We start from the raw sequence: 114,505 nt of genomic DNA, 5'->3' as shown, positions 1-114,505 counted from the left end.
GTGCGCCCGTTCTATGCAACCTCCATTGCCATCGCTATGATGCGGGCCTTATGTTGGGGCGAGCGAGTCGATGTCCAAGTTGTTGAATCTCTTGCAAGATGGCCGTTTCCATTCAGGTGAAGACCTTGGGCGCGCACTGGGGGTAAGCCGTAGCGCAGTCTGGAAGCAGCTACAGTTGCTAGAAGACGACCTAGGTGTGGTCGTACACAAAGTCCGCGGTCGAGGCTACCGCTTGGTAGTGCCTATAAACCTGCTGGACGAAGAACGACTTGCCACCGGGCTGGCTCCCCTGGGTTGGGATGTGGAAGTCCACCAAGTGATTGATTCAACCAATGCGCAAGCACTGAGGCAGGTGCCGAAGGGCATCGAACAGCCATTGTTGATCTTATCTGAGCGGCAAGAGGCGGGTCGGGGCCGCCGGGGGCGTGAATGGGTAAGCCCCTATGGCGCTAACGTGTATTACAGCTTGGTGATACCCGTGCAAGGAGGTATCAGACGCCTTGAAGGGCTTAGCCTGGTGGCTGGTATGGCAGTGGTAACCTGCCTAAGGCAGCAGGGTGTTGCCCATGCACAACTAAAGTGGCCCAACGATGTGCTGGTTCGCGGCCAAAAGATTGCAGGGATTCTTCTTGAGCTGGTAGGCGACCCCGCAGACCAGTGCCACGTAGTCCTAGGGATTGGCATCAATGCCAATATGCGCAGCGCTGAGGGTATAGACCAGGAATGGTCTTCTATATATCTGGTGACTCAGACGCCTGTCGACCGTACGAGCCTGGCAATTGCCCTCAGCAAAGCCCTGGCGCATTACTTGGGCCAGTTGGAAACAATAGGGTTCAGTGGTCTTCGACAAGAGTGGGAGGCTTTACACGCCTGGCAAGGCCGTAAGGTGAATTTGATAGCCGGGGCTCAAGTAATCGCCGGTGAGGTGCTGGGAGTGAATGACCAAGGAGCGTTGCGCTTGAATGTCGCCGGTAAGGAAGAGCATTTCAGTGGCGGAGAGTTAAGCTTGAGGTTGCGTGATGATTCTTGAGCTTGATTGTGGCAACAGCTTTATCAAGTGGAGAATCATCAGCCCCAATGGCCAAAGCGTGCGCGCGGGCGGGGTAGTGGGTTCCGATGAGGAATTGCTAGCTCACCTATCTGCCCTATCAGGTATACGCCTGGTCCATTGCCGGGTGGTCAGCGTACGCTCCGAAGGCGAAACCGACACCCTGGTTGCCGCGCTCAATCGCCAGTTCTCAGTAAAATGCCTTATCGCCCAACCGGCCCAAGCCCAGGCGGGTGTGGCCAACGGTTATGAAGACTACGAGCGGCTTGGCCTAGATCGATGGGTGGCAGTATTGGGTGCTTATCATCTGGCGGGGCAGGCTTGTGTGGTGATCGACCTAGGCACGGCAATTACCTCAGACTTCGTCAACGTCGAAGGTCAGCACCTAGGCGGCTTCATCTGCCCAGGCATGAGCTTGATGCGCAATCAATTGCGTACGCATACACGCCGCATACGCTACGACGATTATTCTGCCGAACGCGCGAAAGAAACCATGATGCCCGGGCGCTCTACCGTCGAGGCCGTGGAGCGAGGGTGTGTGCTGATGCTCAGAGGGTTCGTGGCAACCCAGCTCGAGCAGGCTCAAGCTTATTGGGGAAGTAAGTACAGGGTATTTCTTACTGGGGGGGATGCAAACCTGGTGAGCGCTGCGTTTCCAGAAGCTCAGATTGTCCCGGACCTGGTATTCCAGGGTTTGGCCATTGCCTGTCCTGTGGAGTGAGGCATCGTCATGCGTTGGTTATTCTTATTGTTATTGGTACTCAACGGCTGTTATCTGGTTTGGAATCTGCAAGACGCGCCAGTTCGGGCAAAAGATATCAGTGTAATGGCACAGGGAAACAAGGGCAGGCAAGATATCCAATTGCTGAGCGAGAGCGGCAATGGCACAGCTGAGGGGGACAAACCCACCTGCGATTACCTCGGTGGATACGCTGATAGGGCAGGGTTGCGGCCATTGGCTCAAAAGCTTCGGGCACTAGGGGTGCCTATTCAGGCCTTCGCTACAGTGGATAACAGAGGTCAAGCCGAGCACTGGCTGCGTCTTGCGCCAGGCATACTGCAGAGCAATGAAAGCGTCGACCAACTATCCCATGATATCAATGGGTTAAAGCATAAAATAAATCAGTGCGAAGGCATTGCAACCCCTGAGCACTTTGAATAGAATGGCGCCCGCTCAGCAAGGTTGGTGACTTAAAGAGCGCTGTTGAATTAGCTAACCTCAAGATTTTAATGAGGAAAAGCTTGACAGCAGGGTTGGCAGAGTAGAAAATGCCGCCCACGTTCAGGAGGGGTTCCCGAGCGGCCAAAGGGATCAGACTGTAAATCTGACGTCTACGACTTCGAAGGTTCGAATCCTTCCCCCTCCACCAGTTTTAGCGAGAGCTGCAAGCTCCGCGGGTATAGTTTAGTGGTAGAACCTCAGCCTTCCAAGCTGATGATGCGGGTTCGATTCCCGCTACCCGCTCCACGTTTGTTGCTGTTGCACAGTGTTACGCTCTTGTAGCTCAGTTGGTAGAGCACACCCTTGGTAAGGGTGAGGTCAGCGGTTCAAATCCGCTCAAGAGCTCCATTTTAGAGGCAGATATGAAAATATCTGCCTTTGTTTTATAGATCATGTGTCTTGCGTAATTCTTCTCCGGGGGATGGTTAGATGGCAAAGGAAAAGTTCGAACGGAACAAACCGCACGTCAACGTTGGCACCATCGGTCACGTTGACCACGGTAAAACCACTCTGACCGCTGCTCTGACTCGCGTCTGCTCCGAAGTATTCGGTTCGGCCAAGGTTGACTTCGACAAGATCGACAGCGCCCCAGAAGAAAAAGCTCGTGGTATCACCATCAACACTGCGCACGTCGAGTACGACTCGGCTGTTCGTCACTACGCTCACGTTGACTGCCCAGGTCACGCTGACTACGTGAAGAACATGATCACCGGTGCTGCCCAGATGGACGGCGCTATTCTGGTTTGCTCGGCCGCTGACGGCCCGATGCCCCAGACTCGCGAACACATCCTGCTGTCCCGTCAGGTTGGCGTTCCCTACATTGTCGTGTTCCTGAACAAGGCCGACATGGTAGACGACGCCGAGCTGCTGGAACTGGTTGAAATGGAAGTGCGTGACCTGCTCAGCACCTACGATTTCCCAGGCGACGACACCCCGATCATCATCGGTTCGGCGTTGATGGCCCTGAACGGCCAAGACGACAACGAGATGGGCACCACTGCCGTGAAGAAGCTGGTCGAAACCCTTGACAGCTACATTCCTGAGCCAGAGCGCGCTATTGATAAGCCGTTCCTGATGCCAATCGAAGACGTGTTCTCGATCTCCGGTCGCGGTACTGTTGTAACCGGCCGTGTTGAGCGTGGCATCGTCAAGATCCAGGAAGAAGTTGAGATCGTGGGCCTGCGCCCAACTCAGAAAACTACCTGCACCGGCGTTGAAATGTTCCGCAAGCTGCTGGACGAAGGTCGTGCTGGCGAGAACTGCGGCGTGCTGCTGCGCGGCACCAAGCGTGACGACGTTGAGCGTGGCCAGGTACTGGTCAAGCCAGGCACCGTCAAGCCGCACACCAAGTTCACCGCGGAAGTGTACGTATTGTCCAAAGAAGAAGGTGGTCGTCATACCCCGTTCTTCAAAGGCTACCGTCCACAGTTCTACTTCCGGACCACCGACGTGACCGGTAACTGCGAACTGCCGGAAGGCGTTGAAATGGTTATGCCAGGCGATAACATTCAGATGACTGTTACCCTGATCAAGACCATCGCAATGGAAGACGGCCTGCGTTTCGCAATCCGTGAAGGCGGTCGTACCGTTGGCGCTGGCGTTGTAGCCAAAGTCATCGAGTAATAGTTGTAATCTCTCCATCAGGCCGGCATAATGGTCGGCCTGATTCAGTTTTAGGTCAGTAGCTCAATTGGCAGAGCGACGGTCTCCAAAACCGTAGGTTGGGGGTTCGATTCCCTCCTGACCTGCCAGATTCACCTCGGTGGCCTGGCTTTCTTTTCACAGGATTTCCCCAAATGATGCCGAAGGCCGAAGCCTCTGACACCCGTTTCGATCTCCTCAAGTGGCTGGTCGTTGTTGCGCTGGTAGTCGTTGGGGTGGTCGGTAATCAGTATTACTCGGCGGCTCCAGTCCTGTATCGCGTGTTGGCGCTCATTGTCCTTGCCGCAGTAGCGGCCTACGTGGCGCTCCAAACCACAAAGGGCAAGTCGTTCTTCATTCTCGCGAAGGAAGCACGCACCGAAATCCGTAAAGTTGTTTGGCCCACCCGCCAAGAGACTGCGCAGACCACTATGATTGTCGTGGCTGTGGTACTGGTTATGGCCTTGCTGCTGTGGGGGCTTGATTCCCTCTTGGGCTGGCTTGTTTCCCTGATTGTAGGTTAAAGGTGTCCCGTGGCTAAGCGTTGGTACGTTGTGCATGCTTACTCGGGTTACGAGAAGCATGTCATGCGTTCACTGGTTGAGCGTGTGAAGCTGGCAGAAATGGAAGAGCAGTTTGGCGAGATTCTCGTACCTACCGAAGAAGTGGTAGAGATGCGGAACGGCCAAAAGCGCAAAAGCGAGCGTAAGTTCTTCCCTGGCTACGTGCTGGTACAGATGGAAATGAACGAAGGGACTTGGCACCTCGTCAAGGACACTCCTCGTGTAATGGGCTTTATCGGCGGTACTGCCGACAAACCTGCACCCATCACCGATAAGGAAGCCGAGGCTATCCTGCGTCGCGTGGCTGATGGCAGTGATAAGCCCAAGCCTAAGACCCTGTTCGAGCCAGGTGAAGTTGTCCGTGTTAACGACGGTCCTTTCGCGGACTTCAATGGCACGGTCGAAGAAGTTAACTACGAGAAGAGCCGACTGCAGGTTGCAGTCCTCATTTTCGGCCGCTCCACCCCGGTGGAGCTGGAGTTCAGCCAGGTCGAAAAGGTCTGACTGGAGACGGATCCCATACCCCGCAGGCGTAAGCTGCGGGGTTTTGTCGTCCTCGGGATAAAACGCAAGCAAATGGGGAGCCGAAAGGCGTCTGAACCCAAATTTGGAGTAGCTCATGGCTAAGAAGATCACGGCTTATATCAAGCTGCAAGTAAAGGCCGCTCAGGCCAACCCAAGCCCACCCGTTGGCCCGGCACTGGGTCAGCACGGCGTGAACATCATGGAATTCTGCAAGGCCTTCAACGCCCGGACTCAGGGTATGGAACCAGGCCTGCCAACTCCAGTGATCATCACTGTGTACAGTGACCGCAGCTTCACGTTCGAAACCAAGAGCACCCCAGCTTCGGTTCTGCTGAAGAAGGCCGCAGGCCTCGCCAGCGGTTCTGCTCGCCCGAATACCGTCAAGGTAGGCACCGTCACTCGCGCTCAGCTCGAAGACATCGCCAAGGCCAAGAACGCTGATTTGACTGCTGCCAGCCTCGATGCAGCCGTGCGTACCATCGCCGGCTCCGCTCGTAGCATGGGCTTGAACGTGGAGGGTGTGTAATGGCTAAGCAAACCAAGCGTCAGAAGGCGATCGCCGCCAAGATCGAAGCAGGCAAGGCCTATAGCTTCGAAGAAGCCGCCAACCTGCTGGCCGAGCTGTCCACCGTCAAGTTCAGTGAATCCGTAGACGTTGCGGTTAACCTGGGTGTAGACCCACGTAAATCCGACCAGGTTGTACGTAGCGCTACCGTTCTGCCTCACGGCACCGGTAAAACCGTACGCGTAGCCGTGTTCACCCAGGGCCCTGCTGCCGAAGCCGCTCTGGCTGCTGGCGCCGACCGCGTGGGTATGGATGACCTGGCCGCCGAAATGAAAGGTGGCGACCTGAACTACGACGTCGTGATCGCATCCCCTGATGCCATGCGTGTAGTAGGCCAGTTGGGCCAGGTACTGGGTCCTCGTGGCCTGATGCCTAACCCGAAAGTGGGCACCGTAACTCCAGACGTAGCTGGCGCTGTCAAAAACGCCAAAGCGGGTCAGGTTCGTTATCGTACCGACAAAAACGGCATCATCCATACTTCCGTTGGCAAGGTCGGTTTCGAAGCCGTCAAGCTGAAGGAAAACGTTGAAGCCCTGATCGCTGACCTCAAGCGTATCAAGCCAGCTTCTTCGAAAGGTATCTACGTCAAGCGCGTTACCCTAAGCACCACCATGGGCCCAGGCCTGGTGATTGACCAGGGTTCGCTGGACGCTTAACACCCGAGTGGGTGCCTTCACCGGCATCTCTCGTTGCAAAATTGGGGTCCCTGCCTGGCGGGGGCTATCCAAGACCGTAGGCGGCGCGAGTCTTAAACCACAAGCCTACGCAGATGGTGCTCCCGATTCCTTACCGAATCAGACACCAAAACGACATTCGGTTCCGATCGAATGAAACGGTAAAAACCAGGAGTAAACCCGTGGCAATTAAACTCGAAGACAAGAAGGCCATCGTCGCTGAAGTCAACGAGGCTGCCAAAGCTGCTCTGTCCGCTGTCGTGGCTGATGCCCGTGGTGTGACTGTAGGCGCTATGACCGGACTCCGTAAAGAGGCCCGCGAAGCTGGCGTATACGTACGTGTTGTACGTAACACCCTGCTGCGCCGTGCCGTTGAAGGTACTGACTACAGTATCCTCAACGACGCGTTCAAAGGCCCGACCCTGATTGCATTCTCCACCGAACACCCGGGCGCTGCCGCCCGTCTGTTCAAAGAGTTCGCCAAGGGTCAGGACAAGTTCGAGATCAAGGCAGCTGCGTTCGAGGGCAAGTTCCTCGCAGCAAACCAGATCGACGTGTTGGCTTCGCTGCCGACCCGTGACGAAGCGATTTCCCAGCTGATGAGCGTGATTCAAGGCGCTACCAGCAAGCTGGCTCGTACTCTGGCGGCCATTCGCGACCAGAAAGAAGCGACCGCAGCCTAAAGCCGCGCAAGCCCTTTCAAAATCATATGTTTAATTTGATGGCTGCGTAGGCTGTCACCCCAATACAGGAATTCATAGTCATGTCTCTGACTAACGAGCAAATCATCGAAGCAATCGGCCAGAAAACCGTTCTGGAAGTTGTTGAGCTGATCAAAGCGATGGAAGAAACCTTCGGTGTTACCGCTGCCGCCGCTTCCGCTGGCCCAGCTGTAGCTGCCGCTGCTGTTGAAGAGCAAACCGAATTCACCGTTAAACTGGTTGAGTCCGGCGAGAAGAAAGTAAACGTCATCAAGGCTGTGCGTGAAGCCACCGGCCTGGGCCTGAAAGAAGCCAAAGCTGTTGTTGACGACCTGGGCGTTGTGAAAGAGAACGTTTCTAAAGAAGAAGCCGAAGCTCTGAAGAAAGCCCTGGAAGAAGCTGGCGCCAAAGTCGAAGTCAAGTAACTTCGATTTTGCCTCCGCGGCCCGAGCGTCAAGCAGAAGGCTGATGGCTGGTGGCTTATGCCACCGGCCTTTTTCCGTTACTGGTTGTTGTGCAAAAGCCTGTAACACGCTGTACCCCACCCCGACCGGGGTGTCGCAAACCAAGGGGTTTGCAAGATTTTCTGGCTACTCCCGCCGGGAGGAAGCCAAACAAGCAGGTGACCAAGCTGGGGAACGCTGATGGCTTACTCATACACTGAGAAAAAACGTATCCGCAAGGACTTTAGCAAGTTGCCGGACGTCATGGATGTGCCTTACCTCCTGGCCATCCAGCTGGATTCCTATCGGGAATTCTTGCAGGCGGGAGTGACCAAGGATCAGTTCCGCGACGTCGGTCTGCATGCGGCCTTCAAATCGGTTTTCCCGATCATCAGCTACTCCGGCAACGCTGCCCTGGAGTACGTTGGTTATCGCCTGGGCGAGCCCGCCTTCGACGTGAAGGAATGCGTGCTTCGTGGCGTAACCTTCGCGGTACCGCTGCGGGTCAAGGTGCGCCTGATCATCTTCGACAAAGAGTCGTCGAACAAAGCGATCAAAGACATCAAAGAACAAGAAGTCTACATGGGTGAAATCCCCCTGATGACTGAAAACGGTACCTTCGTTATCAACGGTACCGAGCGTGTAATCGTTTCCCAGCTGCACCGTTCGCCTGGTGTCTTCTTCGATCACGATCGCGGCAAGACCCACAGCTCGGGCAAGCTGCTGTACTCGGCGCGCATCATTCCTTACCGTGGTTCGTGGTTGGACTTCGAGTTTGACCCGAAAGACTGCGTCTTCGTCCGTATCGACCGTCGTCGCAAGCTGCCGGCCTCGGTACTGCTGCGCGCCCTCGGTTACACCACCGAAGAAGTGCTAGATGCTTTCTACACCACCAACATCTTCCATGTGAAGGGCGAGAAGCTCAGCTTGGAACTGGTGCCACAGCGCCTGCGCGGTGAGATCGCATCCATGGATATCACCGACCAAGACGGGAAGGTGATCGTTGAGCAAGGCCGGCGTATTACTGCCCGCCACATCAACCAGATCGAAAAGTCCGGCATCAAGGAACTTGAGGTTCCGCTGGACTACATGATTGGCCGTACCACCGCCAAGGCAATCGTGCATCCGGCCACCGGCGAGATCATTGCCGAGTGCAATACCGAGTTGACCACCGAGATACTGGTGAAGATCGCCAAGGCTCAGGTTGTACGCATTGAAACGCTGTACACCAACGACATCGACTGCGGTCCGTTCATTTCCGATACCCTGAAGATCGACTCCACCAGCAACCAGTTGGAAGCCTTGGTCGAAATTTATCGGATGATGCGCCCAGGCGAGCCGCCGACCAAAGACGCAGCCGAAACACTGTTCAACAATTTGTTCTTCAGTGCCGAACGCTACGACCTGTCTGCCGTAGGCCGGATGAAATTCAACCGCCGTATCGGTCGTACCGAGATCGAAGGCTCCGGCGTGCTGAGCAAGGACGACATCGTCGCCGTGCTAAAGACCTTGGTGGACATCCGTAACGGTAAAGGCATTGTCGATGACATCGACCACCTGGGTAACCGTCGCGTGCGTTGCGTTGGCGAAATGGCCGAGAACCAGTTCCGCGTGGGCCTGGTGCGGGTAGAGCGTGCCGTTAAGGAACGCCTGTCCATGGCTGAAAGCGAAGGCTTGATGCCGCAGGACCTGATCAACGCCAAGCCGGTTGCGGCGGCGGTGAAAGAGTTCTTCGGTTCTAGCCAGCTGTCCCAGTTCATGGACCAGAACAACCCACTTTCGGAAATCACCCACAAGCGTCGTGTTTCCGCGCTCGGCCCAGGCGGCCTGACCCGTGAACGCGCAGGCTTCGAAGTGCGTGACGTACACCCGACCCACTACGGCCGTGTGTGCCCGATCGAAACGCCGGAAGGTCCGAACATTGGCCTGATCAACTCTCTGGCTGCCTATGCCCGCACCAACCAGTACGGCTTTCTGGAAAGCCCGTACCGCGTAGTGAAGGATGGCGTGGTCACCGACGAGATCGTCTTCCTGTCCGCTATTGAAGAAGCCGATCACGTGATCGCGCAGGCTTCGGCGGCCATGAACGAACAGAAGCAGTTGGTGGACGAGCTGGTGGCTGTGCGTCACCTGAACGAATTCACCGTGAAGGCGCCCGAAGACGTTACCCTGATGGACGTTTCGCCCAAGCAGGTTGTGTCGGTCGCGGCCTCGCTGATTCCGTTCCTGGAGCACGACGACGCCAACCGAGCCCTGATGGGTTCGAACATGCAGCGTCAGGCAGTACCAACCCTGCGTTCCGACAAGCCCCTGGTGGGCACCGGGATGGAGCGTAACGTTGCTCGCGACTCCGGTGTGTGCGTGGTAGCGCGCCGCGGTGGTGTGATCGACTCCGTCGATGCCAGCCGTATCGTGGTGCGTGTGAGCGATGATGAAGTCGAAACCGGTGAAGCCGGTGTAGACATCTACAACCTCACCAAGTACACCCGCTCTAACCAGAATACCTGCATCAACCAGCGTCCGCTGGTGAACCGCGGTGATCGCGTAGAGCGTGGCGACATCATGGCCGACGGCCCGTCCACCGATATGGGTGAACTGGCGCTGGGGCAGAACATGCGTATCGCGTTCATGGCATGGAACGGCTTCAACTTTGAAGACTCCATCTGCCTGTCCGAGCGTGTGGTGCAGGAAGATCGCTTCACCACGATCCACATCCAGGAACTGACCTGTGTGGCCCGTGACACCAAGCTTGGCCCAGAGGAAATCACCGCTGACATCCCGAACGTGGGTGAAGCAGCGCTGAACAAACTGGACGAAGCCGGTATCGTTTACGTGGGTGCCGAAGTAGGCGCTGGGGACATTCTGGTGGGCAAGGTCACGCCAAAAGGCGAAACCCAGCTCACGCCGGAAGAAAAACTGCTGCGCGCGATCTTCGGTGAGAAAGCCAGCGACGTTAAGGACACCTCCCTGCGCGTGCCAACCGGCACCAAGGGTACTGTCATCGACGTTCAGGTCTTCACCCGTGATGGTGTTGAGCGTGACGCCCGTGCATTGTCCATCGAGAAGAGCCAGCTCGACCAGATCCGCAAGGACCTGAACGAAGAGTTCCGCATCGTCGAAGGCGCGACCTTCGAGCGTCTGCGTAACGCCCTGGTTGGCCAAGTGGTTGACGGCGGTGCTGGCCTGAAGAAGGGCACCGAGCTGACCGACGACGTACTCAACGGCTTGGAACATGGGCAGTGGTTCAAACTGCGCATGAACGAAGACGCGCTCAACGAACAGTTGGAAAAAGCCCAGCAGTACATCGTTGACCGTCGCCGTTTGTTGGATGACAAGTTCGAAGACAAGAAGCGCAAGCTGCAGCAGGGCGATGACCTGGCACCGGGCGTACTGAAGATCGTCAAGGTCTACCTGGCTATCCGTCGCCGTATTCAGCCGGGCGACAAGATGGCCGGCCGTCACGGTAACAAGGGTGTGGTCTCGGTGATCATGCCGGTCGAAGACATGCCGCACGATGCCAACGGTACGCCGGTGGATGTAGTGCTTAACCCACTGGGCGTACCGTCGCGTATGAACGTGGGCCAGATCCTTGAAACCCACTTGGGCCTCGCGGCCAAGGGCTTGGGCGAGAAGATCAACCGCATGCTTGAAGAGCAGCGCCAGGTCGCGGACCTGCGTGGTTTCCTGAACGAGATCTACAATGAGATCGGCGGGCGTCACGAGAGCATTGACGAGCTATCGGATCAGGAAGTCCTGGCCCTGGCGAAGAACCTCAAGGCGGGCGTGCCAATGGCTACCCCAGTCTTCGACGGCGCCAAGGAAAGCGAAATCAAGTCGATGCTTAAGCTCGCGGACATGCCCGAAAGTGGCCAAATGCAGCTGTTCGACGGGCGGACTGGTAACAAGTTCGAGCGTCCGGTTACTGTGGGCTACATGTACATGCTCAAGCTGAACCACTTGGTGGACGACAAGATGCACGCCCGTTCCACCGGGTCTTACAGCCTGGTTACCCAGCAGCCGCTGGGTGGTAAGGCTCAGTTCGGTGGCCAGCGTTTCGGGGAGATGGAGGTGTGGGCGTTGGAAGCATACGGCGCGGCATACACTCTGCAGGAAATGCTCACCGTGAAGTCGGACGACGTGAACGGCCGAACCAAGATGTACAAGAACATCGTGGACGGCGATCACCGTATGGAGCCGGGCATGCCCGAGTCCTTCAACGTGTTGATCAAAGAAATTCGTTCGCTCGGTATCGATATCGATCTGGAAACCGAATAACACGCGACGTGAATGGGAGTGGGGGCTAACCCTCACTTCCTGCTCCGCCAGGAGGAAAAGGCCTTGAAAGACCTGTTGAATCTGCTGAAAAACCAGGGTCAAGTCGAAGAGTTCGACGCCATCCGTATCGGCCTTGCCTCGCCTGAAATGATCCGTTCGTGGTCGTTCGGTGAAGTCAAGAAGCCTGAAACCATCAACTACCGTACGTTCAAGCCTGAGCGTGACGGCCTTTTCTGCGCCAAGATCTTTGGCCCGGTCAAGGACTACGAGTGCCTGTGCGGTAAGTACAAGCGCCTCAAACACCGCGGTGTGATCTGCGAGAAGTGCGGTGTTGAGGTTGCACTGGCCAAGGTGCGCCGCGAGCGCATGGCCCATATCGAGCTGGCTTCGCCAGTGGCTCACATCTGGTTCCTGAAGTCGCTGCCGTCCCGTATCGGCCTGCTGATGGACATGACCCTGCGTGATATCGAACGCGTACTCTATTTCGAGAGCTACGTGGTCATTGATCCAGGCATGACCACCCTTGAAAAGGGCCAGTTGCTTAACGATGAGCAGTACTTCGAAGCCCTCGAAGAGTTCGGCGACGACTTCGATGCCCGCATGGGCGCTGAAGCGGTGCGCGAGTTGTTGCATGCTATTGACTTGGAGCACGAGATTGGCCGCTTGCGCGAAGAAATTCCGCAAACCAACTCCGAAACCAAGATCAAGAAGCTGTCCAAGCGCTTGAAGCTGATGGAAGCCTTCCAGGGCTCCGGCAACCTGCCTGAGTGGATGGTCTTGACCGTTCTGCCGGTACTGCCGCCAGACCTGCGTCCGCTTGTTCCGCTCGACGGTGGCCGTTTTGCCACATCCGACCTGAACGACCTGTATCGCCGTGTCATCAACCGTAACAACCGCCTCAAGCGCCTGCTCGACCTCTCCGCGCCCGATATCATCGTGCGTAACGAGAAGCGCATGTTGCAGGAAGCGGTCGACGCCCTGCTCGACAACGGTCGTCGCGGTCGCGCCATCACGGGCTCCAACAAGCGTCCGCTGAAGTCGTTGGCCGATATGATCAAAGGTAAGCAAGGTCGTTTCCGTCAGAACTTGCTCGGTAAGCGCGTGGACTACTCTGGTCGTTCCGTAATCACGGTAGGCCCGACCCTGCGCCTGCACCAGTGCGGTTTGCCCAAGAAAATGGCCTTGGAATTGTTCAAGCCATTCATTTTCGGCAAGCTGGAAGTGCGTGGTCTGGCGACCACCATCAAGGCCGCCAAGAAGATGGTCGAGCGCGAGCTGCCCGAGGTTTGGGACGTTCTCGCCGAAGTCATCCGCGAACACCCCGTACTGCTCAACCGCGCGCCTACCCTGCACCGTCTGGGTATCCAGGCGTTCGAGCCGGTATTGATCGAAGGTAAAGCCATCCAGCTGCACCCGCTGGTATGTGCGGCATACAACGCCGACTTCGACGGTGACCAGATGGCCGTTCACGTTCCGCTGACCCTTGAGGCCCAGCTGGAAGCGCGTGCGCTGATGATGTCCACCAACAACATTCTCTCGCCCGCCAACGGCGAGCCGATCATCGTGCCTTCGCAGGACGTGGTGTTGGGTTTGTACTACATGACCCGTGAAGCCATCAATGCCAAGGGCGAAGGTCGCATCTTCGCTGACCTGCAGGAAGTCGACCGCGTCTTCCGCGCTGGCGAAGCCGCGTTGCACGCCAAGATCAAGGTACGTATCACTGAAACGGTCAACGACCGTGACGGCGGTAGCGTCACCAGCACTCGTATCGTCGACACGACTGTCGGCCGCGCGTTGCTGTTCCAAGTGGTACCTGCCGGCCTGCCGTACGAAGTCGTCAACCAGCCAATGAAGAAAAAGGCGATCTCCAAGCTGATCAACCATTGCTACCGCGTGGTGGGTCTGAAGGAAACCGTGATCTTCGCTGACCAGTTGATGTACACCGGTTTCGCGTACTCGACTATTTCTGGCGTGTCCATCGGTGTTAACGACTTCGTTATCCCAGATGAAAAAGCTCGCATCATCGGTACCGCTACCGACGAAGTGAAGGAAATCGAAAGCCAGTATGCCTCCGGCCTGGTAACCCAGGGCGAGAAGTACAACAAGGTGATCGACCTTTGGTCGAAGGCCAACGACGAAGTATCCAAGGCGATGATGGCCAACCTTTCGAAAGAAAAGGTCATCGACCGGGAAGGCAAGGAAGTCGACCAAGAGTCGTTTAACTCCATGTACATGATGGCGGACTCCGGTGCCCGGGGTTCGGCTGCACAGATTCGTCAGCTGGCGGGTATGCGTGGCCTGATGGCCAAGCCTGACGGCTCCATCATCGAAACGCCGATCACCGCGAACTTCCGTGAAGGCCTGAGCGTACTTCAGTACTTCATCTCGACTCACGGTGCACGTAAAGGCTTGGCGGATACCGCGCTCAAGACCGCTAACTCCGGTTACCTGACCCGTCGTCTGGTTGACGTGGCGCAGGACCTGGTAGTAACCGAAATCGACTGTGGCACCGAGCATGGCTTGTTCATGACGCCGCACATCGAAGGCGGCGACGTGGTAGAGCCATTGGGCGAACGCGTACTGGGCCGTGTTATTGCTCAGGACGTATTCAAGCCTGGCACTGAGGACGTCATCGTTCCAGCCGGCACTCTGGTGGACGAAAAGTGGGTCGAGTTTATCGAGCTCAACAGCATCGACGAAGTGGTCGTTCGCTCGCCGATCAGCTGTGAAACCCGCTTCGGTATCTGCTCCAAGTGCTACGGTCGCGATTTGGCCCGTGGCCACTTGGTCAACATCGGTGAAGCGGTTGGCGTTATCGCCGCCCAGTCCATCGGTGAGCCTGGTACCCAGCTGACCATGCGTACCTTCCACATCGGTGGTGCCGCAAGCCGGACCTCCGCCGCGGACAGCGTGCAAGTGAAGAACGGCGGTATGGTTCGTCTGCACAACCTTAAGCATGTCGAGCGCGCGGACGGCAACCTGGTAGCGGTCTCCCGCTCCGGGGAGCTGGCCATCGCTGACGAGTTCGGTCGCGAGCGTGAGCGCTACAAGCTGCCGTACGGTGCGGTCATTTCCGTGAAGGAAGGCGACAAGGTAGACGCAGGCTCCATCGTTGCCAAGTGGGACCCGCACACCCACCCGATCGTGACCGAAATGAAAGGTACCGTTACCTTCGTCGGCATGGAGGAGGGGATTACCATCAAGCGCCAGACTGACGAGCTGACTGGTCTGACCAACATCGAAGTACTGGACGTGAAGGATCGCCCTGCCTCCGGCAAGGAAATCCGCCCGGCCGTGAAGATGGTAGGCGTCGATGGCAAGGACTTGTTGTTGCCAGGTACCGACGTGCCTGCGCAGTACTTCCTGCCCGCGAACGCGCTGGTCGGTGTGGCGGATGGTGTTCAAGTGGGCGTGGGTGACGTTATTGCCCGTATCCCACAAGAAACGTCCAAAACCCGAGACATTACCGGTGGTCTGCCACGGGTTGCCGACTTGTTCGAAGCCCGTCGGCCGAAGGAAGCGTCCATTCTGGCAGAAGTCAGCGGGACCATCGCGTTCGGTAAGGAAACCAAGGGCAAGCGCCGCTTGGTCATTACCCCGAACGATGGCAGCGATCCGTACGAAGAGTTGATTCCGAAGTGGCGTCACCTGAACGTCTTCGAAGGCGAACAAGTGAACCGCGGTGAAGTCATCTCCGACGGCCCAAGCGACCCGCACGATATTCTGCGACTGTTGGGTGTGAGCGCTCTGGCCAAGTACATCGTTAACGAGATCCAGGACGTTTACCGTCTGCAAGGCGTTAAGATCAACGACAAGCACATCGAGACCATCTTGCGGCAAATGCTGCGCAAGGTGGAGATTGCCGAGTCCGGGGATTCGAGCTTCATCAAGGGCGACCAGATGGAACTCACCCAGGTGCTGGGCGAGAACGAGCGTCTGTCTGCCGAGGACAAGTTCGTCTCCAAGTACTCCCGTGTGTTGCTCGGTATCACCAAGGCCTCGCTGTCGACCGAGTCGTTCATCTCCGCGGCATCTTTCCAGGAAACCACTCGGGTACTTACCGAGGCAGCGGTTACCGGCAAGCGCGATTATCTGCGCGGCTTGAAGGAAAACGTGGTGGTAGGTCGTCTGATCCCGGCCGGTACCGGCCTGGCTTATCACAGCGAGCGCAAGCGTCGTCGTGAAGCAGACAAGCCGCTGCGCGTAAGCGCGAGCGAAGTGGAAGCCGCATTGACGGAAGCCCTGAACTCAAGCGGTAACTGACAAGGCAGCGCGTCCCACTGCTCCGGCTTCGCCGGGGGAGCGGGGCGCGCTTTGCCTTGACTGAGGGGCGAGGGATCTTTAGACTCTCGTACCCCTAAATCTGGCGGGGCTTTTGCCCTGCCATTTGTTTTTCAAGTAGGGCAACAAGCGTCGAAAGACATCAGTGGAGCTTAAAGATGGCAACGATCAACCAGCTGGTACGCCAGCCGCGCAAGCGTATCGTCGAGAAATCCGACGTACCCGCGCTGCAGAACTGCCCGCAGCGTCGTGGCGTATGCACCCGTGTGTACACCACTACGCCGAAAAAACCTAACTCGGCACTTCGTAAGGTTTGCCGTGTACGCTTGACCAACGGTTTCGAGGTTTCCTCGTACATCGGTGGTGAAGGTCACAACCTGCAAGAGCACAGCGTCGTGCTGATCCGTGGCGGTCGTGTAAAAGACTTGCCAGGTGTGCGTTACCACACCGTTCGCGGTTCCTTGGATACCTCGGGTGTCAAAGGCCGTAACCAGGGTCGTTCCAAGTACGGTACCAAGCGTCCGAAGTAAGGACCGCTTGCCGCACTTTGCAGTCAACATTTTTATTGAGTCGATAAGAGTAAGGTCGGGCATTAGTCCCGGGCTAACCTGAAGACCGTTTGAGGGCTTATCAATGCCAAGACGTCGTGTAGCAGCCAAGCGTGAAATTCTGGACGATCCGAAATACGGTAGCCAGATCCTCGCCAAATTCATGAACCACGTGATGGAAAGCGGCAAGAAGGCCGTAGCCGAGCGCATCGTTTACGGTGCTCTGGAAACGGTTAAAGCGCGCAAGAACAGCGATCCCCTGGAAATCTTCGAGAAAGCTCTCGACGCCATCGCTCCGCTGGTCGAAGTAAAGTCCCGCCGTGTAGGCGGTGCAACCTACCAGGTTCCGGTCGAAGTTCGCCCATCCCGTCGTAACGCTCTGGCCATGCGCTGGCTCGTAGACTACGCCCGCAAGCGCGGCGAGAAGTCCATGGCACTGCGTTTGGCTGGTGAGTTGCTTGATGCTGCTGAAGGTAAAGGCGCCGCGGTCAAGAAGCGTGAAGACGTGCACCGTATGGCCGAAGCCAACAAGGCCTTCTCGCACTACCGCTTCTAATATCAGCGTCACTCACTTTGCGAGGGCTTTATGGCTCGTACAACACCGATTAATCGCTACCGTAATATCGGTATCGTTGCTCACGTGGATGCGGGTAAAACCACTACCACCGAGCGCGTACTGTTTTACACCGGCGTAAACCACAAAATGGGCGAGGTGCATGATGGCGCCGCGACCATGGACTGGATGGTGCAAGAGCAGGAGCGGGGGATTACCATCACCTCCGCTGCTACTACTGCATTCTGGGCGGGTTCGAACAAGCAGTTCGACAAGCATCGTTTCAACATCATCGATACCCCCGGTCACGTTGACTTCACCATCGAAGTAGAGCGCTCACTGCGCGTACTCGACGGCGCGGTGGTCGTGTTCTGCGGTACTTCCGGTGTTGAGCCCCAGTCCGAAACCGTATGGCGTCAGGCCAACAAGTACGGTGTTCCACGTCTCGTTTACGTAAACAAGATGGACCGTGCCGGCGCGAACTTCCTGCGCGTGGTAGAGCAGATCAAAAAGCGTCTGGGTCACACCCCGGTGCCGATCCAGCTTGCCATCGGTGCCGAAGACAACTTCCAGGGTCAGATCGACTTGCTGACCATGGAAGCCGTCTACTGGAACGACGACGACAAGGGCATGGCTGCTCGCCGTGAACCAATTCCCGCGGAAATGCAGGACTTGGCCGAAGAGTGGCGCTCGAACATGATCGAAGCCGCGGCCGAAGCCAACGAAGAGTTCATGAACAAGTACCTGGAAGGTGAAGAACTCACCCTCGAGGAAATCAAGATCGGTCTACGTCAGCGGACTATCGCGGGTGAAATCGTTCTGGCCGTTTGTGGTTCGTCGTTCAAGAACAAAGGCGTTCCCCTGGTTCTGGACGCCGTTATCGACTTCCTGCCGGCGCCTGTCGACATTCCTGCCATCAAGGGTTCCGACCCAGATGACGAGACCGTCGAAATGGAGCGTCACGCGGACGATAGCGAACCGTTCTCGGCGCTGGCCTTCAAGATCGCAACCGACCCCTTCGTGGGTACGCTGACATTCGCACGTGTCTATTCGGGCGTGTTGAACTCTGGCGATGGTGTGATCAACTCGGTCAAGGGCAAGAAAGAGCGCGTGGGTCGTATGGTGCAAATGCACGCAAACACCCGCGAAGAGATCAAGGAAGTGCGCGCTGGCGACATCGCGGCCTTGATCGGCATGAAGGATGTCACCACGGGTGATACCCTCTGTTCCGCTGAGAAGCCAATCATCCTGGTTCGCATGGACTTCCCGGAGCCGGTTATCTCGGTTGCCGTAGAGCCCAAGACCAAGGACGACCAGGAAAAAATGGGTATCGCACTGGGCAAACTCGCTCAGGAAGACCCCTCTTTCCGCGTCAAGACCGACGAAGAAACCGGCCAGACTATCATCTCCGGCATGGGCGAGTTGCACCTGGACATCCTCGTTGACCGTATGCGTCGCGAGTTCAACGTCGAGGCCAACATCGGCAAGCCGCAAGTGTCCTACCGTGAGCAGATCACTCGGGACAACGTCGAGATCGAAGGCAAGTTCGTTCGTCAGTCTGGTGGTCGTGGTCAGTTCGGTCATTGCTGGGTTCGCTTCTCGAAACCAGACACTGACGAGAACGGCAACATCACCGAAGGCCTGGTGTTCACCAACGAAGTGGTTGGTGGCGTGATTCCTAAGGAATACATCCCGGCCATCCAGAAGGGCATTGAAGAACAGATGAAAAACGGCGTCGTAGCCGGTTATCCTCTGATCGGCCTGAAGGCAACGGTATTCGACGGTTCGTACCACGACGTCGACTCCAACGAAATGGCGTTCAAGGTCGCGGCCTCGATGGCTACCAAGCAACTGGCCCAGAAGGGCGGTGGCGAAGTACTCGAGCCGATCATGAAGGTTGAAGTAGTAACCCCTGAGGACTACATGGGTGACGTGATGGGTGACCTGAACCGTCGTCGTGGTCTGATCCAGGGTATGGAAGATACTGTTTCCGGCAAGGTAATCCGTGCCGAAGTGCCGCTGGGCGAGATGTTCGGTTATGCGACCGACGTGCGCTCCATGTCCCAGGGCCGTGCCAGCTATTCCATGGAATTCTCCAAATACGCTCCAGCGCCTTCGAACATCGTCGAAGCTCTGGTTAAAAAACAAGGCTAAAGTCCTTTAGGCAAGAGGTTCACTGTCGTGGCTAAAGAAAAATTTGAACGTAACAAACCGCACGTCAACGTTGGCACCATCGGTCACGTTGACCACGGTAAAACCACTCTGACCGCTGCTCTGACCCGCGTCTGCTCCGAAGTATTCGGTTCGGCCAAGGTTGATTTCGACAAGATCGACAGCGCCCCAGAAGAAAAAGCTCGTGGTATCACCATCAACACCGCGCACGTCGAGTACGACTCGGCTGTTCGTCACTACGCTCACGTTGACTGCCCAGGTCACGCTGACTACGTGAAGAACATGATCACCGGTGCTGCCCAGATGGACGGCGCTATTCTGGTTTGCTCGGCCGCTGACGGCCCGATGCCCCAGACTCGCGAACACATCCTGCTGTCCCGTCAGGTTGGCGTTCCCTACATTGTCGTGTTCCTGAACAAGGCCGACATGGTAGACGACGCCGAGCTGCTGGAACTGGTTGAAATGGAAGTGCGTGACCTGCTCAGCACCTACGATTTCCCAGGCGACGACACCCCGATCATCATCGGTTCGGCGTTGATGGCCCTGAACGGCCAAGACGACAACGAGATGGGCACCACTGCCGTGAAGAAGCTGGTCGAAACCCTTGACAGCTACATTCCTGAGCCAGAGCGCGCTATTGATAAGCCGTTCCTGATGCCAATCGAAGACGTGTTCTCGATCTCCGGTCGCGGTACTGTTGTAACCGGCCGTGTTGAGCGTGGCATCGTCAAGATCCAGGAAGAAGTTGAGATCGTGGGCCTGCGCCCAACTCAGAAAACTACCTGCACCGGCGTTGAAATGTTCCGCAAGCTGCTGGACGAAGGTCGTGCTGGCGAGAACTGCGGCGTGCTGCTGCGCGGCACCAAGCGTGACGACGTTGAGCGTGGCCAGGTACTGGTCAAGCCAGGCACCGTCAAGCCGCACACCAAGTTCACCGCGGAAGTGTACGTATTGTCCAAAGAAGAAGGTGGTCGTCATACCCCGTTCTTCAAAGGCTACCGTCCACAGTTCTACTTCCGGACCACCGACGTGACCGGTAACTGCGAACTGCCGGAAGGCGTTGAAATGGTTATGCCAGGCGATAACATTCAGATGACTGTTACCCTGATCAAGACCATCGCAATGGAAGACGGCCTGCGTTTCGCAATCCGTGAAGGCGGTCGTACCGTTGGCGCTGGCGTTGTAGCCAAAGTCATCGAGTAAGCCCCCCGCTTCAGAAAAACCCCCGCCTAGCGGGGGTTTTTTTATTGGGTTGACACCTGTTAGGCGCGTCTATAGAATCACGCCTCCTTTTAACGGGCGTAGTCCGTCTGTTGGGAATGAGCCTGGAGTCTGAAATCCAATGCAAAATCAGCAAATTCGTATCAGGTTGAAGGCCTTTGACCATCGCCTGATCGACCAATCCACCCAGGAAATCGTGGAAACCGCGAAGCGTACTGGGGCACAGGTGCGTGGTCCGATTCCACTGCCTACTCGCAAGGAGCGGTTCACTGTTCTGGTTTCTCCTCACGTCAACAAAGACGCGCGTGACCAGTACGAGATCCGTACTCATAAGCGTGTTCTGGACATCGTCCAGCCAACGGATAAAACCGTTGACGCGCTGATGAAACTTGACCTCGCGGCAGGCGTGGAAGTACAGATCAGCCTCGGCTAAGACCCAAGTCTTAGTCGTGTAACGCTCTGAAATGGGCGGCCATAGCGGGTGAAAGCCCCGTACACTCATGAGGTTACAACATGACTATTGGTGTAGTCGGTCGTAAACGCGGTATGACCCGCATTTTCACCGAAGATGGTGTCTCTATTCCGGTTACGGTCATTGAGATCGAGCCGAATCGCGTCACTCAGTTCAAAACCGAAGAATCCGATGGCTATCGCGCAGTGCAAGTCACTGTGGGCGAGCGTCGCGCTTCGCGTGTTACCGCCGCTCAAGCAGGTCACTTCGCCAAGGCGAACGTAGCTGCTGGCCGTGGCGTCTGGGAATTCCGTCTTGAAGAAGGCGATTACCAGGCAGGTGACCAGATCAACTCGGAACTGTTCGCAGCAGGCCAACTGGTAGACGTTACCGGTCAGTCGAAGGGTAAAGGCTTTGCCGGTACCATCAAGCGCTGGAACTTCCGTGGTCAGGACAACACCCACGGTAACTCCGTTTCCCACCGCGTTCCGGGCTCCATCGGCCAGTGCCAGACTCCTGGTCGTGTTTTCAAGGGCAAGAAAATGTCCGGTCACATGGGCGCCGAGCGCGTGACCGTCCAGTCCTTGGAAGTGGTCCGCGTTGACGCTGAACGTAACCTGCTGCTCGTCAAGGGTGCCGTTCCTGGTGCTACTGGCGGTGACGTAGTTGTACGTCCAGCTGTTAAGGCTCGCGGTTAAGGGGAAGCTGACATGCAATTAAATGTAAATGACGCGCAAGCGATCGAAGTTTCCGAACTGACCTTTGGTGGCGAATTCAACGAGACCCTGGTTCACCAGGCCGTTGTAGCTTACATGGCCGGTGGCCGTCAGGGCAGCAAGCAGCAGAAAACCCGTTCGGACGTATCCGGCGGCGGCAAGCGCCCGTGGCGCCAAAAGGGCACTGGTCGTGCCCGTGCCGGTACCATCCGTAGCCCACTGTGGCGTGGCGGTGGTACGACCTTCGCGGCTCGTCCTCAGGATCATTCTCAGAAGCTCAACAAGAAGATGTACCGCGCAGCACTGCGCTCCATCCTCGGTGAGCTGGTTCGCACTGATCGCCTGGTTGTGGTTCAGGACTTCGCTGTTGAAGCGCCTAAAACCAAAGAACTGCTGGGCAAGCTGAACGGCCTGGGCCTGACTGACGTGCTGATCGTTTCCGAAGCCGTTGATCAGAACCTGTACCTGGCTGCTCGTAACCTGCCACACGTCGACGTACGTGATGTTCAGGGTTCGGACCCAGTAAGCCTGATCGCCTACGATAAGGTGTTGATCACCGTGTCGGCCGTGAAGAAATTCGAGGAGCTGCTGGGATGAACCAGGAACGCGTATTTAAAGTTCTGCTTGGCCCGCACGTATCCGAGAAGGCTACCGGTCTGGCTGAGAAGAAAGGCCAGTTCGTCTTCAAGGTTGCGACCGACGCCACCAAGCTGGAAATCAAGAAGGCCGTCGAAACTCTGTTCGACGTAAAAGTAGAGCGCGTGACTACCCTGAACGTTTTGGGTAAGACCAAGCGTACCGCTCGGGGTCTGGGCAAGCGTAATGACTGGAAGAAGGCCGTTGTCGCTCTTCAACCAGGCCAAGATCTCGATTTCAGCAGCAGTGCTGAGTAAGGAAGGGGTGCATCATGGCAATCGTTAAATGCAAACCGACTTCCCCTGGCCGCCGTTTCGTGGTCAAGGTGGTCAACCAGGAGCTGCATAAAGGCGCTCCTTACGCTCCGCTGCTCGAGAAGAAATCGAAGTCTGGCGGTCGTAACAACAATGGTCGTATCACCACCCGCCACATTGGCGGTGGTCATAAGCAGCACTACCGTATGGTCGACTTCCGTCGCAACGACAAAGACGGCATCGCCGCGGTTGTTGAGCGTATCGAATACGATCCAAACCGTACTGCTCACCTGGCCCTTCTGCGTTATGCGGACGGCGAGCGTCGCTACATCATCGCACCTAAAGGCGTGAGCGCTGGCGACCAGTTGATCTCCGGTGCCTTGGCCCCAATCAAGCCGGGCAACAGCCTGCAGCTGCGTAACATTCCGGTTGGTAGCACCATTCACGGCATCGAGCTCAAGCCAGGCAAGGGTGCGCAAATCGCACGCTCCGCGGGTGCTTCTGCTCAGTTGGTGGCTCGCGAAGGCGTCTACGTGACCCTGCGTCTGCGCTCCGGTGAAATGCGTAAAGTGCTCTCCGAGTGCCGTGCGACCCTAGGTGAAGTTTCGAACTCCGAGCACAGCCTGCGTTCGCTGGGTAAAGCCGGTGCCAAGCGGTGGCGTGGTGTTCGCCCAACCGTTCGTGGTGTTGCCATGAACCCGGTTGACCACCCGCATGGTGGTGGTGAAGGTCGTACCTCCGGTGGTCGTCATCCGGTATCGCCATGGGGCTTCCCGACCAAGGGCGCGAAAACCCGTGGTAATAAGCGTACCGACAACATGATCGTCCGTCGTCGCAAGTAATTTGAGGATACGACAGTGCCACGTTCTCTGAAAAAAGGTCCTTTTATCGATCTTCACCTGTTGAAGAAGATCGAAGTGGCGGCGGAAAAGAATGATCGCAAACCAGTTAAAACCTGGTCGCGTCGTTCGATGATTCTGCCGCAAATGGTAGGTTTGACCATCGCCGTTCATAACGGTCGTCAGCACGTTCCGGTTCTCGTGAGCGAAGACATGGTCGGCCATAAACTGGGCGAGTTCGCCGGTACCCGCACATATCGTGGGCACGTGGCTGACAAGAAAGCCAAGCGTTAAGGGGTAAGGAAATGGAAGTAGCCGCTAAGTTGTCGGGCGCTCGCATATCCGCCCAGAAAGCCCGCTTGGTCGCCGACCAGATTCGCGGGAAGAAGGTGGGCGAAGCGCTCAACCTGTTGGCCTTCAGCAGCAAGAAGGCCGCTGAAGTCATGAAGAAAGTCCTGGAGTCGGCCGTTGCCAACGCCGAACACAACGAAGGCGCAGACGTCGACGACCTAAAAGTGTCGACTGTTTTCGTCAACGAAGGGCGTTCGCTGAAGCGCATCATGCCGCGAGCCAAAGGCCGCGCTGATCGCATCGTCAAGCGGTCTTGCCATATCACTGTCAAGGTTGCGGACAAGTAACGGAGTCGATCAGATGGGTCAGAAAGTACATCCCGTTGGCATTCGCCTGGGAATCGTCAAGGAGCACACCTCCGTCTGGTACGCAGACGGTCGGACCTACGCAGACTATCTGCTGGCGGATCTGAAAACGCGTGAGTTCCTGCAAGACAAACTAAAAAGCGCGTCCGTAAGCCGTATCGATATCCATCGTCCGGCTCAGACTGCACGTATCACCATCCACACCGCTCGTCCCGGCATCGTGATCGGCAAGAAAGGTGAAGATGTTGAGAAACTGCGTCAGGACCTGACCAAGCAAATGGGTGTGCCCGTGCACATCAATATCGAAGAAATCCGCAAGCCGGAGCTCGACGGTATGTTGGTTGCACAGAGCGTAGCTCAGCAGCTGGAACGCCGCGTAATGTTCCGTCGCGCCATGAAACGCGCCGTACAGAACGCCATGCGTATTGGTGCCAAGGGCATCAAGATCCAGGTGAGCGGTCGTCTGGGCGGTGCTGAAATCGCACGTACTGAATGGTATCGCGAAGGTCGTGTGCCCCTGCACACCCTGCGTGCCGATATCGACTATGCCACCTACGAAGCTCACACCACCTATGGTGTGATTGGTGTCAAGGTTTGGATCTTCAAAGGCGAAGTAATTGGTGGTCGCCAGGAAGAGCTGAAACCTCAAGCACCTGCGCCTCGTAAAAAAGCTGCCAAGTAAGGGGTACGCCAAATGTTGCAACCAAAGCGTACAAAATTCCGCAAGCAGATGACCGGCCACAACCGTGGTCTGGCACTGCGCGGTAGCAAAGTCAGCTTCGGCGAGTTCGCCTTGAAAGCTGTTGCTCGCGGCCGCCTCACCGCCCGCCAGATCGAATCGGCACGTCGTGCCCTGACCCGTCATGTTAAGCGTGGCGGCAAGATCTGGATTCGCGTGTTCCCGGATAAGCCGGTTACCAAGAAGCCTCTTGAAGTGCGGATGGGTAAAGGTAAGGGTAGCGTCGAGTATTGGGTAGCCCAGATCCAGCCAGGCAAGGTCCTGTACGAGATCGAAGGTGTTTCCGAAGAGCTGGCGCGTGAGGCATTCGCCCTGGCGGCTGCAAAGCTGCCTCTCGCCACCTCCTTTGTTAAGCGGACGGTGATGTGATGCAAGCGAAAGATCTTCGTGAGAAATCAGCACAGCAACTGAACGAGCAATTGCTCGGCTTGCTGCGCGATCAGTTCAATCTGCGCATGCAGAAGGCAACTGGTCAGTTGGGGCAGTCTCACCTGCTCTCGCAAGTGAAGCGTGACATCGCTCGCGTGAAAACTGTGCTCAACCAGCAGGCAGGTAAGTAATCATGGCTGAAGCCGAAAAAACCGTCCGTACGCTGACTGGCCGTGTCGTCAGCGACAAGATGGACAAAACCATCACCGTTCTGATCGAGCGTCGCGTTAAGCACCCGATCTACGGTAAGTACGTCAAGCGTTCGACTAAGCTGCACGCTCACGACGAGACCAATCAGTGCCACGTTGGTGACAAGGTCACCATTCGTGAAACCCGTCCGGTCGCTAAGACCAAGAACTGGGCCCTGGTTGAAATCGTTGAACGCGCTGTTGAAGTCTAAGGGCTAGGGGTCGGAGATATTTTATGATTCAGACTCAATCCATGCTCGATGTGGCCGATAACAGCGGCGCTCGTCGCGTAATGTGCATCAAGGTTCTCGGCGGCTCTCACCGCCGTTACGCCGGCATTGGTGACATCATCAAAGTTACCGTCAAGGAAGCCATTCCTCGCGGTAAGGTCAAGAAAGGCCAGGTGATGACCGCTGTTGTCGTACGTACCCGTCACGGTGTGCGCCGGGCTGATGGTTCCATCATCCGCTTCGACGGCAACGCTGCTGTTCTGTTGAACAACAAGCAAGAGCCGATCGGCACCCGTATCTTTGGGCCAGTGACCCGTGAACTTCGCTCTGAGAAGTTCATGAAGATCGTCTCGCTCGCCCCAGAAGTGCTGTAAGGAGATCCGACATGCAAAAGATTCGTCGTGACGACGAGATCATCGTGATCGCCGGCAAAGACAAGGGCAAGCGCGGTAAGGTGTTGCAGGTATTGGCTAACGACCGTTTGGTCGTTGGCGGAGTAAACCTGGTCAAGCGCCATACCAAGCCGAATCCGATGGCTGGCATTCAAGGCGGTATCGTCGAGAAAGAAGCGCCTCTGCACGCTTCCAACGTTGCCATCTTCAATGGTGAAACCAACAAGGCGGACCGCGTTGGCTTCAAGGTAGAAGACGGCAAGAAAATTCGTGTCTTCAAGTCGACCCAAAAAGCGGTTGATGCTTGAACACTGCTAGGTAGAAGACAATGGCACGACTAAAAGAGATTTACCGGAAGGACATCGCCCCCAAGCTTAAGGAAGAACTTAAGCTTGGCAACGTAATGGAAGTTCCGCGCGTTACCAAGATCACCTTGAACATGGGTCTGGGCGAGGCGATCGGTGACAAGAAGGTCATCGAGCACGCAGTAGCCGACCTGGAAAAGATCACTGGTCAAAAGCCTGTCGTTACTTACGCTCGCAAATCCATCGCGGGCTTCAAAGTACGTGAAGGCTGGCCGATCGGTGTCAAGGTTACCCTGCGTCGCGACCGTATGTACGAATTCCTGGATCGTCTGCTTTCGATCTCCCTGCCTCGGGTTCGCGACTTCCGCGGCCTGAATGCCAAGTCCTTCGATGGTCGTGGTAACTACAGCATGGGCGTAAAAGAGCAGATCATCTTCCCGGAAATCGATTACGACAAGATCGATGCTCTTCGCGGTCTGGACATCACCCTGACCACTACCGCCCGTTCGGACGACGAAGGCCGCGCTCTGCTGCGTGCATTCAAGTTCCCGTTCCGTAACTGATAGGAGTCGGACCATGGCTAAGACGAGCATGAAAAACCGCGAGCTGAAGCGTCAGCAAACGGTAGCCAAGTACGCTAAAAAGCGTGCCGAGCTGAAGGCCACCATCGTCAACCTGAACGCTACTCCGGAAGAGCGCTGGGCAGCCAGCGTTGCTCTGCAGAAGCAGCCACGTGACGCCAGCGCATCGCGCCTGCGCAACCGTTGCCGCCTGACCGGTCGTCCTCACGGTGTATACCGTAAGTTCGGCCTGGCGCGTAACATGCTGCGCCAAGCTGCAATGCGTGGTGACGTACCAGGCTTGGTTAAAGCCAGCTGGTAAGTCCCAGACCGCGGTAGTTTATTCCGCCGCTGGTCATGCAATACGCTCAAGCCCCTCATGGGGCTTGATTCGTTTCTGAGGTATGACTAGAATGATCGGCTCGCCTGAGCCTGGGCTTTGCCTTGGGCGGTCCACAGGCGATTTTTGCAGCCGTATGGCTCGTTTTTTATGTATCAGGAGCGTCTAGCCCATGAGTATGCAGGACCCGTTAGCGGACATGCTAACTCGCATCCGTAATGCCCAGATGGCTGAAAAGTCCGTCGTCAGCATGCCTTCTTCTACGTTGAAGGTTGCGGTAGCCAAAGTTCTGAAGGACGAAGGTTACATCGCGGGTTATCAGGTCACCAGCGAAGCCAAACCTTCGTTGTCCATCGAGCTGAAGTACTTCGAAGGCCGTCCGGTTATCGAGGAAGTCAAGCGCGTCAGCCGTCCTGGCTTGCGTCAGTATAAATCCGTCGACGACCTTCCAAAGGTTCGTGGCGGCCTCGGCGTTTCGATCGTTTCCACCAACAAAGGTGTGATGACTGATCGTGCTGCGCGCGCTGCCGGTGTCGGTGGCGAAGTCCTTTGCACCGTGTTCTAAGGGGGGATAAGCATGTCTCGCGTCGCTAAAAACCCCGTCAGGCTGCCTGCCGGCGTTGAAGTAAAATTCGCCGGTCAGCAACTGTCGATCAAAGGTGCCAAAGGTACCCTCGAGCTGAACGTTCACTCGTCTGTTGAAGTGGTCGAAGAGGGCGGTGAACTGCGCTTCTCCGCTCGCAACGGTGACCAGCAGACTCGCGCAATGGCCGGCACCACCCGTGCACTGGTCAACAACATGGTGCAGGGCGTAAGCCAAGGCTTCGAGCGTAAGCTCCAGCTGGTTGGCGTAGGTTACAAGGCTCAGGCCAAGGGCGATGTTCTGTCCCTGGCGCTCGGTTTCTCGCACCCGGTTGATTATCAGCTGCCGCAAGGCGTTACCGCTGAAACTCCAAGCCAAACCGATATCCTGATCAAGGGCATCGACAAGCAGCTCGTAGGCCAGGTTGCCGCGGAAATCCGCGACTTCCGTCGTCCAGAGCCGTACAAAGGCAAGGGTGTCCGTTACGCGGATGAAGTCGTCCGCCGTAAAGAAGCCAAGAAGAAGTAGGGCCTAGCAAATGACCGACAAAAAAGTTACTCGTCTGCGTCGCGCTCGCAAAGCACGCCTGAAAATGCACGAGCTCGAAACCGTGCGTCTGTGCGTGTACCGCTCTTCGCAGCACATTTATGCCCAGGTGATTTCGGCCGACGGCAGCAAGGTCTTGGCAAGCGCTTCGACCTTGGACAAAGAACTGCGTGATGGCGCCACCGGCAACATCGACGCCGCCACTAAGGTTGGCCAACTGGTTGCTGAGCGTGCGAAAGCCGCTGGCGTTTCCCAAGTGGCTTTCGACCGTTCTGGCTTCAAGTACCACGGTCGCGTTAAAGCGCTGGCTGATGCTGCTCGTGAAGGCGGGCTGGAGTTCTAAGTTATGGCAAATAACGATCAAAAGCGCGACGAAGGCTACATCGAGAAGCTGGTTCAGGTTAACCGCGTTGCCAAGACCGTTAAAGGTGGTCGTATCTTCACCTTTACCGCGTTGACCGTGGTAGGTGATGGCAAGGGTCGCGTCGGCTTCGGCCGTGGCAAATCCCGCGAAGTACCTGCAGCTATTCAGAAAGCCATGGAAGCCGCTCGCCGCAACATGATTCAGGTTGATCTGAACGGCACCACCCTGCAGTACGCTACCAAGTCCGCCCATGGCGCGTCCAAGGTGTACATGCAGCCCGCTTCTGAAGGTACCGGCATCATCGCCGGCGGCGCGATGCGTGCCGTACTGGAAGTTGCCGGTGTTCAGAACGTTCTGGCCAAGTGCTACGGTTCGACCAACCCGGTCAACGTGGTACACGCCACGTTCAATGGTCTGAAAGCCATGCAGTCCCCTGATTCTATCGCCGCCAAGCGCGGTAAGAGCGTCGAGGAGATTCTGTAATGTCTGCCACCTTGAAAGTTACCTTGATCAAGAGCACCGCTGGCCGCCTGCCTAACCACAAACTGTGCGTTAAAGGCTTGGGTCTGCGTCGCATCGGTCATACCGTGGAAGTCTTGGATACTCCCGAGAATCGCGGAATGATCAACAAGGCTTACTACATGCTGCGCGTCGAGGGTTAATCGATGAAACTCAATGATCTGAGTCCAGCGCCGGGTTCCCGTCGCGAAAAGCATCGTCCGGGCCGTGGTATCGGTAGCGGTTTGGGCAAGACCGGTGGCCGCGGCCACAAAGGTCAAACCTCTCGCTCCGGTGGCACCATTGCTCCTGGCTTTGAAGGCGGTCAACAGCCGCTGCATCGTCGCCTGCCGAAATTCGGCTTTGTTTCGCTGAAAGCCATGGACCGCGCCGAAGTGCGTACGTCCGAGCTGGCCAAGGTGGAAGGTGATGTCGTCACTGTGCAATCCCTCAAGGATGCCAACGTGATCAACCAAAACGTTCAGCGTGTGAAAATCATGCTGTCCGGCGAGGTTACTCGTGCGGTCACCCTGAAGGGCATCGCCGCCACCAAAGGTGCGCGCGCGGCTATCGAAGCAGCTGGCGGCAAATTCGAGGAATAAATGGCTAAGCAAGGTGCTCTCTCAGCGCTCAGCAAAAGTGGGGGTTTGTCCGAACTCTGGGCTCGTCTGCGTTTCCTGTTTCTGGCGATCATCGTCTACAGGATTGGCGCACACATCCCGGTGCCAGGTATAAACCCTGACCGGCTGGCGGACCTGTTCCGACAGAATGAGGGGACCATTCTTAGCTTGTTCAACATGTTTTCCGGCGGCGCGCTTGAACGCATGAGCATCTTTGCACTGGGAATCATGCCGTATATTTCGGCATCGATCATCATGCAGTTGATGACGGCGATCAGCCCGCAGTTGGAGCAGTTGAAGAAGGAAGGTGAAGCTGGCCGTCGCAAGATCAGCCAGTACACCCGCTACGGCACTGTGATCCTGGCATTGGTCCAGGCCATTGGCATGTCCATTGGCCTGGCCAACCAGGGCGTCGCGTTTTCCGCAGGCTTTAGTTTCTACTTCGTGGCAGTTTCCACCTTCGTGGCGGGCGCGCTGTTCATGATGTGGCTGGGTGAGCAGATTACCGAACGCGGTGTTGGCAACGGTATCTCGATGTTGATTTTCTCGGGTATCGTCGCTGGTCTTCCAAGAGCGATCGGGCAGTCCTTCGAGTCTGCGCGCATGGGTGATATCAACATTTTCGCCTTGATCGCGATTGGGTTGCTGGCAGTAGCGATCATCGGTTTCGTGGTGTTCATCGAGCGTGGTCAGCGTCGCATCGCGGTGCACTATGCCAAGCGTCAGCAGGGCCGCAAGGTCTTTGCCGCGCAAACGAGCCACTTGCCGTTGAAAGTGAACATGGCGGGCGTTATTCCCGCCATTTTCGCGAGCAGCATCTTGCTGTTCCCGGCTTCGCTGGGTGCCTGGTTCGGTCAGTCCGAAGGTATGGGCTGGTTGCAGGACGTCTCGCAGTCGATCGCGCCTGGTCAGCCGTTGAATATCTTGCTGTTTACCGCAGGGATTATTTTCTTCTGCTTCTTCTACACGGCATTGATGTTCAACCCGAAAGACGTAGCGGAAAACCTGAAGAAGTCCGGTGCCTTTATTCCGGGTATCCGTCCAGGCGAGCAGTCGGCACGCTACATTGATGGTGTTCTGACCCGCTTGACCATGTTCGGTGCTCTATACATGACGGCCGTGTGCCTGCTTCCACAGTTCCTTGTGGTTGCGGCAAATGTACCGTTCTACCTTGGCGGGACCTCGTTGTTGATCGTGGTAGTGGTTGTGATGGACTTTATGGCCCAAGTGCAATCCCACCTCGTTTCGCACCAGTACGAATCCCTGATGAAGAAAGCCAACCTGAAGGGGTACGGCGGCAGCAATATGCTGCGCTGATGCGCCCATAAGGTTCGAGGAGTTGGTCGATGAAAGTTCGTGCATCGGTGAAAAAGCTGTGCCGCAACTGCAAGATTATCCGCCGCGAAGGTGTCGTGCGCGTGATCTGCAGCGCGGAACCACGTCACAAGCAGCGCCAAGGCTGATTGTGAGCTGTGCTTAAGCCCGGCAGCTAGTGTGCTGCCGGGTTGATTAATTGTTTCTACAGCGATATCATCTCGCGCCCTATTTCTTGGCTTCCGGGGCGCAGGTAGCTGTCAATTGGAGTCCCACTGAATGGCCCGTATTGCAGGCGTTAACATTCCAGATAACAAGCATGCTGTTATCTCGCTGACCTACATCTATGGTGTTGGTCGCACTACCGCGCAGAAAATCTGTGCGGACGCCGGTGTAAACCCGGCCGCAAAGATCAAGGATCTGAGCGACGAGCAAATCGAACTGCTGCGTGGCGAAGTTGCGAAGTTCACCACCGAAGGTGACCTGCGTCGTGACATCAACATGAAGATCAAGCGCTTGATGGACCTGGGTTGCTACCGTGGCCTGCGTCATCGCCGCGGTCTGCCGGTTCGCGGTCAGCGCACCAAGACCAACGCCCGTACCCGTAAGGGTCCGCGCAAGCCGATCCGCAAGTAATCGCGCCAGCGAATCGACAGGAAATTAGTCATGGCAAAACCTGCTGCTCGTCCTCGTAAGAAAGTCAAAAAGACAGTGGTTGATGGCATCGCCCATATCCACGCGTCTTTCAACAACACCATCGTGACCATTACCGACCGTCAAGGTAACGCCCTGTCCTGGGCTACCTCCGGTGGTTCGGGTTTCCGCGGTTCACGCAAGTCCACCCCGTTCGCTGCTCAGGTAGCGGCCGAGCGTGCTGGTCAAGCTGCGCTGGAATATGGCCTGAAAAACCTCGACGTGAACGTCAAGGGTCCAGGTCCAGGTCGTGAGTCCGCTGTCCGTGCTTTGAACGGCTGTGGCTACAAGATCGCCAGCATCACCGACGTGACGCCAATCCCGCATAACGGGTGCCGTCCGCCGAAGAAGCGCCGCGTGTAATTCAGGAGACGATAGATAATGGCTCGTTATATTGGTCCAAAATGCAAGCTGGCTCGTCGTGAAGGCACTGACCTGTTCCTGAAAAGTGGCGTTCGCGCTCTGGAATCCAAGTGCAATATCGAAGCAGCCCCAGGTATCCACGGCCAGCGCCGTGGCCGTCAGTCCGACTACGGCACCCAGCTGCGCGAGAAGCAAAAAGTTCGTCGTATCTACGGCGTACTTGAGCGTCAATTCAGTGGTTACTACAAGCAGGCCGCTAGCCAGAAGGGCGCCACCGGCGAAAACCTTCTGCAGCTGCTTGAGTGCCGTCTGGACAACGTCGTTTACCGTATGGGCTACGGCGCCACTCGCGCTGAATCTCGCCAACTGGTATCGCACAAGTCGATCACCGTTAATGGCAACGTGGTAAACGTCCCGTCCTTCCAGGTACGTGCTGGTGACGTGGTTGCAGTTCGTGAAAAGGCTAAAAACCAGCTGCGCATCGCTCAAGCCCTTGAGTTGTGTGCCCAGCGTGGCCGCGTTGAGTGGGTAGAAGTAGACGTCGAGAAGAAATCTGGCACTTTCAAAAGTGTTCCAGCTCGCAGCGATCTCTCCGCCGACATCAACGAAAACCTGATCGTCGAGCTCTACTCCAAGTAAGGGCTAGAAAGTAGGTGCATCCATGCAGATTTCGGTAAATGAGTTTCTGACGCCCCGCCATATCGATGTGCAGGTCGTCAGCCCAACCCGCGCCAAGATCACGCTCGAGCCTCTCGAGCGCGGTTTCGGCCACACCCTGGGCAACGCGCTGCGTCGCATCCTGTTGTCCTCCATGCCTGGCTGTGCAGTAGTAGAAGCCGAGATCGACGGTGTACTCCATGAGTACAGCGCCATTGAAGGTGTTCAGGAAGATGTCATTGAAATCCTGCTCAACCTCAAAGGTCTGGCCATCAAGCTGCATGGTCGTGACGAAGTTACGCTGACCTTGTCCAAAAAAGGTTCGGGGGTGGTTACCGCTGCCGATATTCAGCTGGATCATGATGTCGAGATCGTGAATCCCGAGCATGTAATCGCGAACCTGGCGTCTAACGGCGCCTTGAACATGAAGCTTGTCGTAGCTCGTGGTCGCGGTTACGAGCCGGCTGACTCGCGTCAGAGTGACGATGACGAAAGCCGCAGCATTGGTCGCTTGCAGCTGGATGCTTCGTTCAGCCCGGTACGCCGTATTGCCTACGTGGTGGAAAACGCCCGTGTGGAACAGCGCACCAACTTGGACAAGCTGGTCATCGACTTGGAAACCAACGGTACCCTGGACCCGGAAGAAGCTATCCGTCGTGCCGCGACCATCCTGCAACAGCAGCTGGCCGCGTTCGTGGATCTGAAGGGTGACAGCGAACCAGTCGTTATCGAGCAAGAAGATGAGATCGACCCGATTCTTCTGCGCCCGGTTGACGATCTGGAGTTGACTGTACGTTCGGCTAACTGCCTTAAGGCGGAAAACATTTACTACATCGGTGACCTGATTCAGCGCACTGAAGTAGAACTGTTAAAGACTCCGAACCTGGGCAAGAAGTCCCTGACCGAAATCAAGGACGTCTTGGCCTCCCGCGGTCTTTCCCTCGGCATGCGCCTCGATAACTGGCCGCCGGCAAGTCTTAAGAAGGATGATAAGGCCACGGCCTGATCGTCGTAATCACCGAACGTAGAGTTTCGGTAAGGAATGAACCATGCGTCATCGTAAAAGTGGTCGTCACCTAAGCCGCACCAGTTCGCACCGCAAGGCCATGTTCCAGAACATGGCGGTGTCGCTGTTCGAACACGAGCTGATCAAAACCACCCTGCCGAAAGCCAAGGAACTGCGTCGCGTTGCCGAGCCGCTGATCACCCTGGCCAAGGAAGACAGCGTTGCCAATCGTCGTCTGGCTTTCGATCGTACTCGTTCGAAGTCGGCCGTAGGCAAACTGTTCAATGACTTGGGCAAGCGCTATGCTACCCGTGAAGGCGGCTACCTGCGCATCCTCAAGTGCGGCTTCCGTGCTGGGGATAACGCACCCATGGCCTATGTTGAGTTGGTTGACCGTCCGGTCGCTGGCGTTGTTGAAGCCGCTGAATAAGCTGCTTTAGCTGAGCAAAGAACCGAGCCTAGGCTCGGTTTTTTGTTGTCTGGTTTTAGTAAAAATCTATCAGCTATCTATCCCTAATATAATTAGTCCGCTTCGCTCACCCTCTTCATAATTATCGCTAACCGGGATAACCGGATCAGACGATTGATAGAGAGCGCCTTATGAGCGATAACACGACCCTCACCACCGCTAGCGGTGCCCCTGTTGCAGACAACCAAAATTCCAGATCCGCTGGCCCCCGCGGCCCGCTACTGCTCGACGACTTTCACTTGGTCGAAAAGCTCGCTCATTTCAACCGTGAAAATATTCCTGAGCGCCGCGTACACGCTAAAGGTTCAGGTGCCTTCGGCACCTTCACGGTTACTCGCGATATCACCCAATACACCGGTGCCAAGCTGTTTAGCGAAGTAGGCAAGCAAACACCTATCCTCCTGCGCTTCTCCACCGTGGGTGGCGAACGTGGCTCAGCGGATACCGCTCGCGACCCCCGCGGCTTTGCGCTGAAGTTTTATACCGAAGAAGGTAACTGGGACATCGTAGGCAACAATACGCCCGTGTTCTTTATTCGCGATCCTATGAAGTTTCCCGACTTCATCCATACTCAAAAACGTCTGCCCCAGAGCCACCTCAAAAGCGCTCAGATGATGTGGGACTTCTGGTCTCATTCTCCCGAGTCGCTGCATCAGGTCACCATTCTGTTCAGTGACCGGGGTATCCCAGACGGCTACCGACATATGCACGGCTTTGGCAGCCATACCTATAGCCTGGTAAATGCCCAAGGCCAGCGTGTATGGGTGAAGTGGCACTACAAAACCCAGCAAGGGATCAAGAACCTGGCTCCTGAGGATGCTGAGCGTCTTGCCGGTAGCGACCCGGATTACGCCCAACGGGACTTGTTCGAGGCTATTGAGCGCGGTGAGTGTCCACGTTGGACCGCCTGCATCCAGGTGATGACCGAGGAGCAAGCCAACCGGCATCCGGAAAACCCCTTTGACGTGACCAAGGTGTGGTCCCAGAAGCAATTCCCGCTGATCGAAGTGGGCACGCTGGAGCTTAACCGGAACCCGCAGAACTACTTTGCGGAAGTAGAACAAGCCGCCTTTGGCCCTAGCAACATGATCCCTGGTGTAGGCCTGTCGCCTGACCGCATGTTGCAAGGCCGCGTATTTGCGTACGCCGATGCCCATCGCTACCGCATAGGTACTAACTTCCAACAGCTGCCAGTAAACGCTGCTGTGAGCCCAGTGAACAATTACCAGCGTGATGGCGCTATGCGCTTCGGAAGCAACGGCGGGGCACTGCCGAACTACGAGCCGAACAGCTATGCCCAAGCACCCAAGCAAGCGCCTCACTACGCAGAGCCTGGGCTGCCCGTCAGTGGCGAGGCGACTCGGTATGACCACCGCACCGACGGGGATTACCACAGCCATGCGCGCGCGCTGTTCCGATTGATGAGCACAGAGCAACAGCAACTGCTAATCAGCAATATCGCTAGTGCCATGCAAGGCGTAAGTGAAGAGGTAGTGCAGCGCCAGCTGGCGCACTTCTACCAAGTGGACACTGCCTACGGTGAAGGTATTGCCAAAGCCTTGGGCGTATCGATTAACTAAGTAGAAACGAGAAGAAGAACCGCCCTCATTTGGGCGGTTTTTCGCATCTCGTTGGCATGTTTTTGCAGAATTTCGCAATATTTTGCTGATTAAGCATCGACCCCTGGTCAGCGATGGGCCAAACTATGCATCAATCAAACGTTACGAGATGTGGGCCATGCAAGGTCATCCAGATGTCATTGACTACCTCAACACGCTGCTGACCGGCGAGCTGGCGGCCCGAGACCAGTATTTCATCCACTCACGGATGTATGAAGATTGGGGTTTTGCGAAGCTGTACGAGCGCATCAACCATGAAATGGAAGAAGAGGCCGGCCATGCCGATGCCTTGATGCGGCGGATTCTGATGCTCGAAGGCACCCCGCGCATGCGGCCAGACGACTTGGACGTAGGTACTACGGTTCCGGAGATGCTGCAAAGCGATTTGCGCCTCGAATACAAAGTACGGGCCGCACTGTGCAAGGGCATCGCTCTGTGCGAGCAGCACCGTGATTATGTAAGCCGGGATATCCTCAAGCTGCAATTGGCGGATACCGAGGAAGACCACACCTATTGGCTGGAGAAGCAGTTGGGCCTGATCCGACGCATTGGGCTGCAGAACTATCTGCAGTCGCAGATGGGTAACTAACCACTGTTCTGCACCCCTGTAGGGGCCAGCAAAGCTTGCGAAAAGCTCTCTTCGCTAGCTGCGCTAGCGCCTACGGGTGACCTAGGCCAAAGTCAGGTTTTATCTCTCTCCAACAACGGCTTCAGGTATTTTCCGGTATAGGACTGAGGCATCTTGGCCACCTGTTCTGGCGTGCCACACGCAATGATCTGCCCACCGCGTGACCCACCCTCCGGTCCCAAGTCCACCAGCCAGTCCGCGGTCTTGATCACGTCTAGGTTGTGCTCAATCACCACTACGGTATTGCCGTGGTCCCGCAGCCGGTGCAACACATCCAGCAGCTGCTGAATATCCGCGAAGTGCAAGCCGGTAGTGGGCTCATCGAGTATGTACAGCGTTTTGCCGGTGTCGCGCTTGGACAACTCTCGGGACAGCTTCACCCGTTGAGCCTCACCGCCTGACAATGTGGTCGCTGACTGGCCCAACTTGATATACGACAGCCCTACATCCATCAGCGTTTGCAGCTTGCGCGCCAGGGCAGGCACGGCGTCGAAGAAGGTGCGCGCCTCTTCGATGGTCATACCCAGCACCTCATCAATGCTTTTGCCCTTGTACCGGACCTCCAGGGTTTCCCGGTTATAACGCTTGCTTTTGCAGACGTCGCAGGGCACGTAGATGTCCGGCAAAAAGTGCATTTCTACCTTGATCAAACCGTCGCCTTGGCACGCTTCACAGCGGCCGCCCTTCACGTTGAAGGAGAACCGCCCTGGGCCGTAACCTCGGGCACGGGCCTCGGGCACACCGGCGAATAGCTCACGGATAGGCGTGAACAACCCGGTGTAGGTCGCGGGGTTGGACCGTGGCGTGCGGCCAATGGGGCTTTGGTCAATGTCCACGACTTTGTCCAAATGCTGCAAGCCGTCGATGCTGTCATGGGCCGCTGGTTCAAGCGTGGTGGCACCGTTCAACGCCGTGGCGCTTAGGGGGAACAGCGTATTGTTGATCAGGGTAGACTTACCCGAACCTGATACACCGGTCACACACGTCAGCAGCCCGATAGGGACCTCAAGGTCCACATTACGCAGGTTATTGCCGCGCGCGCCTTTGATACTAAGGGTGAGTTTTTTATCTCGCGGCGTACGTTTGGCCGGGTAGACGATCTTCTTGCGCCCAGACAAATAGGCACCGGTCAGGGAATCAGGGTGCGCCATCACTTCTTCAGGCGTGCCCTCAGCCACGATAGCGCCGCCATGCACACCGGCGCCAGGGCCAATGTCCACCACGTAGTCGGCCAGGCGGATAGCGTCTTCATCGTGCTCGACCACGATCACCGTATTACCAATGTCGCGAAGGTGGTTGAGGGTCGCCAACAGACGGTCGTTGTCGCGCTGATGCAGGCCAATGGACGGCTCGTCGAGGATATACATCACCCCCACCAAGCCAGCGCCGATCTGGCTGGCCAAGCGAATGCGCTGTGCCTCGCCACCAGACAAGGTATCCGCACTACGGTCCAGGGTCAGATAGTCCAGGCCTACGTTGACCAGGAACTGCAAACGCTCGCGGATTTCCTTGAGGATCTTGTCCGCGATCTCGCCTTTGCGCCCGGTGAGTTGCAAGCCACCGAAATATTCCCAAGCCTCGCCAATAGGCAAACCGGTGACTGCCGGCAAGGTTTTCTCGCCTACCCACACGTGGCGGGATTCGCGACGCAAGCGGGTCCCCCGGCATTCAGGGCAGGGTTGGGTGCTAAGGTATTTGGCCAGATCTTCGCGCACGCTGGTGGATTCGGTTTCCCGATAGCGCCGCTCCAGGTTCGGCACGATGCCCTCAAAGGGATGGGAGCGCTTGACAATATCTCCACGGTCGTTGAGGTAACGGAAGTCCACGTTGTCCTTGCCGCTACCGTAGAGCAGCAGTTTTTGCTTCTCTGCCGGCAGCCCGCCGAAGGGTTTCTCGAGGCTGAACTTATAGTGAGAGGCAAGCGAACCCAACATCTGGAAGTAATAGACGTTGCGCCTGTCCCAGCCGCGAATCGCCCCTTCACCCAGGGTAAGCTCGCCGTTGACCAGGCGCTTAGGGTCGAAGAACTGCTTTACGCCCAAGCCGTCGCAAGTAGGGCAGGCACCAGCAGGGTTGTTAAAAGAAAACAGCTTCGGTTCCAGCTCACTGATGGCATGGCCGCAGATAGGGCAGGCGAAGCGCGCCGAGAAGATCATATCTTCGGCTTTGTCGCCTTCCTCCATAGCCGCCACCAAGGCGATACCGTCCGCAAGCTTGAGCGCGGTCTCAAAGGATTCGGCCAGGCGCTGTTGAAGGTCCGAACGGACCTTGAAGCGGTCCACCACCACATCGATGCTGTGCTTTTTTTGTTTGTCCAGTTTGGGCGCTTCGTCCAGCTCGTGCAGCTTGCCGTCGATACGCGCTCGCACGAAGCCCTGAGCGCGCAGCTCTTCCAGCACGCCCAAATGTTCACCCTTACGCTCGCGAATCACCGGCGCCAGTAGCATCAGGCGACGGCCTTCGGGTTCGGCCAATACCAAGTCCACCATCTGCGAAACGGTCTGGGCTTCCAGAGGCGTGTCGTGGTCCGGGCAGCGAGGCGTACCCACGCGGGCGTAGAGCAGACGCAGGTAGTCGTATATCTCGGTGATGGTCCCCACGGTGGAGCGGGGGTTGTGAGAGGTGGACTTCTGCTCGATGGAAATGGCCGGCGACAGGCCTTCGATAGTGTCCACGTCCGGTTTTTCCATCATGGACAGGAACTGCCGGGCATAGGCCGACAGCGACTCCACATAACGGCGTTGACCTTCGGCATACAGGGTATCGAACGCCAGGGAAGACTTGCCCGACCCCGAAAGGCCCGTGATGACGATCAGTTTGTCGCGCGGCAGAGTAAGGTCAATGTTTTTCAGGTTGTGGGTGCGTGCCCCACGAATCAGGATCTTGTCCAAGGCGGCCTCGCTCGGCGGGCATAAACACAAAAGTATACGGGGCCTGCCGGGCAAACTCACTTCCCGGCCTGCTGCGGCCCTTAGGGCCTGGATCGAGCGCGTGGCTGGCATGAAAATCCATTCATGCGGCATAGCGTCACTCAATGTGCCGTCAAACGATCGGACTGGTAGAATCCTGACCGGTTCACACGAGGTATATCCATGCAAGATCTTCACAGCGAACGCATGAGTGGTGGCGAAACCCGCGCCGCCGCCGGCCTGGCGCTGGTGTTCGCCTTCCGCATGCTAGGCATGTTCATGGTGTTGCCAGTATTGGCCACCTATGGCATGGATCTAAACGGCGCCACCTTGCCCCTGATTGGCTTGGCCATTGGTGCCTATGGGTTGACCCAGGCGGTGCTGCAAATACCCTTCGGGATGATCTCAGACCGCATAGGCCGCTTGCCGGTGATCTACGTGGGCCTGGTAGTGTTTGCCATTGGCAGCCTGGTGGCCGCCCAGGCCGATGGCATCTGGGGCGTTATCTTGGGCCGCGTGCTGCAAGGCGCGGGTGCGATCTCCGCGGCGGTGATGGCATTGCTGTCAGACCTTACCCGCGAACAACACCGAACCAAGGCCATGGCCATGATCGGTATGAGCATTGGTTTGTCCTTCGCCGTGGCCATGGTGGTTGGCCCGCTGCTTACCCGGGCCTTTGGGCTCAGTGGGCTGTTTATGGCCACGGGCGTGCTGGCGCTGTTGGGCATCCTGATCGTCGCCTTCGTGGTGCCGCGTTCCACCCGGGCGCTACGCCATCGTGAGTCCGGCGTGGCCCGCCAGGCCATCGGCCCTACCTTGCGCCACCCGGACCTGCTGCGCCTGGATGCAGGGATCTTCATTCTCCATGCCATCCTGATGTCCAGCTTCGTGGCGCTGCCCCTGGCCTATGTAGAGCGGGCTGGGCTGCCGAAAGAGCAGCACTGGTGGGTGTACCTCACTGCCCTGCTTGTTTCATTCTTCGCAATGGTTCCGTTCATCATCTATGGCGAAAAGAAGCGCAAAATGAAGCGCGTGCTCCTCGGGGCAATCGTGGTGCTGGCGCTAACCGAACTGTACTTCTGGGCCTTCGCTCAAAGCCTCAGCGGTTTGGTCATCGGCACCGTGGTGTTCTTCACCGCGTTCAACCTATTGGAAGCCTCACTGCCGTCGCTGGTGAGCAAGGTATCGCCTGCGGGTGGCAAGGGCACGGCCATGGGTGTGTACTCCACCAGCCAGTTTCTGGGCGCGGCCTTGGGGGGCATCCTCGGTGGCTGGATGTTCCAGCACGGTGGCCTTGGCGGGGTGTTCCTGGGGTGCGCGGTATTGCTCATGCTGTGGATAGCTATTGCTGGTACTATGCGGGAACCACCCTATGTCACCAGCCTGCGCCTGCCGCTCACGCCTGAAGCGCTGAACGAAGCGGGGCTGAGCGAGCGGCTGATGGCCGTTCCGGGGGTAACAGACGCCGTGGTGGTGGCCGAGGAAGCCGCCATTTACATCAAACTGGACACGAAAATTTTGGACCGCACCGCCCTCGACGCGCTGGTAAATCCGCGCCAGGGCACATGCGAAGCCTAGGAGAACGTTTATGGCCCGCGGGGTTAACAAAGTCATACTGGTCGGCACTTGCGGCCAGGATCCTGAAGTACGCTACTTGCCCAATGGCAACGCCGTGACCAATCTCAGCCTGGCGACCAGCGAGCAGTGGACTGACAAGCAAAGCGGTCAGAAAGTCGAACGCACCGAATGGCACCGCGTATCGATGTTCGGCAAGGTAGCGGAAATCGCCGGTGAGTACCTGCGCAAGGGCTCCCAGGTGTACATTGAAGGCAAGCTGCAAACCCGCGAGTGGGAAAAAGACGGCATCAAGCGGTATACCACGGAAATCATCGTGGACATGCAGGGCACCATGCAGTTGCTCGGCGGCCGCCCACAGGGTGAGCAACAAGGCCAAGGCGGCGGCAATGGTGGCGGCAACTACAACCAAAGCCAAGCTCCACGCCAGCAGGCCCCCCGCCCGCAGTCCCAACCCCAGCAGTCCCGCCCGGCGCCGCAGCAGCAACAGCCTGCACAACAGCAACCGCCTGCGGACTTCGACAGCTTTGATGATGATATTCCGTTCTAGGGAATACCTTAGAGTTTTTTGTAAGGTTTCGGCCCGAGGCCCCCGCATTGCGGGGGTTTCGCGTTTTTACGGTCGGTAAAAATATCTTGAGCACGTTCTTAAGAATTCATACCCTGTAAAGACGTAAAGAAGGAGCCTGCCGTGGAGCTGTCAACTCGGAGAATCAAATCCTCGAATGGTGAACGATTTATCGTTCTAGTCGATGAGGGCGGGATGCCTCTGTTCTACCCTGCGTTGTACGTTACTGTGCACATGCGGGGGCGCTCACTGGCGGTGAACACAATTCAGAATGCGCTCAATGCGCTTAAAGCCATGTACGCCTAGCAGAGCTACTACAGCATTGATGTCGAGTCGCGTTTCGCGCGCGGAGAGCTCCTTCAGAGCCACGAAATCCATTCCCTGCGTGATTTCATGCAGAAACCGTTGACCGACGAGTATGACGGCACCGTGGTTTCGATTTCCCGCAGGCCCAAAGCAGTTAGCACAACCAACCAATATGCACGCATGTCAGTGATTGCCGATTACCTAGGCTTCCTCGCTGAACAGCTCCTATCGCCATCTACTTCGGGTCGCGAAGGTATTGCGCGAATGGCTGCCCAGATCAAAGCCAACCGTCCGAGGACGTCGAATAAGTCCAACGTAAGTCGGGAGGAAAAGCATCTCGATGACACAGTGCTTGATACGCTCGAAGAAGCTTTGAGGCCAGGGTCAGACAGCAATCCAGTGCGTGAATATGCAGTCCAGATGCGCAATGCTTTGATGTTCTCCATTCTCCGCATCACGGGACTCCGTCGCGGTGAACTGCTGAATCTGAAAGTCGAAGACATCGATTTTGCGATGAACACATTGAAAGTGGTTAGACGCCCAGACTCCAAGGGTGATCCTAGGGCTTATCAGCCAGTTGCGAAGACACGAGAACGTGTCTTCCCGTTGATGCCCGAGCTTGTGGATCGGATTCGTGGCTATGTGCTAAGTCATCGAAATAAAGTGCCGGGCGCCAAGAAGCATGGCTATCTCTTTGTAACGCACGAATCGGGAGGTTCGCAGGGGCTGCCGCTATCGAACGCTGGGTTCGGTAAGTTCATTGGAGAGCTGAAGCATACCCTTGAAGGCCATAGCGGTATTCACGCTCATTCGCTACGCCATCATTGGAACTATTCCTTCTCGAAAACTTGCGAGAGTCAGGGCATGACGCCTGAGCGCGAAGAAAAGATTCGTTCATACCTCATGGGCTGGAGCGAGACGTCCGGGACGGCAGCAAACTACAACCGTAGGCATATCAAAGAGCAGGCTGGTAGAGCGGTGCTGGAGCTTCAAAACAAACATCTTGGTAAAGCACATAAGGGAGGTGCTTTATGAGCTTGCTGTCTTCATACGCGAATGCAAACGCAGAGTTTTACTCGAGGGAAGGATATCTGGTCAGGTTTGATGGTGAGCGATGGAAGCTGAGCAGGGACGTTGAGATCCCGATGTTTGCTCTGTCAGGAGCCATGAGCACAGAGCTGTTTATCTCGTTCCGGCATGTGCTCGCGTTCTATGCGAAGACGAATGCGCCGTCTCACGCGAATAACTTATTTAGGCGTTGCAAACACTATGTAGAAGCGACCGTGGGGCTGCCCCTTTTCAGTGTCGAATCCTTGATTTCGTACCGCTCTACGTTGGAAACGAAAACAGAATGGTATTTGGGAACGTTGCGCGGACTCATTAGGCAATGGGCTGACCTCGGTTACACCGGTATTCCCCCAGAGACTCTCTCATTGTTGGATAAATGGACGCTCAAAGGCAATGAAAAAGGTTATGCAGTCCAATCAATGTGCCCTGACAGCGGACCGCTGACCGATATCGAAATGGAAGGCGTTACCGCAGCAGTCATGAGAGATTACACTAGTAACCGTCTAGAGCTTGTCGATGCGTGTTATGCAATGACCTTGGCTATGACCGGGCGTCGACCTAGTCAAATCACCGGATTGAAGTTGAAAGACCTTATTCAGCACTTAGGCAGGTTCTTCATCAATTTTCCTCGCGCCAAGCAGCGTAATCAGCCTTGGCGCTCCGATTTCAATAAGTTTGCGATAGTCGAAGATCTCTGGCTACTTTTGCAGCAGCAAGCCATGCATGTTCGGCAGGCATTTGCCAAAAGGTTAGGAGTGGAAGTTCCAGCGGATCTGGTAGTTGAGCTGCCGCTTTTCCCGGAGTTAGACGCTTTCGACGTGCGGTCCGAGCTTAATATTCAACTCAGTGGAGATCGTTTGCATGCCCCAAGCGCTTCTGTATACGAATCGATGGTTCTGGTGGCAGAAACGACAAAGGTGTTCAGTGAGCGCACAGGCGTCCTGATTCGTCTTAATCCGACCCGTTTTCGTTATACGCTCGGTACCAATCTAGCGCGGGAAGGACACGGGGAGTTCGTTATCGCAGAAGCACTCGACCATTCCGACACGCAAAACGCTGGCGTATACGTGCGAAACATTCCTGAGATTGTCGAGCGGATTGACAAGGCTGTAGCGTTGCAGCTGGCACCCATCGCACAAGCATTCCAAGGTGTGCTTGTTGTATCTGAGGTAGACGCAAAGCGAGGCAATGACCCAAATAGCAGAATTTCCAATGGTACTGTAAACCTCGGTAATTGCGGCAGTTACGGTTTTTGCGGCGCCTTAGCGCCTATTGCCTGCTACACCTGCAATCATTTCCAGCCTTGGTTAAACGGTCCGCATGAAGCTGTCCTGGATGGCTTGATCTACGAGCGCGACAACGTGCTAGAGCAGACCCAAGACAGAAAAATTGCTTCCGTTAACGATCGATTGATTCTTGCGGTGAGCGATGTGGTTAGACGCTGTAATGCAATGAGAAGAGAGGTAGCTCGTGGCTGAAGTTCTTCTGTTTACGCCAAAGCACTTGCTTGATGCCAGAACCAATCTGAAAGATTTCATCGAGATGTGTCGTGACAGGCTTACGGTGTTCGGCGCTGATCTCGATTGGGGGCGCGACGCATGGCCGGGGGTTGGTAATTTCACGGTTATGGGTGCACCGGCTCGGGGCTTCACCGCCAGTCAACTTCTGAATTCCGAGATTGTTCCTTTCGCCAAATCTTATGTGCGCTATCAGCAAGGGCATAATCCCAGCAAACTTAAGAATGAGTTCAAAGCGATCCGCTGCATCGAGAAGGCGCTTCTACAAGTGAAGGGGAGGGCCGATGTCACGCTGACGGACATTCAGGTAATGGATATAGCTGCGGAGATCGCTCGAGAGTACAACGCGACCGCATATCAAGCAGGGACCAGCTTGGTTCACCTCGTTAAATTTCTCAACGAAAGTAAAATTATTCCAGCGGCTATCAATTGGAAAAATCCGATCTCCAAACCCAAGGAAATTCATCGGACAGATGTTGAGGGGAAAAAGAAACGGGCTGAAAAAATGCCCGACCAGCACTTGCTCGAATTCATGGGTGAAATGTTCGCAAACGATCCTCAAGCCCCTCGCGATCGTTTCACAACCTCGATCTTTGCGTTGTTGATGTGCGCTCCGTCGCGTATCAGTGAGGTGCAGGATATGCCGGTCAGCTGCCTGCATTCAGAAATTGACTCTAAAGGCGTCGAACGCCTTGGACTGCGTTTCTATGCTGGGAAAGGTTACGGTGCTGACGTCAAGTGGGTTTCAACCGTGACGAAAGAGATAGCCGTTGAGGCGGTGCGTCGACTCACCCAGATGTCAGAAGAAGGGCGTAGGCTCGCTACTTGGTATGAAACGCACCCTGACAAGTTCTATCGTCACGTGGACTGTCCGAATGTTGGCGAGCTTGATCCGCTAACAGGTGAGCAGGCGGCAATGGCGCTAGGTTTGCAGGTGAAGCGCCTGAATCTCGGTCCGTACTTTAAGGGCTATGAGCCTTATCAGATCCTGAAGGCAAACGGCCAGCCTTTGACCTTGGCGTTCCTGAACAAGTTTGCTCATAGCCGACTACCGGAAGGCTGGCCTTGGAAGAACAAAGAACGGCATATCAAATACTCAGAAGCACTCTGCTGCTTCCGCCGTCATGAGATGCACCCTGATCGTATCAGCCCTTTGCTGCTTTGGACTCCGGGCAAAAGCACCTTTACTACAGATCTGAACTACATTCCGGGCCAAGAAAGAAATATTTGGCGTCGTCATGGCTACACCAATCGGGATGGGACGCAGATTTCCATGACTTCGCATCAGTTGCGGCACTTCTTAAATACAGTTGCTCAAAGGGGCGACCTTGGCCAGCTTGATCTGGCAAAGTGGTCAGGTCGCGCGAACATCCACCAGAATGCTACCTATAATCACATGAGCGACGATGAATACGTTGACCTGGCTCGAATAGCTGGATTAGGTGGCGTCCTCGATAAAGTAAAGGCTAATGCTCCGGTAACATTTGCTGACCTAGATGCCGTCGGAGACGGAATTGCTCACGTAACCGAATATGGCTTTTGTGTTCACGATTTTTCCATGCTGCCATGTCAGAAGCATCGCGACTGCTTGAACTGCACTGAGCAGGTTTGCATCAAGGGAGACGAGGAAAGGCTAAAGCGCCTGATGCAGCAGCGGGATGGCATTCTTAAGCAGTTGGAAAAGGCACGAGAGGCCACTGTAGATGGGATGTATGGTGCTGATCGGTGGAGTCAGCATCAACAAAAAACCCTGCAACGGGTCTGTCAGCTCATCGAGATACTTGAATCGCCGAACACGCCGATGGGGTCAGTAATTCGCTTGAGCAACGATCAAGAGTTCAGTCCCTTGAAGCGTGAATTGGCTGCCCGCTAGGGGACTGCGAAGCTCTCAAAATCTGCGCCAGAGATCCCCGTTCTTGATGAGTTGCGTTCGCTGTTTGGAGGGGATTATGGCTAAGCATTTAACCGGCAAGGACATTGCGATTTTGATAAACGTGATTGATTCCTGGGAAGGTAAGCTGGGGTGGGAAACGCTATGCGATGCAGTGGCACCTCTGATAGGTGCGCGGCCGACTAGACAAACGCTGAGCTCACACAGCAAAGTAAAGGCTGCTTTTGGATATAAAAAGCAACAGCAAAAAAGCGGGCGTGTCACGACCAAGAGGCCGGCCAGTTTGAGTATCGCAGAACAGCGTATCGCACGCTTGGAGAGTGAGAATAGTCGTTTGAAAAGTGAAAACTCACACCTTTTGGAGCGGTTCATTAAGTGGCAGTACAACGCTTATAAGCATGGTCTATCGAAAGAAAAACTTGATGCCGAACTTCCTTCAATTGACAGGGCGCCGCTTGTGTGAATCATGGAAACATGTTTTTTAATAGAATTTTTCATGCTGATTTTATAAAATTATAGTCTAGTTGAGCTTAGCGCTTAACCACTCTCTCATGCGCGCGCCATCCCGCCTCATTTCCTCACGTAACGACTGCAGCTCAGTTTCGGTAAGAAACATGTCGGGGCGGGGACGCGTTTTAGAATGTTTCGATAAGTCAATGCGGCTCAGTCTTGATATTGTTTCTTCGACGGTTAAAATGCATGGCGACTCTTTTGGGTGAACCTTGATAAACATGTACGACCCTCCGTTCTCCAAACTCATTCGTTTTCGATGAATAGTTAATGCAAGACCTATTTAAGGTTCGATTTTTTTGTAGAATATGCATTTTTCAAAGTTTAGCTTTGTTGGATCTGACACAGGTTGTGGTGTGTAGTAATGTCCTCTAGGAACTAGGAAATAATCAAAGCTGCCGTGTTTCGCATTGTGACATTGCGAAAACTCCAAAAGGTTTTCCATTAGCCAAGACTCAGTCCCATTTATGAAGGGCGGCGTGACCAGCATCACATCATTTACAGCCAAATTGTGTGAGGAGCTGCAAATCACCGTGGCCAGAACGTGAGGGTCCATCGTTTGGAGCATGGTCTGAAAGCTTGCTCCTTCGCTATAACGGGTTAACGTGATGTAGAACAAAGCCGAATGCCGACTGTGCTCTACGTAGCGCCAATGCAAGCCCTCTGAACTCAGTCCAGAGAGGTCGATGTACGCTCCCTGCCGTGTCATATACATGTCGGCACTCTCGTAAAAGACCACTACAGATTGTAGCTCTATAGTGGTCTAGAGGGCTTCATCATCTATTTTGCGTGGGGCGCGAAATGGAGCTGAAGCAAGCGTTTGGTCAGGCACTTAAGCAGTTTAGAACCGCCAGTGGCCTGACTCAGGAAGACTTCTCAAGCATCAGCAGTCGCACATATCTCAGCACCCTCGAGCGCGGCCTAAAATGTCCTACGTTGGACAAGCTGGAGCGGCTAGCTTCAGTTATGGATGTACATCCTTTGAGTGTCCTAGCGGCTGCTTATCAGATCAAAGGCGATGAGGGTGGGCTTGAGTCTTTATTGGCACGCATACGTGCCGAGATTGGCCCTGCAGCGTCAGGATCCAAATAGCTAGGCTCCTCACGGTAGGGTGAGCCTTCCATCCGGAGGTACGCAGATCTATGCATGGGAGGCCCCTCTGATTGAGCTTGGGGTAGTTCACCGGTGAGCGCTAGCGCCCATGGATGAGCTAGGGTTGGCTCATCAGTGAACGCAAGCGCGCAGGGATATGAGTCAGGGGGTGAGTTCGCGGTGGCTGGAGGTAGGCGTTAAACCGGGTCTCAAAAGGGGTCTGCTTCATGCCGTGTCTAGGATGGAGGTAAGCCATGGTAGGTTCTGCCCATCGCCTGATGAGAACAGGAGTTGCCAGGATGCCTCCCAGAGGCACCTTTTCATCAACAGCCGGGCAATCCGCACTGAAGTGCTTTAAATCCGAAGTGCCGGGCGCGGTCGGTATGAAGTCAGTGCACCGTGTAAACAACGCAGATGAAATGTAGACACCAGTTGTGTCAGTTGGGAAGGAAAAACCTTCCTTAGGTCTGGTGCGGGAGCAGCAGACCACCGGCGATTCGGTCTATGAGAACCTTGCGAGCCAAGGAAAGCGTATTCCACTGACTGCAAATAAGGATGCCGAATCTACATTTAACGCGGAAGTATAATGACGGCACGTGCCGAATATGGGCTGGGAGCGCTGCACCAAATCCAGCATGCACAAGCGGCGCGCAAATTAATTCAGCCAGCTGAAAAAAGATCGAATAGACATATCGGGTGCGGTAATCGTTGATCCCCTTCCCATATTCACAAACGTCGTATGCAGAAAAATGGTGTCCCTGATGCCTTCAGCAAGGGGAGGAAGGTCTGCTCAACCAGCATGAGCCAGCGTGCTTTGCCGGAGGCATCGAAGAGCGTAAGGGGGCTTACGGTCGGTGGTGTACCACATGATTGGAAAAGCGTATATTCAGTCGATTATGTCAACATTCAGGGACGGAACAATGGTTGAAAAATATCTGGTGAAGGGGTCACCCTCTCGTCTCCAACAAAAAAATCGTCATGCCGTGAAGCGACACCTAGACCGCGCGCTATGGCTGCCAATTGCGAGCCCTCCGTGGCGCGCAATTTATGTCGAAATAGCCATTACCCTAGTTGAAGTGCAATCTCGTCTTGCCCAAAGACGAGTGTATTCGAAGCCCATATGAGCGGCATTTTTTTTCGATTGCATAGCGCGCATTTCGATGCGTCCATACTCTAGATAAAACCATAAAAATTCACCGAGCACAGAAACGTTATGGGCGAGAACGCGACGAGTCAAAGTGGACCCCTTCCATCTTTGTTTTACGAAGAAACAGGAAATCTAAATTTAGAATTCTTTGAAAGGTTATGGAAGGAAACTGGTTTTGGTATCAGGCGCATTAAGTCATTAGTAAAATTGACGAATGTTCCCGATAATGATCGTGCCAAAATCAAAGCTTTCGCTGAGCAATGCGAGAAAGTGGAATGGAGGCGCACCTGGTATTCCAACTACGTTTTAAAAAAGCGAGGCGTCCCTAGATCTCTTGCTCACCTAGCCCAATCACTTGCAAAGCAAAATGATGCACGGCTAGACATAAAGGGAGACAGCTTGTCGGGGTTTTTTAAAAAATCGTTGGACGGCAGGTTTTACCCCCGGCAGGACAGGCTCTCTGAAATGGCTGTCTTGTTGACCAGTTTTTCAAATGAAAACCTTGTAGCTACCGCTACGTTTATTTGGGGACTGTGCGAAAGACTTCAAAGCGCCTCTCGAATGAGGAATGGTGCCGGCACTGAATTAAAGAAGTTTGCCAATGGTCTGCTTGAAGAATTAGACAAAACTGCCAGCATTGAACTATTGGCTTTGCTTAGTCCGCCCATCAAGGTGCCTGATGCGAAGCTGGCTAAAAGTTTGGATCGAATTGAGAAACCGAACGAAAAGCCTAATAGCGTGGCAGCTAACGATGCAGAGGAAAAAGACAAGCCTCCGCAAAATGATGAGGTGATAGACTCAGTCCGTTTACAGTTTAAATTATTATTCGGGCAAATTTTCAAAGAGGCCGAGGCAGTTCAAAAAACGTTAATAGCTATTGCTCGGGACTATCAGAATATAGAGCTGCTCGAAGGAGCTGCTGAGAAAACCCGCGTAAAGCTAGATGAGCTAAGAGAGATTGTCAGCGCTGGCGATGAAAAAGCGAGAATACTGTTGGAGCGGGTGAGAACTCGTCTTAATAGTCTGACGGTTATACGGTTTGAGGAATCATGGGTTTCGCAACCACCTTTATTGACTGACGGGGCAGCGCTTCCAACATTAGAAAAGAAACTGGCGGAATTGTATAATTTGATTTTGCTGGATAAATCATTGGCCAATTTTTCTAGCGAAATATTAGAGCGATATCAAAACCAAATTAATCAATGCTACGCACTTGATTTCAAACCGGCTTTAACTCAGCTCAGAGAAATATCCAGTGCGGCGAGTTCCTACAATGAATCACGCATTAGATGGGATTCGTCGTTGCGTTACATCACAGCTATCGCCCCCAGCTTAGAATGGGACGCGACGACTGATCCGCATATGGAGGAACACTGGGCGGCTATTGTTGCGCATTGCCTAGAAAACCACGCGGAATGTGATTTTACTTGGCTCTTTTGCAGAAAAGCACTTTCAGTTCCAAGCGCTTCAGTGAGTGAATTGATAGTTCAAAAGTTGGAAAGCTATGCGGATGACTGGGACAGCCTTGGGCGAAAGCTGTCGTTTCTAGATCCAGTACAACTGGAGCAGATTGCTAGATCTTCTGAATCGCTTTGTCCTAGTGTTCTTCTAGTTCAGGTGTTGGGGTTTCTAGTGGCCGCCTCGCAAAAAGACCCTGATAGCTTTGATTTTTGGTCGCTATGGCCACTTTGTCAGTATATGAGAGACCCTACTGATATCAGCAGTCCTCCTCTGGAACGGCTGATTTCGGCTATATATATAAGCAGCGCCGAGGATGAAGGCGTAGGGGTTCTGAAAGAGCTTCGCGAAATTGGAAACGAAATAAAAATAGATGAAGGAATGAATGATAGAGCGAGCGATACGTCTTTATGGAATGATCTTGATGTATTGCTAACATATCGCCCCCATGGTGAGGGGAATTACGCGGCATTGTGGAAAACCGCTTACAAGGATTGCATTGAACCGTTGAGGTTATATGTCCTTGCTAATGACATCATGGAGACCTCGAGTCAGCTGCTGGCGGCTGTTGAAGATCTCGACATTGAAGATCGTTATTTCCACTGGCTGAGGACATTGCAGCACACAGTTTATTCCGAATCCCAATACGAGGCGGCAACGAAAGTATATATCGCAGGCAGGCTTGCGAAGATAAAGAACTGGTGCGAGCAGAATGTTGTTGAGCAATTCATAGTCCACAGTGAAGAACACCCTATTCGTGATGTGCTTACGGCAATAGACTACGAGTCCGAGCGTGCTAGGTTGAAGCTTTGGATTGATTACATTGCCAAAACTTTGAATGCTAAAATGAATGCATTAGTTGCAGTCAGAACTGACGCCCAAGATGCTCGACATGGAGCCGGTATTCCAGCAGACTGTAATTTACCGAGGTCTTATCTGGAGCAACTCGCAGGAGTGAAGGTCGGCTGGCGAAAGCTAGTTACAGATCTTCTTGCTCAACTTGCGGGCTGTAATACACCTGAGAGGCTTTGGGACTTGTACAAAGTCGCAGGGTGTTTAGAAGCCCAAGAACGTTTAATACTTTCATTCCCTAACCTGATCGGAGATAGCGAGAAACAATCTCTTTATCAGGAGATTCACCTTTCCTCAATAAAACTTGCCGTAAGCATATCTGACGTCAAAAGAAGACTCGCATCTTTTGACGTCACTGCGGAAAGCTCAATGCAAGTGCGAAACATGGAGCTCGCTTTCGAAGAAAAGAGTTGGACTCAGTGTAGTAGGATTATTAGTTCAGCTCAGGACCTAGTAAGTCGACTGGAAAAAGAAGCGCAGCTGTTAGAGCAACGTAGAAGGCTGATAGACGGCATACGCGCTTTTGACGAGGACGTCGAACAGCACGAGGAAACCTCAGCCTTATCAATGCGATACGATGCGCTGGTCCAAGCATCATCGCACAGAAGACTTCACATAAAAGTTCTTAGGAAGTTTGCCGATACAAGAAACTTATCGTCGGCATTGGTTGATTGTGCTCTAGAACAGTCTGAGCGACTTTCGACCCCAAGCGCCTTGCCTATTGCCAGCGAATCGCAATTTGTAGCAGAAGTGTGGGAATCATTGTTGAATCCTATTGCCGACCAGCTAAGAAGGCCACAAGTTTTACAGGCCCAGTATAAACGACTTCTTGAGCTACTAGCATCCGAAGCAATCGCGGCCATGCCGGCGTTGCTAAAGGACTTGAGTCTAGGACAGTCATTAATTGAGTCTTGGCTAGACTGCGCCACACTCATGGAGGACGTTGGCTCAGCAGAAGATCTGAAAAATGTCATAAAAAAGTTTGCTATCGATGCCGATTTATCTGGTCTAACAGAAGAGTTGGAAACGGCCGACGTGCAGTCCAACAATGTCGAGGACTCGATTGCCCTTAGTGATTTCGTGACTAGTCCTCGGTCGGATGTGAGTTCATCGGAGCAATGGGAGTTAGGTGACTACAGGGATTTGGTCAGTTCATGGCTAGTGCGTCACGTATCAGAGTCGACCGTGTTCATGGGTGGCTACAATGACGCTATGGAAGGCAGAGATTGGATTGGCGGGTTAGCGCTAAGTCTCTCGTCAATTCAAGACCTCAGTTCAGTTCAAATTACTGTTGATTCGCCTGAACGGGACGCTTTTTTAGCCGCAGTAATCTGTGCATTAAATATTCCTGCTGCTCTCGCGGACACCGAAGCTTCTTACGCACTTGGTTTAATCACTGCCTGCGAAAAAGCTGGCCCCGTCCAATGGGCCCTTAATCAAAAAGGAAAGCTAGGGGGCGCAATAATTGTCGATGCGATTGGAACGATTATTCTGAGGTGGGCCAATAAAGATGCTGCTGACGTTGGTACCGGCAAGCATGACTTTAGAAGTCAGGTCGGGACAGCTGTGCGGGAACTAAGTAACCTACAGATTTTTACAGATGTTCCTCGACAAGAAGCTGTCGCATTATTTGGTAAGCCAGAGCTTCCTGGTTTCCCTCCCGGAATCGCCATGAAGCTTCTCTGGGATGTATTCACTGGCGAAAAGCAACAGGCCGAGGTTAGAGCGTCGCTGATGCTCCTTCTGTACAAGGTCGGGCTGTATAAACACGTTGGACTTTGCTTCACGCTATCACCAATAGATATCGAAAAAAGAGTTGCATTAGCCTATGCGCAGTTATTAGAAGGGGCAGACTCCTCACAAGGTCGAGAAAGTCTTGAGAATATTCGCGGAGCGTCACAATCCAAACCTTTCGTGATATTTACTCAAGCGGTCTTGGCGTCTGTAACGAGAAATAGCGGGTTGCCCGCCGAAATTGAGTTCTCATCTCCGCTAGAGCGGGCACTTGGTCGCAAAGAGTGGATGGGGATTCTTACGATCACGCCTAGGCCTATTAACCCACCACTGGACATAGAGCTTGAATTGCCAGGCGATGGGAGTATTACGTTTGGGAATGGTCGGAGCAAGATTAAATTTAGTGGGCCTTTTTTTGGTGTAAGGGACGAACGAGTCAACCTTATAATAAATATACCGGAGCTTAGTTCCACAGTAATTCGGGTGCGATGTGAGTTTATAACTCTTGAAGAAAAGCGTGTAATCGCTGATATCAACCTGAGCGTGAAAGCGGATTCCGCTGTCCCATTCAACCCCATGAGTTCGGAGCAACTGAGCAAAGCATTCGGCGATTTTCCTCAGTTCCAAATGCGTGGCGTTGAATACGTTCACCGAGATGAAGACGAAAAGCGGATCGAAACAGCGCTGTTCGATCACGAGCGTGCTGGTAGCATCTGGATATCCAGCCCTCGCCGCTCGGGCAAAACTACGATGTTGTTTAGAATCCTGGACGCTTACTCTCATAAAGTAGGCCGCGACAATGCAATCATTTTTCTATCAATGGACAAAGGTTTTCAAACGGTTAAAGATTTTAATCACTGGGTTTGGTCACGCGCTCAATTCAATGATGAGAATCTTGAATTAAGAAGCGGGATCGTTGATTTTGCCCGAATTGGCGAGCAACTTCCATTTGCGTCCGGTGCGGATATATTTCTTACTGCTTTGGCAAAAGAAATAATCTCCAGATCTGAAAGGCTGACACGGGTATATTTTTTAATTGATGAGATCGACAAGCTTTCCGAAATGACGTTATCTGGCGGCATTGCTAAAGATGTCGCAGTTGAATTGACGTGGCAGTTTCGGCACATCATTTCCTCCCAGCCTTCAATTGGGATGGTATTTTCAGGATCAAACCCTGCGCGAACTATGTTTGTTAGAAATCCCCAAGCAGCTTTGTACAATAGTATTCAGAACTTCGATTTAATACCATTTGGCACAAAGACCGAGCTACAGAAGAAGCGTGCTCGCGAGATAGTTGAGCCTGCGGTATTGCGTGGCAAGTATAAGCTTCCAGATAAAACGTTGGAATTCTTGATTAAAATAACGGCCGGCATACCCTACTATATGAAATTAGTGGCGGGAGCTACCTACGCAGTTTCGCAGCAAAAATATCTCATGCATTCGGATGTTATTCAAGGTCTTGCATCACTTTTGGATAAATCAACCGGAGTGACGGCGTTAGACAGTCTCGATGACCCCGGGGAGGATGAACTTAGAGTGCTTTACACGCGGGACGAAAGGGATCAGTTACTAGTACGCGCTGTCTTGTATTCTGCTGCTGAAATTAGGAGCCCTATTTCCGGCGGGCCGCTAATGAATGGTGAGTTAAGATCACACAGATCACCATTAGTTGGTCGGTACAATTTATCTAAATCCGATATAAATTCGGGGGTCGAAAGTGCGATCCAGCTAGGTTACCTTAAGCGCCATAAAGAGTTAGCTGCGCTCGAGTTCAGCATTCCGATGCTAGGCGAGTCAATTCGGCATCGTTCTGGAGCTCTTTGGGCAATAATTAATGACAAACTTGAGCAATTGGCGAATGTATGAATAATTTACTTATGCCTCAATCATCTGTTGCTATTGCTCGACGTGTTGTCAAGTCTTGGGTCAGCGGTAGCAATACAATCTTAGTGTCCCCGCCGCTCACAGATCCCACCTCGCTCTTCGATCTTTTGAATGATCGGAAATTTCACGCGGAAACCGGCGTGGACAGCGCTTCGCTGGCGATAGCAAGATTTCGGGCGGGTCGCATCGAGAGCCCTCAAACCTTTATAAACGGCGTAGTCGCACAGTGGGACCCTAGTGGCCTTATTAAATGCGAAGGTAACGATATTGGCGGTGACTTGCACAAGGTTCTAAAGGCTGTATATGACTCTGGCCGTACACCAGTGCTAATCATTGAAGCATTTCACCAAGCCGTGCGAGCGCTCACTTGGGATGTCGGTACAGCATTGCGCGATCTAGAGCACAAGCTGAAGTTAAGAACTGTCGTCGAGTTGCCCGTCAAGCTGAGCACTCTACGAAGTCGATGGGCGGTCGAGAATAACAAGCACGACTTCCTTGCCTCTGAGTTTGGCCAAGGACACACTACGCTAACTCTTAAGGGATATACCCAGCTTGAGGTAGAAGCTACTGTCGCATCTTTTGGTCTCGACAAGCGCTACTCTTCCCAGATTTTAAGCTTAAGCGGGGGCATACCTGATTTGATGAATTGGTTGATCCGCGAGGCCGAATATTGTCAAAGCTCCGATGAGCTGGTAGCGGTGGCACAGAGTGGTGCTACTGATATCTGCTACCGATTTTTTAAGTGGCTAGATGCGAGGGGGGAGAAATCATTCACCCGAACTCTCGCCAAAATGTATAATAACGAGTCCTTGGCCAAGATATTTGCGCTAATTAGCGTTCACGAATGGTCTTCTATGCTTCTCACAGAAGACGGCAAGCTTTGTTCGCAGCTAATTGGATACGCTGCCTCTCAGAAATTATTGCTTGATTCGACGCTTGCCACAGGCGATGGGCAGGATCAGTTTAGCGCTTCAGGTGCAGTGTCTTTAATAGACTCTGCAACTAATAAGGAAGTTATCGTTGTGGCCGCTACATGTTGGGGCGTACTGCATGGTGGTATCAACTCATTCAATCTAGATCTTTGTGCTTCCCTGACTCATGATTCTGCGCAGAAATACGAGATCATATGCATCGTTCCAACAAATGCCGATATTGTTGAGGAAACAGGGGGAGTAGATATTCGTTGTCTTAGGGTAGATGGAGGAAGCCAATTCTTCGGTTTCGATGTGTCTTTAGCTCGCGAGAAACTACGGGATGTTGGCCACGTAAAATTTGTACTCGGCCACGATTTGATAACCGGAGAATTCTGCTGCAATTTAGCTGCTGAACTTGGTGCGAAATCGATAGTTTTCTGCCACATGTCTTACGCAGCCTACTATTCAATGATGAACTCATCCGAGAAAAGTAATCAGAAGGTAGAAGGCCAGCGGTTGTTACTAGCTAAGGCTGATGCAGTCTTTGCAGTCGGACCAAAGCTTGTTAAACACGCTCAGTCACTTTTGAGACTCTCTACCTCCCGTGCGCAAGTATACGAATATGTCCCCAACTTACTTGACTTGCAGCCAGTAAGGTCTCCTAGGGATATACCGTGTATTACCTACGTAGGCCGTCTTGGGCAAGGTGCAGAGCTAGTGAAGCAAGGACTGCTGGCTGTGAGCGCGATCGGTCTGGCTATAAAGGAGTTGAATTTGCGAGATGCTTTAGTTCGTTTTATCGGAAGTGCCGATGATCAGGATGAATCTCACTATAAAAAGCTTATAAACGATGGTGCAGGTAAGCTTGTCAGTACGGAGTTCCTTTCTTTTCGCAACTCTAGATCCGACACGTTAAGATATATTATGGATAGTAGCCTGATTGTAATGCCGTCTGTTCATGATGGTTTCGGACTAGTAGGGTGGGAAGCGATATCCCTCGGAATACCGTTAGTGATCTCGCAAAATACTGGGCTTTATGAGCATCTTACTGAGCTCGGACTTCAGAGTTATGTTGGTTCGGTGGACGTTCTAGGTAGTATGGATGCCCCGCGAGAGGACGATATAAGATCGTTGTCCGAACAGCTGGTTGTGAAGCTCCGAGACTCTAAGAGGGCGCATGATGATGCCGCTACTCTTAACGCCCGGATCAAAGGTCTCGGCTTGGATTCTGTAGAAAGATTCACTGCTGCAATGAGGATTGAGTTCAATTAATTAGAATTCTCTGATGTCTTTTATAGGGCGGTCAACCTAAGCCATCAGACGCGTCAGTGAACTAGTTAGAAGGCTCCTAAATTGCGCCTGCCAATATAACTTGGCTTTTGACAAGGAGTATCCTCAACCCTTCAGTGGGTTTGGTTGGGTATTGCGGCACCGGTTCTTATGTTGAGGCGGGCCGATTACCCTAACGGCGTTGATTACCACTACGACATGTAAGTTAGCGTTGATTTGTCGAATTTTTCCAAATCTCTTCGATTTTCCGCAAGCTGCGCTAAAGCGACTGTATATCCGTGCCGGCTTAACGCCCGGAGTCCGAGTCAATAGCTTCAAGCGCAGTAATCACGTGATTTCGAAGTCGTGGACCGACCGTTTAAGCGATCCAGTGGCATTTAGCTGAGCACTCGCCCCATGTGGTATTGGCCCCGGCATCACGGGTATGGTGGTTTTTCGGGCTGTATCGGTCCTGCTTCGCCCCTCAGTTGGCGACAGATTCTCTTGAGTTGCGGCTCATGTAGCCGTTGGAGGCTTGGAGAAATGGCCGGCGTATCACGCTATCACTGCGGTGAATCCTGTTGTCAGAGTTTGATTTGCATAGGTGCTATCCGTAGGGGGGTGGTCGAGTAGATGCGTCTTTTAGATCAGCACCCTTTCGCTCGCGAACCAGTACGGTGTAAAGGCCAGGGCTACGCATAAAACTTGTCCGCTGGCTCAGCGTGCGTCCACTGTATGCGGCGGCGGAGCATCTGATTGCTGTAATCCCTAGGTATTCAGGCAGGCTAGGTAGTTCTTGGTGCGTCATGCTAGGAAAGCAGTGTGGGGTTGATTCGAACTGATTAGTCGACTTTGTAAAATTTTCTTGAGGCTGGCCCACTTAACTTTACGTAAAACCTTACATTTATACGATTCAGCACGACGACAATCCTTCCAAACCTCTTTATAGTCAAATATCATGCCCACTCGGTCGGCTTTCTTGCATGCTGCTTGGTAGTTAAAACCATTTTAGGGTATAGCTTAGCCCTGAAGGGTAAAATCTTTCCCTGAAAGCCCCAAGCATCAAGCGCTTGGGGCTTTCTTTTGGCCCCAAAAGTAAAATTCAGATACGCCTGGAGCACAAGGATGGTTAAACATGGTTATAAGTGGCTGAAATTCTCACTGCCTGGATAAGCTCGCTTTCCACCGAAGGCTAAACACGAGTACCTCGCTGCCTTTTAGGGGCAGGTACGATTCCCACCTGCATTCCAAACGGCTTGAAGACACTGTTTAAGGTGTGCAGGGTAGGATTGGATTCGTCGTGTTCAAGCTGGCGCAGGGCCCTGGGGGACAGCTTGCACATTTTCGCGAATGTTTCTTGATCAAGCCCCGTAAAATCCTTGCGCAGTGTTTGCACGGCCTTGCCAATCGTCAGTTCGCCTGTCGCGAGCTTTTCCTGCACCTGAGCCAAGCGTTTTGCCCGTTCTGCTATGTCCATCAGATCAAGCCCCGCGCGTTGAGCCACTGAGGCAGTTTTCGCAACGCTGTCATGGGATGATTCATGGTCACGTCGGGCAGGCCGTAGCGCCTTAATAAGTCTGGTAGCGCCAGAAAGCGCTGGGCGTTTGCTCGTAGCCTTTCAAACTGATCGTCAGGATTCGTCCACTCAGCCAGCGCTTGGCATGCCAATAACCAGTCCACTCGTCCTACATGTTCAATGGGCTGCGCCCACTTGGTGGATCGAGTAACCCCTTCGCTGTCCATGACCATTGGAGCAAGGTCATAAATAGGCGCCAGCTTAATTCCAGCAGGGGTGCGTAAGATCGACATGTTTCGACAATGGTTGTCTGAATTGCCCAGAATCTGGTTCAGCAGGTCCCTCATCAGGTATTCGGCAATCATGTCATCGACCTGTTCTGCCTGTCCTGCGCTTTGCCACAGCTCAACCAGGCACGCAATTACAGCGGTATGTTCCATGTGCGCCCCAGTGACTATGATCCCCGCCAGGGAGTAAATGGACTCCACGGCAGTACGCTCAATACCCGTGCCGGTTACTGCTCTATCAAACCTATGCATCCACAAGCTTGGTTTATTCCCTTCTTCCAAGGCCAGACCATCCGTGGGTACGGTATCAAGCCCAATAGTCTGAATAGCGCGGTAATAACAGAATTCGCTGGTCAGCACATCAAGGTCGCTTTGTAGCGCCTGGTTACGAGCAAACTTTACGAACCAATGCTGGGCGACGTGTTCATCCGGCAGAACAGCATCGGGGAACACCATGCCAGCGTGATCCTCAACCAACAACAGCTTGGGTGCTTCGCCACCGGCCCCTGTGGCGCCGCCGATTGCCGCACCTTGCTCATAGGCATACTCAAGAAAGCCAGCATCCCGGACAATGACCTCGCTTCGAGGAAACCCTACAAGCGGTACGCCCTCGAGATAGCCCATGGATTCCTTGACGCGGATATTGCCTACAGGCGCTAGGCTGCACCTCCCTAGCAGGAAAAGATCCCTGTTCAGGTCTTGAGTATTCTCATGGAGCAGACGGCGGGCTAGGAATGTTCCCGCCGCGCCGGAGGGCACGATATCGAGCAGGAATGCGGGCGCCGTATCCTCAAGCCATAAATCGAAGCCAAGCGGCAACCTTGCGCTGACAGCGCAATCAAGCTTGCTATAAAGGCGTTCTGTATGCTTCGCGACATACTCTGGAAAGTAGGAATAGTTGGTCGGCCCGGTGAAACCCAGATCAGGCCTCGTGAAGTCCAGTGCCAGGGCATCCTGCCAGGTTCCCTCTGTGTATACCTGGACAGTCAATCTATAGGGCACGTCAGGCATTGTGGGCTCCGGTACCGTTTAAGAAAGCGCATAGGCACTATAATGCCGAAAATACCCCCTGGAGGTTTAGTTTTAGGCATTTTAATGCCTATTTTTCTTGGTGGTAACCCTTAACTGGCGGTAAGGCGCTGGTAAGGCATAGCCGCTCTGCCCAGCGGGAGCTTTTCGTATCTACCGCATCAAATTATTCTTAGCCAAATTCACCACCTCCTTGGCCCGCCCATCCAGTACGGCGCGAAGCATAAACAGCCCGAAGCCTTTCACGTTAGCGGCGGTGATCTCCGGTGGCATGATCAGTTCCTGACGTTCACTGACCACATCCACCAATACCGGGCCGTCGTGGGCGAAGGCGGCGGTGATGGCGTCGCGCAAGTCTTGTGGGCGTTCCACGCGGATGCCTTTTACACCCATGCTTTCGGCGAGCAGGGCGAAGTTGGGGTTCTTGAGTTCGCAACCTACGTCTACCAGGCCACTAGCTTTCATTTCCATCTCCACAAAGCCCAGGGTGCCGTTGTTCAGCACAATCACTTTGACCGGCAGGTTGGCTTGGCTAAGGGTAATGAAGTCGCCCATCATCATGCTGAAGCCGCCGTCCCCAGACATGGACACCACTTGCCGCCCAGGGTAGGCCGCCTGCGCGCCGATGGCTTGGAGCATGGCATTGGCCATGGAGCCGTGGTTGAAGGAGCCGACCAGGCGGCGTTGGCCATTCATTTTTAGGTAGCGCGCGGCCCAGGCCGTGGGCGTGCCTACGTCGCAGGTGAAAACGGCGTCTTCGTCGGCCAGCTCGCTGACCAGGCGGCTCACATATTGGGGGTGGATGATGGCGCTGTTCGGGCCGCTTTCGGCGAGCTTGTCCAGGTCCTTACGGGTGCTGTCGTAGTCGGCCACCGCCCGGTTGAGGTGCTCTGGGTCGGTGTGCTCGCTCAGGCGAGGCAGCAACTGCTGAAGGGTGTGCTTCACATCGCCCAGTACGCCGATGGCCAAGGGGCAGCGGTTGCCCAAGGCTTCGGGCTTGAGGTCAACCTGGGCAATGCGCGAATGTTCGGGGAAGAACTGTCGGTAAGGGAAGTTGGTACCGAGCATCAGCAACGTGTCGCAGGCCTTCATCGCGTTGAACCCCGAGGCAAAGCCGATCAAACCGGTCATGCCCACATCATAGGGGTTGTCGTATTCCAGGTATTCCTTGCCCCGCAACGCGTGTACGATGGGCGCCTTAAGGTGCTTGGCCAGGGCGACCACCTCATCATGAGCCCCGGCACAGCCCGCGCCGCATAACAGGGTAATACGCTTACCCTCATCGAGAAATTGCGCCAGTTCGTTCAGTTGAGCCACGTCGGGCACCATGATCGGCGTTTTGGGTGCCAGCCATTTGCTGACAGGGGCATCCAGTGGGGCAAGGGCCACGTCCCCTGGGATCACTACCACTGCGACGCCACGTCGGCTAATCGCCACGCGCATCGCCCGTTCGAGAATTTGCGGCAGCTGTTCAGGGGTGGAGACCAGCTCCACGTAGTGGCTGCAGTCCCGGAACAATGATTCAGGGTGGGTAGCCTGGAAATAATCGATACCGATTTCGCTGCTAGGAATATGCGCGGCAATGGCTAGCACAGGCACGCCGCTGCGGTGGCAGTCGAACAGCCCGTTGATCAAGTGCAGGTTGCCTGGCCCGCAGCTGCCAGCGCACACCGCCAGTTCACCCGTTAGGTGAGCCTCGCCGCCCGCGGCAAACGCGCCGGCTTCTTCATTACGCACATGTATCCAGTCCATGCCGCCCAGGCGACGCATGGCGTCGGTAAAGCCATTGAGCGAATCGCCCACCACGCCGTAGACGCGTTTGACACCGGCTTGCTTGAGCGTATTGACCATGAAATCAGCAGCGGTCGCCATTGCAGCTCCTTTGAGTAGAGTGAGTTCAAAGGTCTGAGTGCATGCGGATCCAGGGTGTTCAGCCGGGTTAATGAATCTTCACTTTTAGGCCCGCGTTTCATGCAAGCACACACCCTGAGCTAGAAAGGGTTCAGGAGCAGGTGATGCTTACTCAGAACGCTTTAAGGCGTCTTCGACACGACTTCGAACCAGTTGTGCGAACGCTTGCTCCGCCTGAGCTTTTGCCGGCGCGGTAATGGGCACAAAGGGATGACCAACTGCTCCAAAGCCAGCGCCCTGGTTAAAACCCGCCTGATAGCGCAATGCTGCGGGAGGTACATAGGTTCCGGATTCGTTGGTAAAGCTTTGTACATGCCCATCAGAGAAGGTAACTGTTCCGGCGTAGCGTACGTCCTTGGCGTTGCCACTAAGCCGCGCGTGGGCATTTTGCCCGTTGATGGCGTTGCCTAAACGAATATCGCCGTTGAGCATGGTCACGTAAATGAAATGCCCATCCAGTTTATCAAGTGCCAACGAGCCATCAGGGGGCGTACCTCGCCACATGCCATCTTCACCTCGCATGGCGAGTTGCGCAGGTTGCTTGCTTGGTGTTCCGGCGTCGCCGTATTTGCCCTGCGCCTTCTCAGCTATCTTCAGGTTGACTTGACCAACGCCTCCTGGGAATTGTCCCCCATTGCGGCCGCTCAACTTCATACGGACCCGGCTAGGGTCCTCTGACGATGGCATTTCATGTTCTGCTGCGTCATGGGTGCGCTTTTGGCCGGCTTTGTTAGGGTTGTATCGATCCGGGTGCAGCAGGCCGGGTGAAGGAAGCGGGAGGGCTACTCGGCCTTGGTTAAGGCCTGTTTTCAGGCGTTTGGCAGGCGGGTCCTCTGCGGATTGACGTCCACCGATCGATACTCGGGCAGTCATGTTCGAGCCCGCCACTTCAAGGCGGTCTATCACACCCTTGGGGGTGGCACCAAAGGTGACCTGTTCGGCTCCGTGAAATGGCTGAGCGAGTTGAAAACTCCCACCTTCAGCATCCGCAAGCGGGCACATCACTGCAACGCGGCCTTCAAGCGCCGCAACAACATGGTCGATCAGCGCAGCGTCATCCTTTGAAAGACCTTGTTTATGCTGTTCGAGCCAGGGCGTGGGTAGGGTACGGTAAGGACCAAATTGAGGGTCAACGATTTTTAGATCGGCCGCCGACTTAGAGGCTTCAACCGGCTCCCCGGTAGGCCCGAGCGATGCCTGGTGAGGCCCGATGGAAAGGGTCATGGGGGTGCAATTCTCTTTCAAAGAAACCCATGAGTTGTACTCAGCGCCCCTTGGTTCCCAGGCCAATGCATTTATCTATCTCATCAGTGCCAATGTTGCTCACAGACAGCGCTCACAAGTGGATGCCGGTCTATAAGCCTCAACATATCGTGGAATTCAGGCGCCTTAATGCGCAAATGCTCCCGAGCACCGGACCACCGGGAAATGACCGATGCCAACATTTCAGGTGCGCCGGGCGTATGGGGCCGCCAGCTAGGCTGTGTACCGAAGGTGCGACTGAAGACTTCCCATTGCTGATAGAGCCTGGCTTTAGTGCCAGCCACCAAGTGCTTCGCTGTTGCCTTGTCACTATCGTTCAACCATCGCTCGGGGTAATCGATGATGCCAATAGCGGCATAGCAGTTGGTGACCAGGTAAATCAGGCTGCGCAATTGCTGTGCCCGGGTCTCTGATGCCTGGGCGAATAATCCGGAGGCGGGGAAGACCAAGCCGAGGTGAATCAGGATCGCAGCACTTTCGGTTAGTACGTGCCTGTCGGGCAGTACAAGGGTTGGTAACTGTCCCAAAGGGTTAATTCGCAGCAGCGCATCATGGTCGTCCTCGGCGTTGATTACGCGGTAGTCCACGCCGCAATACTCAAGAGCGATCTCAATGGCAGCCGAGCCTGACCGAGGAGCACCAAACAATTCGTACATCACGTGTACCTCATAAAAAAACCCCCGTCCGGTAGGGATACCAGGCGGGGGTTGGGCCTTGACCAGCTGGCGCTGGTTTGAAGGTTAGCCTTTTACGCTAGGCTGGGTTGGGGTGGTTTGGCCATTGGCTTCGGGTTGGCCGTCGGTCATGGTGGGGCCTGGGCGGTCCTGGCCGGGGGCGGGGCGGTTGGGCAACGGCGGCAGGGCCTTGGCTTTTTCCAGGTCGATGCCCGCGCCTTGGGCCAAACGCTGACCGTAGTCCGGGTCGCAATGCCAGAAGTGCCATACCATCCGCAGTTGGATGTTTTCTGGGCAAGCCTTGAGGTCAGCCACAATGTTGGCGATCAGGTCTTCCCGCTCCCAGTCTTCGAAGGTGCGATAGCGTTCACCGGTTTGCTCGTAGTCCGCCGCGGTCTTGCTGGTTTGATAACGGCCTACATGGCCTTCGACCCACTGCTTGTAGTCCGGCCCGCTGCGTGGTGCCTCGTGCAAGCCGCCTTCGGAGCTAGGCTCGTAGTTCACGTGGGGGTTCTGGCCCCCGGTGTCCACCTTGTACGCCATCTGCCCGTCACGCTGGTTGGTGGCGTAGGGGCATTTTGGCGCGTTGATGGGCAGTTGCAGGTAGTTCGGGCCTACACGGTAGCGCTGGGTATCGGAGTACGACAGCGTGCGCCCCTGGAGCATTTTGTCGTCTGAGAAGTCGATACCGTCCACCAGCACGCCGGTACCGAAGGCAGCTTGCTCGGTTTCGGCAAAGAAGTTGGAGGGGTTACGGTCCAGCACGATGCGGCCCACAGGCAACAACGGGAACTGGTCTTCCGGCCAACGCTTGGTGTCGTCCAAAGGGTCGAAGGACAGCTCGTCGTGAGCGTCGTCCGACATGATCTGCACGCACATTTCCCACTCAGGGAAATCACCGCTGTCGATGTGCTCATACAGGTCTTTGGTGGCGTGGCCAACTTCGTGCTTCTGGATTTCCGCGGCCTGCTCACTGGTGAGGTTACGCACCCCTTGCTTGGGCTCGAAGGAGAACTTGCACAGTACGGCAACGCCGTCTTCGTTCACCAGCTTGTAAGTGTTTACGCTCGAGCCTTGCATTTCCCGGTAACTGGCCGGGATGCCCCAGGGGCTTTTGACCCAGGTGACCATGTGCAAGGCTTCGGGGTGGTGCTGCACGAAATCGTAAAAGCGCCAAGCTTCCTGACGGTTGGTGATGGGGTCTGGCTTGAAGGCGTGGATCATGTCCGGGAACTTGATCGCGTCGCGAATGAAGAACACCTTCAGGTTGTTACCCACCAAGTCCCAGTTACCGTCTTCGGTGTAGAACTTGATCGCAAAACCACGGGGGTCGCGGGCGGTTTCCGGGGATTCCTTACCGCCGATCACTGTGGAGAATCGAAGGAAGATCGGGGTTTTGACGCCGGTCTTGGTCAGCACCTTGGCACGGGTGTACTTGCTGGCGGGCTCGCCGCCAATCGTGCCGTAGGGTTCGAAATACCCATGGGCCGCCGTCCCGCGCGCATGTACCACGCGCTCCGGAATACGCTCACGGTCGAAATGGGTAATCTTTTCAATGAATTGATAGTTTTCAAGGGTCGCCGGGCCGCGCTCGCCAACGCTGCGCAGGCTTTGGTTGTCGGTGACAGGGTGCCCTTGCCGGGTCGTTAAGGTTTGGTCGTTCTCGCTCATCATGCCTCTCCAGACTGCGGGGGGGTGCCTTGGGTTAGGGCTGGTTTGAGCGTAATGGTTTCCCGAAATACAGCACCGTTCGTAGGGGCAGGCATGGCCTGTAACGGCGGTTATGGGGGGCCGGCGCTATTCGCCAGCTGCCGCTGGCTTCTGCAGGGGCACAACGGGCGTGCGGTACAGCCTGCGTTTAAGCCCCAGCCTCACGCGCCAGTATGTCTACAGCCCATTGATTTATGCTCTTTCCAGACACCCGCGCCTTTATCGCCACGGAGGCATGTACTAGTGCCTGATCAACCTCTTAATGCACCTTGCCTACGTGGTCACCACCCAAACCCTGCCTCCAATACTTTGATGGGCGATACCATCACGGGCCACCCAGGCCTCTATCTCCCCCCGAGCGTCATGGCCAAGTTATATATTTCCAAAGAGCAACCCCGGGAAATCATGTGCCTGATAACGCTAGACTGAACCAACCTGAAGAGCAACCGGTGAGTACACCCGTCATGACCCAAGCTTTGCCCCATATCGGCTCTTATTACGCCGCCTCCGTACCACCGGCGCCATTACGGCCAGCTCTAGAAGGAAGTGTCAGCGCCGATGTGTGTGTGATTGGCGGCGGCTTCACCGGTGTGAACACCGCGCTGGAGTTGGCCGAGCGCGGGTTGTCCGTGGTGTTGCTGGAGGCCCAGCGTATTGGCTGGGGCGCCAGCGGGCGCAATGGCGGGCAGTTGATTCGTGGCTTGGGCCATGACGTGAGCCGCTTCGCTCACCTGGTGGGCGAGGAGGGCGTGGCCTTTCTCAACCAGGCCGGTTCCACTTCGGTGGACATCGTGCGGCAACGGGTGGAGCGTGACGGCCTGGCCTGTGATCTGCGTTGGGGGTACTGCGACCTTGCCAATACCCCACGGCATTGGCAAGGCCTGCGCGAGGAGCTAGCGCACTTGCAGGCCCAAGGTTACCCCCACCCGTTGCAACTGGTAGAGAAGCACGACCTGCACCGCGTGGTGGCGTCACAGGTATACGCAGGTGGCCTTATCGACATGGGTTCAGGCCATTTGCATCCGTTAAAGCTCATTCAAGGGGAGGCTGCCCTGGCTGAAGCGCGCGGTGCCTGCGTGTTCGAGGCCAGCCCGGTGCGGCGGATCGAAAAAGGGCCGAAGGTACGCGTGTTCACTGATCGGGGCCAGGTAACGGCCAGTCAGGTAGTGCTAGCGTGCGATGCATTCCTTGAAGATTTGGAGCCTGAGCTGGAGGGCAAGCTATTGCCCGCCGGCAGTTATGTGATTGCCACCGAGCCCCTTGGCCAAGCGAGGGCCCGGGCACTGATTCCGCAGAACATGGCGCTGTGTGACCAGCGGGTAGCCTTGGATTACTACCGGCTTACCGCCGACCATCGCTTGCTCTTTGGTGGGGCTTGTCATTATTCCGGGCGAGACCCGGCCAATATCGCCGAGTACATGCGGCCCAAGATGGAGCGGGTATTTCCTCAGCTCAAGGGCGTGGGCGTCGAGTTCCAGTGGGGTGGCATGATCGGCATCAGCGCCAACCGCTTTCCGCAGATCGGCCGGCTATCCAGCGCACCCAACATCTATTACGCCCAGGGGTATTCCGGCCATGGCTTGAACGTGACCCACTTCGCCGCCCAGGTGCTTGCCCAAGCCATCGCCGAACGGGAAAGCCGCGCGTTGGACCTCTTCGGCCAGGTACCGCACCGTCGCTTCCCAGGGGGCAAGCGTCTGCGCTCGCCGCTGCTGGCGCTAGGCATGCTGTGGTATCGCTGTAAAGAGTTGATCTAGCCCCGTCTAGGCAACGGCAACGGTCAGATCGGGTTGTTGAAGTGACGCCACGCGCGCCTTGTATAAACACCCTAACCTGCCGATATAGGGTGCAAGCAAAGCAGGTGCGATCATGATTCGGAAAATACCCATCGCTGAGTTGCCGTAGGCATGTTTCTCCATGAAGGGGCGGGATAGTCTCCCCAGCCCAGTGGTCTGGTCGGCCGCGGATAGCGACCGTTACCCATTGTTTAGCTGAAGTTGCGCCGCAACCCTATGGCCAGGGGTGACGAACGCTCAATAAACACGCAAAATGGCCCGTCTTGCCGTGGTGATTGCCACGCGACACACCTTGTACTGGACCCATTGATTTATGCGAATGCGCCTAATGCTGTTGGGCGGCGGTAGCGCCCTTGGTCAAGCGCTGATTCGCCAGGGGGCGGAGGAAGATATCGGGTTCCTCGCGCCGCGCCCGCCAGAACACGGCTGGGATGCCCCGAGCTTGACCGAGCTCCTTGACGACACCCGCCCCGATGCGTTGGTTAACCTTGCCTACTACTTCGACTGGTTCCAGGCCGGAGGCGTAAGCGAACCCTTGCTGGCCTCCCAAGAGCAGGCCGTGGAGCGGTTGGCCGAGCTGTGCCAGCACCACGGTGTAGTGCTGGTACAACCGTCTAGCTATCGCGTGTTCGATGGCGCGCGGGCAACGGCCTACAGTGAAAAAGACGAACCGCTCCCCCTGGGCGTGCGAGGCCAGGCGTTGTGGCGCATCGAGCAAAGCGTGCGCGCTGTTTGCCCGCAACACGTACTGCTGCGCTTCGGCTGGCTGCTCGACGATAGCTCCGAGGGTGTGTTGGGGCGCTTCCTGCGCCGCGCCGAAAGCGCCGAGCAGGTGCTGTTGGCCGATGACCGCCGCGGTAACCCTACGCCGGTAGATGACGCGGCGCGGGTCATTCTGTCGGTGATCAAGCAGTTGGACTGCGCCGCGCCGCTATGGGGCACTTACCACTATGCTGGTAACGAAGCCACCACGGCCCTGGCCCTGGGCCAGGCTGTACTCAGCGAGGCCATGAGCCTGCGCACGCTGGCGGTACAGGCGCCCACGGCCCAGGCCCACGCCGCCTGCACCGATGCAGGCGAAGAGCCGCAGCATGCGGTGCTGGCCTGCAAGAAAATCCTCCATACCTTTGGCATCAAGCCCCGCGCCTGGCGTGCCGGGCTGCCAGCCCTGTTGCAGCGGTACTATCGTCATGGCTGACCGCCCCATCCTGATCACCGGCGGCGCCGGCTTCATTGGCTCTCATCTGGTCGAGGCGCTGCTTGCCCGGGGTTACCGCGTGCGCGTACTGGACAACCTGTCCACCGGCAAGCGTGAAAATCTGCCCTTGGCCCACCCCCGCCTTGAACTGTACGTAGGCGATGCCGCCGATGCGGCCCTGCTGACAGAGGCGGTGCGCGGCTGCGGCGCGGCGGTGCACTTGGCTGCGGTGGCTTCGGTCCAGGCCTCGGTGGATGACCCGGTCGCCACTCACCAAAGCAACTTCATTGCCACCTTGAACCTGTGCGAAGCCCTGCGTGCCGAAGGTGTTCGGCGAGTGCTGTTCGCCTCCAGCGCGGCAGTGTACGGGAACAACGGCGAAGGCCAGGCCATAGACGAAAACGTACCCAAGGCGCCATTAACGCCCTATGCCGTGGACAAACTGGCCAGCGAGCAGTACCTGGACTTTTACCGCCGCGAGCATGGCCTGGAGCCAGTAGTATTTCGGTTCTTCAACATCTATGGCCCCCGCCAGGACCCATCATCTCCTTACTCCGGAGTAATCAGCATATTTGCCCAGCGTGCCCAAGCCGGCCTGTCCATTACCCTGTTCGGCGACGGTGAGCAAACGCGGGATTTCTTCTACGTGGAAGACCTGGCCGGGCTGCTGGTGCAGGCCCTGGAGGCGCCCGAGCCGCCAGTGGGGCCGTTCAACGTGGGGCTGAACCATGCAACCTCGCTAAACCAGCTGCTGCAGGCGCTTGGTGCTGTGCTCGGTGGCCTGCCGCCAGTCAGCTATCAGGCCCCTCGGGGTGGGGATATCAAGCACTCGCGCGCCAACAACCAGCGGCTGTTAGCGCACTTTGAGCTAAGTAAGGTAACGCCTCTGGAAGAGGGGCTGCGGCGGCTGCTGGGGCGCTGAACCTTCCCTGCGCCAGAATGCCGGCCCCTTAGTGAAGCCGGCGGCCCAGCCTGTATTGCTGGCTTAGAACTTATACCCCAGGCCTACCATGTATACCCAAGGGTCCACCTCTACATTCACCTTGGTGCGGCCCACACCCAGGGCGGTAGGGCCGTCGACGCTGGCCTTGGTGTTAATGTCGGCGTACCACACGGCGGCGTTGAACATCAGGTGGTCGGTGAGCATGTAGTCCACCCCTACCTGGCCGGCCAGGCCGATCGAATCCTGCAATTTGAAATTGCTGAAGCCTTGTGCCTTGCGCTCGCTGCTCAGGTCTTCATCGAAGAACAGCGTGTAGTTCACGCCAATCCCCGCGTAAGGCTGAAAGCGCGACGCAGGCGCCATGGGGTAGTACTGCAGGCTCAGGGTAGGAGGTAACTGGCGGATATCACCTAGCTTGCCGTCCAAGCCATCGATGCCAGTGGCTGCGCTGATGCCTTTTACGCCTACCCGGTGCTGGAAGGGGGTAGCGGCCAGCAGCTCGATGCCTACATGGTCGGTGAGCATATAGGCCAGGGCCAGGCCCAGTTGAGTGTCACCGTCGAGCGTTGCGCGAGTGCCACTGACCCGGGCGCCGTCGAGCTTGAGTTCGCCGCTGTCTTCAGCGGGAGAGACCTTGGCCGCGCCAGCGCGAATGATGAAATCCCCGGCCTGGTGGGCAAACGCGGCGGGGGTAGCCAGCGCCAAGGCAAGCACGGCGGCACTGAGTACGGGCGTTTTCATGACAACTCCATGGGTAGATAAAGATTGGTTCAATCCTGGACCTCTACCTGAGCGGATCCATTGACCTAGATCATTAAATGCCTGCTCGTGGGGTGCGACCTGCTGTCGCACCCGAAGGTCAGTCCGGCAACTCGTAGGCGAAGATCTTCTCGCCTTCCATCTGGTAGCCGGCCTGGGCCAGTTCGCTGCCACTGGATTTGACCAACAGGCGGCCTTCTATCCAATAGGGCTGGTACAACTCCTCGATTTTCACGCCGGCCTCGGTGGTCACATGCACGATCTGGTTCGAAGGCGGCGGCGGTACATGGATACAAGCCCCGTAATACGGCACCAGAAGAAAGTCCGTGGTCCGGCCATCTTCGCCCACTTCCAGTGGCACGATGTAACCAGGCAAACGCACCTGAAGCCCGTCCAAAGCCTTGACCACTGGCGCATGGGGCTCGGTCTGATGGGCCGCCGGGGCCAACTCGGCCAAGCCGCTGGCCAGCTTGGACAAGTCATGCATGGGGGTCATTACCGGGGCGATCTTGGGTGCATCCGGGGGCACCAGCGCTTCCCACGTCAGCTCTCGCACCTCGGCCCCCTGGCTCACGCCGCAGACCATCAACATAATAAGCATCAGCAGCGCGCGCATGGCAGCCTCATCACAGGTGTACGGTCAGGCCATCGGCGAGCGACTGGCGATAGGCCCGCCAGGCCGGCAAGGCGCCCATCAACAAGGCCGCGCCCCACACCAGCCCGAGCAAGCTCCATTCATAGGCGCTGGGCAACGCCAAGGGCAGGTAAAGCCCATAGCTGGCTTGCACATAGCCTTGGCTACAGGCGATACCTACATACAGCAGCGCCACGCCGGCCGCAATGCCTGCCAGGGCCAGCGCGCCCGCTTCTGCAATCAGCAGCACCGCGATATGCCAGGGCCGCGCGCCCACCGAGCGCAAAATGGCCATCTCCCGTCGCCGTTCATTAAGGCTGGTAAGGATAGCTGTGAGCATGCCGATCAAGCCGGTCAGCACTACGAATAGCGATACCACGAACAGCGCTTTCTCGGCGGTGCCCATCAGGCTCCACAGTTCCTGTAGGGCAACACCCGGTAGGATGGCCAGCAACGGCTCGTCCAGGTATTCGTTGATCTCCCGTTGCAGGGCGAAGGTGGTCACCCGGTTGTTAAGCCCCAGCAGGAAGGCGGTAATGGCTTTAGGCGTTAGGTCCATGGCCCGGGCCTGGTCCGCGCTGACCCGCTCAGCCCCGCGCGCAGGCATGCCGTTGTGCCAATCCACGTGGATTGCTTCCATGCCCGCCAGGCTGATATGCAGCGTGCGGTCCACCGGTGTGCCGGTACGTTTGAGAATGCCCACCACGGTAAAGGGCTTGTCGTCATGCTTGACCAGGCTAATGGTTGCTACCCCATGGGCCAGCACCAGGCGGTCCCCTGGTTTGTAGTGCAGCGCTTGGGCCACTTCGGCGCCCAGTACCACTTCGAACGGGTCATCGGCAAAAGGCCGGCCCTCGGCCAGCGCCAGTGCCTGGCCGCGGCCATAGTGGTAGTGCTCGAAATAATTGTGGTCTGTGCCCATCACCCGATAGCCCCGGTGGGAGTCTCCCAGGGAAATGGGAATGGCCCATTTCACCCGAGGATCTTGCACGTAATGCTGGTAACTGCTCCAACGAATGTTGTTGGTGGCATTGCCGATGCGGAATACCGAATACAGCAATAGGTTGAGGGAGCCGGAGCGGGCGCCGACGACCAGGTCGGTACCGCTGATGGTACTGGCGAAGCTGGCGCGGGCTTCGGTGCGCACGCGCTCCACCGCCAGCAACAGGCATACCGACACGGCAATGGCGAACGCAGTGAGCGCGGCGGTGAAGCGGCGGTTGGCCAGGCTGGCCAGGGCAAGGCGTAACAAAGGCATCAGGCTTCCCGGGGGCGCGCGGCGCGGTTGAGGTCAGCGAGGGACAACGCGCGATCGAACAGCGGTGCCAGGCTTTGGTCGTGGCTTACGAACAGTAGGCCGGCACCGCTGGCCTGGCATTCTTCGAACAGCACATTCAGGAAGGCTTCTCGCGCGTCGGTGTCCAGCGCGGAGGTAGGCTCGTCGGCAATGACCAGTTCCGGCTGGCCAATCAACGCGCGGGCTGCGGCCACCCGTTGTTGCTGGCCAATGGACAACGCATCGGCGCGCCGCCCCCATAGCTCGGCCGGTAGCCCCAGGTGGCCCAGCAAGGTGTGAGCCGCCTTGGTTTGGCTGCCATGGCGCTGTTCGGCGCGGCTCGCCCGCAAGGGCGAGAACCTGCAGGGCAGCAGTACGTTGTCCTGCACCGATAAAAACGGCAGCAGGTTGAACTGCTGGAAAATATAACCGGTGTGGTTCACCCGGAAGCGGTCCCGGGCACCTTGTTTCAACCGGGCCAGGTCTTGGCCGAGCAGGCACACCTTGCCCCGGCTGGGCAGTTGCACGCCGCCCAGCAACCCCAGCAGGGTGGTTTTGCCGCTGCCGCTGGGGCCACGCAGGAATACCCGCTCGCCGCCGTTAACGCGCAGAGCGGGCAAGTCCAGCAACTCGGCTTGGCCCGGCCAGGCATAGCCCAATTCATGCAGCTCGATCAATGCCTGGGTCATGGGTCAGAAGGCCAGCTTGCTGTCGTCGGGCGTGGCCTCGTGGCCTACTTGGCCGTTAGCGGTCACGCCCTGTACCAGCACCTTGTGGGTGGCCGGGAAGGTTTTAAAGAAGCGGCTCAAGTCCAGGCCCTGGAGTACCTCGGGGTGTTCACACTGGAATTGGAAGTGCCCGTCTACATCGCTGTGCTCGTGATGGCCAGCTGCGCCTTCATCGTGGTCGTGATCATCATCGTCGTGGTCGTGATCTGCTGGCTCGGGCGCGGCATTGCCAAACAGCGGGCTTTGCAAGTCCATGCGGGTCACGCTGCAGCCTGCGGCGGTTGGCAGGTTGAATAGCTGCAGGGGCTGGCCCAGCTGCTCGCGGGCCTTGGCGATAGCGGCACGGTCAGCGTCGGTCGAGGCCGCGTGTTCGAAGCCCACCAGGTTCATGGCAGGGCTGTCCAAGTCTAAGGCCAGGGTTTTGCCTTCCAAGGCAATGTCTAGCCGCGCCGTACCGTGTTCGTGAGGGGCAAGGCTACCGTGGGCATGGGGCTTTTCAGCAGTGGCGGCGTGGCTGAATGGAGAAAGCAAGGCAAGGGTAAGGGCAAGGAGCGTAGGGCGCATGGGAGTCTGACCTGGTGAATTTGCCGTTATGTTATAACGAAGTTAGCGCTTGGGCCAAGTGCAGCCGCCCGCCATGCCAACGGTGCTCATGATAAGGTTGCCTGCGGCTTAATGAGGTGAAGGGATGATCAGAATTACAGGCACCGTTGGCCCTTGGCCGGTGGATCTGACTATCGAGCTGAGCGATAGCGATTGGGCTGGCCTTCGAACGGCCGTACAGGGCTTAGAGGTTACATCCCAAGGTGCTACCGGGGAGCCTGCCGAGGTACCCGCAAACCCTACCTCCGCCCGCGTGGCTCCCACCGAGACCCTGTGGCAAAACGCATTGGCCTTGGTCAAAAGCGCCGGGCAGGTCAGCGGGCCTGCATTGTTCGAGCAACTAGAAGGCCTGGCAGGCAGTCCCGCGGCGGGCAAACGCTTGTTGGTGAGGCTGCGCCATTGTGAACAGGTGCGCGTGGTAAGCGGCGGGGATGCGCCGCTTTATATCTGGGCAGAGAGGTAAAGGCTTGGCTACGCCACGGTGTCGCTCCGTAGCAGCAGAGCTTGCTCGCGACCAGCTCAACACGATGCCAAGGCGGTCGCAGGCCAAGGCCTGCTGCTACGAGATGTATGGCTCCACTTGCGAGGTGAGAGCCAAGACGGTGCCTACGGGAGGTTAATACAACGCCGCAAACAGCTTACGGCGGTAGGTGGTGACCAGCGGGTGATCGTTGCCCAGCAGGTCGAACACCTGAAGCAGGGTTTTATGGGGCAGGCCTTCGTTATAGCCGCGGTTGCGTTGGAACAATTTGAGCAATCCATCCAACGCGGCATCGTATTGCTGCCGGGCCAGTTGACGCACGGCCAGCTGATAGGCCGCCTCGTCGTCCCCTGGGTTTTGCGCCAAACGGGTTTTCAAATCAGCAGCGTCGGGCAAATCCCCAGCCTGGCGCAGGAAGGTCAATTGGGCCTTGGCACCCGCTAGCGCGGCCTTGTGTTCATCGCCAGTCACGGCGTTGAGCACGGTTTCGGCTTCACCCAGTTCACTGCGCTCAGCCAGGCAGCGGGCATAGAGAATCAGCGCCGCGGCATTGCTGTTGTCCGTGCTTAGCAACCCCTGCAGCACCGTTTCGGCTTCGCCAAATCGGCCTTCGGCGAACAGGCCCTGGGCCTGCTCGAAAGGGTCTGAGGCGGCTGGGGCCGGCTCTGCTACGTGGGGTTCAAGCATGGCGCGAATGGCCGACTCTGGCTGCGCGCCGGCGAAACCATCCACTGGCTGGCCGTCCTTGAACAGCACCACGGTCGGCAGGCTACGCACGCCGAACATGGCCACCACTTGCTGCTCTTGGTCGCAGTTCACTTTGGCCAGTAGCAGCTCACCCTGGTAGCCCTCGGTGATTTTCTGCAGCACGGGCATCAGGGCTTTGCAGGGCGCGCACCAGTCGGCCCAGAAATCCACCAGCACCGGTTGGTCGAACGATTTCTCGATGACCAGTTGCTGAAAGTTCGCGTCGGTAGCGTCGAAGATGTACGGGGAATCCTGACTCATGGTGAATCTCGAAGAAGGCAAGGTTGGCGACACTATAAAGGGTGCGGGCCTGCCCTGAAAGTCACGGCCGCCCCAGGTACAAGCTTACTTGGCGAAACGCGTCGGGTTCGGCCAGGTCAGGCTTGTAGCCTAGCCAGCGGCACTCAAGGGGCCTTGACCATTTCCAGCGCGCCCAGCGCCTGGGTAGCGGGGCCGCCGATCTGCCGCGGGGTCAGGTGCAGGATCAACTGCCCAGACTGGCTGGCTCGGCCTCGCAACTCCACGCGGCCACCCTGGGGGAAGGCGTCAGGGTTGAAGCGCAGTGCAAATGGCAGCGGCTTGCCCGTGCCCGCCACGGTGGTATTGGCCAGCAGTTGTTGTGGGCGGCCTCGTTCATCAACCACCAACAGCGCCAGTTCTACCTCCGCGCCTTTGGGGATGGCATTGAGCGTACCGCTGAGTTCGCGCTGATAGGCCGGCAAGGGCCCGAGGGGTTCGGGGTCGCGAATGTCGGGGGCCGCCACCTTGGCAGGAGCGGGTGCCGGGGCTGGTTTAGGCGGCTCGCCGGCACAGGCGGCAAGCAGGCCGAGGCAGCAGAGCAAGGCAAGTGAACGTACTGTCATGGGGTGGCCCGTTCCTGTAGGCATGTGAGGTCGCGCGGCGCGCAGGGCCTATATACCGTAAAGCCTTGCCGCTGTCTCGCTACCAAGGCTGTGTCTGAGCCGGGCGATGCGCTAACATTGGCGTCCATTTCCGAACATGCCGGTCACCATGCACTGTCCCTTCTGCGGTGCCAACGACACCAAAGTCATCGATTCGCGCCTGGTTGCCGAGGGCGAGCAGGTCCGTCGCCGTCGCGAATGCCTGGCCTGTGGCGAGCGTTTCACCACCTTCGAAACCGCCGAGCTGGTACTGCCCCGGCTGATCAAGCAGGACGGCAGCCGGCAACCATTCGACGAGGAGAAACTGCGCGCAGGCATGCAGCGGGCGCTGGAAAAACGCCCGGTGAGCATCGAGCGGCTGGAAGCAGCCCTTGGCCATATCAAAGGCCAATTGCGCGCCACCGGCGAGCGGGAGGTCAAATCCCTGGTCGTGGGCGAGCTGGTGATGGCTGAGTTGCGCAAGCTCGATGAAGTCGCCTATATCCGCTTCGCCTCGGTGTACCGGCGTTTCCAGGCCCTGGATGAATTCCGCGAAGAGCTGGACCGTCTGGCACGGGAGCCTGCGAACAAATGACCACGCTCGATCAAAACGTACTGGATCACCGCTTTATGGCGCGGGCCTTGGAATTGGCGCGCCAGGGCCTGTACTCCACCCACCCCAACCCACGGGTGGGCTGTGTGATTGTGCAGGGTGAACAGGTGGTGGGAGAGGGCTGGCACGTGCGTGCCGGTGAGCCCCACGCCGAAGTCCACGCCTTGCGTCAGGCCGGTGAAGCAGCCCGTGGCGCCACTGCCTATGTTACGCTAGAACCCTGTAGCCACCATGGGCGCACGCCGCCCTGTGCCGATGCCTTGCTCGCCGCGGGCGTAAGCCGTGTGGTAGCGGCCATGCGCGATCCCAATCCCCAGGTGGGTGGGCAGGGTTTGACGCGCTTGGCGGCGGCTGGCCTGAGCGTGCATGCCGGTGTGCTGGAAGCTGAAGCCCGTGCCCTGAATCCTGGTTTTATCAAGCGCATGGAGCATGGCCTGCCGTATGTGCGGGTAAAGCTGGCCATGAGCCTGGACGGGCGCACGGCTATGGCCAGTGGCGAAAGCCAGTGGATCACCGGCCCCGATGCGCGCCGCGCGGTGCAACGGCTGCGGGCCCGCTCCAGCGTGGTAGTGACCGGCGCCGACACGGTACTGGCCGACGCCGCGCGGCTGACCGTGCGCCCGGCCGAGTTGGGCTTGCCCGAGCCTCTGGTAAGCTTGGCCGCCAGCAGGCCGCCGTTGCGGGTGGTGGTGGATGGCCGCCTGCGGGTACCTACCAGCGCGCCCTTCTTTGCCGCAGGCCCCGCGCTGGTGGCCTGTGCCCAGCCGCCCACGCAGGCTGCCCTGTACGAGGCGGTTGGCGCTGAAACATTGGTACTGCCAGGCGCCAATGGTCAAGTGGCCCTAGCCCGCCTGCTCCAAACCCTGGCGCGGCGCGGCGCCAATGAGGTACTGGTAGAAGCCGGCCCCCGCCTGGCCGGTGCCTTTGCCCAGGCAGGATTGGTGGATGAATACCATTTGTTCGTGGCAGGGATGTTCCTGGGCTCCAGCGCCCGGCCCCTGCTGGACTGGCCCCTGGCCCAAATGGCCGAGGCCCCGCGATTAAAAATCACGCAAATGCGCGCGGTGGGCGACGACTGGCAGGTCATTGCCGTGCCAGCGCCCGTTGGGCCCGTATAATTCCTGTTTTTCGGAGGTTGCATGTTTACCGGCATCATCGAATCCATTGGCAGCATCCGCACCCTCACGCCCAAGGGCGGCGACGTACGTGTTTACGTGAGCACGGGCAAATTGGACCTGGCCGACGTCAAGCTGGGGGACAGCATCGCGGTAAACGGCGTGTGCCTGACCGCCGTGGAACTGCCCGGCGATGGCTTCTGGGCCGACGTTAGCCGCGAAACCCTCGACTGCACCGCGTTCAACGACCTTAAGGCCGGCAGCCCGGTGAACCTGGAAAAAGCCCTGACCCCGAGCAGCCGCCTGGGCGGCCATCTGGTCAGTGGCCATGTGGACGGCGTGGGCGAAGTCGTTGCGCGTAGCGAAAACGCCCGCGCCGTGCAGTTCACCCTGCGTGCCCCCAAAGAATTGGCCCGTTACATCGCCCACAAGGGTTCGATCACTGTGGATGGCACCAGCCTGACCGTGAATGCCGTGGACGGCGCCAATTTCGAGCTGACCATCGTTCCTCATACCCTGGCCGAAACCATCATGGCCGACTACCGCCCAGGTCGTCGGGTCAACCTTGAGGTAGACCTACTGGCTCGCTACCTGGAGCGTCTGTTGCTGGGCGACAAAGCCGCCGAGCCTGGCCAGGGTGGCATTACCGAAAGTTTCCTGGCCGCCAACGGCTACCTGAAATAAGCAAAAGGGGGCTGCCGCGTGGCGCTCAACACGATCGAAGAGCTGGTGGAAGATATTCGCCAGGGCAAGATGGTCATCCTGATGGATGACGAAGACCGCGAGAACGAAGGCGACCTGATCATGGCCGCCGAATGCTGCCAGGCCGAGCACATTAACTTCATGGCGCGCTTCGCCTGTGGGCTGATTTGCATGCCCATGACCCGGGAGCGCTGCGAAACCCTCAAGCTGCCGCTGATGGCGCCGCGCAACGGCTCAGGCTTCGGCACCAAGTTCACGGTTTCCATCGAGGCCGCCGAAGGGGTGACCACGGGCATTTCCGCCGCTGACCGGGCTCGTACCGTGCAGGCCGCGGCTGGCAAGGAGGCGGTGGCTGAAGACATCGTCAGCCCCGGGCATATCTTCCCACTCATGGCCCAACCGGGCGGCACGCTGGCCCGCGCGGGCCATACCGAAGCGGCCTGCGACCTGGCGCGCATGGCCGGGTTCGAGCCGGCGGGGGTGATCTGCGAAGTGATGAACGACGATGGCACCATGTCGCGCCGCGCCGAACTGGAAGCCTTCGCCGCCGAACACAACATCAAGATCGGCACCATCGCCGACTTGATTCACTACCGGATGATCCACGAGCGCACTGTGCAGCGCGTGGGTGAGCAACCGCTGGACAGCGAGCTGGGGCGTTTCAACCTGGTGACCTATCGGGACTCGGTAGAGGGCGATGTGCACATGGCCCTTACCCTTGGTGAAATCCACGCCGAGCAGGCGACCCTTGTGCGGGTGCATAACATGGACCCCTTGCGCGACCTGTTGATGGTGCGCCAGCCTGGGCGCTGGAGCCTGCGCGCAGCCATGACCACCGTGGCTCAGGCAGGCAGCGGGGTAGTATTGCTGCTGGGCTACGCGCCGGACGGCGACGCCTTGCTGGCGCACATCCGCGAGGCGACGGGGCATTTGCCCGTGAAAAAGCCCACCACTTACAGCATCGTTGGCGCCGGTTCGCAGATTTTGCGTGACTTGGGCGTGCGCAAAATGCGCCTGATGAGTTCGCCGATGAAATTCAACGCGATATCCGGATTCGATCTGGAAGTTGTAGAATACGTGCCCTCCGAATAAACAGGCATCATCGCCTGCTTTTCGACTTTACTTACCCACAGGCCGCCCAGAGCGGCCTGGCTCTTTAATACGAGATCGCCGAATGACCCTGAAGACCATCGAAGGTACCTTCATTGCCCCTCAAGGGCGCTATGCGCTGGTAGTTGGGCGCTTCAACAGCTTCGTCGTGGAAAGCCTGGTCAGCGGCGCAGTGGATGCCCTGGTCCGCCACGGTATCACCGAAGACAACATCACCATCATTCGCGCCCCAGGGGCCTTTGAAATTCCGCTGGTCGCGCAAAAAGTGGCCCAGCGCAGCGAGTTCGACGCCATTATCGCCCTGGGCGCGGTGATCCGTGGCGGCACGCCGCATTTCGAATACGTGGCCGGCGAGTGCACCAAGGGCCTGTCCCAGGTTTCCATGGAGTTCGGTGTGCCTGTGGCCTTTGGCGTGCTGACCGTCGATTCCATCGAGCAAGCCATCGAGCGTTCCGGCACCAAGGCAGGCAACAAGGGCGCCGAAGCGGCCCTGTCCGCCCTTGAAATGGTGAGCCTGCTGGCGCAGTTGGAGGCCAAGTGATCAACGACGAAAACGAAGCGTTCAACCCCCGGGAACCTAAAGACCCCGCCACCGCCAAGAGCAAGAGCGCCAAGCGGCGCGAAGCTCGCAAAATGGCGACCCAGGCGCTGTATCAGTGGCACATTGCCAAGCATTCGCTGAACGAAATCGAAGCGCAGTTCCGCGTGGACAACGACTTCAGCGATGTGGATGGCGCTTACTTCCGTGAGCTGCTCCACGGCGTTGCCACCAACAAAACCGAAATCGACAATGCGCTCACGCCCTGTGTCGATATCATCCTGGATGAGCTAGATCCGGTCGAACTGGCCGTGTTGCGTTTGTCCACCTTCGAGTTGCTCAAGCGCATCGACGTGCCTTACCGCGTGGTGATCAACGAAGGCATTGAGCTGGCGAAGATTTACGGCGCTACCGACGGGCATAAGTTCGTCAACGGCGTGCTAGACAAGCTAGCCCCGACCCTTCGCGGGCCGGAAGTCAACGCGCACAAGCGTTAACGCCGTGGCGCTCGGCGAGTTCGAACTGATTCGCCGCTTTTTCGCGGCAGCGGCCTGCGCTCGCCGGGGGCCGGGCATAGCCTTGGGCATTGGGGACGATTGTGCGTTATTGGCCCCAGGGCCTGGGGAGCAACTGGCGGTGTCCACTGATACCCTGGTGGAGGGCGTGCATTTCCCCCATCAGGCACCGCCAGCAGCCTTGGGCCAGCGTGCTTTGGCAGTGGCGGCGAGCGACCTGGCCGCCATGGGCGCTACGCCCCTGGGCTTCACCCTGGCGCTCACGCTTCCTCAGGTAGATACCCACTGGCTCGAAGCCTTTGCTCAAGGGCTCGATGCCATGGCGCAGGCTTGTGATCTTCGTCTTGTGGGTGGGGACACCACCCGTGGCCCGCTCAGCCTTACCCTAACGGTATTCGGGGCAGTGCCAGCGGGCACGGCTTTGACCCGCGCCGGTGCCAAGCCGGGGCACCTACTCTGTGTGGGCGGAACCCTGGGTGAGGCCGCAGGCGCCTTGCCGCTGGTGTTGGGCCAGCGCTCCGCGCCTGCCGCACTGGCTGAGGCTTTGTTGGCCCGTTATTGGTCCCCGCGCCCACAGTTTGCCTTGGGCCTGGCCTTGCGAGGGCTGGCTAGCGCAGCCTTGGATATTTCCGATGGCCTATTGGCTGACTGTGGGCATATCGCTGAGGCATCCGGGGTCGGTTTACGGATCGAACAATCCCGTGTGCCGCTGTCAGATGCTGTACAAGGTTTGGCTGGCGGCCCCGCGGCGCTACAGGCGGCACTGTGCGGCGGCGACGATTACGTGCTGGCCTTTACCCTGCCTGCCGCGCTCAAGCCCCAACTACGCAAGGCCGGGCATACCTTCCATGTGATTGGTCAGGTTGTTTCGGGTAGCGGTGTACAACTGCTTGACGACCAGGCCCAAGACATCACCCCGCGCCAACGGGGTTATCAACATTTTCAGGAGCAACCGTGACAGACCATCCGAACCAGGTGCCGGCGCAGTTCGTACCGCCGTCAGTGTGGCGCAACCCTTGGCACTTCCTGGCGTTCGGCTTTGGTTCGGGCACTTTGCCCAAGGCGCCCGGCACCTGGGGGTCCATGGTCGCTGTGCCGTTTATCCCGCTATGGCAACTGCTACCGGACTGGGGCTACTGGCTGATGCTGGGGCTGACCATGCTGTTCGGCTTCTGGCTATGCGGCAAGGTCGCGGACGACCTTCGGGTACACGACCATGAAGGTATCGTGTGGGACGAAATGGTCGGCATGTGGATCACTCTGTGGCTGGTGCCTGAGGGTTGGTATTGGCTGCTGACCGGTTTTCTGGTGTTCCGCTTCTTCGATATCCTCAAACCATGGCCCATCCGCTGGATCGACCGCCATGTGCATGGTGGTGTAGGCATTATGCTTGACGATGTGCTGGCGGGTGTATTCGCCTGGGTGGCGATGCAAGGGATTGTTGTATTGGTGACCTGAGCAGGTAGTCATTAAGCGCTAGGCCCTAGGGCAAGGAGAGGCGATGTTCAAGTATTGGGTGTTGTATGCACTACTTGCGGCGCTGTGCAACAGCGTTCAGGCCGAACCTGGGCCAGCAACGGTAGAGATTGTCAGTGAAGCCTGGAATGACTACACCGGCGCTGATGGCACTGGGCTGGGCTGGGACTTGATGCGGATGATCTTCGAGCCGGCGGGCTATAAGGTGGCCTGGCGTATCGAGCCCTATGTGCGCTCGGTCGGCCTGGTGCAGCGTGGCGAGGCAGACGCCTGGGTGGGCTCCTATCAAAACGAGCAAACTGCTTTGTACCCTCGCTGGCGCTACGACACGGACCACATCTATGCCCTGAGCCTGGCCACGCATCCCGCGCCTACCCCTGCCACCCTTGGCAACTATCGCCTGGCTTGGGTCAAAGGGTATGAATTCCAGCGCTACTTGTCTGCCGCTACCCGCTATGAAGAAATCCGCCGGCGCGATGGCATTCTGGAAATGCTCAAGCGAGACCGGGCCGATTACTACATCGACGCGGAGCAAGAGATGGACTACATCCAACGCTTGATGACAAACCCTGCCGCTTATCGCTTGACCCACTTGATCGACTTGCCGCTTTACCTAGGCTTTGTCGACAATCCGCGAGGCCGTACCTTGCGCGACTTGTTCGATGCTCGCATGGACCAACTGGTCGCCAGCGGCCAGCTGCGTCCGCTATACAGCCGCTGGAAAATGCCTTACCCCTTCGAACCATCCGCAGCCGCTAAGTCACACGAATAGCAGGTAGTGTGATAGAGCGGCTTCATAGCAGTGTTTGAAATTTCCGGCTAAGCCAGGCGTGGCGCTGATGTTACAATGTGACATTTCCAGCCTACCCAGATAGGAGCACACAGTGCCCGTCGCTTTTGTTGCCGCGTCCAAGCTGCCTACGCCCTTCGCCACCTTTACCCTGCACGGTTTTCTAGAGCAGGCTACGGGGCGTGAACATGTCATTCTGAGCTTGGGCGACATCGCCGATGGCGCGCCAGTACTGGGCCGGGTTCATTCCGAATGCCTTACCGGGGATGCGCTGTTCAGCCAGCGCTGTGATTGCGGCTCGCAATTGGAAGCAGCACTGAAAGCCATCGCCGAAGAAGGCCGAGGCGTGCTGCTGTACTTACGTCAGGAAGGGCGGGGTATCGGCTTACTGAACAAGATCCGCGCCTATGCGTTGCAGGATGCGGGCGCGGATACCGTAGAGGCCAACGAACGGCTGGGCTTCGCCGCGGACCAGCGTGATTACTCCATTTGCCTGCCGATGCTGGAACACCTGGGCGTGAAAGCATTGCGCCTGATGACCAACAACCCACGTAAGGTAAAGGCCTTGACCGACATGGGCATTACCGTGGCAGAGCGCGTGCCGCTGCATACCGGGCATAACCCCCACAACCAGCACTACTTGGCCACCAAGGCAGGCAAGCTGGGGCATATGATGGAGCGATGAACGTGTAAGCGCCAGCACCTTTGTAGGAGCCAGCAAGGCTGGCGAAGGCTATCTCTTGAGGATAGCTATTCGCCAGCTTTGCTGGCTCCTACAGGATGATGTTGTTATTTAAGGCGTGCGCGAATCGCCGCCTCTATACCGGCTTCATCCAGCCCACACCCGGCCAACATCTGGGTGGGCTTGGCGTGTTCCACGTAGGTATCCGGCAAGCCTAGCTGCAACAGCGGCACTAGCGTACCTTCCCGGGCGAGCAACTCACCCACGGCAGAGCCCGCACCGCCCATAATGGCGTTTTCTTCCAAGGTCACAAGCAGGGAGTGCTGGCTAGCCATCTCGCGTACCAGCGCTTCATCCAATGGTTTCACAAAGCGCATGTCCACCACCGTGGCATTCAAGCGCTCGGCAACTGCCAGGGCCTCGGTGAGCTGTACGCCAAACACCAGTATGGCCACACCCTCGCCATTACGGCGCACTACGCCCTTGCCAATTTCGACCGTACCCAGGCCCGGCGCGAGGATCGCGTTGGGGCCGGTACCCCGTGGGTAACGTACCGCCGCCGGGCCTTGGTGGTGAAAGCCAGTGCTCAGCATCAAGCGCAATTCGTTTTCGTCGCTCGGCGCCATGATCACCAAGCCGGGCACGCAGCGCAGGTAAGACAAGTCGAAGCTGCCGGCGTGGGTAGGGCCGTCTTCGCCTACCAGGCCAGCCCGATCGATAGCGAACAACACATCCAGGCCCTGTACCGCCACGTCATGGATCAGTTGGTCGTAGCCCCGCTGCAGGAACGTGGAGTAAATCGCTACCACAGGCTTGATGCCATCGCACGCCAGGCCGGCGGCCAGGGTCACGGCATGCTGTTCGGCAATGGCCACGTCAAAGTAGCGTTCCGGGAAGCGTTCGCTGAAGGCTACCAGGTCAGAGCCTTCCTTCATGGCGGGGGTTATACCTACCAGGCGCTCGTCCGCGGCGGCCATGTCGCATAACCACTGACCGAAGACGCTCGAGTACTTAGGCCCGGAGGGCTTTTTCACCGGCGCGACTGGCGGGGACAGGGGTTCAAGTTTGGTGATGGCGTGATAGCCGATGGGGTCTACTTCAGCAGGCGCGAAACCCTTGCCCTTCTTGGTGACCACATGCAGGAATTGCGGGCCCTTGAGGTCCCGCATGTTACGCAGGGTGGCGATCAAGGTAGGCAGGTCGTGGCCATCGATAGGGCCGATGTAGTTCCAGCCCAACTCCTCGAACAGGGTACCCGGCACCAACATGCCTTTGGCGTATTCCTCGGTGCGGCGGGCAATTTCCCAGGCGCCTGGCAACCTTGAAAGCACCTTTTTACTGCCTTCGCGCATGCTCGCGTAGGTACGGCTGGAGAGGATCTTGGCCAGGTAGTTGGACAGCCCACCCACGTTGGCGGAAATGGACATGTCGTTGTCATTGAGAATGACCAGCATGTCTGCATTCACTTCGGGCGCGTGGTTGAGCGCTTCGAACGCCATGCCTGCCGTTAGCGCGCCGTCGCCGATCACGGCAATGGATTTGCGCCCGCTACCTTGCAGGCGCGCGGCGATAGCCATGCCTAAGGCAGCACTGATGGACGTGCTGGAATGGCCCACGCCAAAGGTGTCGTAGGGGCTTTCGCTGCGGCGCGGGAACGCTGCCAGGCCATCCTTCTGACGCAGGCTGTGCATGCGCTCGCGACGGCCGGTAAGGATTTTGTGCGGGTAGGCCTGGTGACCCACGTCCCACACCAGGCGGTCATCGGGGGTATCGAATACGTAATGCAGGGCGATGGTCAACTCGATCACCCCAAGCCCGGCACCAAAGTGCCCGCCGGTCTGCCCAACGCTGTACAGCAGCTCCTGGCGTAGCTCATCGGCCAAGCCTTCCAGCTCGGCTTCACCCAGGCGCCGCAGCCCGGCCGGCGTGTCGGCACGGTCCAGCAACGGGGTCGAGGGGCGCTCACGGGGAAATTCTTGGAACGTGGTAGGCATCAGGCAGATCGTTTTGGAAGCCATAAAGAGGGAGAGTTTACCCTATGGCGTGGAGCTGTAGGAGAGCGATCACACATGTCGAGGACAGGGGCGGCTACCAGACCTGAAATGCCCAGGGGGCTCACCTCGCGATAGGGCCCTACATCCCGTGGCCGCCGGGCTTGCCCGCGACCGGGTTCAATACGTCGCATGGCTGGTCGCCAGCAAGCTGGACTGCTACGGGGGAGCGTGGCAGCAGGCCTTTGCAACTATCAACCCTCAACTGCGCCGTTCGACAATATACCGTGCCAGTTCGCGCAGGGGCTCGGCGCCTGGGCCATATTCATTTAGGGCCTCCAGGGCCTGGTCGCGCAGTTCCAACGCGTAGGCCTTGGCGGGCGCCAGGCCGAGCAGGGCAGGGTAAGTGGGTTTGTCTCGGGCGATATCGGCCCCTTGGCGTTTGCCGAGGGTAGCAGTATCGCTTTCGACGTCGAGAATGTCGTCCTGTACCTGGAACGCCAGGCCAATGGCCTGGGCGTACAGTTTCAACGCCTGGAGGTCTTGGGCTTGGGCATGCTGGCTGGCCAACGCACCCAGCACCACGCTGGCTTCGATCAATGCCCCGGTCTTATGGCGGTGCATACGCTCTAGCGCGGCCTGATCCAGCTTCAACCCCACCGACCCCAGGTCGATGGCCTGCCCCCCCACCATGCCCGCGGCGCCCGCGCCCTGGGCCAAGGCCTGGACCATCTGCAGGCGAATGCCATCGGTCAATTGCCCTAGCATAGGTGTGCCCAGCGCAGTGAAGGCCATGGCCTGCAAACCATCACCGGCCAGGATCGCGCAGGCTTCGTCGAAGGCTTTATGGGTAGTGGGCTGACCACGGCGAAGGTCGTCATCGTCCATGGCGGGCAGGTCGTCATGCACTAAAGAATACGCATGTATGAGTTCTACCGCGCAGGCGGCGCCGTCGGCGTTGTCAGGGTTGCCAGCCAGGGCTTCGCAAGCGGCGTAGACCAATAAGGGGCGCACCCGCTTGCCGCCGTTCATCACGCTATAGCGCATGGCCTCGTACAACCTGGTCAATTCAACCAACGGGGGTTGTAACAAGTGTTCCAACGCCCCATCCACCCGGGCCTGACAGCGAGCCTGGTACTGGGCGATCATTCGTTGTCGTCCACATCCAGGGGGGCTTCGACCAATTGCCCGTCACGCTCCAGCAATTGTTGCACCTTCACTTCGGCGGCGGCCAGAGCATCCTGGCATTCACGGGTCAAACGAATCCCCTGCTCGAAGGCCGTAAGGGAGTCTTCCAGGGACAACTGCCCATTCTCTAGGCGTTCTACCAGGGTTTGCAGGTCCGCGAGGGATTGCTCGAAGTCCAGAGCTGTTTTCTTTCGGGCCATGGGGCGGTCTCGGCAGGCAGGATTAACCGGGCGACGTTAGCAGAGCGCGGCAATAGGGGCAAACCGCCACACCCTATGGCGTTTAGTTCTTGATGATAGACAGGGTACCGTTACGCTCCAGAATCGCATAGCGGATGTCTTCCATACGCTCTACGCCCTGATTGGAACGCGCGATTTCCATGATGTCGGCCTCGGTCAGGCGGGCTTTTTGCAAGCGCTGGGTGAGTGGTCTGCCATTCTCGACCAAGATCATTGCCCCGTCGTCGAACAGTTTGGCCAAACCGTTGAAACGCTGTTTGGCCAACGAAAACCCTACATCTAGCGCGATGAGGGTAGCGATCACTAGCACGGCGTTGGTGAAGGAGAAATCATCGCCCAGCAAGGCTTGTTGGGTAGCCTCGCCGATGATCAACAGCAGCACAAAATCGAAGGTAGTCAAGTCCGCCAGGGAGCGGCGCCCAGCGATCTTAAACAGAATGACTAGCGCAAGATACATTGCGGCGGCGCGCAGGGCAGCATCCATTACAGGCTCCAGAGGATCAGGGGTAGATGAATTTGGGGACGGCAACACGAGCCCCGTTGGACAGGCTGACTTCGCTGCGGTAAAGCCAGACGCCATTGCTGCGCAAGCTCAAATAGAGAGCGGCCTTTCCATTGGCATCGGCATGCAAGGGAATCACCAAGTCCTTGCCCCGGCTGTAAGCAGGACCGCTTTCCGGCTGCAATCCTTCGATGGTCACACCTTGCAGCAGGCCAGCCCCGAGGGTGACTTGCAGCAGCTGTCCCGGCTGGCCCTTGGCAATGATTACCATGTCATCCTGCGCGCCATTACGGCTGAAACGCTCATATTCCACACTTAGGGTGCCGTCCTCGCTGGTGGCCTTTACGCTGGAAAGCGGCCCTTTGGAAAACACGCCCAACAGCGTAAGGGCCACAAGCAATAGCAAGCCATACCAACCAATTCGCTCTACGCGCCAGGCTCGCTGCTGGCGAGTCATATCTTCGATGATGGGGTAAGTGCGGCTTGTAAAGTCGTCGTCCGCGTCCATGGTTGGCAGGGCCTTGTTAACAATTTGACCTTAGAGTGATGCGCCCATCAGAGCGTTCCGCCTCGCTTGTGCCTTAGACCGCTCGTCCAGATCTACCCATCGCCACGTGAACCATCTCCCCCAATAAGCGCCGACAGTAGTAACGGGCGACAGGGGTTGCCTGCGCTTTCAAAATGAGAGGTAAGCCATGGACTCATTACTTTCTAGCCTGATCGGACTGGTCATTCTGGTAGCGGACATCTGGGCGATTGTCAGCGTGTGGCGTAGCGAGAAGTCGTCTGGCACCAAAATCGGCTGGACTCTGCTGATTTTCATCCTTCCCGTGGTCGGCCTGATCATCTGGGGCATCATGGGGCCCCGTGGCATGCAAGCACCAACATCGCCTACCCACAGTAAAGGGTGATCGATACTTGGCTACGCTGACGCGTGTAAGCAGTAGCGTCAGCGAGTGGGGAAGGCGACAAGCGGAGAAGTGCCAATGATAGCTGTATGGCATGACACACGGGTCTGCAATAGGAAGCATTCTTACGCTATATACGAGCATCACTACCGTTCGGTGACGCGATTCAGCTTTTTTTGCCCATGTGACGAACGTCACATATCTTTCAAGGGCCCGGATTCCGGGGCTTTGGCTTCGTTCCCCAATTCGGGCTACCCCCTCAACGCTTACCATTCTCAAGAACCCTATGGTAGAGCGCTCCTGCATGGTCTAGGCTGCGAGTAACAATAAGAAAACAGTAGAAGGAAGTATGCCATGCTTGACTATAAGAAAACCCATCGTTGCCTTCTTGCCGACGTAGCCTCCGGTCAATGCACCCATCGCGGGCAGTTGACTCAGACCTTGCAAGCCTTGGTCCTCGCGGGCTTTCTTCGCAGCGAACGCGTGTACAGCCCAGAACGAGCTATCGTGTTCAGGCTAGCGCTAACCCCAGCGGGGCATGAATACCTCGCAGGGCTATGGCATTGAAGGGCAGTACCCACCCCCAAGGCCGGCAAGTCGCCGGCCTTTTACTATCTGGCTTTTTTAGGCGAATTAAGACTTGGGTTCTTTAGTACCCAATACGTCCCGAATGCTATCAACGACATTACTGTCCTTGATCACATCACTGAGCCAGCCCTCAAGGGGCAGGTTGCCCCATTTAATCGCCCGTTCAACCAAGTAAGGCACCGGGCTCTGAGGTTCGGTGTGCTTAAAGAACCGCGCGATACCGGCCAGCATGGTAAAGGCTTCATCACGGGTCAGTGGTGTAGTGCGCAGTGGTGCCGGTGCTGAGTCCTTGACGATAAGCCCGCTGACAGGCCCTTGGGTAGGCGCGTCAGTGAGTTCGGTCTCAGGCTCGGGTGTTGCTTGAACAGGTACGTTCAGCCCCACGCCACGGTCCTTAAGGAACTTTTCAACCAGTTGGGCTGCCCGAGACAGCACCTCGTTCAAGGTGACGAAACTAGGCGCCTCCTGGCCAAACAGCTTGCTCATACCGGCTTGCAACTGTTGGCAGGCCCGCAGGCTGTCGTTGATTTCAGCGGCCTTGGTCACCAAGTGATCAGTATCGGTAAGCACCACAGAGCGCTGGAACAGCTCCGCGTTGATCTTGCCTTCATTCAGGGCCGCGGTCATTGCGTGCTGATTTTGCAGTGCCAGGTTTTCCATCTGGCGGGATTCGTCGTAGCGCAACAGGCCAAACTTAGCCCCCTGGGTGATCGGCAAGCCGCCCACTACAGCCGTCAGAGTGGTGTTCACCCAGGCTAGGCGAGCGGCACGCTCATCAAGGCTTTCTTCGAGAGTAGGGAACAGGTCCGCCCAATACATCTCGAGAATGCGCTCGGCTACCGTCAGGCCGAAGGTGATACCGATAAAGTGATATTTATGCGCCAGGCCTTCGCAGAGCCAGGCCACGAGCATCAGGTCCTTGCTCTTTTGGGCAAGGCCTTGGGCCGTAAGGGTGATGGTCAAGTCCCAATCCGAAAGCTTCAGGTCGGTTTGCCAATCACCCTGGGGCAGGTAATCAGGGTCTGCTCGACGCGCCTCTTTAACTTGATCGAACAGCAGGGAAAAGCTCAGGTCCTCGCCGCTCCCACCGTGGATGGGCGCTGTGAGTTCGGTCAGGGAAAGGTCGTTGAGAAAATCAGCCATAGTGCTCTCTGCAAACGATGGAAAAACACCATGCCAACGGTGCTGGCATGGTGTCGATAACAGGCCACCACCAAAAGCGATGGCCCGTTGTGCTTACTCGGTCAAGCGAAGATCCTGTTTGCAGTGCGGTCCCAACCGCCCGTCACGTTACCACCGCCCTGGCCGTCGGCGCGGCTCTGCTGGGTATAGGTAGTTTTGATACGGGCAAAGTTGAAGCTGATTTTTTCGATAGGCAAGTCGCTGATGGCTTTATCTTCCCCAGTCTGGTTACCGCCGGCCACAGTCTCTACCGAAGACACTACGACTTCTTCCAGGTTGTAGGTCAGGTAGGTCACCTTGTCACCGCCTGCACGGTTCACGTTCAGTTGGATCTTAGCGATGTGGGTGCCTTGGCAGCAGGCTTCGAACAGCTTGGCCGACGCCTTGTCCACGGTTTTGCGAATGCTGAAGTCGCTTAGCGCTACACGCTCGGAAGACGCACCGCCCGAAGAACTTGCGGTAGCCGAGGTCGCTTGAGTGGCTTCGAACTTATATCCCAATACCTCGACCCAGTCCTTGTGTTTTTCGTCCAGCGCTTCACCTGGGATGCCTTCAATCTGGATATATGCATCAAATGCCATTTGTTACTTCTCCTTACTTACATTTACGGGCTCGCTTGCAGCCCATTGGTTGACCTCGTTGAGCATCCAACAGGCCAGTGACGCCCTGGCTTCAAGGGTGAGAGCCAAGGCGTCAGTATTGGTTTGGGTGCGGTTTCAGTTGAGCGCGCGTACCTCGATTTCCACCCGCCGGTTGGGCTCCAGGCATTGAATCAGCTGGGCCTTGGGCAATTGCATGTTGCACTTGACCAGTGGTCTCTCGCTGCCTTCGCCCACGGCTTCGATCAGCCTGGCGGGTACGCCTTTGCCGATCAGGTAAGTTCTGATGGTTTGGGCCCGCTGCTGGGAAACCTGAAGGTTGCCCTGGCGGTCGCCCAGTTGGTCGGCGTGGCCACCGATGATGATCCTGCCGATGTTAGGCGTGCTCAGCAGCTTGCCGGCGATCGCACTGAGCTGGCTTTGCCCTTCGGTCTTCAGGCTCTGGAAGTCCGCTCGCCCGAAGGCAAACAGGGTGTCGGATTCCAAGGTGATGGTTTCGATGGAGCGCAGTGATTGCGAGAGCAGGCTGTCGATGTAGTTACGCGAACTGGACACCAGAAACGCGTTATCGAGAATGCGCGGCACGTCATGCTCGTGAATCTGGTCGCTATAGAAAGTGACCTGGCGGCTGGCCAGTTCGTAATCACTGCCACCGGCAGTCATGGTTCTGCCGGTTTTGAGCGCGATTGCCGGGTACCAGTAATCAGGGATTTTGGCTTTGAGAAAGGCCGGGTCGGCTTTATCCTGTTGCGCCCGCGACAGCATCACGTAGGTTTCCAGGGTGGCCTTGCCGAAGTCCGCGATCGACTGCGGCCGGTTATCAGCCGGAAGTGCCCTCGGCTCAGCGCTGTCCACGCCAGTAACGGGCGTAAGCTCCTTGGCGTTGCGTGGGTACACCTTGATGGTCGTCAGCAGGTACAGCGAGCGGGTGAGGTTGTCCGCCGTGGGCTTGAGCATTACGGTTTCGAGCCGGCTGAAGTAGCGTTCGCGCACCACAGGCTCGACCTTGTAACCCTGATAGAGGCCCAAACGCATGCGCATCGGTACACCCTGCTCGTGGTGACGGTTGTAATAATCGCCCGCCCAGAAGCGCAGGCGGTCCAGGGTTTGCCAGGCGGTGTACTGGCCTGAGGTCGCTTCGTCCTGTGTGGCCGCCGTGACGAGGTCCGCCGCCAGGGTGTCGATCTCGGTTTTATTGTTCCAGTACGACCATCCCCATAGGCCACACAGCAGCAAAGCGATCGCGCCAGCTGTGCCGACCCAAACGGCCTTGCGGTGGCGTTCTCGGAAGTTGGTGGTGTACAGCGCAACCAGGTGCTGATCAGGGATGATCACCTTGCGAAACAAGCTGTTGATAAACAGCGGTTGGGGCAAAGCGTTGTGGCTGCCCGCTTCTGCTTCGGCCTGGAGTGAAAAGCGTTCGCCAACGTGGCGGGCGTGCTCTCCGGTATTCGGTGCGCCGGCATCGAGCGCGCTGGTGAAGTAAAACCCGCGCAACAGTTCGGCGCTTTGATACGGGTTAGCGCGCAGCAGCGCGTCCATGAACAGTTGCAGCCTGGGTTTAAGCGCCGCCAGCTCCAAGGGGAAGCGGTATGCCGTGGAATCTTGGCGGGTGATTTGAATGTCCTGGGCCACCAACTGCTGATCGGCGACGCCCTGCCAGTAGCGCACGAGTTCGTCCATGGCCACGCTAAAGCGTTGTCCCCAATCCGCCCGTTCGAAGTCTGCGTGAGCAAAGGTCTTGCCCATCACCTCTCCACGGGCCGCTTCATCCAACCGGCGGTAGAACGGAATAAAGCCCGGTACCAGGTCGCACTTTGTGAATACCAGGTACACCGGCAAGCGGATTTCCAATAACGAATGGGTTTCCTGGATGCGTTCACGCAGGCGTTTGGCCAACCGCTCTTGGTCATCCAGCGGGGCTTGCAAAACATCGTGGATGCTTACCGTCACGATCAGCCCATTGAGGGGCCGGCGCTGGCGGTGCTGGCGTAGCAACTGAAGAAACGCCCGCCATTTGCCAGCCTCGTCCGGGCTGTCCATGTAGCGACCGGCGGTGTCCAACAGCACCGCGTCGGAGCTGAAGAACCAGTCGCAGTTACGCGTGCCACCAAGCCCGGCTACCTGTACCCCTTCGCGCTCGGCATAGGGGAACTTCAACCCGGACTGATACAGCATGGTGCTTTTGCCCGCGGCCGGCTGGCCGACCACCAGGTACCAGGGCAGGGCGTAGAGCGCGTCCTGGTTAGTGCCGCTGCGAGGCTTATTGGCGTGCAAACGCTCGATGCTTTGCAGAAGGCGCTCGCGCAGCAGGCTAATTTCTTCGCGGTCTGCGCGGCAGGCATTGAGCACGGCCTGGTCGGCGTCGTCGCGCAGCAGGCTTTCCAGGTTGGGGTACCGGGAAACGCCTCGATAAAGCAACAGTACATAGCCTGCCGACAGCAGCAGGAACAGGCCGATGCCGAACAACAAGCTGCTCAGCGAGCCAAAGCCCAGCGCATAGCCAGCCCCCCATACCAGGAAGGCGCAGAGGAAAAAGCACATCCCCAGGATGTAAGGCTGATAGCGCAGAAAGTGATACTTGATCTGGTTCATACGGGCTTCACATCCAGCGCGCCAACAACATGGTGGATAACGTTAAACAGCGGCCGGTCAGGGGCGATTAAGCGTGCGGCCCGGTCGCTGGTGTCCTTCGAACTGATCAGGCCCCCCAACAGGGCATCCGCGGACCTCGCTCGGTAGAAGAAGAAACACACCGGTAGCCTGTCGAACACTGTTCTCCAACTGTCATGGTGCTGCAGGGCCGCCAGGGCGGTTTGCAGCCAGCGATCGAACTCGCAGGCCTCTTCGATCGCGCCATGGAGGCTGACGAAGTCCGAACTCGCCGGTATTTTCCCGAAGCAGCCGATCATAGGCCGCTCTCCTGAGAGGGGCGCTGGCCGTTCACTTACCGAGCCCCTGCGCAATATCGGCGGAGGCGTTGAGCGCGCTCAGCGACTTGACGTTCGCCAGGTCGGTCAGCTTCACGCCCCCGTAGTTGCGTACCCTAAGGCTTGCCTGGCCATTGGCGGTGTTCCAGCTGAAGCGTTGCTGAATGCCATCCAGGTCATCCACCCGGGCGCTGTCGTTCATCCGCAGCAGGCCCCAACGCCCGGGGTAGTCGAATACGGTGACGCGTTCGCCCGCGAGAGTTACCACATCCAGGCGCGCGCCCGGGGCAGTGGTGGTACCCGGCCAGGAGAAGCGGTTCCAGCTGGTTTTGCCGTTGCGATAATGCTGAGCCTGCCCGTCGAGGGTGAAGATGATGTCGGTGAAGCGGGTGGACGGCTCCAGCATGATTTCAAACCCGTTTTCTTTGTCGGACAGGCTGGCGATCACTTGGCCCACGGCGCTGGCCCTGTCGATATTGTTGACCATGGCTGGGTTCACCAGCGGGGCCTGCTTGGCGCCACTGCCCATGCCCAGGCCTTCGCCGCCGGAAAGGTTGCCGATTTCATTACGTTTGAAATTGGGCAGCAGGCCGGCTTCGGGGTCCACGAAACGCTGCAGGTCTTTTACCGATGCCTCGTTGCGGCTGCCGGGTGTGATCGGGTAGCGGTGGGCCATGACCTGTTCCCAAGGCTTGGAGATCTGCTGGGCCCAGGCTTTGGCGATTTGCTGGCCGGCCGGGTCGCGCAGGGTTTCCCAGGCGAACTGGATAGGCAGGCTGAACAACCCTTGAAGGGATGCCGATAACCCGCCTTGGCTGGTACCTACCGTGGTCTCTACATAGTTGCGAGCGTTGGTAACCTCGCTGGGCTGCCCTTCGAGGGTTTCGCTGATCAACAGCTTGCTGCTTTTACCAACGTCCTGGGAGCGCTGGAGATTGGTCATGCGCACCTTGAGTTTGCGCAGCGCGGCAAGGTAACGGTCCATTACCGTGCTATCGGCGCCTTCGGCATTCTGCGTGGCGAATATCCGCGACACCGGCTCGAAGCGTTTCGCCAGCGCGCCGTCGTCCACCTGGGGCAGAGGCGAAGCCAGCGTGCTTGCCGCCTTGGGCGCGTTATCGAGCAACCCGGTCACTTGTGCCCAGAGGGAGTCGTCAGGCGTGTTGCCCACCTGCTGCGGTTGACGCGGGGCTGGAACATCCCACTGGGTGTTTTCGTTTACGCCCGACAGTAACGCTTTCACCGGGGAATTCACCACATCGCTCAGCAAGGACAATTGCTGGGTAGCATTGCCCAGGTCGGTGAAGTGGCGCACGCCCACGCTGTTGACCAGGGTGTACCAGGCTTGAGCGTAGTCACGCTTATAACGAGCCATGAATTCACGAATGAAGTTGGCTTTTTGCACGATGCTATCGCCGCCCTCACCATCGAGTACCCAGTCCGACTCATTGCGCAAGTTGCCTGAAACCAGTTTGATCAACTCAGGCTTGACGAAGGTATCCCAGCCCTGGCGGGTGAAGATGGCCGGCACGGCTTCGCCGCCATAGAGCAGTTGGCGGCCCGGCATGGGTACCAGGTCATTAAGCCCTATGGCAGGAAACTGCCGGCTGGCCTCCAGCTGCAAGCGCAGGTATTCACGGTCCACCAGCGAGCTGGAGATCATAAAACCCTTGAGGCTTTTGCGAGTGGCTTCCACCAGTTGTTCGTTACGGGGCAGGGCGGGGGCCAGGCCTTTTTCGAGCAAGTGCACGTACATCGGGGTATTGCCCCGAATGATCTCGTCACTCACCAGGCCTTGTGGGTTGGCGGCGCTGGCCCAGGCCAAGGGCAGGGCGGCACTGATGAACTCAGGGTCCGGGTGGCTACTGGGCTGGGTAAGTATCAGGTACAGCTTCAGGGCGTTGTACGACTCGATGATCGACGCCACTTGTTGCTCATCCAGGCGGCCGAGCCCGTCTTCGGACAGCGACAGCCCGCCGGTGGTGGCGCAAAGCTCAGCCGCATCACTGGTAGTGGCTGGGTTACGCAAGTCCGCCATGGCGTTATCGCCGGCCCTGGTTGCACTGCCCCTGGCCATGCTTTTAAGGCTGCTGACGGCACCACTGAAATGACGGGGCAGGCTGCTCAAGCTTGGCGTGCCAGGCGCGCTCAGCGCTTTTACGCCACGGTCCAGTTTCGTCTGGCCCCTCGATGGTTTGTCTCCGGCTTTGGCGGGCGCTGGCTCGAAATGGTTTTGTGGGTTCACCGCATCGGCGAATTCGTTGAACGCGCGCAGCTGCAACTGCAGCTTGAGTGCCACAGGCTCCAGGGCCTGGGCCCGCAGCTGCTGCAGGTACGCAGGCTGGATAGACGCGTACAGGTCATCTCCACGGTAGAGCCCGGCGCTCAGCCGAAACGGCACGCCCTTAGCGCGGTACATTTCGATCAGCAGCATCTCGTTGCGAAGCAGCTCCAGGCCAGCCCCGGACGCCAAGCGTTCGTCACGATCAGGCGCGTCGGTCAGCTCACGCACGCTGTGCTGCATGGCCGCAACCCATTCTCGGTTGTTCTGGAACGCCAAGGCTTGCCAACCTACGAAGCCTACCCCTGCCAGTACGCTCAAGCCGATAAGCGCCGGGCCAAAGGCACGGGTTTGCCCGGAGCGGGAGTGATACAGGGTCAGGTCGCGGTCGGCGAAAATAACCTTTCGGAAGGTATCGGTGATGAAGTAACCGCGGTCACCGACCTTTCTGCCCATGCCCTCCGTGAGCGTCAAAGTCTCTACGGCAGGGTGTAGCGCGAAGGATTCAGCCAGGTCGTCTTCGTAGACCTGGCTCAATTGCTGGTCGGTTTGCAGCGCGCTAGTGAAGTACAAGCCCCGCAGTAACAGCGGGCTAGGCCCATGACCAGGCTGAGTGAAGCGCTCCAGGAACTGTTCCAGTACGTCACTCAACTCAGCAAAGTAGTTCGGGAAGTTCAGCAAGGCACTGCTCGCACCCGCGCCCAGGCTGGTTATCTGTGCATTTACATGGCGTTGAATGCCGCCATGCAGGTTGGTCAGCTTATGGTCCAGTACAGTGCGCAGGCCCTTGGTCTGGATCTCGGACAACGCGAAGGTCATGCCTAGGGATTGTTGACGCCCGTGGAGGTCCAGGCCTTCGAAGGCTTCTCGGAACCCTGGCAACTGATCGGTCTTGCTCAGCATCAGGTAGATCGGTGGATGGGTGTCCAGCGCGCGGGTGTACTGCTCGATGCGCGACACCAACTGCGCGGCCATGTCCGCCCGTTCCTGGTTGGTCGCTGCCAACAGCTCCGGCAGGCTCACGACCAATACCAGGCCATTGACCGCCGCTTTTTTACGCTGCTTCTTCAACAGTTGCAGGAATGCGGTGAATTCGTTCGCGGACTGGTCGTCCCGCAGGTAGCGGCCGGCGGTATCGATCAGTACGGCGTCCGGGCTGAAGTACCAGTCGCAGTGCTGGGTTCCGCCGTCGATGTCGCTCTGGCTGCTGGCAATGCTGGCCGACAGGCCCGAGCGGGTCAGCAGTGAGGTTTTGCCCGCGGCCGACCTACCAATGACCAGGTACCAGGGCAGGTCATGCAGCGCCGAGGCCCCACCGCCGCCAGCGGAGCGGTCTGCGCGCAACATGGCGATGGCATGTTTTAGCCGGTCACGAAGCACCTGCTGGTCGCGGAATTCCGTATTGGACTTGAGCGAGCGGTCGATTTCGATCTGAACCAGGTTTTCCAGGTTGTGCTCGGTACGGATGCGCCTGTATTGACGCAGCACGATCACCAGCAGGTAAAACGCGGTGATAATCGCCATGGCTTCGAGCACATGGTCACGCCACCCGTTAAGACGCGGCGCAAGCAACCAGCAGGCGAGCAGGCTTGCTAGCCACAGCACCGGAATAAGAAACCAGAAACTTTTTAATGCACGGACGAGTGTTTTCATGTCTTCCTGACTCGGTTACCTGAGCATTGCTCAGGCACTGAACAACTGGCTGATGTGTTCGCAAAGCGCGGCGACGTCCTTGCCCAACAGCCAGTCCAGCGTGAGGTAAACCGCCACGCAGGCCAATACAATGAGCGCCAGGTACACCCAGGCCGGTATTTCATACCGCAACATCTGCGAAACCTGATCAGGCAGCGTCCAGTCTGGCGAAAGGGCCTTGGGCGCTGTGCGATAGCGAGCAATGTCTTGGCCAAGGGTGTTGGCCAGGTAGCGCAGCTGGTCTTTCTCGGCCAGCCCGAACTTGCCTTCAAACCCCAGGGCCAGGCACAGGTGATACACCTCCAGCACATCGAGGTTGTTGTTGACATCCGCGCGCAGGGCTTCGACTTTCTCGAAGAACCCTTGCCCGGCCAGGTGCACACCGAAGTAGCGAAATTGCAGCGGCGATAATTCGAAATGGCTACGCAGTTGGGTATCGCCCGAGCGCAGTACGCTTTCGTCCAGGAAGGCACAGAGTGCGTATTGAGTGTCCTTGACCTGCTCGACGCTGTAGTTGGCCTGGCGTGCTTCACGCTCCAAGGTGGTGAAAAAATTATCCACACTGGCTTCGAATGCGGTAACGGAAGTCACTTCACGGCCACGGCGCACGATCAGCACCATGCTGATGAAGTCCTGCGCCAGGTCTTTGAGGGTAGGCTTCCCGGGCGCGGCGGCCATGGCGCCTTGGATCACGGCTTCAGTCATGTGAGTACCGCCATCAGTTCAAGCTTGAGGTTGGTGAAAGCACTGGGCGCGTAGAAGGAGATCGCCTGGGCGTTCATCATGCGTTCGTAAACCCGACCATGGGGCTCGATAGAGAAGTAGTGGTTATCCAGCCGCACCGGAATCGCGTTAGGCAGGCGCGTGGAATGGTTAAGCGTGGCACCCGGCATGGCGCTGTTGACCACCACTTCGATGTCCTCGGGGGAACCCACTTTGATTGCGCGCGGTACCAGCTCCAGCAGGCTGGACCCAGGCATGTCCGCATGCACGCAAATGTAGAAATCCGCCTGGGCAAGGCGCGGGTCATGCAGTTGCCCTTGCCAGTACGAAGGTTTGGTCTGGGTAAGGTGGATCGCGATGCACTGGTTGGGGATCACGTTATCCAGCAGTACGCGAATCATCTCGTCGAGCTTGACCAACGCGGCCGCTGGATCGTGGTGGTCGTACTCGGGAATGTTGTTGAGTTCGGTATCCAGTGAAAACGTCAGCAAGCCACCGGCCAGCTCCGCCAGGAACAGATACAGACGCTCCGGGTGCAGGCGAGGGTGGGATAGCAGGTGTGCCAGGTTAGGGTAGGCACGGTTGACGGTGTTGAGTAGCCAGAACAGGGTAACGTCGCTGGAGCCGAACTCGGCGATCTGGTCGGCCCGTTCCCGGCGGCGCCCCGATAGCGCCTTGCTTTTGGATTGCAATGCACCCAGCAAGCGTTTGCTCAGGCTTACCAGGGTGTCGTGGGTGCCTAGGTGCAGCGTGGGGTGCACGAAGTGGCTATCGAGGGTGAAGCCGCCGATATTGTTGCGAGACAGCCGTACCACCGGGCAATAGCTGTAGCCGTCCAGGCTATCGCCGTCCACCCGCATCACCACGTTCAGCCGCAGGCTGGTGATTTCGTTCTCCAGGTCCCCTTCATTGAGGTCCGGCAGGGTATCGAACTGCTTACGGTAGCGGCGCGCGCTTTTTTGCTCCTGGCCGTCTTCCACATAATTAAGGCCAAAGGGCTCGGGCAATTTCAGCGCCGCATAGACCTTCAGGTCGTTGCCCTTGAGCAACTCTTTCAAATCCCGGGCCGCGGGCAGGGGGTCGTGCTGGGGGGCGTCGAACAGGGTGCCATCCGGGAACACCAGCTTTAGCCGCTTGAGTTGCAACGAACCGCTAGCCAACGCTTCCTCGTCGACCTGCAGCGCCTGTACCCCCCAGTGGAAGGGCGAGCCACGCAAGGTGGCCTCGGCCAGTTGGTGCTGATGGAATTCGTCCTGGTACTGGAAATGCTGCGGCAAGAGAAACATCCCTTCAGACCACATCACTCGGCTGTGTTTACTCATGAACGCTGTCCACTGGTGAATCGATGTGTGCCGATAGGCGCTGTTTTGCCGCGTCGGTAGCGGCTGCTCCGGCCTTCTGTACCGCCATGCCTTGGCTATTGCCCGGGAGCGTTGGCAGCGCTGGTGGTTTTGGCAACACATTGGAGGCAGCCAGCTGCGCCTCGGTAGGGGGCTTGTTCAGCACATCCACACCACGGGCGGCGAGCACCTGGTTGTTATCCACAAGCACTCCCAGGCCATCGGAGGAGAACCAGATCCCGTCTTTGCGCAGCGACCTGGCATCGAAGGCGACTTTCCATCGGCTGTTTTGCTCGACGCGGAAGAACGCGGCCATGCCCACATAGTTGGCCGCCGGTTGCAGTAGCCACTGATCGACCTGGCCAATGCCCGGCAACAGAGTGATCTCCTGGCTTTCGACCAGCGTATTGCCCAGGGCTTGCTGAGGCTCGGCCCACAGCGTATCGGCGTCGCTGGACGCAAAGCGCTCCAGCGACGTGAGCTGGTACACGCGCAGCACCACGGAAAGCGGCTTGCCGTCGTCACCCAGGTTCAGTTGGTTGCCGCCATCGGCGGTCAGGATCAACTTTTCCTTGTCGCCGAACAGCATGTCACCGGCCCAGGTGTCGTCCACTCGCTTGCTCGCCCGGTCGGTTACACCGCAAGCAGCCAGCGCCGTGGTTATCACCAGCACGGTCAGTGCACGCGCCCAGCACGCCCCTGTGTAATACCGCATGTTTTGCCTATTCATGACTACTACCTATGAACACGTGCTACGAATGCCCGACCAGCTCAGGCGGCCAATCAACTGAGGTGCCCAATCAACTGAGGTGCCCAATCAAATGAGGTGATAGACAAAATCGCCGTCGCTGCCCAGTTCGATATCCAGGCGCTGAATCGGCTTGTCCTCGGCCATGCGCGCTAGCACATGCTGTGCAAGCTCGGGCATCAGGGTTTTGGATAGAATGTTGTCGATGTTGCGAGCGCCGCTGTCGACTTCGGTACAGCGTGCCGCAATGGCCGTTACCAGCGCCTCGTCGTAGCCCAGCACAGCCTGGTGGTTGCGCTCGAAGCGTTTGCGGATGCGCTCGAGCTTGAGCGCCACGATGCGCTCCAGCACGCTGTCCTGAACCGGGTAATACGGCACGATGGTCAGGCGCCCAAGGAACGCAGGCTTGAATACCTGGTTCAGCTCCTCGCGCAGGCCGTCGACGATGGTTTTGGGCGTGGGCTGCCCGGCGGCGCTCAGGCACCACTGCATGATGCGGTCGGTGCCAGTGTTGGAGGTCAGGATGATTACCGTGTTACGGAAGTTGATCTCCCGGCCTTCGCCGTCATCGAGCACGCCCTTGTCGAACACTTGGAAGAACAGCTCAAGTACATCCGGGTGGGCCTTTTCTACCTCATCGAGCAATACCACGCTGTAGGGTTTGCGCCGCACGGCTTCGGTCAGCACGCCACCTTCGCCATAGCCCACGTACCCAGGTGGCGAGCCCTTCAGGCTGGAAACCGTATGGGCCTCTTGGTATTCCGACATATTGATGGTGATGACATTGCGCTCACCGCCGTACAGGGTGTCGGCTAGCGCCAAGGCGGTTTCGGTTTTGCCTACGCCGCTAGGGCCCAGCAGCAGGAATACACCGACGGGCTTGTTCGGGTCTTCCATGCGCGCCCGGGAAATCTTGATGCGCTTGCCGATTTCAAGCAGGGCATGGTCCTGCCCCAGCACACGCTCCCCAAGCAGCGCGGGCAGTGCCTGTACGGTGTCGATTTCATCCCGCAGCATTTTGCCCAAGGGAATACCTGTCCAACCCGAGATCACTTCACCAATAGTGCCGCCGTCTACCTGTGCGTGAACCAGAGGCTGTTCGCCTTGGGCCGTGGCCAGTTCCGCGCGCGCCGCAGCGATCGCAGCCGCATCGGGAGCCGCTTGGGCACTTAACGCCTTGAGGCTTTCCACCAGCTCCAGCTCATGTTGCCACTGTTGTTCAAGGCTAACCTTGGTGCCTTGGGCAGCCTGCTCTTGTTCTTTAAGCGCAGCCAGGCGGCGGGCATGATCGCTGCCCTGGGCGGCTTCTTGCTGCAGTACGGCGATTTCTGCGTGCAGGTTTTCGATCAGCCGCTTGGCGTCTTCCAACAGACCCGGCTGCGCGGACTGCGCCAGGGCCACGCGCGCGCACGCGGTGTCTAGCACGCTCACGGCTTTATCCGGTAGCTGACAACCCGTGACATAGCGGTTGGACAGTCGCACCGCTTGAACCAAGGCCTCATCCAGCACGGTGACCTTGTGATGCTCCTGCATTTTGGCAAGCAAGCCGCGAAGCATAGAGATGGCTTTTTCTTCGTCGGGCTCTTCTACCTTAACCACCTGGAAGCGGCGGGCCAGCGCGGCGTCCCTCTCGAAGTACTTTTTGTACTCGGCCCAGGTGGTCGCGGCGATGGTCCGCAGTTCACCACGGGCCAGGGCGGGCTTGAGCAGGTTGGCGGCGTCGTTTTGGCCGGCCTGGCCCCCTGAACCGATCAAGGTGTGGGCCTCATCGATAAACAGGATGATCGGGTGCAGGCTGCGCTTGGTTTCCTCGATCACGGATTTCAGGCGATTTTCGAACTCGCCCTTCATGCCAGCCCCTGCCTGGAGCAGCCCCAGGTCCAGGGTGTGAATGGCCACGTCTCGCAGCACGGAGGGCACATCCCCTTGAACGATGCGCAGTGCCAGGCCTTCGACCACGGCCGTTTTACCCACGCCCGCTTCGCCGGTGAGAATCGGGTTGTTCTGGCGACGGCGGGTAAGGATATCCACCATCTGCCGAACCTCGAACTCGCGGCCCAGAACTGGATCGATGCGCCCCTCGCGGGCGCTTTGGGTGAGGTTCACGGTGTATTGATCCAGCGCTGGAGTTTTGCCGTTGCCTTTAACGGCACGGGAACCGCCAGTGTTCTGGGCCTCGGGTGGGGTGACCAGCCTGGACTCTGGGCTGGCTTCGATCAAGGCTGCAAGGTTGGGCCGCAGGTCATCGGCGTTGATTTTCTCCAGCTCTGGCGCCGAGGCAATCACCACACGGCGCAGCGCGTCGTCATCGAGTAGGGCTTGAACCAGGTAGCCAGTACGGATCTGGCTTTGACCGAACTCGATGGAGGCCAGCAGCCAGGCTTGCTCGATCATGCGGGTGATGTGGGGCGATAGCGCCGGGGTACGGGTATTGCCTTTCTTGAAGGTACCCAGCGCGGTCACCAGTTGGCCCTGAAGGCGCTCCGACACCACGCTGTAACGGCGCAGGATGGCGGGCAGGTCGTTATCTTCGCTTTCAAGCAACTGCAGCAACAGATGTTCGACTTCCACATCGTAATGACGCTCAGACAGGCAATGCGCGGCAGCGGCTTCTGTGGCTGTACGACTGGTGTCGTTTAGCTTGGCGAACAGCGACTTCAGGTTCACAGGGAGACCCCATCGAAAGGAATGTTGAAAAGGGCACAGCGGGAGGGCGCCACATCGGTGCCTGGACGCTTGAGCCAGCCCAGCCAGCCCAGCGCCACGCCGCCCTCGCGGCCAGGCCGGGCAAGGGGTACCTCCTCGCACTTGAGGATGGGCGCGATCTGGAAGTCCAGCTGCGGGCCGGCATAGAAACGAACCAGCTCCACCAGCTTGCGATAGTCCAGGGTGTCAGGCTGGAACCGCTGGTAATCCGCCAGCGCCAAGGGCCCGATTTCGATACGCACGCAAGACTGGTAATCCCAGATGCGGTTACCCACCACCGTGCTTTGCCCAAGGGCGGCGTTCTTGCGCCCCAGTTGGGTACGCTGGCTAACGTCCAGCTTCAGCCAACGCCCGGCGAAGGGCCTAACCTTGAAAGGCAGCGAGAAATAAAAGCTCAGCATCACTTGCAGGTTGAGCGAGTTGCGTGGCTTTTGCGCGAACATCCCTGAGAAGTAACTGAACAGCTCGCGGCGCAGAGGCGAGCCCTCCGGGCCGAATTTGCGTTGCTGCGCCTGTGGGCCAAAGCCAGCCAGCTTGAGCAGGTAGCGGTCGAATTGCGAGCTGCCGTTGCGCTCATACTCGATGTAGAACTTGTACTTTTGCCAGGCTTCGTAGAACAGCGTGGTCATGCGATGGGAAAACACATCCAGAAACGCGTGGGCGGCATCGTCGCGGTATTGAATGTGCCGCTCCAGCAATAGCTCCGTATAGGGGCGCGGCAGTACGCCGGAAGGCCCCACCAGCCCCATAAAGGTCACTTGCACTTCCGAGAGTGGCAGCCCGGCCGGGGACACCCGCCCCTCGCGCTCGAACTTCAGGTCGCTCACTTCGCTGGCCGGAAAATTCAGCGACAGCAGCGAGTGGAACCGCAGCGGATCTTCATGCGGCCGCGTTTGCAGGTCCATACGGCCTGTTCTGCTGTAATGCAGGCGGAGCAAACGCACCAACTGGAAGAATTCGAATCGGTGCGGCTCAGCCCGGGCCTGGTCGATCAGACCAGGGGTTGATCGCCGGTTCGCGGGGGCCATTTGACCACTCTCTTTTCGCGCTGCAGGGTGCGGAGGGTTAACTGAGTAAAGCTGTTAAGGGTGCAGTACTGGCCGAAGAAGTGGTCCAGCACCATGCCGAACAAAAACACGCCGCTACCGATGTATTGGCTCTCATCGAAGGTGAGCGTAATGCCAACGCCCCGCACGAAGTTGGGCCGCGGATGACCGATACGTGCCACCACGGGTTCGCTGCCCACCGAAACGATGCCGTTGATCTGCTTGCGAATGGCGGAGGTGTTTCGGTAGTTGTAGAGCGACAGCAGCTCTAGCAGTACCTCCCGCCCCTTGGAAACCAGCGACATATGGTTCAGCGACAGGTGTGAAATCAGCCGCCAGACAACCCCGTTGCCCAGGGGTACCCGAACCGAAGCCGTGGGCTTGCGCAGGCAGCGGATGTGCTGAATCACCGAGTTCGCCGGGATGTTGAAATCCCCGCGCTCACCTCCGAAGGGCAATATTTGCGGCAGGTCGCGATTGCTGCAGGTCAGCCGTATGCTCAGGGTGTCGTTGGCGGTATCGATCAACTCAAGGTCCCGATCCACTACCCGGATGAACATGTTCGAACCATCGGTTTGTTGGGTTTGCACGGGGCGGCGGCGGCTGATCCAGAAGCTATGGCTCTTGTCTTGATCGGCGCGGGGCTCGAAGAACGGGTGGCAGGTCGCAACGTGGTCCACGCCTTTGATTTTCTTGACCCGCCGTACCTGGTCAATGGACACCACTTCAGCAGCGCTTTGCAGGCGCACGTCGGGGATCACTGCGTACTCGTGTTGCGCGTAGGTAAGCTTGATCGGTTCGGCCTGCTGGCGGAACAGGTTGATGATCGGGGTGCAGTTGAGCTTGAAGTTGCCCCACCCGATATTCTGGGTGAGCCGCGCTAACCGATCGTTAAGGTCGTAGTCGGAGAAGTAGAAGTTGACTACAACCTTCTCCAGCGCTTTGCCAGCCAGAATGCGCTTGAACCCGGTCAGGTCGAAGAACATGAATTTATCGGGGAAGGTAAAGTATTCGTGCAGCAGGCGATAGCCCAGGAATGACCGCTCCGAGTAATCCACCAGCCCTTCGTCCAGCCCATAACCCACCGCTTTTAATGCGTCCATGGGCAACTGCACTTCACGGGCGCGGCCTTCGTCTTCAAAGCTCAAGGTGGCCTTGGCCACATTGTTGAACAGCAGCTCATACAGCTGGAGCATTAGCGCGCTTTCGCCGTCCAGGAAGAACCGCAGGCTGTCGAGCTCCATTTGGCCGAACAGTGCGTCGGCGGTGGTGCCCAATACCAGCCGCAGGCGGGCAACCAGGTCGGCGCTGTGGCCGTTGAACGCGGAACGCTCCATCTCTACGAACGAGGCCTGCTCCACAGCGATTGGCCACAGCTCCACGGGGTAGCACGTGCGGAACTTGCACACCACGCCCTCCACGGGGTTGGCATGCAGTTCGGTGTGCCGGGCGATATGGTAAGCCTCGGTCACTTTCTCGTGGGTACCCATGCTGAGCTCGACGATGGACATCGACGGGGTAGGGCGCAGGTAGTGGGGGTAGAGCATCTCCAGGAAAGCTTCGACGATTTCCGGAAACTCGTCGTCGAGCTTTTTATGAATACGGGCGGCCAGGAACGAAAACGCCTCGATCAAGCGCTCGGTATGAGGGTCTTCGCAGTGATCCTCAATAAGCAACCGCGACGCGATCTTCGGGTACTGGGTCGCGAACTCCTGACCTAAAAAGCGCAGGTGCGACAATTCCTTTTCGTAATAGGGGAGCAGGTCGTCGAGCATCAGTTTAGGTTCTGTACTTTGTATTCCTGGGTGTTGACTTGCAGCACCGCATCGAAGGAAACCTGCCGGGCGATATCCCGCAGGTGCAAAACAGCGTCTATGCGAAAGGTCAGCATGCGTTGGCCGGGCTGCTGTGGCAGCACCTGTACCTTAACGTTGCGAAACCGGCGGTCACCGACCGATATGGCTTTTTCCAGTTGGCGCTGAATCAGCAAGCGATCCTCGGGCGCCAGTACACTTTTGCTGGTGAAATCTGGCATGCCGTAATCGAGAATGGTGCCGTTCAATTCTGGAAACGGGCCCAGTTCCTCGGCCACTAGAGACCGGCGGGTGTTCACCAGAATCTCCAGGTCGCGAACGATGCTGGCCTTATAATCGGCCAGCGAGCACAAACGCTGCGACGATGCCTCGACCGCCTGGTGTGGGCGATCGTCCAACAAACGGTCCAGCAACGACGGCAGCAGTTTGTGTTGACTAGTCATATTGCCTCCCTGGCAATGCGTTCCATTACCCGCGGGTGGATTGCGGCAACTCTGCAACCAAACGCAAGGACGCGGTCAGTTCATCCAACTGGTAGTGTGGGCGTAGATAGGTCACAGCCTTGTACACGCCGGGCTTGCCTGGCACTTCGAACACTTCGGCACGGGCTTCGCGTAGCGGGAACTTGGCCTTGGCTTCCTGGCTCGCCGTATCATCGAGTAGCACGTAGCTGGAGAGCCACTTGTTCAGGAACATCTCTACGTCCTTGCGGGACGCGAAGCTTCCCACCTTGTCGCGCATGATGGCTTTCATGTAGTGCGCGATACGCGAGGTAGCGAAGATGTACTGCAACTGCGCCGACAGCTTGGCGTTGGCGTTGGCGATGTCCGTGTTGTATTGCTTTTGCTTTTGCGCGGATTGAGTACCGAAGAAGGCCGCGTAGTCAGTGCCTTTGCAGTGCACCAGCGGAATGAAGCCGAGGTCGGAAAGTTCTTTTTCACGGCGATCGGTAATCGCGATTTCAGTAGGGCACTTGAGCGCCACTTCGCCATCGTCGGTTTTGAAGGTATGGGTCGGCAGGCCCTCCACCAAACCGCCGCCTTCAACACCCCGAATGGCCACACACCAGCCGTAGCGGGAAAACGCGTCCGTTACCCGAGTGCCCAAGGCATAGGCTGCGTTCATCCACAGGTACTTGTTGTGGTCGCGCCCATCCACGCTTTCGACGAAGTTGAATTCCTCAACAGGCGTGGTATCCGGGCCATAAGGCAGGCGGCCCAGTACGTGGGGCAGGGTAAGGCCCACATAACGCGAGTCATCGGAGTTGCGGAAGGATTTCCACTTAGCGTATTCGACGGTGTCGAAGATCTTCGCCAGGTCCCGTGGGCCGGACATCTCGGTGAAAGAATCCCAGCCGAACAGCTCGGACGACGCAGATGAAATGAAGGGGGCGTGGGCCGCGGCGGCAACGTGGGAGATTTCTTCGAGCAGGTACATGTCTTGCGGGCTACGGGTGAACTCGTAGTCGCCCAGCAGCATGCCGAAGGGCGCGCCACCGAAGGTGCCGTATTCTTCCTCGTAGATCTTCTTGAACAAGGCACTTTGGTCAAATTCCGACGAGGCCTTGAGGTCTCGGATCAAGTCTTTTTTGGAGGCGTTGAGCAGGTGGATTTTAAGCGTGGTGCTGGTTTCGGTCTGGTCCACCTGGTACTTCAGGCCACGCCAGGACGCTTCCAACTGCTGGAATTCACGCGCATGCATGATCTCGTTCATCTGCGACGAAAGCATCGAGTCGATCTCGGCGATGCGTGCATCCAATACCGCGATCAGGTCCTTGCTCGGGGTCATCTCGCCTTCGAGTACCTGGCCCACCAGCTCGCCGATCAAATCACGGGTGCGGGTACGCTCGGTGTCGGAACGGGCAACACGGCTTTCAGAAATGATGCTATCGAGCAGCGATGCCTGGGGCGCGAAGTTTTCCACTTCGACCAGGTCATTGCCCTGCTGAGCCACGGTTTGTTTCTCGGTCATCGTCGTGCTCCTGCTTACTCGTTGGCATCTTTGGCGGGAACGGTGGCTTCGCGGCCGAATTCCTTGCCAAGGGTTTTCAGCTTTTCAGTGTTCTGCAACACATCCATCAGCAGTTCTTCGAGCTTGTCGTTGCCGCCCATCTTGTTACGCAGGTCGGCCAACTTGTTGCGCACTTCCAGCAGCTTGCGCAGCGGCTCAACTTGGCGCACTACATTCTGGGGCTCGAAGTCTTCGAGGGTGTTGAAGTTAAGCTCCACGCCCAGTTGGGTACCGTCCTTGGCCAGCGTGTTATCTACGCGGTAGGCCAGGCGCGGCTTAATGCCCTTGAGCACGCCATTGAAGTTGTCACGGTCGATATAGATGAACTTACGGTCTTTAAGCTTCGGCAGGGGCTCCAGCGGGGTGCCGGAAAAATCGCCCAGCACGCCCACGACAAAAGGCAGCTCTTTCTTTTCTTGAGCGTCGCCGATGTCCACGTCGTAAGTGATATGCACTCGAGGCGCGCGAACGCGATCGAGTTTGTGCTGAGTACTTTCCTTCTTCGCCACGGTGTTCTCCTGTGTGAGCAGTTCGCTTCAAGTCGTTTGCGCGCCGGCCCATGCTTGCGAAAGTGCTCCACGCCAAAGGAGTTGAAACCCACGACCCAGCGCGTTGGGCTGATAATGCGGATAACTTCGCCACTGTCCGCGAGCACTTGGTCGTATTCCAGCGCAAAGAGTTCAGGGGTGGTGTCGATCAGGTTCAGCGCCACTTCCATTTCATCGGCCAGTTGGAAAGGAGCAGCCGCGCCAATCCGGTCGTACTGGGCTTCAAGCTCTTTGAAAGGGTGCTGTGTCTCGCGGCCATTGCTGCGTTGCGCGCCTTGCAAGTACTCACCGAACAGGCTCTGTGGGCGAGTCAAGAGCGCCAGGGTAACCAGATAATTCGACGCCAAAGCCTTAAGCACGTCCGAAACGGCCCATGGCTGACTTCGCAGCTTGATTAATACATCTACGTCGAAGGTTTGAATCATCGTTATATCGTCCTTGAACCCTTATTCACATGCCCCTTACGGAAATGCGGGGGTTAATAGCTTAGCCAGCACCTTGGTTCGGGAACCGCCTCCGATGGCGAGCATCGAAAGTTATTCCACAAACGCAAAGTGCAGGCGCGGGCCGCTAATCGTTAGCAGCTGCGATATCAGAGTTACAGCCCATTTGAGGGTTTAAGCATTTCAGCGGTGGTAATTTTTTTCCTGATTCCAACACTTACCCCATATGATTGATTAAAAGCTAGTTAATGGCTCCAAAGTACCGTAACACGGAGCTATAAGGATTATTTTGGATCCTTCTGCAAGCTTTGAATAAAGCTGAAAAAAGTGAGCTGGTTCATTTGTTTGGGACATTTTTACCTCGCCTACCCTGCGTATTCCTGATTCACGCGGAACCTTACACGCCGATTCGCGCAGCGCCCATCGCGCAACTGTTAGAAAATTTTGCATATTTTTTAGCAATGAGCTGAGTGCCCCAAAGCTGGTAGGCCGCTTAAAGCTGGAAGGCTGTCACCGCGTGTACGAGCGAACAGTACCAGCCCTGGGTGAGACCACCCTTTGGATAAAGTTTCAGGGGTTTCTGGGGGGCTTTACTGACATCCTATCCAAACTCCCCGCCCCCTTTAATCCTCTTCCCCAACTGCCCGCCACCCCTTAGTAGCCTCCGCCAACATCTCCCCAATCAACTGCGCAAACCGCTGAGTCAGCAACCCATGGGGCCTATCACTGGGCAGCAGCAAGTAAGTGGTAAAGCGAATCAAGGGCTCGAACGGCCGGGTGTCTATGCCCATGTGCCGGTACTCCTGCGCAACCAGCGGGCTGACGATGCTTACGCCAAGGCCCAGCCCGACCAGCGAGCAGATGGTCGCGGCGTAGGGGGTTTCCAGGTTCATGCGGCGAAAGCTTTTGGTTTCAGGGAAGAGACGGTCGATGCGGGTGCGGGAGCCATCGTTGTGCAGCAGGGAAATAAACTCTTCGCCCTTTAGGTCATTGGGGGTAACGGTGCTTAGGGCTTCTAGTCGGTGGCCTTTGGGGAATACGCAGACGCCGGGCACGTTGCACAACACCTGAGGTGTTACGCCGGGGGTTTGTTCGCCTACATAGGAGGCCAGCCCCAGGTCGCAGAACTGCGAGGCAGTCCAGCGGGCCACGGCGGGGGAGTCGTTGGTGTGGATCGAGATGGCCACTTCTGGGTGCTGCTGGCGAAAACGCTGGATCACCTGGGGTAGCAGGGTCAGGGATAACGACGGTACTGCCGCGATCCGTAACCGCCCGCTGCCGCCTCGGCGGATGTTATGGGCGGCGTCTTCGATGCTTTGCAGGCCGATAAAGGCGCGCTCTACATCACTGAACAGTGCCGCGCCTTCGTCGGTGGGCTGCAAGCGGCTGCCGTTGCGCTCGAACAGCTTCAAACCACTGGCTCGCTCTAGCTGCGAAATCAGGCGGCTGATGTTGGGTTGGGAGGTGTGCAGGGATTCAGCGGCGGCGGTCATGGAGCCGCTGAGCATCACTGCGCGAAATGCTTCGATCTGCTTGAAGTTCATGTGCCCATATCAAAGCCGTATGAAGCCCCACTGTAATTTGATTGGTTGGTATGGGCCAGAGTGTTTATAACGGTACCCATCGAAGGCACGCAGATGCCGCTCCAACGCTCCTCCTTCTGTCTGCCCTAACTGCGTTGTCCATTGCGCCGCCCAAACCGGCAGGCGCCTATCGACCAGGAGGCACTATGTTCTCGTTCAAACCCCTTATGACCGCCATCGCCTTGGCACTGGCTGCCCAAGGCCTCACCCTTGCGCAGGCGGCTGAGTTGCCTGCGGTGCCTGAGCAGATCAAAGACGCCGGGCAAGTGCGCGCTGGTGTGCGCTGCGACCAGCCGCCCTATGGCTTTCAGGATGGCAACGGCGAGTTCGCCGGGGTGGAGGTGCAGATGGCGCGCAAGATTGCCGAATGGGCCCTGGGCTCGGCGGCTAAGGTCAGCTTCACCTGCGTAACGGCCGAGAACCGTGTGCCGCAGTTGCTGGGGCGCAAGGTGGACATGCTGATCGCGACCCTGGGGGTGAGCCCGGAGCGGCAACGGGTGATCGACTTCACTACGCCCTACCGTTGGGGCGCCAGTGATGTAGTTGTGAACAAAAACAGCAACATCACCAAGGTGTCCGAACTTAACGGTAAAACCCTGGCCACCCTTAAGGGCTCGGTTCAGGCCAAGTGGTTCGAGGACCACATGCCCGGCGTGAAAACCCTGCGCATGAACAGCGTCGCCGATGCCTTGCAGACCTTCCGCCAGGGCCGTGCCGATGCCTACACCCACGATGCCGCCACCCTGGTGGTGGTCGCGGCCAACGACCCGAACGTGCGCCTGGTAGGCGAGCCTTTCCAGCTATCGGACGCGGCCATCGGCGTGCGCAAGAACGAAGCCGCCTGGCGCGATTACCTGAGCGCGGCGGTTGCGCGCATGCATGAAGAAAAGCTGTTCCATGGCTGGGTACAGGCCTACGTGCCGGAGAACATCCAGAGTTATTACTTGAGTGTGTTCGAGCAACCCAAGCCCGCCGAAGCACTGTAAGCGGGCCTGGCCATGGACTTTGACCTCAATTACTTGGTGGCCCAGTGGCCGGCGCTGTTGGACGGCCTGCTGGTCACGCTACGGGTCTCCCTGCTGGCCATCCTGTGCTCCCTGCTAGTGGGCGTGCTCGGGGGTGGCGCGCGGGCTATGCGCATTCCGGTGCTCTCGCAGGCGGTGGCGCTTTATGTAGAAGTGGTGCGCAACACGCCCATCCTGGTGCAGCTGTTCTTTATCTTCTATGGCTTGCCAGCGGTGGGGCTTGAGCTGTCGCTGTTCTGGTCTGGGGTGTTGTGCTTGTCGCTCTGGGCAGGGGCTTACCAGGTAGAAAACGTACGCGGCGGCTTGGCCACGGTGGAGTGGGGCATGCGCGAGGCGGCCTTTGCCCTGAGCCTGCGCCCGCGCCATTACTTTTGCCTGGTGGCTTTGCCCATCGCGTTTCGCACCAGCCTGCCGGCTATGCTCAACACGGCGATTTCGCTGCTAAAGAACTCCTCTTACCTACAAGCCATTGGCCTGGCGGAGCTGACCTTCGTTGCGGTGGACCGGATTGCCACGGATTTCCGCGCCATCGAAATGTTCAGCGCCATTTGCGTGCTGTACCTGGGGTTGGTAGCGGTGTTGTCCCTGGCCACTGGGCGGCTGGCCACTCATTTGCAGCGCCCGTTCCGGCAGTGAGGCTCTGATGAATTTCTTGATCGAAAACTGGGGTTTTGTTGCCAAGGGCCTGTGGATGACGGTGCGCCTGGCGTTGGTCATCTTGCTGTTCACTACAGTGATTTCCGCGGTGTTCGGGGTGCTGGCCACCGTGCGCAATCGCCTGGTACGCGGGGCCATTCACGCCTATGTGGAACTGTTTCGCTCGATCCCGCTGATCGTCAACGTGTTCTTTATCTTCTTTGGCGCGCCCATGTTGGGCCTGGACCTGAGCCCTTTCGCGGCCGTCACCACCGGGCTCACCCTCTGGGGCAGCGCCAACGGTATCGAGGTAGTGCGCGGCGGGTTGGAGTCGGTGGCCCGTCACCAGTGGAAAAGCGCCTGGGCCCTGGGGCTGCGGCCCTGGCAGATCTACCTCTACGTGATCGCGCCGCAGTCCATGCGGGCGATTTTGCCGGCCTACACCGGGTCGCTGACGATGCTGGTGCAAGCCACCTCCCTTGGCGCGCTGGTGGGGGTGGGTGAGTTTCTCAAGGTGGGCCAGATCATCATCGAGCGCTCCACCGTGATGACTGGCGTAAGCCCGGCCTTCAGCGTGTACGGCATGGTGCTGCTGGTGTACTTCGTTATCTGTTCATCGCTGAGCGGGTTCAGTCGTTATCTGGAGCGTCGCCTGGGCAGTCCAGCGTCGCGAGCAAGAGGGGTTTGACCGTGCAACAGTCCAAAGTCAGTCGTCGCCTGAAAGAAACCACCGCGCCTGAGGTGAACGAGTTCATCTACCGGCCTCGCCTGGAAGGGTTCGCCACGGGTTTTACCGCGCTGGGTGATATCAACAAGGCCCATATCGTGATGCTGGCTGAGTGCGGGCTGATTCGCGCTGAGCATGCGCGCGCCCTGGCCCGTGGTGTGCTGGCCATGGAGGCCGCCGGGCCGGATGCAGTGGTGCTGGACCCTTCAAGGGAAGACGCTTACTTCAATTATGAAGCGCACCTGATCGAGCAGATCGGCGCCGATGTAGGCGGGCGCTTGCACACCGGGCGCAGCCGTAACGACATCCTCGCTACCCTTGATCGCTTGCGCTGCCGCCAAGTGCTGATGGACTTGATCGACAACCTGTACGAGGTGCGCGAAGCCGCCCTGGCTAACGCCGAGCGTTACGCCGAGGTGACCATGCCCGGCTACACTCACCTCCAGCCCGCGCAGCCGATCACCTACGGGTACTATTTGGCCGCGGTGGAGCAGGCGCTGGCCCGAGATTGCCACCGGTTAGAGCAAACATTGGCGGCCATGAACCAGAGCCCCTTGGGCGCGGCGGCCTTCGCGGGCACCCCCTTTGCCATCGATCGGGCCCGCACCGCCGAGCTGTTGGGCTTCGATGGCTACCTGGATAACGCGCTGGATGCCGTGGGCTCTCGGGATTTCATTCTGGAAAGCCTCTCCCACTTGAGCCTGCTGGCGGTGTTCTGGAGCCGCGTGGCCCAGGATTACTTCGTGTGGAGTACCCATGAGTTCAGCTTGATTGACTTCCCTGATAGCGTGGCGGCCACCTCCAGCATCATGCCCCAGAAGAAAAACCCCACGGTGCTGGAATACCTCAAGGGCCGCAGCGGGCATATCGTCGGCCTGCTGATGGGCGCCAGTACCACGGTCAAGGGCACCAACTTCTCTCACACCGGCGACGGTAACCGCGAAGGCACCCGGGGCTTTTGGGAGGCCGCGGAAGAAACCCAGCGCTGCCTCAAGCTACTGGGCCTGGTGCTGCGCACCGCAACGCCGAACGTGGCCCCGGCACTGGGCAAGGCGGGCGAAGATTTCTCCACCGCCACTGGGCTGGCGGACTTGATCGTGCGCGAGGCCGACCTGTCTTTCCGCGAGGCGCACCACGTGGTGGGCGCGGCGGTGCGTATGGCCATGGACGCCGGGCTGCCGGCCTACCGCATCGACAGCGCAATGATCGATAGCTGCGCTCAGGAGCAGTTGGGCCATGCCCTGAACCTAAACGCCGAACAGGTACGCCACTGCCTAGACCCTGCCGCCAACGTGCAGGCCCGTGCTTCCGCTGGCGGCCCCGCGCTCAGCGCCTTGCTGCCGTCCTTACAGCAGGCCGGCGCGCGCCTGGCTAAGGCCCGCGAAGCTAATCAAGCCAACCGTGAACGCCTGGCGGCAGCCCAACAGCGCCTGAACAGCGCTGCCCAGGCTCAGGCTGCGTTATGAGCCCCATGCTCAGCGTGCGTGGCCTGCGCAAGCGCTTCGGCGAACACGAAGTGGTCAAAGGTGTGGACTTGGAGGTCAACGCCGGTGAGGTGGTAGTGATCATAGGCCCTAGTGGGTCAGGTAAATCCACCTTTATCCGCTGCCTGAACAGCTTGGAAGAGCCTTCGGCGGGGGAGGTGCTGATCGATGGCGGCGGCGTGGCCCAGGCAGGGGACCGCAAGGCCATGGCCCGGTTGCGCGAGGATGTGGGTATGGTGTTCCAGGATTACACGCTGTTCCCCCACATGACCGTGCTGGCCAATATGATGCTGGCGCCGGTAAAGCTTAAACGCATGAACAAAGCCCTGGCCCGCGAAACCGCCCTGGCGCTGTTGGACCGGGTGGGGCTTAAA

At 57.4% G+C, this 114,505-nt stretch carries 107 protein-coding genes, 4 tRNA genes and 5 pseudogenes (1 of these 116 cut by a window edge); 80 read left to right on the top strand and 36 right to left on the bottom strand.

The window, feature by feature from the left end; all coding sequences use genetic code 11:
• Window positions 1-70 precede the first annotated feature (70 nt).
• The 50 genes from birA to bfr all read left to right on the top strand — a co-directional run bounded on the left by birA (window position 71) and on the right by bfr (window position 36,488).
• Window positions 71-1,030, top strand: a complete 960-nt coding sequence (birA, locus tag ACWKV4_RS02685) for a bifunctional biotin--[acetyl-CoA-carboxylase] ligase/biotin operon repressor BirA (protein WP_483830557.1) — start codon at window positions 71-73, stop codon at window positions 1,028-1,030.
• Window positions 1,020-1,769, top strand: a complete 750-nt coding sequence (locus tag ACWKV4_RS02680; RefSeq protein ID WP_483830556.1) for a pantothenate kinase — start codon at window positions 1,020-1,022, stop codon at window positions 1,767-1,769. The genes birA and ACWKV4_RS02680 overlap by 11 nt, the downstream gene beginning before the upstream one ends.
• Before the next feature lie 9 nt (window positions 1,770-1,778).
• Window positions 1,779-2,210, top strand: a complete 432-nt coding sequence (locus tag ACWKV4_RS02675) for a hypothetical protein (RefSeq protein ID WP_483830555.1) — start codon at window positions 1,779-1,781, stop codon at window positions 2,208-2,210.
• 123 nt (window positions 2,211-2,333) lie between these two features.
• A tRNA-Tyr gene (locus ACWKV4_RS02670) sits at window positions 2,334-2,418 on the top strand.
• Between the two features lie 24 nt (window positions 2,419-2,442).
• Window positions 2,443-2,516, top strand: a tRNA-Gly gene (locus ACWKV4_RS02665).
• Window positions 2,517-2,542: 26 nt separating this feature from the next.
• Window positions 2,543-2,618 (top strand) — tRNA-Thr (locus ACWKV4_RS02660).
• Between the two features lie 81 nt (window positions 2,619-2,699).
• Window positions 2,700-3,893 (top strand): elongation factor Tu, encoded by a 1,194-nt coding sequence (gene tuf, locus ACWKV4_RS02655; protein ID WP_483830545.1) that lies wholly within the window; start codon window positions 2,700-2,702, stop codon window positions 3,891-3,893.
• A gap of 52 nt (window positions 3,894-3,945) precedes the next feature.
• Window positions 3,946-4,021 (top strand) — tRNA-Trp (locus ACWKV4_RS02650).
• A 45-nt stretch (window positions 4,022-4,066) separates the two neighbouring features.
• On the top strand, window positions 4,067-4,435 hold the full coding sequence (gene secE, locus ACWKV4_RS02645) for a preprotein translocase subunit SecE (RefSeq protein ID WP_483830554.1): 369 nt from the start codon (window positions 4,067-4,069) through the stop codon (window positions 4,433-4,435).
• 9 nt (window positions 4,436-4,444) lie between these two features.
• Window positions 4,445-4,978 (top strand): transcription termination/antitermination protein NusG, encoded by a 534-nt coding sequence (nusG, locus tag ACWKV4_RS02640; protein ID WP_483830553.1) that lies wholly within the window; start codon window positions 4,445-4,447, stop codon window positions 4,976-4,978.
• 115 nt (window positions 4,979-5,093) lie between these two features.
• A complete protein-coding gene (gene rplK / locus ACWKV4_RS02635) occupies window positions 5,094-5,525 on the top strand; it encodes a 50S ribosomal protein L11 (RefSeq protein WP_483830552.1) in 432 nt (143 codons plus the stop codon).
• On the top strand, window positions 5,525-6,220 hold the full coding sequence (gene rplA / locus ACWKV4_RS02630; RefSeq protein WP_483830551.1) for a 50S ribosomal protein L1: 696 nt from the start codon (window positions 5,525-5,527) through the stop codon (window positions 6,218-6,220). The genes rplK and rplA overlap by 1 nt, the downstream gene beginning before the upstream one ends.
• Before the next feature lie 200 nt (window positions 6,221-6,420).
• On the top strand, window positions 6,421-6,921 hold the full coding sequence (rplJ, locus tag ACWKV4_RS02625; protein ID WP_483830550.1) for a 50S ribosomal protein L10: 501 nt from the start codon (window positions 6,421-6,423) through the stop codon (window positions 6,919-6,921).
• Between the two features lie 80 nt (window positions 6,922-7,001).
• Window positions 7,002-7,364: a 50S ribosomal protein L7/L12 gene (gene rplL, locus ACWKV4_RS02620; RefSeq protein WP_483830549.1), complete on the top strand. Its 363-nt coding sequence runs from the start codon at window positions 7,002-7,004 to the stop codon at window positions 7,362-7,364.
• A gap of 219 nt (window positions 7,365-7,583) precedes the next feature.
• Entirely contained in the window at window positions 7,584-11,657 is a 4,074-nt protein-coding gene (gene rpoB / locus ACWKV4_RS02615) for a DNA-directed RNA polymerase subunit beta (RefSeq protein ID WP_483830548.1), read from the top strand.
• Between the two features lie 63 nt (window positions 11,658-11,720).
• Window positions 11,721-15,920, top strand: a complete 4,200-nt coding sequence (gene rpoC, locus ACWKV4_RS02610; RefSeq protein WP_483830547.1) for a DNA-directed RNA polymerase subunit beta' — start codon at window positions 11,721-11,723, stop codon at window positions 15,918-15,920.
• 176 nt (window positions 15,921-16,096) lie between these two features.
• Window positions 16,097-16,468: a 30S ribosomal protein S12 gene (rpsL, locus tag ACWKV4_RS02605; protein ID WP_003186084.1), complete on the top strand. Its 372-nt coding sequence runs from the start codon at window positions 16,097-16,099 to the stop codon at window positions 16,466-16,468.
• A 103-nt stretch (window positions 16,469-16,571) separates the two neighbouring features.
• On the top strand, window positions 16,572-17,042 hold the full coding sequence (gene rpsG / locus ACWKV4_RS02600; protein WP_040261491.1) for a 30S ribosomal protein S7: 471 nt from the start codon (window positions 16,572-16,574) through the stop codon (window positions 17,040-17,042).
• A gap of 30 nt (window positions 17,043-17,072) precedes the next feature.
• The gene (fusA, locus tag ACWKV4_RS02595; RefSeq protein ID WP_483830546.1) at window positions 17,073-19,193 is read left to right on the top strand and encodes an elongation factor G; all 2,121 of its coding nucleotides are present in this window, start codon (window positions 17,073-17,075) and stop codon (window positions 19,191-19,193) included.
• 27 nt (window positions 19,194-19,220) lie between these two features.
• On the top strand, window positions 19,221-20,414 hold the full coding sequence (tuf, locus tag ACWKV4_RS02590; protein ID WP_483830545.1) for an elongation factor Tu: 1,194 nt from the start codon (window positions 19,221-19,223) through the stop codon (window positions 20,412-20,414).
• Window positions 20,415-20,553: 139 nt separating this feature from the next.
• On the top strand, window positions 20,554-20,865 hold the full coding sequence (gene rpsJ / locus ACWKV4_RS02585) for a 30S ribosomal protein S10 (protein WP_003186070.1): 312 nt from the start codon (window positions 20,554-20,556) through the stop codon (window positions 20,863-20,865).
• An 80-nt stretch (window positions 20,866-20,945) separates the two neighbouring features.
• Window positions 20,946-21,581 carry a 50S ribosomal protein L3 gene (rplC, locus tag ACWKV4_RS02580; protein ID WP_483830544.1) on the top strand — a complete coding sequence of 212 codons (636 nt, stop codon included), beginning with the start codon at window positions 20,946-20,948 and terminating at the stop codon, window positions 21,579-21,581.
• 12 nt (window positions 21,582-21,593) lie between these two features.
• On the top strand, window positions 21,594-22,196 hold the full coding sequence (rplD, locus tag ACWKV4_RS02575) for a 50S ribosomal protein L4 (RefSeq protein WP_483830543.1): 603 nt from the start codon (window positions 21,594-21,596) through the stop codon (window positions 22,194-22,196).
• Window positions 22,193-22,492, top strand: coding sequence for a 50S ribosomal protein L23 (gene rplW, locus ACWKV4_RS02570; RefSeq protein ID WP_168085197.1), 300 nt, complete (start codon window positions 22,193-22,195; stop codon window positions 22,490-22,492). Before rplD ends, rplW begins: the two co-directional genes overlap by 4 nt.
• Before the next feature lie 14 nt (window positions 22,493-22,506).
• Window positions 22,507-23,331, top strand: coding sequence for a 50S ribosomal protein L2 (rplB, locus tag ACWKV4_RS02565; RefSeq protein ID WP_483830542.1), 825 nt, complete (start codon window positions 22,507-22,509; stop codon window positions 23,329-23,331).
• 15 nt (window positions 23,332-23,346) lie between these two features.
• Window positions 23,347-23,622 carry a 30S ribosomal protein S19 gene (gene rpsS / locus ACWKV4_RS02560; RefSeq protein ID WP_004883670.1) on the top strand — a complete coding sequence of 92 codons (276 nt, stop codon included), beginning with the start codon at window positions 23,347-23,349 and terminating at the stop codon, window positions 23,620-23,622.
• An 11-nt stretch (window positions 23,623-23,633) separates the two neighbouring features.
• Window positions 23,634-23,966 carry a 50S ribosomal protein L22 gene (gene rplV, locus ACWKV4_RS02555; protein WP_168085195.1) on the top strand — a complete coding sequence of 111 codons (333 nt, stop codon included), beginning with the start codon at window positions 23,634-23,636 and terminating at the stop codon, window positions 23,964-23,966.
• Window positions 23,967-23,979: 13 nt separating this feature from the next.
• A complete protein-coding gene (rpsC, locus tag ACWKV4_RS02550) occupies window positions 23,980-24,666 on the top strand; it encodes a 30S ribosomal protein S3 (RefSeq protein ID WP_168085194.1) in 687 nt (228 codons plus the stop codon).
• 12 nt (window positions 24,667-24,678) lie between these two features.
• Window positions 24,679-25,092: a 50S ribosomal protein L16 gene (gene rplP / locus ACWKV4_RS02545; RefSeq protein ID WP_009397508.1), complete on the top strand. Its 414-nt coding sequence runs from the start codon at window positions 24,679-24,681 to the stop codon at window positions 25,090-25,092.
• Window positions 25,092-25,283, top strand: coding sequence for a 50S ribosomal protein L29 (gene rpmC / locus ACWKV4_RS02540; protein WP_483830541.1), 192 nt, complete (start codon window positions 25,092-25,094; stop codon window positions 25,281-25,283). Before rplP ends, rpmC begins: the two co-directional genes overlap by 1 nt.
• A gap of 2 nt (window positions 25,284-25,285) precedes the next feature.
• On the top strand, window positions 25,286-25,552 hold the full coding sequence (gene rpsQ / locus ACWKV4_RS02535; RefSeq protein WP_483830540.1) for a 30S ribosomal protein S17: 267 nt from the start codon (window positions 25,286-25,288) through the stop codon (window positions 25,550-25,552).
• Window positions 25,553-25,575: 23 nt separating this feature from the next.
• The gene (gene rplN, locus ACWKV4_RS02530) at window positions 25,576-25,944 is read left to right on the top strand and encodes a 50S ribosomal protein L14 (RefSeq protein WP_003243907.1); all 369 of its coding nucleotides are present in this window, start codon (window positions 25,576-25,578) and stop codon (window positions 25,942-25,944) included.
• A gap of 11 nt (window positions 25,945-25,955) precedes the next feature.
• Window positions 25,956-26,270: a 50S ribosomal protein L24 gene (rplX, locus tag ACWKV4_RS02525; protein ID WP_483830539.1), complete on the top strand. Its 315-nt coding sequence runs from the start codon at window positions 25,956-25,958 to the stop codon at window positions 26,268-26,270.
• 20 nt (window positions 26,271-26,290) lie between these two features.
• Window positions 26,291-26,830 (top strand): 50S ribosomal protein L5, encoded by a 540-nt coding sequence (gene rplE, locus ACWKV4_RS02520; RefSeq protein ID WP_483830538.1) that lies wholly within the window; start codon window positions 26,291-26,293, stop codon window positions 26,828-26,830.
• Window positions 26,831-26,843: 13 nt separating this feature from the next.
• Complete coding sequence (gene rpsN, locus ACWKV4_RS02515) at window positions 26,844-27,149, top strand: 30S ribosomal protein S14 (protein WP_181117536.1); 306 nt, start codon at window positions 26,844-26,846, stop codon at window positions 27,147-27,149.
• Window positions 27,150-27,339: 190 nt separating this feature from the next.
• On the top strand, window positions 27,340-27,732 hold the full coding sequence (rpsH, locus tag ACWKV4_RS02510) for a 30S ribosomal protein S8 (protein WP_483830537.1): 393 nt from the start codon (window positions 27,340-27,342) through the stop codon (window positions 27,730-27,732).
• A 12-nt stretch (window positions 27,733-27,744) separates the two neighbouring features.
• Window positions 27,745-28,278 (top strand): 50S ribosomal protein L6, encoded by a 534-nt coding sequence (rplF, locus tag ACWKV4_RS02505; RefSeq protein WP_483830536.1) that lies wholly within the window; start codon window positions 27,745-27,747, stop codon window positions 28,276-28,278.
• A 10-nt stretch (window positions 28,279-28,288) separates the two neighbouring features.
• Window positions 28,289-28,639, top strand: a complete 351-nt coding sequence (gene rplR, locus ACWKV4_RS02500) for a 50S ribosomal protein L18 (RefSeq protein WP_168085187.1) — start codon at window positions 28,289-28,291, stop codon at window positions 28,637-28,639.
• Window positions 28,640-28,642: 3 nt separating this feature from the next.
• Window positions 28,643-29,143, top strand: a complete 501-nt coding sequence (rpsE, locus tag ACWKV4_RS02495; protein WP_225776114.1) for a 30S ribosomal protein S5 — start codon at window positions 28,643-28,645, stop codon at window positions 29,141-29,143.
• Window positions 29,143-29,322, top strand: a complete 180-nt coding sequence (gene rpmD / locus ACWKV4_RS02490) for a 50S ribosomal protein L30 (RefSeq protein ID WP_181117532.1) — start codon at window positions 29,143-29,145, stop codon at window positions 29,320-29,322. Before rpsE ends, rpmD begins: the two co-directional genes overlap by 1 nt.
• A gap of 3 nt (window positions 29,323-29,325) precedes the next feature.
• On the top strand, window positions 29,326-29,760 hold the full coding sequence (rplO, locus tag ACWKV4_RS02485) for a 50S ribosomal protein L15 (protein ID WP_263264678.1): 435 nt from the start codon (window positions 29,326-29,328) through the stop codon (window positions 29,758-29,760).
• Window positions 29,761-31,095 carry a preprotein translocase subunit SecY gene (gene secY / locus ACWKV4_RS02480; RefSeq protein WP_483830535.1) on the top strand — a complete coding sequence of 445 codons (1,335 nt, stop codon included), beginning with the start codon at window positions 29,761-29,763 and terminating at the stop codon, window positions 31,093-31,095.
• A gap of 29 nt (window positions 31,096-31,124) precedes the next feature.
• Entirely contained in the window at window positions 31,125-31,241 is a 117-nt protein-coding gene (rpmJ, locus tag ACWKV4_RS02475; protein WP_002555468.1) for a 50S ribosomal protein L36, read from the top strand.
• 130 nt (window positions 31,242-31,371) lie between these two features.
• On the top strand, window positions 31,372-31,728 hold the full coding sequence (gene rpsM, locus ACWKV4_RS02470; RefSeq protein ID WP_181117530.1) for a 30S ribosomal protein S13: 357 nt from the start codon (window positions 31,372-31,374) through the stop codon (window positions 31,726-31,728).
• 30 nt (window positions 31,729-31,758) lie between these two features.
• Window positions 31,759-32,148, top strand: a complete 390-nt coding sequence (gene rpsK / locus ACWKV4_RS02465) for a 30S ribosomal protein S11 (RefSeq protein WP_002555466.1) — start codon at window positions 31,759-31,761, stop codon at window positions 32,146-32,148.
• Window positions 32,149-32,166: 18 nt separating this feature from the next.
• Window positions 32,167-32,787, top strand: a complete 621-nt coding sequence (gene rpsD, locus ACWKV4_RS02460; protein ID WP_483830534.1) for a 30S ribosomal protein S4 — start codon at window positions 32,167-32,169, stop codon at window positions 32,785-32,787.
• A 22-nt stretch (window positions 32,788-32,809) separates the two neighbouring features.
• The gene (locus ACWKV4_RS02455) at window positions 32,810-33,811 is read left to right on the top strand and encodes a DNA-directed RNA polymerase subunit alpha (RefSeq protein ID WP_040261517.1); all 1,002 of its coding nucleotides are present in this window, start codon (window positions 32,810-32,812) and stop codon (window positions 33,809-33,811) included.
• 43 nt (window positions 33,812-33,854) lie between these two features.
• The gene (gene rplQ / locus ACWKV4_RS02450) at window positions 33,855-34,241 is read left to right on the top strand and encodes a 50S ribosomal protein L17 (protein WP_483830533.1); all 387 of its coding nucleotides are present in this window, start codon (window positions 33,855-33,857) and stop codon (window positions 34,239-34,241) included.
• Between the two features lie 170 nt (window positions 34,242-34,411).
• Window positions 34,412-35,860 (top strand): catalase, encoded by a 1,449-nt coding sequence (locus ACWKV4_RS02445; RefSeq protein WP_483830532.1) that lies wholly within the window; start codon window positions 34,412-34,414, stop codon window positions 35,858-35,860.
• A gap of 157 nt (window positions 35,861-36,017) precedes the next feature.
• Window positions 36,018-36,488 carry a bacterioferritin gene (gene bfr, locus ACWKV4_RS02440; protein ID WP_483830531.1) on the top strand — a complete coding sequence of 157 codons (471 nt, stop codon included), beginning with the start codon at window positions 36,018-36,020 and terminating at the stop codon, window positions 36,486-36,488.
• A gap of 92 nt (window positions 36,489-36,580) precedes the next feature.
• On the opposite strand, the gene uvrA is transcribed toward bfr, so the two are convergent.
• On the bottom strand, window positions 36,581-39,418 hold the full coding sequence (uvrA, locus tag ACWKV4_RS02435; RefSeq protein WP_483830530.1) for an excinuclease ABC subunit UvrA: 2,838 nt from the start codon (window positions 39,416-39,418) through the stop codon (window positions 36,581-36,583).
• A 201-nt stretch (window positions 39,419-39,619) separates the two neighbouring features.
• Between uvrA and ACWKV4_RS02430 the strand changes: the two genes are divergently transcribed.
• The 9 genes and pseudogenes from ACWKV4_RS02430 (at window position 39,620) to ACWKV4_RS02390 (ending at window position 57,224) form a co-directional block, all read left to right on the top strand.
• Window positions 39,620-41,014, top strand: coding sequence for an MFS transporter (locus ACWKV4_RS02430; protein ID WP_483830529.1), 1,395 nt, complete (start codon window positions 39,620-39,622; stop codon window positions 41,012-41,014).
• Window positions 41,015-41,024: 10 nt separating this feature from the next.
• Entirely contained in the window at window positions 41,025-41,561 is a 537-nt protein-coding gene (ssb, locus tag ACWKV4_RS02425; RefSeq protein ID WP_483830528.1) for a single-stranded DNA-binding protein, read from the top strand.
• Between the two features lie 141 nt (window positions 41,562-41,702).
• Window positions 41,703-42,920 (top strand): annotated as a pseudogene (locus ACWKV4_RS02420) (tyrosine-type recombinase/integrase).
• Entirely contained in the window at window positions 42,917-44,431 is a 1,515-nt protein-coding gene (locus ACWKV4_RS02415; protein ID WP_483830527.1) for a site-specific integrase, read from the top strand. Before ACWKV4_RS02420 ends, ACWKV4_RS02415 begins: the two are co-directional and overlap by 4 nt.
• A pseudogene (locus ACWKV4_RS02410) lies at window positions 44,424-46,427 on the top strand (integrase). The gene ACWKV4_RS02415 and the pseudogene ACWKV4_RS02410 overlap by 8 nt, the downstream one beginning before the upstream one ends.
• Window positions 46,420-46,824 (top strand): hypothetical protein, encoded by a 405-nt coding sequence (locus ACWKV4_RS02405; protein ID WP_483830526.1) that lies wholly within the window; start codon window positions 46,420-46,422, stop codon window positions 46,822-46,824. Before ACWKV4_RS02410 ends, ACWKV4_RS02405 begins: the two are co-directional and overlap by 8 nt.
• An 848-nt stretch (window positions 46,825-47,672) precedes the next feature.
• Window positions 47,673-47,963, top strand: coding sequence for a helix-turn-helix domain-containing protein (locus ACWKV4_RS02400; RefSeq protein ID WP_483830525.1), 291 nt, complete (start codon window positions 47,673-47,675; stop codon window positions 47,961-47,963).
• A gap of 1,213 nt (window positions 47,964-49,176) precedes the next feature.
• Window positions 49,177-55,020, top strand: coding sequence for an ATP-binding protein (locus tag ACWKV4_RS02395; protein WP_483830524.1), 5,844 nt, complete (start codon window positions 49,177-49,179; stop codon window positions 55,018-55,020).
• A complete protein-coding gene (locus ACWKV4_RS02390; protein WP_483830523.1) occupies window positions 55,017-57,224 on the top strand; it encodes a glycosyltransferase family 4 protein in 2,208 nt (735 codons plus the stop codon). The genes ACWKV4_RS02395 and ACWKV4_RS02390 overlap by 4 nt, the downstream gene beginning before the upstream one ends.
• A gap of 1,189 nt (window positions 57,225-58,413) precedes the next feature.
• On the opposite strand, the gene ACWKV4_RS02385 is transcribed toward ACWKV4_RS02390, so the two are convergent.
• The 7 genes and pseudogenes from ACWKV4_RS02385 to ACWKV4_RS02355 all read right to left on the bottom strand — a co-directional run.
• Complete coding sequence (locus tag ACWKV4_RS02385; protein WP_483830522.1) at window positions 58,414-58,698, bottom strand: helix-turn-helix domain-containing protein; 285 nt, start codon at window positions 58,696-58,698, stop codon at window positions 58,414-58,416.
• On the bottom strand, window positions 58,698-60,035 hold the full coding sequence (locus ACWKV4_RS02380) for a HipA domain-containing protein (RefSeq protein ID WP_483830521.1): 1,338 nt from the start codon (window positions 60,033-60,035) through the stop codon (window positions 58,698-58,700). The genes ACWKV4_RS02385 and ACWKV4_RS02380 overlap by 1 nt, the downstream gene beginning before the upstream one ends.
• A gap of 171 nt (window positions 60,036-60,206) precedes the next feature.
• The gene (gene poxB, locus ACWKV4_RS02375) at window positions 60,207-61,925 is read right to left on the bottom strand and encodes a ubiquinone-dependent pyruvate dehydrogenase (RefSeq protein WP_483830520.1); all 1,719 of its coding nucleotides are present in this window, start codon (window positions 61,923-61,925) and stop codon (window positions 60,207-60,209) included.
• Between the two features lie 147 nt (window positions 61,926-62,072).
• The gene (locus ACWKV4_RS02370; protein ID WP_483830519.1) at window positions 62,073-63,188 is read right to left on the bottom strand and encodes a hypothetical protein; all 1,116 of its coding nucleotides are present in this window, start codon (window positions 63,186-63,188) and stop codon (window positions 62,073-62,075) included.
• Window positions 63,189-63,271: 83 nt separating this feature from the next.
• The gene (locus ACWKV4_RS02365) at window positions 63,272-63,883 is read right to left on the bottom strand and encodes a glutathione S-transferase (RefSeq protein WP_483830518.1); all 612 of its coding nucleotides are present in this window, start codon (window positions 63,881-63,883) and stop codon (window positions 63,272-63,274) included.
• Window positions 63,884-63,967: 84 nt separating this feature from the next.
• Window positions 63,968-65,572 carry a catalase gene (locus ACWKV4_RS02360; RefSeq protein WP_483830517.1) on the bottom strand — a complete coding sequence of 535 codons (1,605 nt, stop codon included), beginning with the start codon at window positions 65,570-65,572 and terminating at the stop codon, window positions 63,968-63,970.
• 187 nt (window positions 65,573-65,759) lie between these two features.
• A pseudogene (locus ACWKV4_RS02355) lies at window positions 65,760-65,843 on the bottom strand (toxin-antitoxin system HicB family antitoxin); the annotation flags it as partial.
• A 232-nt stretch (window positions 65,844-66,075) separates the two neighbouring features.
• Between ACWKV4_RS02355 and ACWKV4_RS02350 the strand changes: the two are divergent.
• The 3 genes from ACWKV4_RS02350 (at window position 66,076) to ACWKV4_RS02340 (ending at window position 69,527) form a co-directional block, all read left to right on the top strand.
• Window positions 66,076-67,368 carry an NAD(P)/FAD-dependent oxidoreductase gene (locus ACWKV4_RS02350; RefSeq protein ID WP_483830573.1) on the top strand — a complete coding sequence of 431 codons (1,293 nt, stop codon included), beginning with the start codon at window positions 66,076-66,078 and terminating at the stop codon, window positions 67,366-67,368.
• 352 nt (window positions 67,369-67,720) lie between these two features.
• Window positions 67,721-68,605, top strand: coding sequence for a sugar nucleotide-binding protein (locus ACWKV4_RS02345; RefSeq protein WP_483830516.1), 885 nt, complete (start codon window positions 67,721-67,723; stop codon window positions 68,603-68,605).
• On the top strand, window positions 68,598-69,527 hold the full coding sequence (locus ACWKV4_RS02340; RefSeq protein ID WP_483830515.1) for an NAD-dependent epimerase/dehydratase family protein: 930 nt from the start codon (window positions 68,598-68,600) through the stop codon (window positions 69,525-69,527). Before ACWKV4_RS02345 ends, ACWKV4_RS02340 begins: the two co-directional genes overlap by 8 nt.
• Window positions 69,528-69,590: 63 nt before the next feature.
• Here the strand turns inward: ACWKV4_RS02340 and ACWKV4_RS02335 are convergent, their stop codons facing one another.
• The 5 genes from ACWKV4_RS02335 to ACWKV4_RS02315 all read right to left on the bottom strand — a co-directional run bounded on the left by ACWKV4_RS02335 (window position 69,591) and on the right by ACWKV4_RS02315 (window position 73,509).
• Window positions 69,591-70,289 (bottom strand): OmpW/AlkL family protein, encoded by a 699-nt coding sequence (locus ACWKV4_RS02335; protein ID WP_483830514.1) that lies wholly within the window; start codon window positions 70,287-70,289, stop codon window positions 69,591-69,593.
• Window positions 70,290-70,407: 118 nt separating this feature from the next.
• Entirely contained in the window at window positions 70,408-70,923 is a 516-nt protein-coding gene (locus ACWKV4_RS02330) for a DUF3299 domain-containing protein (protein ID WP_483830513.1), read from the bottom strand.
• 10 nt (window positions 70,924-70,933) lie between these two features.
• Window positions 70,934-72,199 (bottom strand): ABC transporter permease, encoded by a 1,266-nt coding sequence (locus tag ACWKV4_RS02325; RefSeq protein WP_483830512.1) that lies wholly within the window; start codon window positions 72,197-72,199, stop codon window positions 70,934-70,936.
• Entirely contained in the window at window positions 72,199-72,906 is a 708-nt protein-coding gene (locus tag ACWKV4_RS02320) for an ATP-binding cassette domain-containing protein (RefSeq protein WP_483830511.1), read from the bottom strand. Before ACWKV4_RS02320 ends, ACWKV4_RS02325 begins: the two co-directional genes overlap by 1 nt.
• 3 nt (window positions 72,907-72,909) lie before the next feature.
• The gene (locus tag ACWKV4_RS02315) at window positions 72,910-73,509 is read right to left on the bottom strand and encodes a DUF2796 domain-containing protein (protein ID WP_483830510.1); all 600 of its coding nucleotides are present in this window, start codon (window positions 73,507-73,509) and stop codon (window positions 72,910-72,912) included.
• A gap of 124 nt (window positions 73,510-73,633) precedes the next feature.
• On the opposite strand from ACWKV4_RS02315, the gene ACWKV4_RS02310 reads away from it, so the two are divergent.
• On the top strand, window positions 73,634-74,011 hold the full coding sequence (locus ACWKV4_RS02310; protein WP_483830509.1) for a hypothetical protein: 378 nt from the start codon (window positions 73,634-73,636) through the stop codon (window positions 74,009-74,011).
• 153 nt (window positions 74,012-74,164) lie between these two features.
• Here ACWKV4_RS02310 and trxA read toward each other — a convergent pair whose 3' ends face one another.
• Window positions 74,165-75,037: a thioredoxin gene (gene trxA, locus ACWKV4_RS02305; RefSeq protein ID WP_483830508.1), complete on the bottom strand. Its 873-nt coding sequence runs from the start codon at window positions 75,035-75,037 to the stop codon at window positions 74,165-74,167.
• A gap of 143 nt (window positions 75,038-75,180) precedes the next feature.
• Complete coding sequence (locus ACWKV4_RS02300) at window positions 75,181-75,639, bottom strand: YbaY family lipoprotein (RefSeq protein WP_483830507.1); 459 nt, start codon at window positions 75,637-75,639, stop codon at window positions 75,181-75,183.
• Window positions 75,640-75,787: 148 nt separating this feature from the next.
• On the opposite strand from ACWKV4_RS02300, the gene nrdR reads away from it, so the two are divergent.
• The 10 genes from nrdR (at window position 75,788) to ribA (ending at window position 83,201) form a co-directional block, all read left to right on the top strand.
• Complete coding sequence (gene nrdR, locus ACWKV4_RS02295; RefSeq protein WP_483830506.1) at window positions 75,788-76,252, top strand: transcriptional regulator NrdR; 465 nt, start codon at window positions 75,788-75,790, stop codon at window positions 76,250-76,252.
• Window positions 76,249-77,388: a bifunctional diaminohydroxyphosphoribosylaminopyrimidine deaminase/5-amino-6-(5-phosphoribosylamino)uracil reductase RibD gene (gene ribD, locus ACWKV4_RS02290; RefSeq protein ID WP_483830505.1), complete on the top strand. Its 1,140-nt coding sequence runs from the start codon at window positions 76,249-76,251 to the stop codon at window positions 77,386-77,388. Before nrdR ends, ribD begins: the two co-directional genes overlap by 4 nt.
• A 21-nt stretch (window positions 77,389-77,409) precedes the next feature.
• Window positions 77,410-78,069, top strand: a complete 660-nt coding sequence (locus tag ACWKV4_RS02285) for a riboflavin synthase (RefSeq protein ID WP_483830504.1) — start codon at window positions 77,410-77,412, stop codon at window positions 78,067-78,069.
• A gap of 18 nt (window positions 78,070-78,087) precedes the next feature.
• On the top strand, window positions 78,088-79,179 hold the full coding sequence (ribBA, locus tag ACWKV4_RS02280; protein WP_483830503.1) for a bifunctional 3,4-dihydroxy-2-butanone-4-phosphate synthase/GTP cyclohydrolase II: 1,092 nt from the start codon (window positions 78,088-78,090) through the stop codon (window positions 79,177-79,179).
• An 82-nt stretch (window positions 79,180-79,261) separates the two neighbouring features.
• Window positions 79,262-79,738, top strand: coding sequence for a 6,7-dimethyl-8-ribityllumazine synthase (gene ribH, locus ACWKV4_RS02275; protein ID WP_483830502.1), 477 nt, complete (start codon window positions 79,262-79,264; stop codon window positions 79,736-79,738).
• A complete protein-coding gene (gene nusB, locus ACWKV4_RS02270; protein ID WP_483830501.1) occupies window positions 79,735-80,232 on the top strand; it encodes a transcription antitermination factor NusB in 498 nt (165 codons plus the stop codon). Before ribH ends, nusB begins: the two co-directional genes overlap by 4 nt.
• 4 nt (window positions 80,233-80,236) lie before the next feature.
• Window positions 80,237-81,208: a thiamine-phosphate kinase gene (gene thiL, locus ACWKV4_RS02265; RefSeq protein ID WP_483830500.1), complete on the top strand. Its 972-nt coding sequence runs from the start codon at window positions 80,237-80,239 to the stop codon at window positions 81,206-81,208.
• A complete protein-coding gene (locus ACWKV4_RS02260; RefSeq protein WP_483830499.1) occupies window positions 81,205-81,708 on the top strand; it encodes a phosphatidylglycerophosphatase A family protein in 504 nt (167 codons plus the stop codon). The genes thiL and ACWKV4_RS02260 overlap by 4 nt, the downstream gene beginning before the upstream one ends.
• A 43-nt stretch (window positions 81,709-81,751) precedes the next feature.
• Window positions 81,752-82,498 (top strand): substrate-binding periplasmic protein, encoded by a 747-nt coding sequence (locus tag ACWKV4_RS02255; RefSeq protein WP_483830498.1) that lies wholly within the window; start codon window positions 81,752-81,754, stop codon window positions 82,496-82,498.
• Window positions 82,499-82,610: 112 nt separating this feature from the next.
• Window positions 82,611-83,201, top strand: a complete 591-nt coding sequence (gene ribA / locus ACWKV4_RS02250; protein WP_483830497.1) for a GTP cyclohydrolase II — start codon at window positions 82,611-82,613, stop codon at window positions 83,199-83,201.
• 104 nt (window positions 83,202-83,305) lie between these two features.
• On the opposite strand, the gene dxs is transcribed toward ribA, so the two are convergent.
• From dxs to ACWKV4_RS02225, 5 genes are all read right to left on the bottom strand, one after another.
• Window positions 83,306-85,192, bottom strand: coding sequence for a 1-deoxy-D-xylulose-5-phosphate synthase (gene dxs / locus ACWKV4_RS02245; RefSeq protein ID WP_483830496.1), 1,887 nt, complete (start codon window positions 85,190-85,192; stop codon window positions 83,306-83,308).
• Between the two features lie 258 nt (window positions 85,193-85,450).
• Window positions 85,451-86,338, bottom strand: a complete 888-nt coding sequence (gene ispA, locus ACWKV4_RS02240) for a (2E,6E)-farnesyl diphosphate synthase (RefSeq protein WP_483830495.1) — start codon at window positions 86,336-86,338, stop codon at window positions 85,451-85,453.
• The gene (locus ACWKV4_RS02235) at window positions 86,335-86,577 is read right to left on the bottom strand and encodes an exodeoxyribonuclease VII small subunit (RefSeq protein ID WP_483830494.1); all 243 of its coding nucleotides are present in this window, start codon (window positions 86,575-86,577) and stop codon (window positions 86,335-86,337) included. Before ACWKV4_RS02235 ends, ispA begins: the two co-directional genes overlap by 4 nt.
• An 82-nt stretch (window positions 86,578-86,659) precedes the next feature.
• On the bottom strand, window positions 86,660-87,100 hold the full coding sequence (locus ACWKV4_RS02230; RefSeq protein ID WP_483830493.1) for a DUF421 domain-containing protein: 441 nt from the start codon (window positions 87,098-87,100) through the stop codon (window positions 86,660-86,662).
• 16 nt (window positions 87,101-87,116) lie between these two features.
• Window positions 87,117-87,626, bottom strand: coding sequence for a hypothetical protein (locus ACWKV4_RS02225; protein ID WP_483830492.1), 510 nt, complete (start codon window positions 87,624-87,626; stop codon window positions 87,117-87,119).
• Window positions 87,627-87,813: 187 nt separating this feature from the next.
• On the opposite strand from ACWKV4_RS02225, the gene ACWKV4_RS02220 reads away from it, so the two are divergent.
• Together ACWKV4_RS02220 and ACWKV4_RS02215 are read left to right on the top strand one after the other, a co-directional pair.
• Window positions 87,814-88,029, top strand: a complete 216-nt coding sequence (locus ACWKV4_RS02220) for a PLD nuclease N-terminal domain-containing protein (protein ID WP_483830491.1) — start codon at window positions 87,814-87,816, stop codon at window positions 88,027-88,029.
• Window positions 88,030-88,380: 351 nt separating this feature from the next.
• The gene (locus ACWKV4_RS02215) at window positions 88,381-88,593 is read left to right on the top strand and encodes a hypothetical protein (RefSeq protein WP_483830490.1); all 213 of its coding nucleotides are present in this window, start codon (window positions 88,381-88,383) and stop codon (window positions 88,591-88,593) included.
• Between the two features lie 66 nt (window positions 88,594-88,659).
• On the opposite strand, the gene tssA is transcribed toward ACWKV4_RS02215, so the two are convergent.
• From tssA to ACWKV4_RS02135, 16 genes and pseudogenes are all read right to left on the bottom strand, one after another.
• A complete protein-coding gene (tssA, locus tag ACWKV4_RS02210; RefSeq protein WP_483830489.1) occupies window positions 88,660-89,757 on the bottom strand; it encodes a type VI secretion system protein TssA in 1,098 nt (365 codons plus the stop codon).
• 101 nt (window positions 89,758-89,858) lie between these two features.
• Window positions 89,859-90,377 (bottom strand): Hcp family type VI secretion system effector, encoded by a 519-nt coding sequence (locus tag ACWKV4_RS02205; RefSeq protein WP_483830488.1) that lies wholly within the window; start codon window positions 90,375-90,377, stop codon window positions 89,859-89,861.
• A 135-nt stretch (window positions 90,378-90,512) separates the two neighbouring features.
• Window positions 90,513-92,990, bottom strand: coding sequence for a type VI secretion system membrane subunit TssM (gene tssM, locus ACWKV4_RS02200; protein ID WP_483830487.1), 2,478 nt, complete (start codon window positions 92,988-92,990; stop codon window positions 90,513-90,515).
• 80 nt (window positions 92,991-93,070) lie between these two features.
• Window positions 93,071-93,307, bottom strand: a pseudogene (gene tagF / locus ACWKV4_RS02195) (type VI secretion system-associated protein TagF); the annotation flags it as partial.
• Between the two features lie 31 nt (window positions 93,308-93,338).
• A complete protein-coding gene (locus tag ACWKV4_RS02190; RefSeq protein WP_483830486.1) occupies window positions 93,339-97,259 on the bottom strand; it encodes a type VI secretion protein IcmF/TssM N-terminal domain-containing protein in 3,921 nt (1,306 codons plus the stop codon).
• A gap of 30 nt (window positions 97,260-97,289) precedes the next feature.
• On the bottom strand, window positions 97,290-98,003 hold the full coding sequence (icmH, locus tag ACWKV4_RS02185; RefSeq protein ID WP_483830485.1) for a type IVB secretion system protein IcmH/DotU: 714 nt from the start codon (window positions 98,001-98,003) through the stop codon (window positions 97,290-97,292).
• Window positions 98,000-99,343 carry a type VI secretion system baseplate subunit TssK gene (gene tssK / locus ACWKV4_RS02180; RefSeq protein ID WP_483830484.1) on the bottom strand — a complete coding sequence of 448 codons (1,344 nt, stop codon included), beginning with the start codon at window positions 99,341-99,343 and terminating at the stop codon, window positions 98,000-98,002. Before tssK ends, icmH begins: the two co-directional genes overlap by 4 nt.
• Entirely contained in the window at window positions 99,336-100,091 is a 756-nt protein-coding gene (gene tssJ, locus ACWKV4_RS02175) for a type VI secretion system lipoprotein TssJ (protein ID WP_483830483.1), read from the bottom strand. Before tssJ ends, tssK begins: the two co-directional genes overlap by 8 nt.
• A gap of 87 nt (window positions 100,092-100,178) precedes the next feature.
• Entirely contained in the window at window positions 100,179-102,776 is a 2,598-nt protein-coding gene (tssH, locus tag ACWKV4_RS02170) for a type VI secretion system ATPase TssH (RefSeq protein WP_483830482.1), read from the bottom strand.
• A complete protein-coding gene (tssG, locus tag ACWKV4_RS02165; protein ID WP_483830481.1) occupies window positions 102,773-103,843 on the bottom strand; it encodes a type VI secretion system baseplate subunit TssG in 1,071 nt (356 codons plus the stop codon). Before tssG ends, tssH begins: the two co-directional genes overlap by 4 nt.
• Complete coding sequence (gene tssF / locus ACWKV4_RS02160) at window positions 103,807-105,636, bottom strand: type VI secretion system baseplate subunit TssF (protein ID WP_483830480.1); 1,830 nt, start codon at window positions 105,634-105,636, stop codon at window positions 103,807-103,809. The genes tssG and tssF overlap by 37 nt, the downstream gene beginning before the upstream one ends.
• The gene (tssE, locus tag ACWKV4_RS02155) at window positions 105,636-106,118 is read right to left on the bottom strand and encodes a type VI secretion system baseplate subunit TssE (protein WP_483830479.1); all 483 of its coding nucleotides are present in this window, start codon (window positions 106,116-106,118) and stop codon (window positions 105,636-105,638) included. Before tssE ends, tssF begins: the two co-directional genes overlap by 1 nt.
• Window positions 106,119-106,143: 25 nt before the next feature.
• A complete protein-coding gene (tssC, locus tag ACWKV4_RS02150) occupies window positions 106,144-107,646 on the bottom strand; it encodes a type VI secretion system contractile sheath large subunit (RefSeq protein ID WP_483830478.1) in 1,503 nt (500 codons plus the stop codon).
• 14 nt (window positions 107,647-107,660) lie between these two features.
• Entirely contained in the window at window positions 107,661-108,194 is a 534-nt protein-coding gene (tssB, locus tag ACWKV4_RS02145) for a type VI secretion system contractile sheath small subunit (protein WP_483830477.1), read from the bottom strand.
• A gap of 56 nt (window positions 108,195-108,250) precedes the next feature.
• Window positions 108,251-108,658: pseudogene (locus tag ACWKV4_RS02140) on the bottom strand (hypothetical protein); the annotation flags it as partial.
• 641 nt (window positions 108,659-109,299) lie between these two features.
• Window positions 109,300-110,220 carry a LysR substrate-binding domain-containing protein gene (locus tag ACWKV4_RS02135; RefSeq protein WP_483830476.1) on the bottom strand — a complete coding sequence of 307 codons (921 nt, stop codon included), beginning with the start codon at window positions 110,218-110,220 and terminating at the stop codon, window positions 109,300-109,302.
• A 185-nt stretch (window positions 110,221-110,405) separates the two neighbouring features.
• Here ACWKV4_RS02135 and ACWKV4_RS02130 point away from each other — a divergent pair, with 185 nt between their 5' ends.
• The 5 genes in view from ACWKV4_RS02130 to ACWKV4_RS02110 are tightly spaced (at most 12 nt apart) and all read left to right on the top strand, a layout consistent with a single transcriptional unit that may run on beyond the window.
• Window positions 110,406-111,245: a transporter substrate-binding domain-containing protein gene (locus ACWKV4_RS02130; RefSeq protein WP_483830475.1), complete on the top strand. Its 840-nt coding sequence runs from the start codon at window positions 110,406-110,408 to the stop codon at window positions 111,243-111,245.
• 12 nt (window positions 111,246-111,257) lie between these two features.
• Window positions 111,258-111,920 (top strand): amino acid ABC transporter permease, encoded by a 663-nt coding sequence (locus ACWKV4_RS02125; RefSeq protein ID WP_483830474.1) that lies wholly within the window; start codon window positions 111,258-111,260, stop codon window positions 111,918-111,920.
• A 7-nt stretch (window positions 111,921-111,927) separates the two neighbouring features.
• A complete protein-coding gene (locus ACWKV4_RS02120) occupies window positions 111,928-112,608 on the top strand; it encodes an amino acid ABC transporter permease (RefSeq protein ID WP_483830473.1) in 681 nt (226 codons plus the stop codon).
• A 2-nt stretch (window positions 112,609-112,610) separates the two neighbouring features.
• Window positions 112,611-114,113 (top strand): argininosuccinate lyase, encoded by a 1,503-nt coding sequence (gene argH / locus ACWKV4_RS02115; RefSeq protein WP_483830472.1) that lies wholly within the window; start codon window positions 112,611-112,613, stop codon window positions 114,111-114,113.
• Window positions 114,110-114,505, top strand: partial view of an amino acid ABC transporter ATP-binding protein gene (locus ACWKV4_RS02110; protein ID WP_483830471.1) — the 5' portion only. It continues 342 nt past the right edge of the window; 396 of the gene's 738 nt are visible here — the first part of the coding sequence; it begins with the start codon at window positions 114,110-114,112; its stop codon lies off the right edge, out of view. The genes argH and ACWKV4_RS02110 overlap by 4 nt, the downstream gene beginning before the upstream one ends.

This window comes from Pseudomonas artemisiae, assembly GCF_057128685.1.
Note: the sequence above shows the minus strand (reverse complement) of the source record. Positions and strands in the feature narration are given on the sequence as shown.

Coding starts and splice junctions, on each gene's coding strand:
- birA (WP_483830557.1), top strand. CDS start 71: ATGTCCAAGTTGTTGAATCTCTTGCAAGATGGCCGTTTCCATTCAGGT.
- ACWKV4_RS02680 (WP_483830556.1), top strand. CDS start 1,020: ATGATTCTTGAGCTTGATTGTGGCAACAGCTTTATCAAGTGGAGAATC.
- ACWKV4_RS02675 (WP_483830555.1), top strand. CDS start 1,779: ATGCGTTGGTTATTCTTATTGTTATTGGTACTCAACGGCTGTTATCTG.
- tuf (WP_483830545.1), top strand. CDS start 2,700: ATGGCAAAGGAAAAGTTCGAACGGAACAAACCGCACGTCAACGTTGGC.
- secE (WP_483830554.1), top strand. CDS start 4,067: ATGATGCCGAAGGCCGAAGCCTCTGACACCCGTTTCGATCTCCTCAAG.
- rplK (WP_483830552.1), top strand. CDS start 5,094: ATGGCTAAGAAGATCACGGCTTATATCAAGCTGCAAGTAAAGGCCGCT.
- rplA (WP_483830551.1), top strand. CDS start 5,525: ATGGCTAAGCAAACCAAGCGTCAGAAGGCGATCGCCGCCAAGATCGAA.
- rplL (WP_483830549.1), top strand. CDS start 7,002: ATGTCTCTGACTAACGAGCAAATCATCGAAGCAATCGGCCAGAAAACC.
- rpoB (WP_483830548.1), top strand. CDS start 7,584: ATGGCTTACTCATACACTGAGAAAAAACGTATCCGCAAGGACTTTAGC.
- rpsL (WP_003186084.1), top strand. CDS start 16,097: ATGGCAACGATCAACCAGCTGGTACGCCAGCCGCGCAAGCGTATCGTC.
- rpsG (WP_040261491.1), top strand. CDS start 16,572: ATGCCAAGACGTCGTGTAGCAGCCAAGCGTGAAATTCTGGACGATCCG.
- fusA (WP_483830546.1), top strand. CDS start 17,073: ATGGCTCGTACAACACCGATTAATCGCTACCGTAATATCGGTATCGTT.
- rpsJ (WP_003186070.1), top strand. CDS start 20,554: ATGCAAAATCAGCAAATTCGTATCAGGTTGAAGGCCTTTGACCATCGC.
- rplC (WP_483830544.1), top strand. CDS start 20,946: ATGACTATTGGTGTAGTCGGTCGTAAACGCGGTATGACCCGCATTTTC.
- rplD (WP_483830543.1), top strand. CDS start 21,594: ATGCAATTAAATGTAAATGACGCGCAAGCGATCGAAGTTTCCGAACTG.
- rplW (WP_168085197.1), top strand. CDS start 22,193: ATGAACCAGGAACGCGTATTTAAAGTTCTGCTTGGCCCGCACGTATCC.
- rplB (WP_483830542.1), top strand. CDS start 22,507: ATGGCAATCGTTAAATGCAAACCGACTTCCCCTGGCCGCCGTTTCGTG.
- rplV (WP_168085195.1), top strand. CDS start 23,634: ATGGAAGTAGCCGCTAAGTTGTCGGGCGCTCGCATATCCGCCCAGAAA.
- rpsC (WP_168085194.1), top strand. CDS start 23,980: ATGGGTCAGAAAGTACATCCCGTTGGCATTCGCCTGGGAATCGTCAAG.
- rplP (WP_009397508.1), top strand. CDS start 24,679: ATGTTGCAACCAAAGCGTACAAAATTCCGCAAGCAGATGACCGGCCAC.
- rpmC (WP_483830541.1), top strand. CDS start 25,092: ATGCAAGCGAAAGATCTTCGTGAGAAATCAGCACAGCAACTGAACGAG.
- rpsQ (WP_483830540.1), top strand. CDS start 25,286: ATGGCTGAAGCCGAAAAAACCGTCCGTACGCTGACTGGCCGTGTCGTC.
- rplN (WP_003243907.1), top strand. CDS start 25,576: ATGATTCAGACTCAATCCATGCTCGATGTGGCCGATAACAGCGGCGCT.
- rplX (WP_483830539.1), top strand. CDS start 25,956: ATGCAAAAGATTCGTCGTGACGACGAGATCATCGTGATCGCCGGCAAA.
- rplE (WP_483830538.1), top strand. CDS start 26,291: ATGGCACGACTAAAAGAGATTTACCGGAAGGACATCGCCCCCAAGCTT.
- rpsN (WP_181117536.1), top strand. CDS start 26,844: ATGGCTAAGACGAGCATGAAAAACCGCGAGCTGAAGCGTCAGCAAACG.
- rpsH (WP_483830537.1), top strand. CDS start 27,340: ATGAGTATGCAGGACCCGTTAGCGGACATGCTAACTCGCATCCGTAAT.
- rplF (WP_483830536.1), top strand. CDS start 27,745: ATGTCTCGCGTCGCTAAAAACCCCGTCAGGCTGCCTGCCGGCGTTGAA.
- rplR (WP_168085187.1), top strand. CDS start 28,289: ATGACCGACAAAAAAGTTACTCGTCTGCGTCGCGCTCGCAAAGCACGC.
- rpsE (WP_225776114.1), top strand. CDS start 28,643: ATGGCAAATAACGATCAAAAGCGCGACGAAGGCTACATCGAGAAGCTG.
- rpmD (WP_181117532.1), top strand. CDS start 29,143: ATGTCTGCCACCTTGAAAGTTACCTTGATCAAGAGCACCGCTGGCCGC.
- rplO (WP_263264678.1), top strand. CDS start 29,326: ATGAAACTCAATGATCTGAGTCCAGCGCCGGGTTCCCGTCGCGAAAAG.
- secY (WP_483830535.1), top strand. CDS start 29,761: ATGGCTAAGCAAGGTGCTCTCTCAGCGCTCAGCAAAAGTGGGGGTTTG.
- rpmJ (WP_002555468.1), top strand. CDS start 31,125: ATGAAAGTTCGTGCATCGGTGAAAAAGCTGTGCCGCAACTGCAAGATT.
- rpsM (WP_181117530.1), top strand. CDS start 31,372: ATGGCCCGTATTGCAGGCGTTAACATTCCAGATAACAAGCATGCTGTT.
- rpsK (WP_002555466.1), top strand. CDS start 31,759: ATGGCAAAACCTGCTGCTCGTCCTCGTAAGAAAGTCAAAAAGACAGTG.
- rpsD (WP_483830534.1), top strand. CDS start 32,167: ATGGCTCGTTATATTGGTCCAAAATGCAAGCTGGCTCGTCGTGAAGGC.
- ACWKV4_RS02455 (WP_040261517.1), top strand. CDS start 32,810: ATGCAGATTTCGGTAAATGAGTTTCTGACGCCCCGCCATATCGATGTG.
- rplQ (WP_483830533.1), top strand. CDS start 33,855: ATGCGTCATCGTAAAAGTGGTCGTCACCTAAGCCGCACCAGTTCGCAC.
- ACWKV4_RS02445 (WP_483830532.1), top strand. CDS start 34,412: ATGAGCGATAACACGACCCTCACCACCGCTAGCGGTGCCCCTGTTGCA.
- bfr (WP_483830531.1), top strand. CDS start 36,018: ATGCAAGGTCATCCAGATGTCATTGACTACCTCAACACGCTGCTGACC.
- ACWKV4_RS02430 (WP_483830529.1), top strand. CDS start 39,620: ATGCAAGATCTTCACAGCGAACGCATGAGTGGTGGCGAAACCCGCGCC.
- ssb (WP_483830528.1), top strand. CDS start 41,025: ATGGCCCGCGGGGTTAACAAAGTCATACTGGTCGGCACTTGCGGCCAG.
- ACWKV4_RS02415 (WP_483830527.1), top strand. CDS start 42,917: ATGAGCTTGCTGTCTTCATACGCGAATGCAAACGCAGAGTTTTACTCG.
- ACWKV4_RS02405 (WP_483830526.1), top strand. CDS start 46,420: ATGGCTAAGCATTTAACCGGCAAGGACATTGCGATTTTGATAAACGTG.
- ACWKV4_RS02400 (WP_483830525.1), top strand. CDS start 47,673: ATGGAGCTGAAGCAAGCGTTTGGTCAGGCACTTAAGCAGTTTAGAACC.
- ACWKV4_RS02395 (WP_483830524.1), top strand. CDS start 49,177: ATGGGCGAGAACGCGACGAGTCAAAGTGGACCCCTTCCATCTTTGTTT.
- ACWKV4_RS02390 (WP_483830523.1), top strand. CDS start 55,017: ATGAATAATTTACTTATGCCTCAATCATCTGTTGCTATTGCTCGACGT.
- ACWKV4_RS02385 (WP_483830522.1), bottom strand. CDS start 58,698: ATGGACATAGCAGAACGGGCAAAACGCTTGGCTCAGGTGCAGGAAAAG.
- ACWKV4_RS02380 (WP_483830521.1), bottom strand. CDS start 60,035: ATGCCTGACGTGCCCTATAGATTGACTGTCCAGGTATACACAGAGGGA.
- poxB (WP_483830520.1), bottom strand. CDS start 61,925: ATGGCGACCGCTGCTGATTTCATGGTCAATACGCTCAAGCAAGCCGGT.
- ACWKV4_RS02370 (WP_483830519.1), bottom strand. CDS start 63,188: ATGACCCTTTCCATCGGGCCTCACCAGGCATCGCTCGGGCCTACCGGG.
- ACWKV4_RS02365 (WP_483830518.1), bottom strand. CDS start 63,883: ATGTACGAATTGTTTGGTGCTCCTCGGTCAGGCTCGGCTGCCATTGAG.
- ACWKV4_RS02360 (WP_483830517.1), bottom strand. CDS start 65,572: ATGAGCGAGAACGACCAAACCTTAACGACCCGGCAAGGGCACCCTGTC.
- ACWKV4_RS02350 (WP_483830573.1), top strand. CDS start 66,076: ATGACCCAAGCTTTGCCCCATATCGGCTCTTATTACGCCGCCTCCGTA.
- ACWKV4_RS02345 (WP_483830516.1), top strand. CDS start 67,721: ATGCGAATGCGCCTAATGCTGTTGGGCGGCGGTAGCGCCCTTGGTCAA.
- ACWKV4_RS02340 (WP_483830515.1), top strand. CDS start 68,598: ATGGCTGACCGCCCCATCCTGATCACCGGCGGCGCCGGCTTCATTGGC.
- ACWKV4_RS02335 (WP_483830514.1), bottom strand. CDS start 70,289: ATGAAAACGCCCGTACTCAGTGCCGCCGTGCTTGCCTTGGCGCTGGCT.
- ACWKV4_RS02330 (WP_483830513.1), bottom strand. CDS start 70,923: ATGCGCGCGCTGCTGATGCTTATTATGTTGATGGTCTGCGGCGTGAGC.
- ACWKV4_RS02325 (WP_483830512.1), bottom strand. CDS start 72,199: ATGCCTTTGTTACGCCTTGCCCTGGCCAGCCTGGCCAACCGCCGCTTC.
- ACWKV4_RS02320 (WP_483830511.1), bottom strand. CDS start 72,906: ATGACCCAGGCATTGATCGAGCTGCATGAATTGGGCTATGCCTGGCCG.
- ACWKV4_RS02315 (WP_483830510.1), bottom strand. CDS start 73,509: ATGCGCCCTACGCTCCTTGCCCTTACCCTTGCCTTGCTTTCTCCATTC.
- ACWKV4_RS02310 (WP_483830509.1), top strand. CDS start 73,634: ATGATCAGAATTACAGGCACCGTTGGCCCTTGGCCGGTGGATCTGACT.
- trxA (WP_483830508.1), bottom strand. CDS start 75,037: ATGAGTCAGGATTCCCCGTACATCTTCGACGCTACCGACGCGAACTTT.
- ACWKV4_RS02300 (WP_483830507.1), bottom strand. CDS start 75,639: ATGACAGTACGTTCACTTGCCTTGCTCTGCTGCCTCGGCCTGCTTGCC.
- nrdR (WP_483830506.1), top strand. CDS start 75,788: ATGCACTGTCCCTTCTGCGGTGCCAACGACACCAAAGTCATCGATTCG.
- ribD (WP_483830505.1), top strand. CDS start 76,249: ATGACCACGCTCGATCAAAACGTACTGGATCACCGCTTTATGGCGCGG.
- ACWKV4_RS02285 (WP_483830504.1), top strand. CDS start 77,410: ATGTTTACCGGCATCATCGAATCCATTGGCAGCATCCGCACCCTCACG.
- ribH (WP_483830502.1), top strand. CDS start 79,262: ATGACCCTGAAGACCATCGAAGGTACCTTCATTGCCCCTCAAGGGCGC.
- ACWKV4_RS02255 (WP_483830498.1), top strand. CDS start 81,752: ATGTTCAAGTATTGGGTGTTGTATGCACTACTTGCGGCGCTGTGCAAC.
- dxs (WP_483830496.1), bottom strand. CDS start 85,192: ATGCCTACCACGTTCCAAGAATTTCCCCGTGAGCGCCCCTCGACCCCG.
- ispA (WP_483830495.1), bottom strand. CDS start 86,338: ATGATCGCCCAGTACCAGGCTCGCTGTCAGGCCCGGGTGGATGGGGCG.
- ACWKV4_RS02235 (WP_483830494.1), bottom strand. CDS start 86,577: ATGGCCCGAAAGAAAACAGCTCTGGACTTCGAGCAATCCCTCGCGGAC.
- ACWKV4_RS02230 (WP_483830493.1), bottom strand. CDS start 87,100: ATGGATGCTGCCCTGCGCGCCGCCGCAATGTATCTTGCGCTAGTCATT.
- ACWKV4_RS02225 (WP_483830492.1), bottom strand. CDS start 87,626: ATGGACGCGGACGACGACTTTACAAGCCGCACTTACCCCATCATCGAA.
- ACWKV4_RS02220 (WP_483830491.1), top strand. CDS start 87,814: ATGGACTCATTACTTTCTAGCCTGATCGGACTGGTCATTCTGGTAGCG.
- ACWKV4_RS02215 (WP_483830490.1), top strand. CDS start 88,381: ATGCTTGACTATAAGAAAACCCATCGTTGCCTTCTTGCCGACGTAGCC.
- tssA (WP_483830489.1), bottom strand. CDS start 89,757: ATGGCTGATTTTCTCAACGACCTTTCCCTGACCGAACTCACAGCGCCC.
- ACWKV4_RS02205 (WP_483830488.1), bottom strand. CDS start 90,377: ATGGCATTTGATGCATATATCCAGATTGAAGGCATCCCAGGTGAAGCG.
- tssM (WP_483830487.1), bottom strand. CDS start 92,990: ATGAACCAGATCAAGTATCACTTTCTGCGCTATCAGCCTTACATCCTG.
- ACWKV4_RS02190 (WP_483830486.1), bottom strand. CDS start 97,259: ATGAAAACACTCGTCCGTGCATTAAAAAGTTTCTGGTTTCTTATTCCG.
- icmH (WP_483830485.1), bottom strand. CDS start 98,003: ATGACTGAAGCCGTGATCCAAGGCGCCATGGCCGCCGCGCCCGGGAAG.
- tssK (WP_483830484.1), bottom strand. CDS start 99,343: ATGAGTAAACACAGCCGAGTGATGTGGTCTGAAGGGATGTTTCTCTTG.
- tssJ (WP_483830483.1), bottom strand. CDS start 100,091: ATGAATAGGCAAAACATGCGGTATTACACAGGGGCGTGCTGGGCGCGT.
- tssG (WP_483830481.1), bottom strand. CDS start 103,843: ATGGCCCCCGCGAACCGGCGATCAACCCCTGGTCTGATCGACCAGGCC.
- tssF (WP_483830480.1), bottom strand. CDS start 105,636: ATGCTCGACGACCTGCTCCCCTATTACGAAAAGGAATTGTCGCACCTG.
- tssE (WP_483830479.1), bottom strand. CDS start 106,118: ATGACTAGTCAACACAAACTGCTGCCGTCGTTGCTGGACCGTTTGTTG.
- tssC (WP_483830478.1), bottom strand. CDS start 107,646: ATGACCGAGAAACAAACCGTGGCTCAGCAGGGCAATGACCTGGTCGAA.
- ACWKV4_RS02135 (WP_483830476.1), bottom strand. CDS start 110,220: ATGAACTTCAAGCAGATCGAAGCATTTCGCGCAGTGATGCTCAGCGGC.
- ACWKV4_RS02130 (WP_483830475.1), top strand. CDS start 110,406: ATGTTCTCGTTCAAACCCCTTATGACCGCCATCGCCTTGGCACTGGCT.
- ACWKV4_RS02125 (WP_483830474.1), top strand. CDS start 111,258: ATGGACTTTGACCTCAATTACTTGGTGGCCCAGTGGCCGGCGCTGTTG.
- ACWKV4_RS02120 (WP_483830473.1), top strand. CDS start 111,928: ATGAATTTCTTGATCGAAAACTGGGGTTTTGTTGCCAAGGGCCTGTGG.